The sequence below is a fragment of the Micromonospora sp. NPDC048999 genome, from assembly GCF_040649295.1.
Lineage (GTDB): Bacteria > Actinomycetota > Actinomycetes > Mycobacteriales > Micromonosporaceae > Micromonospora.
Genome location: NZ_JBEZFI010000001.1, coordinates 804,602 through 900,253, shown reverse-complemented (window position 1 = coordinate 900,253; position 95,652 = coordinate 804,602). Strand labels below are relative to the sequence as shown.

At 71.7% G+C, this 95,652-nt stretch carries 86 protein-coding genes and 3 tRNA genes (1 of these 89 running past the window's edge); 54 read left to right on the top strand and 35 right to left on the bottom strand.

The features are described 5' to 3' along the window. Positions 1-623: 623 nt before the first annotated feature. Positions 624-878 (bottom strand): hypothetical protein, encoded by a 255-nt coding sequence (locus tag AB0C02_RS04335; protein WP_357540939.1) that lies wholly within the window; start codon positions 876-878, stop codon positions 624-626. Positions 879-975: 97 nt separating this feature from the next. On the opposite strand from AB0C02_RS04335, the gene AB0C02_RS04330 reads away from it, so the two are divergent. From AB0C02_RS04330 to argS, 3 genes are all read left to right on the top strand, one after another. Further along, positions 976-1,143, top strand: coding sequence for a hypothetical protein (locus AB0C02_RS04330; protein ID WP_357540937.1), 168 nt, complete (start codon positions 976-978; stop codon positions 1,141-1,143). 93 nt (positions 1,144-1,236) lie between these two features. After that, entirely contained in the window at positions 1,237-2,295 is a 1,059-nt protein-coding gene (gene trpS, locus AB0C02_RS04325) for a tryptophan--tRNA ligase (protein WP_357540935.1), read from the top strand. 283 nt (positions 2,296-2,578) lie between these two features. Further along, complete coding sequence (gene argS / locus AB0C02_RS04320) at positions 2,579-4,297, top strand: arginine--tRNA ligase (protein ID WP_357540933.1); 1,719 nt, start codon at positions 2,579-2,581, stop codon at positions 4,295-4,297. Between the two features lie 9 nt (positions 4,298-4,306). Here argS and AB0C02_RS04315 read toward each other — a convergent pair whose 3' ends face one another. Together AB0C02_RS04315 and AB0C02_RS04310 are read right to left on the bottom strand one after the other, a co-directional pair. Then, a complete protein-coding gene (locus AB0C02_RS04315; protein ID WP_357540931.1) occupies positions 4,307-5,755 on the bottom strand; it encodes an MFS transporter in 1,449 nt (482 codons plus the stop codon). Between the two features lie 213 nt (positions 5,756-5,968). After that, a complete protein-coding gene (locus AB0C02_RS04310; RefSeq protein WP_357540929.1) occupies positions 5,969-6,874 on the bottom strand; it encodes a LysR substrate-binding domain-containing protein in 906 nt (301 codons plus the stop codon). 116 nt (positions 6,875-6,990) lie between these two features. Here AB0C02_RS04310 and AB0C02_RS04305 point away from each other — a divergent pair, with 116 nt between their 5' ends. Next, positions 6,991-10,431: a bifunctional proline dehydrogenase/L-glutamate gamma-semialdehyde dehydrogenase gene (locus AB0C02_RS04305; RefSeq protein ID WP_357540927.1), complete on the top strand. Its 3,441-nt coding sequence runs from the start codon at positions 6,991-6,993 to the stop codon at positions 10,429-10,431. A gap of 62 nt (positions 10,432-10,493) precedes the next feature. Here AB0C02_RS04305 and AB0C02_RS04300 read toward each other — a convergent pair whose 3' ends face one another. From AB0C02_RS04300 to AB0C02_RS04290, 3 genes are all read right to left on the bottom strand, one after another. Beyond that, entirely contained in the window at positions 10,494-13,019 is a 2,526-nt protein-coding gene (locus AB0C02_RS04300) for a hypothetical protein (RefSeq protein WP_357540925.1), read from the bottom strand. A gap of 88 nt (positions 13,020-13,107) precedes the next feature. Beyond that, positions 13,108-14,697, bottom strand: coding sequence for a hypothetical protein (locus AB0C02_RS04295; protein ID WP_357540923.1), 1,590 nt, complete (start codon positions 14,695-14,697; stop codon positions 13,108-13,110). A 119-nt stretch (positions 14,698-14,816) separates the two neighbouring features. Next, positions 14,817-15,758 carry an aldo/keto reductase gene (locus AB0C02_RS04290; RefSeq protein WP_357540921.1) on the bottom strand — a complete coding sequence of 314 codons (942 nt, stop codon included), beginning with the start codon at positions 15,756-15,758 and terminating at the stop codon, positions 14,817-14,819. A gap of 46 nt (positions 15,759-15,804) precedes the next feature. Here AB0C02_RS04290 and AB0C02_RS04285 point away from each other — a divergent pair, with 46 nt between their 5' ends. Continuing rightward, entirely contained in the window at positions 15,805-17,271 is a 1,467-nt protein-coding gene (locus AB0C02_RS04285) for a PLP-dependent aminotransferase family protein (protein ID WP_357540919.1), read from the top strand. Here the strand turns inward: AB0C02_RS04285 and AB0C02_RS04280 are convergent. Further along, positions 17,234-18,136 carry a permease prefix domain 1-containing protein gene (locus AB0C02_RS04280; RefSeq protein WP_357540917.1) on the bottom strand — a complete coding sequence of 301 codons (903 nt, stop codon included), beginning with the start codon at positions 18,134-18,136 and terminating at the stop codon, positions 17,234-17,236. The two genes, AB0C02_RS04285 and AB0C02_RS04280, sit on opposite strands and share 38 nt — an antisense overlap. Further along, positions 18,133-18,546 carry a PadR family transcriptional regulator gene (locus tag AB0C02_RS04275; protein ID WP_357540915.1) on the bottom strand — a complete coding sequence of 138 codons (414 nt, stop codon included), beginning with the start codon at positions 18,544-18,546 and terminating at the stop codon, positions 18,133-18,135. The genes AB0C02_RS04280 and AB0C02_RS04275 overlap by 4 nt, the downstream gene beginning before the upstream one ends. 169 nt (positions 18,547-18,715) lie before the next feature. Between AB0C02_RS04275 and AB0C02_RS04270 the strand changes: the two genes are divergently transcribed. Further along, entirely contained in the window at positions 18,716-20,098 is a 1,383-nt protein-coding gene (locus AB0C02_RS04270; RefSeq protein ID WP_357540913.1) for a cation:proton antiporter, read from the top strand. Between the two features lie 26 nt (positions 20,099-20,124). On the opposite strand, the gene AB0C02_RS04265 is transcribed toward AB0C02_RS04270, so the two are convergent. Both AB0C02_RS04265 and AB0C02_RS04260 read right to left on the bottom strand, forming a co-directional pair. After that, positions 20,125-20,197: transfer RNA gene (locus AB0C02_RS04265), tRNA-Arg, on the bottom strand. Positions 20,198-20,233: 36 nt separating this feature from the next. After that, positions 20,234-20,324: transfer RNA gene (locus AB0C02_RS04260), tRNA-Ser, on the bottom strand. Positions 20,325-20,457: 133 nt separating this feature from the next. Here AB0C02_RS04260 and AB0C02_RS04255 point away from each other — a divergent pair. Continuing rightward, a complete protein-coding gene (locus AB0C02_RS04255; protein WP_357540911.1) occupies positions 20,458-21,177 on the top strand; it encodes a hypothetical protein in 720 nt (239 codons plus the stop codon). A 50-nt stretch (positions 21,178-21,227) separates the two neighbouring features. Here the strand turns inward: AB0C02_RS04255 and AB0C02_RS04250 are convergent, their stop codons facing one another. Beyond that, positions 21,228-22,001 (bottom strand): CPBP family intramembrane glutamic endopeptidase, encoded by a 774-nt coding sequence (locus tag AB0C02_RS04250; RefSeq protein WP_357540909.1) that lies wholly within the window; start codon positions 21,999-22,001, stop codon positions 21,228-21,230. Between the two features lie 204 nt (positions 22,002-22,205). Between AB0C02_RS04250 and AB0C02_RS04245 the strand changes: the two genes are divergently transcribed. Then, a complete protein-coding gene (locus AB0C02_RS04245; RefSeq protein ID WP_357540907.1) occupies positions 22,206-23,327 on the top strand; it encodes a globin domain-containing protein in 1,122 nt (373 codons plus the stop codon). Positions 23,328-23,448: 121 nt separating this feature from the next. Here AB0C02_RS04245 and AB0C02_RS04240 read toward each other — a convergent pair whose 3' ends face one another. Beyond that, positions 23,449-24,972 (bottom strand): peptide deformylase, encoded by a 1,524-nt coding sequence (locus AB0C02_RS04240; RefSeq protein ID WP_357540905.1) that lies wholly within the window; start codon positions 24,970-24,972, stop codon positions 23,449-23,451. 332 nt (positions 24,973-25,304) lie between these two features. Here AB0C02_RS04240 and AB0C02_RS04235 point away from each other — a divergent pair, with 332 nt between their 5' ends. Next, the gene (locus AB0C02_RS04235) at positions 25,305-26,090 is read left to right on the top strand and encodes an IucA/IucC family C-terminal-domain containing protein (RefSeq protein WP_357541041.1); all 786 of its coding nucleotides are present in this window, start codon (positions 25,305-25,307) and stop codon (positions 26,088-26,090) included. A 51-nt stretch (positions 26,091-26,141) separates the two neighbouring features. On the opposite strand, the gene AB0C02_RS04230 is transcribed toward AB0C02_RS04235, so the two are convergent. Continuing rightward, a complete protein-coding gene (locus AB0C02_RS04230; protein WP_357540903.1) occupies positions 26,142-27,908 on the bottom strand; it encodes a hypothetical protein in 1,767 nt (588 codons plus the stop codon). A 141-nt stretch (positions 27,909-28,049) separates the two neighbouring features. Here AB0C02_RS04230 and AB0C02_RS04225 point away from each other — a divergent pair, with 141 nt between their 5' ends. Then, positions 28,050-28,760, top strand: a complete 711-nt coding sequence (locus AB0C02_RS04225; RefSeq protein ID WP_357540901.1) for a class I SAM-dependent methyltransferase — start codon at positions 28,050-28,052, stop codon at positions 28,758-28,760. Positions 28,761-28,885: 125 nt separating this feature from the next. Here the strand turns inward: AB0C02_RS04225 and AB0C02_RS04220 are convergent, their stop codons facing one another. The 4 genes from AB0C02_RS04220 to AB0C02_RS04205 form a co-directional block, all read right to left on the bottom strand. Beyond that, positions 28,886-29,419: a YbhB/YbcL family Raf kinase inhibitor-like protein gene (locus AB0C02_RS04220; protein WP_357540899.1), complete on the bottom strand. Its 534-nt coding sequence runs from the start codon at positions 29,417-29,419 to the stop codon at positions 28,886-28,888. A 246-nt stretch (positions 29,420-29,665) separates the two neighbouring features. Continuing rightward, positions 29,666-30,577, bottom strand: a complete 912-nt coding sequence (locus tag AB0C02_RS04215; protein WP_357540897.1) for a 2-hydroxyacid dehydrogenase — start codon at positions 30,575-30,577, stop codon at positions 29,666-29,668. A gap of 30 nt (positions 30,578-30,607) precedes the next feature. After that, positions 30,608-31,084: a hypothetical protein gene (locus AB0C02_RS04210; protein ID WP_357540895.1), complete on the bottom strand. Its 477-nt coding sequence runs from the start codon at positions 31,082-31,084 to the stop codon at positions 30,608-30,610. A 143-nt stretch (positions 31,085-31,227) separates the two neighbouring features. Next, positions 31,228-31,314, bottom strand: a tRNA-Ser gene (locus AB0C02_RS04205). Positions 31,315-31,475: 161 nt separating this feature from the next. On the opposite strand from AB0C02_RS04205, the gene AB0C02_RS04200 reads away from it, so the two are divergent. Continuing rightward, entirely contained in the window at positions 31,476-32,450 is a 975-nt protein-coding gene (locus AB0C02_RS04200) for an NAD(P)H-quinone oxidoreductase (protein WP_357540893.1), read from the top strand. 4 nt (positions 32,451-32,454) lie between these two features. On the opposite strand, the gene soxR is transcribed toward AB0C02_RS04200, so the two are convergent. Continuing rightward, positions 32,455-32,916 (bottom strand): redox-sensitive transcriptional activator SoxR, encoded by a 462-nt coding sequence (soxR, locus tag AB0C02_RS04195; RefSeq protein WP_357540891.1) that lies wholly within the window; start codon positions 32,914-32,916, stop codon positions 32,455-32,457. A gap of 63 nt (positions 32,917-32,979) precedes the next feature. Here soxR and AB0C02_RS04190 point away from each other — a divergent pair, with 63 nt between their 5' ends. Together AB0C02_RS04190 and AB0C02_RS04185 are read left to right on the top strand one after the other, a co-directional pair. Next, positions 32,980-33,672, top strand: a complete 693-nt coding sequence (locus tag AB0C02_RS04190; RefSeq protein WP_357540890.1) for a transketolase — start codon at positions 32,980-32,982, stop codon at positions 33,670-33,672. 2 nt (positions 33,673-33,674) lie between these two features. Then, a complete protein-coding gene (locus tag AB0C02_RS04185; RefSeq protein WP_357540888.1) occupies positions 33,675-34,568 on the top strand; it encodes a transketolase in 894 nt (297 codons plus the stop codon). Positions 34,569-34,645: 77 nt separating this feature from the next. Here the strand turns inward: AB0C02_RS04185 and AB0C02_RS04180 are convergent, their stop codons facing one another. Then, on the bottom strand, positions 34,646-35,344 hold the full coding sequence (locus tag AB0C02_RS04180; RefSeq protein WP_357540886.1) for a glycosyltransferase family 2 protein: 699 nt from the start codon (positions 35,342-35,344) through the stop codon (positions 34,646-34,648). A gap of 266 nt (positions 35,345-35,610) precedes the next feature. Between AB0C02_RS04180 and AB0C02_RS04175 the strand changes: the two genes are divergently transcribed. Continuing rightward, positions 35,611-37,209: a ricin-type beta-trefoil lectin domain protein gene (locus AB0C02_RS04175; RefSeq protein WP_357540884.1), complete on the top strand. Its 1,599-nt coding sequence runs from the start codon at positions 35,611-35,613 to the stop codon at positions 37,207-37,209. Here AB0C02_RS04175 and AB0C02_RS04170 read toward each other — a convergent pair. Further along, a complete protein-coding gene (locus AB0C02_RS04170; RefSeq protein ID WP_357540882.1) occupies positions 37,203-37,691 on the bottom strand; it encodes a hypothetical protein in 489 nt (162 codons plus the stop codon). The two genes, AB0C02_RS04175 and AB0C02_RS04170, sit on opposite strands and share 7 nt — an antisense overlap. A 108-nt stretch (positions 37,692-37,799) precedes the next feature. Continuing rightward, positions 37,800-38,972 carry an acetyl-CoA C-acyltransferase gene (locus AB0C02_RS04165; RefSeq protein ID WP_357540880.1) on the bottom strand — a complete coding sequence of 391 codons (1,173 nt, stop codon included), beginning with the start codon at positions 38,970-38,972 and terminating at the stop codon, positions 37,800-37,802. A 116-nt stretch (positions 38,973-39,088) separates the two neighbouring features. Here AB0C02_RS04165 and AB0C02_RS04160 point away from each other — a divergent pair, with 116 nt between their 5' ends. Continuing rightward, positions 39,089-39,523: a PH domain-containing protein gene (locus tag AB0C02_RS04160; RefSeq protein ID WP_357540878.1), complete on the top strand. Its 435-nt coding sequence runs from the start codon at positions 39,089-39,091 to the stop codon at positions 39,521-39,523. 52 nt (positions 39,524-39,575) lie between these two features. Here AB0C02_RS04160 and AB0C02_RS04155 read toward each other — a convergent pair whose 3' ends face one another. Together AB0C02_RS04155 and AB0C02_RS04150 are read right to left on the bottom strand one after the other, a co-directional pair. Beyond that, complete coding sequence (locus AB0C02_RS04155) at positions 39,576-40,496, bottom strand: rhomboid family intramembrane serine protease (protein ID WP_357540876.1); 921 nt, start codon at positions 40,494-40,496, stop codon at positions 39,576-39,578. A gap of 25 nt (positions 40,497-40,521) precedes the next feature. Further along, positions 40,522-41,052: a peptidylprolyl isomerase gene (locus AB0C02_RS04150; protein WP_357540874.1), complete on the bottom strand. Its 531-nt coding sequence runs from the start codon at positions 41,050-41,052 to the stop codon at positions 40,522-40,524. An 84-nt stretch (positions 41,053-41,136) separates the two neighbouring features. Between AB0C02_RS04150 and AB0C02_RS04145 the strand changes: the two genes are divergently transcribed. Next, positions 41,137-41,937, top strand: a complete 801-nt coding sequence (locus AB0C02_RS04145; protein ID WP_357540872.1) for a hypothetical protein — start codon at positions 41,137-41,139, stop codon at positions 41,935-41,937. Positions 41,938-42,017: 80 nt separating this feature from the next. On the opposite strand, the gene corA is transcribed toward AB0C02_RS04145, so the two are convergent. Together corA and AB0C02_RS04135 are read right to left on the bottom strand one after the other, a co-directional pair. Beyond that, positions 42,018-43,166: a magnesium/cobalt transporter CorA gene (gene corA / locus AB0C02_RS04140; protein ID WP_357540870.1), complete on the bottom strand. Its 1,149-nt coding sequence runs from the start codon at positions 43,164-43,166 to the stop codon at positions 42,018-42,020. Positions 43,167-43,510: 344 nt separating this feature from the next. Further along, positions 43,511-44,605 (bottom strand): PLP-dependent aminotransferase family protein, encoded by a 1,095-nt coding sequence (locus AB0C02_RS04135; RefSeq protein ID WP_357540868.1) that lies wholly within the window; start codon positions 44,603-44,605, stop codon positions 43,511-43,513. A 194-nt stretch (positions 44,606-44,799) separates the two neighbouring features. Between AB0C02_RS04135 and AB0C02_RS04130 the strand changes: the two genes are divergently transcribed. Together AB0C02_RS04130 and AB0C02_RS04125 are read left to right on the top strand one after the other, a co-directional pair. Further along, positions 44,800-45,678 (top strand): 3'(2'),5'-bisphosphate nucleotidase CysQ, encoded by an 879-nt coding sequence (locus AB0C02_RS04130; RefSeq protein ID WP_357540866.1) that lies wholly within the window; start codon positions 44,800-44,802, stop codon positions 45,676-45,678. Positions 45,679-45,775: 97 nt separating this feature from the next. After that, the gene (locus AB0C02_RS04125; protein WP_357540864.1) at positions 45,776-47,158 is read left to right on the top strand and encodes a hypothetical protein; all 1,383 of its coding nucleotides are present in this window, start codon (positions 45,776-45,778) and stop codon (positions 47,156-47,158) included. 57 nt (positions 47,159-47,215) lie between these two features. Here the strand turns inward: AB0C02_RS04125 and AB0C02_RS04120 are convergent, their stop codons facing one another. Genes AB0C02_RS04120 through AB0C02_RS04105 form a run of 4 tightly spaced genes read right to left on the bottom strand, consistent with a single transcriptional unit; the run spans position 47,216 to position 50,250 of the window. Further along, entirely contained in the window at positions 47,216-48,130 is a 915-nt protein-coding gene (locus AB0C02_RS04120) for a glycosyltransferase family 2 protein (RefSeq protein ID WP_357540862.1), read from the bottom strand. Positions 48,131-48,188: 58 nt separating this feature from the next. Beyond that, entirely contained in the window at positions 48,189-49,205 is a 1,017-nt protein-coding gene (locus tag AB0C02_RS04115) for a sulfotransferase (protein WP_357540860.1), read from the bottom strand. Next, positions 49,202-49,771 (bottom strand): glycosyltransferase, encoded by a 570-nt coding sequence (locus tag AB0C02_RS04110; protein WP_357540858.1) that lies wholly within the window; start codon positions 49,769-49,771, stop codon positions 49,202-49,204. The genes AB0C02_RS04115 and AB0C02_RS04110 overlap by 4 nt, the downstream gene beginning before the upstream one ends. Before the next feature lie 2 nt (positions 49,772-49,773). Further along, the gene (locus AB0C02_RS04105; RefSeq protein WP_357540856.1) at positions 49,774-50,250 is read right to left on the bottom strand and encodes a UDP-N-acetylglucosamine--LPS N-acetylglucosamine transferase; all 477 of its coding nucleotides are present in this window, start codon (positions 50,248-50,250) and stop codon (positions 49,774-49,776) included. A gap of 386 nt (positions 50,251-50,636) precedes the next feature. On the opposite strand from AB0C02_RS04105, the gene AB0C02_RS04100 reads away from it, so the two are divergent. The 14 genes from AB0C02_RS04100 (at position 50,637) to AB0C02_RS04035 (ending at position 67,854) form a co-directional block, all read left to right on the top strand. Beyond that, the gene (locus tag AB0C02_RS04100) at positions 50,637-52,457 is read left to right on the top strand and encodes a Wzz/FepE/Etk N-terminal domain-containing protein (RefSeq protein ID WP_357540854.1); all 1,821 of its coding nucleotides are present in this window, start codon (positions 50,637-50,639) and stop codon (positions 52,455-52,457) included. Continuing rightward, entirely contained in the window at positions 52,454-53,458 is a 1,005-nt protein-coding gene (locus AB0C02_RS04095; protein ID WP_357540852.1) for a DUF3048 domain-containing protein, read from the top strand. The genes AB0C02_RS04100 and AB0C02_RS04095 overlap by 4 nt, the downstream gene beginning before the upstream one ends. After that, positions 53,455-54,933, top strand: a complete 1,479-nt coding sequence (locus AB0C02_RS04090; RefSeq protein WP_357540850.1) for an O-antigen ligase family protein — start codon at positions 53,455-53,457, stop codon at positions 54,931-54,933. Before AB0C02_RS04095 ends, AB0C02_RS04090 begins: the two co-directional genes overlap by 4 nt. Further along, positions 54,933-56,138 (top strand): hypothetical protein, encoded by a 1,206-nt coding sequence (locus AB0C02_RS04085; protein ID WP_357540848.1) that lies wholly within the window; start codon positions 54,933-54,935, stop codon positions 56,136-56,138. Before AB0C02_RS04090 ends, AB0C02_RS04085 begins: the two co-directional genes overlap by 1 nt. Positions 56,139-56,155: 17 nt before the next feature. Next, complete coding sequence (locus AB0C02_RS04080) at positions 56,156-57,019, top strand: sulfotransferase domain-containing protein (protein WP_357540846.1); 864 nt, start codon at positions 56,156-56,158, stop codon at positions 57,017-57,019. Further along, positions 56,989-58,623: an oligosaccharide flippase family protein gene (locus AB0C02_RS04075; protein ID WP_357540844.1), complete on the top strand. Its 1,635-nt coding sequence runs from the start codon at positions 56,989-56,991 to the stop codon at positions 58,621-58,623. The genes AB0C02_RS04080 and AB0C02_RS04075 overlap by 31 nt, the downstream gene beginning before the upstream one ends. 28 nt (positions 58,624-58,651) lie before the next feature. Continuing rightward, complete coding sequence (locus AB0C02_RS04070; RefSeq protein ID WP_357540842.1) at positions 58,652-59,584, top strand: sulfotransferase; 933 nt, start codon at positions 58,652-58,654, stop codon at positions 59,582-59,584. A gap of 51 nt (positions 59,585-59,635) precedes the next feature. Then, on the top strand, positions 59,636-60,643 hold the full coding sequence (locus AB0C02_RS04065; protein WP_357540840.1) for a glycosyl hydrolase: 1,008 nt from the start codon (positions 59,636-59,638) through the stop codon (positions 60,641-60,643). A 202-nt stretch (positions 60,644-60,845) separates the two neighbouring features. Further along, positions 60,846-63,920 (top strand): malectin domain-containing carbohydrate-binding protein, encoded by a 3,075-nt coding sequence (locus AB0C02_RS04060; protein WP_357540838.1) that lies wholly within the window; start codon positions 60,846-60,848, stop codon positions 63,918-63,920. Between the two features lie 109 nt (positions 63,921-64,029). After that, positions 64,030-64,479 (top strand): NUDIX domain-containing protein, encoded by a 450-nt coding sequence (locus tag AB0C02_RS04055; RefSeq protein ID WP_357540836.1) that lies wholly within the window; start codon positions 64,030-64,032, stop codon positions 64,477-64,479. Continuing rightward, positions 64,476-65,288: a hypothetical protein gene (locus tag AB0C02_RS04050; RefSeq protein WP_357540834.1), complete on the top strand. Its 813-nt coding sequence runs from the start codon at positions 64,476-64,478 to the stop codon at positions 65,286-65,288. The genes AB0C02_RS04055 and AB0C02_RS04050 overlap by 4 nt, the downstream gene beginning before the upstream one ends. Positions 65,289-65,367: 79 nt before the next feature. Continuing rightward, positions 65,368-66,099 (top strand): phosphocholine cytidylyltransferase family protein, encoded by a 732-nt coding sequence (locus tag AB0C02_RS04045; RefSeq protein ID WP_357540832.1) that lies wholly within the window; start codon positions 65,368-65,370, stop codon positions 66,097-66,099. Further along, the gene (locus tag AB0C02_RS04040) at positions 66,087-67,154 is read left to right on the top strand and encodes an iron-containing alcohol dehydrogenase family protein (RefSeq protein WP_357540830.1); all 1,068 of its coding nucleotides are present in this window, start codon (positions 66,087-66,089) and stop codon (positions 67,152-67,154) included. Before AB0C02_RS04045 ends, AB0C02_RS04040 begins: the two co-directional genes overlap by 13 nt. Continuing rightward, positions 67,129-67,854 carry a CDP-alcohol phosphatidyltransferase family protein gene (locus AB0C02_RS04035; protein ID WP_357540828.1) on the top strand — a complete coding sequence of 242 codons (726 nt, stop codon included), beginning with the start codon at positions 67,129-67,131 and terminating at the stop codon, positions 67,852-67,854. Before AB0C02_RS04040 ends, AB0C02_RS04035 begins: the two co-directional genes overlap by 26 nt. Positions 67,855-68,006: 152 nt before the next feature. Here the strand turns inward: AB0C02_RS04035 and AB0C02_RS04030 are convergent, their stop codons facing one another. Further along, on the bottom strand, positions 68,007-69,347 hold the full coding sequence (locus AB0C02_RS04030; RefSeq protein ID WP_357540826.1) for a glycosyltransferase: 1,341 nt from the start codon (positions 69,345-69,347) through the stop codon (positions 68,007-68,009). A 24-nt stretch (positions 69,348-69,371) separates the two neighbouring features. On the opposite strand from AB0C02_RS04030, the gene AB0C02_RS04025 reads away from it, so the two are divergent. The 4 genes from AB0C02_RS04025 to AB0C02_RS04010 all read left to right on the top strand — a co-directional run bounded on the left by AB0C02_RS04025 (position 69,372) and on the right by AB0C02_RS04010 (position 74,063). Continuing rightward, on the top strand, positions 69,372-70,232 hold the full coding sequence (locus AB0C02_RS04025) for a DNA-formamidopyrimidine glycosylase family protein (RefSeq protein ID WP_357540824.1): 861 nt from the start codon (positions 69,372-69,374) through the stop codon (positions 70,230-70,232). A gap of 325 nt (positions 70,233-70,557) precedes the next feature. After that, positions 70,558-72,060: a sugar transferase gene (locus AB0C02_RS04020; protein WP_357540822.1), complete on the top strand. Its 1,503-nt coding sequence runs from the start codon at positions 70,558-70,560 to the stop codon at positions 72,058-72,060. 21 nt (positions 72,061-72,081) lie between these two features. Further along, positions 72,082-73,299, top strand: coding sequence for a histidine kinase (locus AB0C02_RS04015; protein ID WP_357540821.1), 1,218 nt, complete (start codon positions 72,082-72,084; stop codon positions 73,297-73,299). After that, positions 73,296-74,063 (top strand): LytTR family DNA-binding domain-containing protein, encoded by a 768-nt coding sequence (locus AB0C02_RS04010; RefSeq protein WP_357540819.1) that lies wholly within the window; start codon positions 73,296-73,298, stop codon positions 74,061-74,063. Before AB0C02_RS04015 ends, AB0C02_RS04010 begins: the two co-directional genes overlap by 4 nt. 87 nt (positions 74,064-74,150) lie before the next feature. Here the strand turns inward: AB0C02_RS04010 and AB0C02_RS04005 are convergent, their stop codons facing one another. Continuing rightward, positions 74,151-74,600: a hypothetical protein gene (locus AB0C02_RS04005; RefSeq protein ID WP_357540817.1), complete on the bottom strand. Its 450-nt coding sequence runs from the start codon at positions 74,598-74,600 to the stop codon at positions 74,151-74,153. Positions 74,601-74,845: 245 nt separating this feature from the next. Here AB0C02_RS04005 and AB0C02_RS04000 point away from each other — a divergent pair, with 245 nt between their 5' ends. The 6 genes from AB0C02_RS04000 (at position 74,846) to AB0C02_RS03975 (ending at position 80,775) form a co-directional block, all read left to right on the top strand. Further along, positions 74,846-75,313 (top strand): hypothetical protein, encoded by a 468-nt coding sequence (locus tag AB0C02_RS04000; protein ID WP_357540815.1) that lies wholly within the window; start codon positions 74,846-74,848, stop codon positions 75,311-75,313. Between the two features lies 1 nt (position 75,314). Further along, the gene (locus AB0C02_RS03995; RefSeq protein ID WP_357540813.1) at positions 75,315-76,955 is read left to right on the top strand and encodes a cation acetate symporter; all 1,641 of its coding nucleotides are present in this window, start codon (positions 75,315-75,317) and stop codon (positions 76,953-76,955) included. A 33-nt stretch (positions 76,956-76,988) separates the two neighbouring features. Beyond that, complete coding sequence (locus AB0C02_RS03990) at positions 76,989-77,753, top strand: ABC transporter ATP-binding protein (protein ID WP_357540811.1); 765 nt, start codon at positions 76,989-76,991, stop codon at positions 77,751-77,753. Continuing rightward, positions 77,738-79,435: an ABC transporter permease gene (locus AB0C02_RS03985; RefSeq protein ID WP_357540809.1), complete on the top strand. Its 1,698-nt coding sequence runs from the start codon at positions 77,738-77,740 to the stop codon at positions 79,433-79,435. The genes AB0C02_RS03990 and AB0C02_RS03985 overlap by 16 nt, the downstream gene beginning before the upstream one ends. 114 nt (positions 79,436-79,549) lie before the next feature. Then, a complete protein-coding gene (locus AB0C02_RS03980) occupies positions 79,550-80,107 on the top strand; it encodes a TetR-like C-terminal domain-containing protein (protein WP_357540807.1) in 558 nt (185 codons plus the stop codon). Positions 80,108-80,127: 20 nt separating this feature from the next. Further along, the gene (locus AB0C02_RS03975; RefSeq protein WP_357540805.1) at positions 80,128-80,775 is read left to right on the top strand and encodes a hypothetical protein; all 648 of its coding nucleotides are present in this window, start codon (positions 80,128-80,130) and stop codon (positions 80,773-80,775) included. Positions 80,776-80,873: 98 nt separating this feature from the next. On the opposite strand, the gene AB0C02_RS03970 is transcribed toward AB0C02_RS03975, so the two are convergent. The 3 genes from AB0C02_RS03970 to AB0C02_RS03960 all read right to left on the bottom strand — a co-directional run bounded on the left by AB0C02_RS03970 (position 80,874) and on the right by AB0C02_RS03960 (position 82,187). Continuing rightward, positions 80,874-81,062, bottom strand: a complete 189-nt coding sequence (locus AB0C02_RS03970; RefSeq protein ID WP_357540803.1) for a DUF397 domain-containing protein — start codon at positions 81,060-81,062, stop codon at positions 80,874-80,876. Beyond that, positions 81,059-81,844 (bottom strand): helix-turn-helix transcriptional regulator, encoded by a 786-nt coding sequence (locus tag AB0C02_RS03965; protein WP_357540801.1) that lies wholly within the window; start codon positions 81,842-81,844, stop codon positions 81,059-81,061. Before AB0C02_RS03965 ends, AB0C02_RS03970 begins: the two co-directional genes overlap by 4 nt. Positions 81,845-82,010: 166 nt before the next feature. After that, on the bottom strand, positions 82,011-82,187 hold the full coding sequence (locus AB0C02_RS03960; protein WP_357540799.1) for a hypothetical protein: 177 nt from the start codon (positions 82,185-82,187) through the stop codon (positions 82,011-82,013). 275 nt (positions 82,188-82,462) lie between these two features. Between AB0C02_RS03960 and AB0C02_RS03955 the strand changes: the two genes are divergently transcribed. The 12 genes from AB0C02_RS03955 (at position 82,463) to AB0C02_RS03900 (ending at position 94,484) form a co-directional block, all read left to right on the top strand. Then, complete coding sequence (locus AB0C02_RS03955; protein WP_357541039.1) at positions 82,463-83,200, top strand: flavin reductase family protein; 738 nt, start codon at positions 82,463-82,465, stop codon at positions 83,198-83,200. 169 nt (positions 83,201-83,369) lie between these two features. Further along, positions 83,370-83,738 carry a DUF485 domain-containing protein gene (locus AB0C02_RS03950; RefSeq protein ID WP_357540797.1) on the top strand — a complete coding sequence of 123 codons (369 nt, stop codon included), beginning with the start codon at positions 83,370-83,372 and terminating at the stop codon, positions 83,736-83,738. Continuing rightward, positions 83,716-85,389 carry a cation acetate symporter gene (locus AB0C02_RS03945; protein ID WP_357540795.1) on the top strand — a complete coding sequence of 558 codons (1,674 nt, stop codon included), beginning with the start codon at positions 83,716-83,718 and terminating at the stop codon, positions 85,387-85,389. The genes AB0C02_RS03950 and AB0C02_RS03945 overlap by 23 nt, the downstream gene beginning before the upstream one ends. Positions 85,390-85,461: 72 nt before the next feature. Next, the gene (locus tag AB0C02_RS03940) at positions 85,462-86,442 is read left to right on the top strand and encodes an NAD-dependent epimerase/dehydratase family protein (protein ID WP_357540793.1); all 981 of its coding nucleotides are present in this window, start codon (positions 85,462-85,464) and stop codon (positions 86,440-86,442) included. A gap of 74 nt (positions 86,443-86,516) precedes the next feature. Further along, positions 86,517-87,752: an LCP family protein gene (locus AB0C02_RS03935; RefSeq protein ID WP_357540791.1), complete on the top strand. Its 1,236-nt coding sequence runs from the start codon at positions 86,517-86,519 to the stop codon at positions 87,750-87,752. Between the two features lie 198 nt (positions 87,753-87,950). Next, a complete protein-coding gene (locus AB0C02_RS03930; RefSeq protein ID WP_357540789.1) occupies positions 87,951-89,195 on the top strand; it encodes an LCP family protein in 1,245 nt (414 codons plus the stop codon). Between the two features lie 185 nt (positions 89,196-89,380). Next, positions 89,381-90,319, top strand: coding sequence for an LCP family protein (locus tag AB0C02_RS03925; protein WP_357541037.1), 939 nt, complete (start codon positions 89,381-89,383; stop codon positions 90,317-90,319). Between the two features lie 28 nt (positions 90,320-90,347). Then, the gene (locus AB0C02_RS03920; protein WP_357540787.1) at positions 90,348-90,683 is read left to right on the top strand and encodes a rhodanese-like domain-containing protein; all 336 of its coding nucleotides are present in this window, start codon (positions 90,348-90,350) and stop codon (positions 90,681-90,683) included. 15 nt (positions 90,684-90,698) lie between these two features. After that, positions 90,699-91,490, top strand: coding sequence for a glycerophosphodiester phosphodiesterase family protein (locus AB0C02_RS03915; RefSeq protein WP_357540785.1), 792 nt, complete (start codon positions 90,699-90,701; stop codon positions 91,488-91,490). Between the two features lie 80 nt (positions 91,491-91,570). Then, a complete protein-coding gene (locus AB0C02_RS03910) occupies positions 91,571-93,022 on the top strand; it encodes an ATP-binding protein (RefSeq protein ID WP_357540783.1) in 1,452 nt (483 codons plus the stop codon). Between the two features lie 60 nt (positions 93,023-93,082). Then, a complete protein-coding gene (locus AB0C02_RS03905) occupies positions 93,083-93,499 on the top strand; it encodes an ATP-binding protein (RefSeq protein ID WP_357540781.1) in 417 nt (138 codons plus the stop codon). 97 nt (positions 93,500-93,596) lie between these two features. Then, positions 93,597-94,484 carry a DUF5926 family protein gene (locus tag AB0C02_RS03900; protein ID WP_357540779.1) on the top strand — a complete coding sequence of 296 codons (888 nt, stop codon included), beginning with the start codon at positions 93,597-93,599 and terminating at the stop codon, positions 94,482-94,484. A gap of 36 nt (positions 94,485-94,520) precedes the next feature. Here the strand turns inward: AB0C02_RS03900 and AB0C02_RS03895 are convergent, their stop codons facing one another. Further along, positions 94,521-95,652: the 3' portion of an arginine deiminase gene (locus AB0C02_RS03895; protein WP_357540777.1), read on the bottom strand. Its footprint extends 80 nt past the window's final position; only the last 1,132 of its 1,212 coding nucleotides appear in the window; its start codon lies beyond the right edge, outside the window; the stop codon is at positions 94,521-94,523.

The following is a 95,652-nucleotide window of genomic DNA, read 5'->3' as shown; positions in this document are numbered from 1 at the left end:
ATTTGGCACTGGCTTATCAAGCACCCTGTTGAGTTCTCAAAGAACAACCACACACCATCCGAAAGCCCCGCACCGCAGGACCCCCATCCGGGGCATCTCGTTCAACCGCCCCCGCCGCTCTCGCGCCGGGCACTTTTACTACGTTACCTCACCGTCTCCGCCGTGTCAAACCGTGTGTCCCGGTCTGTCGTGCTTCGTACGGGTTGGCGTCCGCTGAGCTCGCGCAGCAGCGAACCGCTGCGCTTGATCATCGGATTTGGCAGGCCGGCCGCTGCGGATGTCCGCAAGCTCGCCCGGTTCCCTGCCGGTCGACAACCTTACCCGGTCGGTTTCGCTCTGCCAAATCCGCCCTGCGGCGTTTCCGGCGAGCTCCGCCCGGACCGTGTCCTTCAGGAGCTCTGCCCCCTGTCAGACCCGGTGCCGGCTTGGATCTGGGCCCCCGGGCTTTCATCCCGTTTGCCCCGTTCCGCGCTGGCAGAGAGAAAGTTACGCGGTTTCGGGTTTGAACGTCAAATCGGCGGCGAGCGTCCCGCGTCACATGATCACCGCCGACCTATCCTGCCTGGTCAAGGCGGCGGGGCCAGTGCCGTCGCCGCCTCAGCGAGCGTGCGGAGGGCGGCTGGTCAGGCGTTGGGACGACGGCGAGCCGCCAGCCAGCCCCTGATCCCCAGCACGCCGACTGCGGTACCGATCGTCAGCGAAGCGGCGATCAGCAGTGCGTGCACCCAGAGAAAGCTGGTCGGGGCGCCCACCCCGATCGTGCCGCTCGACCAGGAGCGGGAGTCGTTCCAGATGGCGGCGGCGAACCTCGGCCAGATGACCCAGGTCCAGACACCGACCCCGACCAGGAAGAGCGACCAGCCACGCGACAACACCATGGCTGGCCAGTATGCCAGCGGCTGGCGGGCATCCGGGCCACCGCAACAGACTGCGATGGGAACCGCGAATGCCGGCTGACCGGCTACCCTGCGAGGCATGGTCCGGCCGAGCACCTGCGCCCCGGAGACCATCGACGGTCTCTCGGCGGCTGCCGCTCCGGTTCTCCCGGCCCGTGTCGACGACGGTCGGGAGCAGATCCTCGACGCACTCCGTGCCGTTGGGTTGCGGTTCCGCGCCGGCGGGCGATGGCGGTTCGCGCTCTGAGCAGCCGATCCCACTGACCTCGGGCACCCCCGGGTCACCTCCGCGCGCCCGCGCGTCCTGTCCATCGCTCCTCGGCACGAAAGGCGTACCACCATGACCGCAGCACGAATGCTCACCGGCGACCGCCCGACCGGGCGGCTGCACCTGGGCCACTACGTCGGCAGCATCGCCAACCGGGTGCGGCTGCACCAGCGGCACGAGAGCTTCTTCATCATCGCCGACCTGCACATGCTCACGACCAGGAACAGCCGCGCGGACATCGAGCAGATCTCTCGCAACGCCCGCGAGATGGTCACCGACATCCTCGCCGCCGGCGTCGAGCCGGACCGGGCCACCTTCTACCTGCAGTCGGCGATCCCCGAGGTCGGCGACCTGAACACCCTCTTGCAGAACCTGGTCACCGTGCCCCGGCTGGAGCGTGTCCCGTCGCTCAAGGAGATGAGCCGGGACGCCGGCAAGGACGAGATGCCGTACGGCCTGCTCGGCTACCCGGTTCTCCAGGCCGCCGACATCCTCTGCGTGAAGGGGCAGGTCGTCCCGGTGGGGAAGGACAACGCCGCGCACGTCGAGGTGACCCGGGAGATCGCGCGGCGCTTCAACCACCTCTACGGCGAGGTCTTCCCGGTGCCCGAGATGATCATGTCGGAGACGCCCACCCTGGTCGGCGCGGACGGTCAGGGGAAGATGAGCAAGAGCAAGGGCAACGCCATCGCGCTCTCCGACGATCCGGCGACCGTGCGCCGCAAGGTGATGGGGATGTACACCGACCCGAACCGGGTGCGCGCCGACGTGCCGGGGACGGTGGAGGGGAACCCGGTGTTCGCGTACCACGACGTGTTCAATCCGGACCGGGCGAAGGTCGCGGAGTTGAAGGAGCGCTACCGGGCCGGCCGGGTCGGTGACGTCGAGGTAAAGGAGGAGCTGGCGGTCGCGCTCAACCGGTTCCTTGACCCGATCCGGGAGCGGCGGGCCCGGTTCGAGGCGGCGAGCGGCCTGGTCGACGAGCTGATCTTCGAGGGCACCGAACGGACCCGGGTCGAGGTGCGCCGCACCCTGGTCGAGGTCCGCCGGGCGATGGGTCTGACCAGCGCGTACACCCAGCTGCGGCGGCGGGCCGAGCGGTACCGCAAGGCCGTTGCCACGCCGTCCTGACTCCTCGGGTACGCCGGACACCGGCCCGGGAACGGTCTTGCGCCGCCCCCGGGCCGGCCGGTTAGGCTGCTGGCATGACCAGCTCGCACGCCCGCCAGTCGACGTCCCCCGACGTCCAGGTCGGCGCGCTGCGACGCCGGCGGTCCCGCGACCGCCTGCGCTGAGCATTCTTCTCTTGCGACCGGCGGATCGAGCCGCCGGTCATCGCCGATCGTCCTCGGTCCGCCCGCATTCCGAGTCTGGAGATCCGCGCGAGGCGGATCCGAGCGAGATCGGCGTACCCATGGATCTGGAGAAACTGCTGACCGACCGGCTGGCGCCGGCGTTCGAGACGGTGGCCGGCGTACCGGTGGACCCGGTCGTGCGGCGCTCGCAGCGCGCGGACTTCCAGTCCGACGCGGCGCTGGCGCTGGCCCGGCGGCTCGGCCGACCACCGCGCGCCATCGCCACCGAGGTGCTGGAACGCGCGGAGCTCGCCGATCTGTGCGCCGCGGCGGAGGTTTCCGGGCCGGGTTTCCTCAACCTGACCCTGGCTGACGACGCGCTGGCAGGGCTGGTCTCCACGCTGGCCGCCGACCCGCGGCTCGGCGTGCCGCTGGCGGCCGAGCCGGAGGCCGTGGTGGTCGACTACTCGGGGCCGAACGTGGCGAAGGAGATGCACGTCGGGCACCTGCGGTCGACGGTGATCGGCGACGCGGCGGCCCGGCTGTTGGAGTGGCTGGGCCACCGGGTGCTCCGGGCCAACCACCTGGGCGACTGGGGAACACCGTTCGGGATGCTGATCGAACACCTGGTCGACCTGGGCGAGGCCGAGGCGGTGCGGGAGCTGTCCATGGGCGACCTGGACTCGTTCTACAAGGCGGCCCGGGCCAAGTTCGACGCCGACGGGGCGTTCCGCGAGCGGTCCCGGCTGCGGGTGGTGGCGTTGCAGGGCGGGGACGAGGCGACGCTGCGGCGGTGGCGGCTCCTGGTCGAGCAGTCCGAACGCTACTTCCTGAGCGTGTACAACCTGCTCGACGTGACCCTGACCGAGCGGGACTTCCACGGCGAGAGCAGCTACAACGACCTGCTCGGCCCGGTGGTGGACGACCTGGACCGGCTCGGGCTGCTGCGGCGCAGCGACGGGGCGGCGTGCGTGTTTCCGGCCGGATCGGTCGGCCGGGACGGCGAGCCGCTGCCGCTGATCGTGCGCAAGTCCGACGGCGGGTACGGCTATCCGGCGACCGATCTGGCGGCCATCCGGCACCGGACCGGCACGCTGGGCGCTACCCGGCTGCTGTATGTGGTGGGACTGCCGCAGCGGCGGCACTTCGAGATGGTGTACGCGACCGCGGCGCAGGCCGGTTGGCTGCCCTCGCCGGCTCGGGCGGAGCACGTCGGGTTCGGGTCGATCCTCGGGCCGGACGGGCGGATGCTGCGCAGCCGGGCCGGCGAGTCGGTCAAGCTGGTGGCCCTGCTGGAGGAGGCGGTGGCCCGGGCCACCGCGCTCGCCCGGCAGCGCAACCCGGACCTGGGCGAGGCGGAGGCGGGCGAGGTGGGCCGGGCGGTCGGCATCGGCGCAATCAAGTACGCCGACCTGTCCAGTGACCGGCACAAGGACTACGTGCTGGACTGGGAGCGGATGCTGTCCCTGGACGGCAACACGGCGCCGTACCTCCAGTACGCGTACTCCCGGATCCGGTCGATCTTCCGGCGGGCGGGGGTGGCGGCCCGGCCGGACGCGGGAGTCTCGCTGGCCGAGCCGGCCGAACGGGCGCTCGCGCTCGAACTGGTCGGCTTCGGGACGGTGGTCATGGCGGTGGAACACAGCCTGGAGTTCCACCACCTGGCCGGCTACCTCCACCGGCTCGCCGCCGCGTTCAACGCCTTCTATGAGCGCTGCCCGGTGCTGCGGGCCGACGGCCCGGTGCGGGACAGCCGGCTGGTGCTGACCGACCTGACCGCCCGGGTGCTGCGGCAGGGCCTGCACCTGCTCGGCATCCGCACGCCTGAGCGCCTGTGACGCGGGCGGTCAGCGCTGCGCCGCCGCAGCAGTGGCCACGTCGATGGGATAGTGCCGCCGAGCGGCGATGAGGATCAGCCCGTTCGCCATCAGTGGCACCAGCATGATCAGGAAGGCGTTTTGCAGACCCGTCCCGGATGTGCCTCCTCCCGATCCGGCCAGTTGATCCGCCAGCCAGCCGAAGGCCGCCGGGGCGAGCGACTCCGCCGCGAGGCGGAGGACGGTTCGCAGGCTTTCCGCCCGGCCCCAGAGCCGGCCGGGCACGATGTCGAGCCGGGCCGCGTCCAACGGCGGGTTGGCGGCGGCCAGCGCACCGGCGCCGAGCGCGATCAGGGGGATCGCCACCAGGAGGGTGCTCGACCATATCCCCGGCGCGAAGAAGATCGCGGCGACGGTGTAGCCGAACGCCGGGACGAGGATCCGGACGCCGGTGTGGCCCCGGGCGAGGAAGTGGTCGGTGAGCCGGCCGGAGAGGAGCGTGCCCGCCAGCGCCGTCACGCCGATGATCGGCACCAGGCCGCCGAGCGCTTCCTGTGAGATGTGGAAATGCCGGACCGCGAAGACGATCACGAAGGTCCGCAGCCCGGCGAAGAAGAAGTAGCCGGTCGCCGAGGCCACGATCAACAGCCGGTTCGTCGGGATGTCCAGCAGATAGATCATTGCCCGGCGCAGTGACCACCGATTCGGGTCCTCGGTGAGGGTCCTCTCCCGGGCCGGCTGTACGCCTTGGGCGGCCACCAGGGCGCTCATCCGATCGTCCTCCGGGCGTTCCGGTTCGGTCCGCGCCCCGGGCTTCCCGCCGCCGTGCTCGTCAACCAGCCATCCGGCCCCGTTTCGCGCGGGCTCGGGCAGCAGCTTCCACAGCAGCACCACCAGGCCGGCGCTCGCCAGGGCGAGCAGGAGGAACGCGTACCGCCAGGAGAGTGCCGCGGAGATCTCGCCGCCGACCACCAGGCCGATCCCGGCGCCGACGATCTCGCCGGTGAGGATCCACCCGAGCACGCTCGCCCGGTCGGACGGCGCGACGAAGTCGCCGGTCAGCGAGACCACCACCGGCCCGGAGGCCGCCACGGCGGCGCCCAGCAGCAGCCGAGACATCAGCAGCCACCAGTAGCTGGGGGCGAGCCCGCCGGCAACCATCGCGACCGCCCAGAGCGCGATGGTGAGCACCAGCAGGCGTACCCGGTTGGTCCGGTCGGCGAGCACGCCCAGCGGGACGGACGCCAGCGCGCCGACCCCCGACGACACAGCGGCCAGCAGGCCGAGCTGGGCGTGGCTGATGCCCAGGTCTCGCTCCAACTGGTTCGCGGCCGCCCCGATCGTCCCGGTGTCCGCGCTGTTGAGGGCCAACACCGAGGCGAGCAGCAGCACGACGCGGGTCCGCTGCGGCCCACCCAGCAGTCGGACGAGCCGCCGGGCGAGTTCCGTACCCGGATTGTGCCGGCGGAGGTCGCCCATCCGGTCAGCGACCGGTACGGCTATCGCGGCCCGGCGGGCCGCTGACGCTGCGGCAGCACCGTGCACCTGGGGGTCCGCCGCCGCATGCCGCCTCCCGAATGTGGTTGACCACCTGTCTATGTCTACCGACAGGACCTCGGGTTCGGCCGAGGTTCGACAAATGACACCGCAACCCGCCGGCCCGGCCGGTCCGCGCAGCCCGTCGCACGCCGCTCAGTGCAGCGCGACACGCTTCACGGCCTCGTCCAGCGCCGCCCGGCAGGCCCGCACGGCCGGCCCGCTCTCCGAGGCGCGCCGAGCCGCTGTGAAGATCGTCCGTCGCGGGCCGTCGGGCAGTGGCACCAGGCGGACGTTGGGCGGACGCCGTACCCGCATCAGGTCCGGGATCAGCGCGACGGCGTTGCCCGACTCGATCAGCGCGAGGTGGGCTTGGAGGTCGGCGGTCTCGTAGCGGACGTCGGGTTCGAATCCCGCTTGCCGGCACGCCTGCTCGGCCCAGTGTCGCGAGGCGGCGCCGCGCGGCTCCATCACCCAGGGCACGTCGCGCGCGTCCTGGATACCCAGGATCCCGTCCCACGGCGCGTCGGTGCTGGGCACGGCGAGGTTGATCGCGTCGGTGGTGAGCAGCACCCGGTCGAGCTCCGGGTGGTGCGGAGCCGCGTGCCCCGGGTACTGCTCGGCGATCACCAGGTCGAAGTCGCGCGCCCAGGTCTCACGCAGGGCGGTCTCCGGCTCGCGTTGGGTCATCGTCACCCGGAGCCGGGGGTGCGTCCGGGTGAGGGCCGCCAGCGTCTCGGGCATGAAGGCGAGGGCGGCGGACTGGAACACGGCGACGCGCAGCGTGCCGGTCGCCTCGTGCAGCGAGGACGCGAGGTCCGACTCGGCCTGGTCGAGCCGTTCCAGGATGGCCGCGGTGTGCTCGATCAGGATCTCGGCCTGCGGCGTCAGTTGCACCCGACGTCCCGCCTTGCGTAGCAGGGGGACGCCCGCCTCCTTCTCCAGCTGGGACAGCTGCTGGGAGATCGCGGACGGGCTCTGGTGCAGCGCGAGCGCCACATCGGCAAGGGTGCCCCGGATGCTCAGCTCGCGAAGCACGCGGAGGCGGCGGACATCGAGCATCGGGCCCCTACTCATAAGTAAATGTGACGGGTAACCGTTAGAAAAGAACGCTTTATCTTAAGAGACTCGGCTCCAATAATCAGCGGGCACGCCCACCCAACCGAAAGGTCCCTGCCATGACGCCTGCCGTCAGCCCCGCTTCGGACCGGTCCGAGCTCCTGGCCCTGGTGCCCGACGTCGAACGGCAGGTCGAGGATTGGCTCGCCACGGCCGCCGGGCAACCTGCCGACGCGTCCGCCGAGCGTCTTGCCGGCCTCCTGCGTGACCCCAAGGGACTTCCGTTCACCGTCGGCTTCATCGACGGCGTCATCCGCCCGGAGGACCAACGGGTGGCCGCGCAGGTGTTCGCCTCCCTCGCCCAGGACGTGCCGTCCTTCCTCCCCCGGCACCTGCGCACCGGCGTACGGGTCGGCGCCCAGGCCGGGCGGGTCCTGCCGCAACTCGTCATCCCCGTCGTACGTCGCGCCCTGCGGGCCATGGTCGGCCACCTCGTCGTCGACGCGACGGACGCCAGGCTCGGGAGCGCCATCACCCGGCTGCGGAGGGACGGCGTCCGGCTGAACATCAACCTGCTCGGGGAGGCCGTCCTCGGCGAGCGTGAGGCCAACCGCCGTCTCGAGGGCACCAAGCGCCTCCTCGCGCGGGACGACGTCGACTACGTCTCCATCAAGGTCTCCTCGGTCATCGGCCCCCACTCCGCCTGGGCCTTCGAGGAGTCGGTGGCGCACATCGTGGAGCGGCTGACCCCGCTCTACCGGCTCGCCGCGAACGCGAGAAAGCCGAAGTTCATCAACCTCGACATGGAGGAGTACCGCGACCTCGAGCTGACCAAGGCCGTCTTCACCCGGATCCTCGATCGGCCGGAGTTCCGCGGTCTCGAAGCCGGGATCGTCCTCCAGGCGTACCTTCCGGACGCGCTCGCCGCCATGATCGAACTGCAGGAGTGGGCGGCCCGGCGGCGATCCGACGGCGGAGCCGCGATCAAGGTACGCCTGGTGAAGGGCGCGAACCTGCCGATGGAGCGCGTGGAGGCGGCGCTGCACGACTGGCCGCTGGCCACCTGGGGCAGCAAGCAGGACTCCGACACCAACTACAAGCGGGTCCTCGACTACGCGCTGCACCCGGACCGGATCGAGAACGTGCGGATCGGCGTCGCGGGACACAACCTGTTCGACGTGGCGTTCGCCTGGATCCTGGCGGGACGCCGGGGCGTCCGTCGCGGGGTCGAGTTCGAGATGCTGCTCGGGATGGCGCAGGGGCAGGCCGAGGCGGTCAGGAAGACCGTGGGCGGGCTGCTGCTCTACACCCCCGTCGTCCACCCGCGTGAGTTCGACGTCGCCATCGCGTACCTGATTCGCCGGCTCGAAGAGGGTGCCAGCTCGGACAACTTCATGTCCGCCGTCTTCGAGCTGTCCAGCAACCAGACCCTCTTCGACCGCGAACGCGCCCGGTTCATCGCCTCACTCGAAGCCCTCGACGACGCGGTGCCGGCCCCCAACCGGCAGCAGGACCGTCGGGTCGCACCGGCGGACTCCCTGATGACGGAGTTCCACAACGCCCCGGACACCGACCCCGCCCTGCCCGGAAACCGGGCGTGGGGCCGCGCCATCCTCGACCGGGTGCCGACCTCCGAGGTCGGCCTCGACCTGGTCCGGGCGACCACCCTCGAATCGGCCGAGCAGCTCGATGCGGTGATCGGCTCCGCGGTGGCCGCCTCAACGAGCTGGTCCGCTCGGACCGGCCGTGAACGCGCCGATGTGCTGCGCCGGGCCGCCGTCGAACTGGAGCGGCGCCGAGCCGAGCTCATGGAGGTGATGGCCGCGGAGTGCGGCAAGACCCTCGACCAGTCCGACCCCGAGGTGTCCGAGGCCATCGACTTCGCCAACTTCTACGCCACCTGCGCCGAGGAGTTGGACGCCATCGACGGCGCCCGGTTCACCCCGGTCCGCCTCACCGTCGTGACCCCACCATGGAACTTCCCGGTCGCGATCCCGGCCGGTTCCACGATCGCCGCCCTGGCTGCCGGTTCCTCGGTCATCGTCAAGCCGGCCGGCCAGGCGCGCCGGTGCGGGGCGGCGATGGTGGAGGCGCTCTGGCAGGCCGGGGTTCCGCGGGACGTCCTGCAGCTCGTCCAGCTCGAAGAGTCCCTCCTCGGGCAGCGACTCGTCGCCGACCCCCGCGTCGACCGGCTGATCCTCACCGGCGCCTACGAGACCGCCGAGCTGTTCCGGTCCTTCCGCCCGGACCTGCCGCTCCTCGCCGAGACCAGCGGGAAGAACGCCATCATCGTGACGCCGAGTGCCGACCTGGACCTGGCGGTGAAGGATGTCGTCCAGTCGGCGTTCGGGCACGCGGGGCAGAAGTGCTCGGCGGCTTCCCTGGTCATCCTCGTCGGGTCGGTGGCCAGATCACGCCGGTTCACCGACCAGCTCGTCGACGCGGTCACCTCGCTCACGGTCGGCTACCCGGCCGACGCCACCAGCCAGCTGGGCCCCCTCATCGAGCCCGCCGGCGGCAAGCTGCACCGTGCCCTCACCGTCCTCCAGGACGGCGAGCGGTGGCTCGTCGAACCGCGACGCCTCGACGAGACGGGCAGGCTCTGGAGCCCCGGGGTGAAGACCGGCGTCAAGCCGGGCTCGGAGTTCCACCTGACCGAATACTTCGGGCCGGTGCTCGGCGTGCTGACGGCCGGCAGCCTGGAGGAGGCGATCGAGCTCCAGAACGCGGTCGACTACGGGCTCACCGCCGGGCTGCACTCCCTCGACCCGGCGGAGATCGGCGGGTGGCTCGACCGGGTCCAGGCCGGGAACCTCTACGTGAACCGCGGCATCACCGGCGCCATCGTCCGGCGCCAGCCCTTCGGAGGCTGGAAGAAGTCGGCCGTCGGCGCCGGCACCAAGGCGGGCGGCCCGAACTACCTGATCGGCCTCGCCGACTGGCAGCCGGCGACCAGCACCAGCTCCCACGCGTACGGGGAGGCGGCGCGCCGGCTGGTCGAGGCAGCTCAGGAGTTGGGCCAGGCGTCGACCGCTCTCGCCTCGCTGAAGCGCGCGCTCGGCAGTGACGCGGAGGCGTGGGCGACGGAGTTCGGCCAGGTCAAGGACGTGACCGGCCTCGAGGTGGAGCGCAACCTGTTCCGGTACCTCCCGGCGGCTGCGCAGGTCCGCCACTCGTCCGGTGAGCCGCTCAGCTCGCTCATTCGCGTCATCGCCGCCGGCGTCGTTGCCGGGGCGAAGCTCCGGGTCTCCTGCGCCGACCCGATTCCGTCGGCCCTTGAGCGGGTCTTGGCGGAGCTGGGGGTTCAGTTCGCGCACGAGAGCGACGGCGAATGGTTCCGCTCGCTCAAGCACGCCCCCGCGGAACGAATCCGGCTCATCGGCGGTGACCTGGGAGAACTGGCCAAGGCCACCGGGGGCCGCCCCGACCTCGCGGTCTATCACCAGCCCGTGACCGAGTCCGGGCGGATCGAACTCCTGCCGTTCCTGCGCGAGCAGGCCGTCAGCATCACGGCCCACCGCTTCGGCACCCCGAACAACCTCACCGAGGGGCTCATCTGACGGCCGGCGGGCTGGGTGCCCACGCACCCAGCCCGCCGACGCCGGTCAGCAAGGGCGGCGACTTACTTCTTGACCTTGACGTACGCGGAGCTGCTGGTGACCGCCGCGGTCGTCGAGGTGCCCGCGAAGACGAGGCGGAAATATCCGCTCGCGGAGCCCTTCACCTTCACCGACACCTTGCCGTACTTGTCGAGACGCACCTTTTTCAAGGTGACGTACTTCTTGCTGCCGGCCTTGCGGAACTGCAGCGTGACCAACTGGCCGCCGTAGCCGCTGTAGGCGCCGTTCTCCCAGTTCGCCTGGGTGAGCGCGCCCTTGACGGTGATGGTCTTGCCCTTGCGGACCGACTTCGGTGTGGCGCTGGTCGTCAGCTTGGCGTGGTGCCGCACCGAGATGCTGGCCACCGCGTGCCGGTCGGTGAAGCTCTTCTCGTCCTTGCCGTGTGCGCGGACGGCGACCTGCCACACCCCCGCCAGCGCGTTCTTGCCCAGGCTGAGCCTCGGATCGACGCGGAAGGTCGCCTGGCAGGTCGCGGTGGTCGCGGAGACGCGGGTGCAGACTGCGGGCGATCCGCTGACCAGCACCCGATCCGGGTTGCGGTAGGAACCGCGGTAGAGGTAGACATCGCCGTCGGCGATGCCGGAGGGGTCGGTGGCGGTGAACTTGGCGTTGAACTGGCGCGCGCCGGACGGGGTCAGGACGAGGGGGCTGCCACCGTTGACCACCACGTTGGAGACCTTGGTGCCGCCGACCGTCTCGTCAGACTGGGACGCCGGGCCGGCGAAGGCCCGGATGACCGTACGCCGGAGGCTGCCGCCGAAGTCGTCGACCGCCGTGGCGCGCAACGAGACGAAGGCGACGGTGGAGGGCAGCGTCAGCTCGACCGATGCCCGGTCCTCCGATCCGGAGACGGGCAGCGCCAGCCAGGTCGCGCCGTCGTCGGTCGAGTACTCCAACCCGGTCAGCGTCGGGATCGCGTCCCAGCGACGCGAGGTGGCCGTCGCGTCGATACGCACCGGTGCGGCTCCGGCCGTGTTCTGGGCGTCCAGCCCCGCCACGGCGAAGTCGACGTCGACCAGGGGAAGCCGGCTCTGGTAGGGGATCGCGGCGGAGAGGAAGCGCCACTCACTTCGAACCTCCGTGGAGAGCCGGGACCAGGATCCGGCACGGGTGACGGTGTGATCCAACTGGTAGACCGCCGCCGCTGTCGGCACCGTCGCTGACACCGGCTGATACGGCGACAGACCGGTGGCCGAGGCGTAGGTATCCCACCCGGATTTGAGGGTGACGGAAACCTTGGCATCGTTGTCGAGCCCCAGGTTGCCGGCGGCATCGCTCAGCGACGGGTACTCGTAGATCCACATCGTCGCGTTGTCCCGGCCGGAGGTGGCGGCATCGGACGGGCGAGGAGCGAACGGCGCGGCTCCGATCGTCTCGCCGGCGGCCGTGCCCGCTGGCAGCGCCCGATTCTTCAAGGTCAGGTCGTGTGCCAGGTATCGGTACGAGAGCAGCCGCTGGAAGGATCGGTTGGGCGTCACGTACTCGGTGATGTTGCCCGGAATCGCCACCGGAGACGGAAGGTAGACACCGGTCCAGTCGCCGGTGGCCGGCACCGTCATCAGCCAACCGTTGGTATTTCTGGCCTGCCCTCGGAACGAGGTGACCGTCCGGGCCAGCCCGGCCGTGGCCACCTGTGCAACCGGGTTGGCCGGGACGGTGTTGTCGAAGCTGTGGTAGAGGTCGTACCGATAGGGGCTCGGCACATACTCGGACGCACCCTGCTTGATCAGCAGCTCGTGGAGTCGCAGCGAGACTCCGGCGAGGGAGAAGGGCGTCACGTAGACCTTCTCGGCACCGCCGCCGGCAAAGCCGGCCAGCCCGCCGCTCGGCACGGAGATCCACACCGCTGAGTTCTGGCGCCGCGCGGTGGCCTCGTCGACCGCGATTCGCGTCTCCCTGGCCGCGCTCTCCTCGAACCGGACCGTTGTTCCGGCATTGGTGACCTGGAAGGTCCGGGTGAGCAGATAGCTGCCGGCGCCCGGCCGGCTGTAGAGCGCGACGGCGAAGAAGTCGCCCGCAGGAAGCTGCACGCTGCCGTTCGGGGTGAACTCCTCGTCCTTGACCAGGTAGGAGGCCCAGGTTTGGCGGTCCCAGAGGTAGAGCATCTTGGAGTTGACCGCGACCGCGCTGGCGATGGTGAGCTTCACCGGGTAGGTATTGGCCGTAGCCGCTGCCGCGACGCGAGCGCCGGTCGTCAGCTTCATCGCCTGGGCCGAGTGGCCCTCGGGCTGCACCCGCAGCGTCCCGCCGACCGACGCGTACGCGTAGCGCCCGGCCCGGTCGGCGTTGTCGGCCGGGAGAACGCGGAACAGGGAGCCCGAGCGGGTGTCGTCGCTCATCAGCTCCAGTCGCTCGCCGTTGGCGAGCCGGACCGCCTTCTGCGGACCGCCAGCAGTCGTGACGGTGGCGCTGTCGGCCTTGGCGGCCGCCGCAGTGTTCGGCGCGGGCGCGGCGACTACGGCAGAGCCGGACAGGGCCACGAACAGGGTGGCCAGGGATGCGGTGGTGAGAAGTCGATACGACCGCAAATGATTCTCCTGAGGGTTCGAGCCAGACGGGCGTGCCTCGGCGACCGGTCGCCCGGGTCACCGAGGCACGCTCATCCGTGCGAGTGTTTCAGGCGATCCCGTACGCCCGGATGATCGTCACGTCGGTGTAGCCGCCGGTGGTGTCGGTGACCCGCACCCGCAGTGAGACCGCACCGGACTGCGGGTTGCCGACCAGGGCGGTCCACGTACCGTTGATCTTCTTGACCTGCACCGACCGCCACGTCCGCCCGTCGTCGAACGAGGCCTTGGCGGTGACCGCCTTCACCTTCGGATTCTTGCCCAGCTTGATGCGGGGATCGGCCTTGGGCCGGCTCGGCTTCAGCGGAACGTTGGTGATGCTGCCCGGCTTCGCCTGGTTGTAAAGGTTCAAGCCGGCCGGCTGCATGGTGACGGCGTAGACGGGCGCCGCCACCGAGGTGTTCGGCTTCGCCTTGAACCGGAACGTGATGCTGGTCCTCGGCGACAGCATGCCGGCCGGGAAGGTGATCTCCGGGTAGTACCGGCGCGCCGTGTTGGTGAGGGTGTACCAGCCGGATGCCTTCACCTTGTAGTTGAGGGACTTTTCCCCGGGCTCTCGGCCCCGTTCCTTGAGCGTCTTGACCGTCTTGCCACGGAAGGTCAAGGTCCCCGTCGCCTCGTCACCGGCCTCGACGTTCCACTGCGTGAAGTTGTGATCGGCGAACATCTGGTTCAGCGGGTAGGAGAGCCGGCCATTGAGCAGCACCGGCAACTCCGCCGCCGGGCCCCACGCGCTTTGGATGAACCGCAGGTTGTACGACTTACCCGCAGCAACCTGGCGCGGCGCGGAGAGGTTGCCGATAATCCAGCTGGAACCGGACTTGGTTTCCGCCCAACTGTTGGTATAGATGTCCCACTTGCCCGGTGACAGGAATACCTTCGTTCGGTACGGCCGATCGATGTCGAGCAGACCGCCCCACATGCGGTCGCCGCAGGGACGGTCGATCGGCTGCACCCTGAGCCCGCTGCTGGTGGACGCGGACGGGCCGCTCCGGGTCTCCACGTTCACCGTGGCGAGTGAGGACTGGGCGAAGGTCCGCGACGGCGAGCTCGGGATGCCGGTGGTGGTGGAATACATGACCGCGTGGCGATCGCTGTCGGCGGTGCGGTTGGTCCAGATCCGCATCGCCGCGAAGGCCACCTTCTTCGACGAGCTCGGAATCACGTACAGCTCACCGTCGCCGAGGTCGAAGGCCTCGACCCGCTCCACCGCCCCAGTGCGGGCGGTGCAGACCTGGGCGGTGGTCTGTGTCATAAGCTCGGCGCCGGCCGGGGCCGGACTGATGCCCAGCGAGATCCGGCGGCCCTTGCGCGCGTCCAGGGTGGTCTTGGCCGCGCCGGAGACCTTGACGACGCTTGCCCCCAGCGTGGACACCAGGCCGGTGTCGATCGAGGCGAGCACCGCGTACGTGCCCTTCGGCAGCTTCTTGACCTGACCGGACTTGACCGAACGGCTCTGGTTGGTGGCGAGGTTGACCACGGTCGTCTTGACGGTGACCTTCTTGCCCGTCCGGTCCAGGGTGGTGATGGTGAGCGTGTTGCTCGCGGCGACCGCCGGGGCGCCGCCGCTGGCCAAGATGGCCGGCACGAGGGCCGCCGCGACGACCCTGGTGGCGATCCGGGTAAGAGGAGTAAGCAATTCCACGAATTCCTATCAGTGGAAGGTAGCCCGCTCAGCGGCGGAAATATCGATGGTAGGCCAGGGTCCGCCGCCTTCGCTCGCCCGTTTCCCCGCGCCGCTCGCGATGTGCCGCCGGGTCACATCGCGGAATTCAGCCGGTCGCGCTGCTCGGCGGTCAACTCCAGCGAGACCCCCGCGACCGCCTCGTCCAACTGCTCGACCGTGCTGACGCCGATGATCGGCGTGGCTGCTGGGCTGCCGCCGGTCAGCCACGCCAGCACCACCCGGTTGCGGTTGGTGCCGGTCTCGGCGGCAATCTCGTCGAGCACCGCGAGTCGGCGGACGGTGCCGGCGTGGTCGTACTCCGCGTGCAGCGGCTTGTCCGCGCGGGTGTAGCCGCCGCCCAGCAGCGGCGTGTACGCCCACAGCGCCATGTCCGGGTGGTGCTCCAGGTAGTGCAGCACCTCGTCGGTGACCGCACCGAACCGGTGCACCACCGTGGGTTGGGTCCCGGGGCGCGGTCGCAGGTACGTGTGGTGCTGCTGCACTGCGGTGAAGCCGGTGCCGCCGCCGGCCCGCGCGATCTGCCGGGCCCGCTCGACCTGCCAGACGGGGTAGTTGGAGCAGCCGAGGCAGCCCACCGTGGCCGCGGACACCAGCTCGTCGAAGGCGGCGACCGTCTCTTCCAACGGGGTGGCCGGGTCGGGCTTGTGCGCCCAGTACAGCTCGACGTGGTCGGTGCCGAGCCGGCGGAGGCTGCCCTCGATCCCACCCTTGATCACTCCGGCCGAGAGGCCCTCGGCCGTCTCCGGGAACCGCCCGGCCACGGTCGGCTCGCAGCCCACCTTGGTGCTGATCCTGATGCGGTCGCGGACACCCGGGCGGCGGGCCAGCCAGCGCCCGAGCAACTCCTCGCTCTGCCCGCCGAAGCCGCTCGGGTCGGCCCAGAACGCGTAGCAGTTGGCGGTGTCGATCCAGACGCCGCCGGCGTCCACGAAGCGATCCAGGAGCTCAAACGACCGGCGCTCGTCCGTCAGCGTGCCGAACAACATGGCGCCAAGTGCCAGGTTCTCAATCATGCCCGTCACGCTATGCGGATTTGGATCGGCGGTACGCTCCAATCGTATGTCCATTTCGCAGACCAATTTTGCCTGGGCGACGCTGCTTGAGGTCGAGCCGCCGAAGCGTGGGCGGTCCCGCCTGCACGAACGCCTGGCACGCGCGTTGCGCACCGCGATCCGGGACGGCCGGTTGTCGGAGGGGGCCGCCGTACCGCCGAGCCGAACGCTCGCCGAGGAACTCGGCTACTCCCGGTGGGTCGTGACGGAGGCGTACGCGCAGCTCATCGCGGAGGGCTACCTCTCCGCCCGGGTGGGTTCCGCCACCCGCGTCTCCTGGGTGCCGAGCAGCGCCCCGCCCCGGCCCCGCGCGCCCCACCCGCCGGCGGCGCCACCGATCCGGTACGACCTCGCGCCCGGCCTGCCCGACCTGCGGGCCTTTCCGCGTCGCCGCTGGGCGGAGGCCGTCCGGGCGGTCATCGGCTCCGCCGTCCACTACGACCTCGGCCTGCCCGACCCGACCGGGCACCCGGTGCTGCGTACCACGGTCGCGCAGTACCTGCGGCGCTCGCGTGGCGCGGACGCCCACGCCGGGTCCGTCACCGTGTGCGCCGGCATCACCGACGGTCTGGTCCGTACCTGCCGGGCGCTGCGCGCCGAGGGGATCACCGACCTCGCCGTCGAAGAGCCGGGCTGGCGACGGCTGCACGACGCCGCGACGAGCGCCGGCCTGCGCGTCCACCCGGTGTCCGTGGACGAGGAGGGTCTCCGGGTCGACGACCTGGCGGGTACGCCCGCCCGGGCCGCCGTCGTCGGCGCGGCGCACCAGTTTCCCACCGGAACGGTGCTGTCCCCGGCCCGCCGGGCCCGGCTCGTGCGCTGGGCCCGCGACGCCGACGGCTTCGTCATCGAGGACGACTACGACGCCGAGTGCCGCTACGACCACCACCCGGTCGCCGTCATGCAGGGCATGGACCCGGGCCGAGTTTTCCTCCTCGGCTCGGTCAGCAAGACGCTGTCGCCGGCCCTCGGTCTGGGCTGGCTGGTCGCACCGGCCGTGATTTCCTCGGCGCTCCGGGCGGCGAACCCCGTCACCGCCGCGCCACCGGTGCTGGACCAGCTCGCGCTCGCCACCTTCATCGACCGCGGCTGGTACGACGCCCACCTGCGGGCGGCCCGGCGACGGTTCCGCGCCCGCCGCGACCTGCTGGTCCGGACGCTGGGCGCCCGGGTGCCGCAGGGCCAGGTCGGCGGTACCGCCGCCGGGCTGCACATCTTGCTGCACCTGCCAAACACCGTCGACACCCGCGCGGCGGTCCAGGCCGCGGCCGCCGCCGGGCTGCGTCTGGCGGACCTCGACGACTACCGCACGCAGCGCTCGGCCGGGCGCGCGCTCGTCATCGGGTACGGCAACATCAGCGACCCGGAGATCCCGCCGGCCGTCGAACTCCTCCGCGAAGCGCTGCTCTCGACCGTTCCACGCCACGGCATTCGGGTCAGGGGTTCGGGGAGAACAACATCCGGGCGAGCATGAGCATCGTGGCCACGAGCCCGGCGACCACTGCGAGCCAGGACCAGGCCCAGCCGACCGTCAGCGTCAGCATCACGAACGTGGCGAGGACCAGCAGCCAGGTCGTTCCGGCGTACATGCCGAAGCGCGCCGCGGCGACCGGATCCTTGGTGAAACGGTCCCCCACATAGGCGTGGGTCGCCTGCAACCGCACCACCCACTCCTTGTGCCGGTTGGTCTGGGTGGCGCCGAGATAGGTGAACAGCGCGGCCGACGCGACGACCGTGAGCGCACCACCGACAAGCCAGGGTGCGTTGCGCTCGTGCAGGTAGAGCCAGCCGGCACCGAGGCCGGCCGAGGCCAGCACCACACCGAGGCCGTATCCGAACGCCCGGCCGGTCGGCATCGGATGGTTACTGGTCGTCTCCTGGCGTAGTGCGTCGGCGGTGACCGCGCCGGCCGCCAGCGCGACGGCGGCAACGGCGGCGACCTGGCCGCTGAGCGGGACGTCCAGCAGCGTGGCGGCCAGGACGAGGACGATCAACCCGGCCGTGGCCAGCGCCGACAGCACAACCGCGCGAACCAGGAACACCGGATTCGGTCGTACCCGGTGGGCCAGCCAGTCGGGGGCGGCGGCCTCCTCGGGCTCCGGCGTGGTGCCGTCGAGGATCCCGCGTACGTCCCCCAGGTCCTCGACCGCCTGCCGGGCGGCCGCCTGGGGGGCGACCCCGGTGGCCTCCAGTTCGGCGACGCGGGCGACCAGGTTGGCCCGAATCTCCTCCTTGAGATCCTGCCGCTCCTGGGTCATCTCGATGCCGGCGAACGCCTCGTCGAGCAGGCGGTGCACGTGGATGCCGTGGCCGCCCACGATGTCGTTGGGGATGGTCATGATGACCGCCTTCCGGATGCCGGCTCGGGGGAGCCGTTACGTTCCTCCAGGTCGAGCAGCGAGTCGATGATGTCGCGGGTGGCGACCCACGCCACGACGTTGCGGCGGTAGACGGCACGGCCGGCGTCGGTGATGCGGTAATACTTGCGCCGCCCACCCTGGCTCTCGTCACCCCAGTACGCCTCGATCAGGCCGTCCTTCATCAGCCGCCGGTACGTCGCGTAGAGGGTCGCCTCCTTGATCTCGTGCCGACCGCCGGTGGCGTCCCGGATTCGCTTGAAGATCTCGAAGCCGTAGCTGTCCTCGCCGCGCAGCACCGCGAGGACGATCGTGTCCGTGTGCCCGCGCAGCAGGTCGGCGGCGAGCACATCGGCGCTCGGCGAGGCGTCGCCTCGTCCGTTGTCAACCATGGCTAGTACTGTACTAGATACAGTAGTGGTTGTCATTGGGAAAGGTGGCAGCCGGGCCACCAACCCGCCCCCGACGGAATCAGAATCGGGGCTGGACTCCCTCGGGATGCACCGAGACAATCGGTGGCGAGTCGTCACGTCTGCAGCCCGCTGGAAGGACTGCCCCTCGATGGCAGGACGCACTCTTGCCACGCCGCCGCCGTCGCTGACCGCCAACCAGACGCTGACGTTCCTCCTCGGCCTTGCGCTTCTCCTCGGCACCGCCGTGGTCCTGGGCCGGCTCGCGGAGCGGATCGGAATGCCGGCCATCGTCGGTGAACTGCTCACCGGCGTCATCCTCGGCCCGTCGCTGCTCGGGGCACTCGCCCCCGGCCTCACCAGCCGGATCCTGCCGGCGACGGCCACGCAGATGCATCTGCTGGACGCGGTCGGTCAGGTGGGCGTACTCCTGCTCGTGGCCATCACCGGCACGCACCTGGACCTTGCGATGCTGCACCGCCGGCGGGCCGCCGCGATCACCGTCAGTCTCTCCGGGCTGCTGATCCCGTTGGCGCTCGGCGTCGCAGCGGGCACCGTCGTCCCGGCCTCGTTGATCGCCGGCACGACCGAACGCTGGGTGTTCGCCCTGTTTCTCGGTGTGGCGATGTGTGTGTCGGCGATCCCGGTGATCGCCAAGACACTGACCGACATGCGCCTGCTGCACCGCGACATCGGCCAGCTCACCCTGGCCGCCGGCACGGTGGACGACGCGGTGGGATGGCTGCTCCTGTCGATCGTGTCGGCGGCCGCGACCGTCGGTGTGGGCGCCGGCGCGATCTCCCGGTCCGCGGCGTACCTGGTTGCGTTCCTCGCGCTTGCCGCAACGGCCGGCCGGGTTCTGGTGCGCTTCGTCCTGACCCGAGCGGCCCGCTCGCCGCAGGCCGGCCCCACGCTGGCGGCCGTGGTCGTCCTCGTCCTGGTGGGCGCGGCCACCACTCAGGCGCTCGGCATGGAGGCGACGCTCGGAGCGTTCGTGGTCGGCATCCTGCTCGGCCTGCCGGGGACCATCGACCAGGCGAAACTGGCACCGATGCGCACGGTCGTCCTGTCGATCCTCGCACCGATCTTCATGGCCACCGCCGGCCTGCGCATGGACCTGACCGCGCTACGTCGGGCGGACGTCGCCGTCGCGGCGGCCGCGATCCTCATGCTCGCCGTCGCGGGCAAGTTCGCCGGGGCGTACGTGGGGGCCCGGCTCTGCCGGTTGAACCAATGGGAGGCCCTGGCGCTCGGCGCCGGTATGAACGCCCGCGGCGTGGTCGAGGTCATCATCGCGTCGGTCGGCCTACGGCTGGGCGTGCTGAGCGTCGCGACGTACACCATCGTGGTCGCCGTCGCCGTCGTCACCTCGCTAATGGCACCTCCCGTGCTGCGCTGGGCGATGCGGCGGATCGCGGAGAACGACCAGGAGCTGCTGCGAAACGCCCAGCTGGCATCGACAGGGCAGGCTGCCGGCGGACGAGAGCAAGGTTCGGACGCCCCGTGGCCAGACAGAAAGAAGCCCCCTAGCTGACCTTAGGCCTGCTAGGGGGCTGTCTGTGCGCCCGAAGGGACTCGAACCCCTAACCTTCTGATCCGTAGTCAGATGCTCTATCCGTTGAGCTACGGGCGCTTGGTGCTCGACCAGTCTACACACCTGGTTTTCGCGCGGAGACTCCGGGATTCGAACCCGGGAGGGGCTTTAAAACCCCAACCGCATTAGCAGTGCGGCGCCATAGACCAGACTAGGCGAAGTCTCCCTGGTGGCCCGGAGACCACCGCGCCCGAGGATACAGGGCCGCCCCCGCTCAGGGCAAAGCGACTTCCGGCGAGGGGCATCCCGAGCGCCTCCCCCCGTGTGCGGCGTCACACTCGGGACTAGGCTCCATCGATATGCAGGAGCAGCCGCCGAGCGAGGACGACACCGCCTCGACGAAGAAGAGGGCCGTCGCCGCCGGTCCGGAGTCGGGGCGTAATCCGGGGGCAGGATGGCGGCCGGTGGCCGCGCGGCTGCTCGACCACCCGGGTTTCGCGCCGGAGCTGCTGGCCCTCGCCGCGGTGGACACGCTCGGACCGGTAGCCGAGGGCTGGGTCGCGCGGACCCGGGGGGCCTACCCGGACGCGGACGCCGACGGGCTGGCCCGGCTGGCGACCCGACGATTCGTCCGGCGGGCCGGTACGGGTGGCGCGGTCGCGGCGGGTGCCGGCGTCCTCGCGCCGGTGGCGGAGCTGGCGGCGGTGCTGTGGACGCAGGCCAGCCTGGTGCTGCACCTGGCGGCGGTCTACGACCGGGATCCCGGGCACCCGGACCGGGTGGCCGAGCTGCTGCTGCTGACCCGGGTGCATCCGGATCTCGGCAGCTCCCGCGTGGCGGTCGAGGCGGTCCCGTCGGCGGGCGTGCCGGTGGGCGGGCCGCGGCCCCGGGCGGCCGAGGCGGCCTGGCGGTTGACGATGCCGCTGGCCGCTCAGGCCGGTGGCTGGCTGAGGCTTCGGCTAGCGTCGCGGCTGTTGCCGGGCGTGGCGGTGCTCGCCGCCGCAGCCGGCGGCTCGGCTGCGGCCGAGCGGTTGGCCGCCCGCGCCGTCGCCTTCTACCGACCGCCCCGACCGCGCTGACCGCTCCGGCCGTGCTGACCCGCGTCGCCGGCGGGCGACATGCGGGCCGGTCAGAGCCAGCCGAACCAGGACTTCGGCAGCAGTGCGTAGCCGACGAAGGCGACCACGTCGAGCAGGGTGTGGGCGACGATCAGCGGGGCCACCCGGCGGGTCCGCAGGAAGAACGGGCTGAACACGACGCCCATCACCGCGTTGCCGAGGAAGGCACCGAAGCCCTGGTAGAGGTGATAGGAGCCGCGCAGCACGGCACTGGCGGCGATCACCGCGCCGAGCCGCCAGCTGAGCTGCCGTAGCCGGGTCATCAGGTAGCCGACCACGATCACCTCCTCCAGCACGGCGTTCTGCGCGGCGGCGAGGATCAGCACCGGCACCGTCCACCACAGGTCCGGCAGGGCCGCCGGCACCAGGGTGGCGTTGAGGCCGAGGTGCGCCGCCGCCCAGACCAGCGCCAGCCCGGGCAGGCCGATCAGCGCCGCCAGGCCCGCGCCCCGGACCAGGTCCGACCCGGGCCGGGTCAGATCCACCCCGAGGGTCCGCGCCGGGTCGCCGGGGTCGCGCGCCAGCAGGTGTACGGCGAGCAGCACCGGCAGCACCGCGAAGAAGATGCCGAGGAGCTGGTAGGTCAGGTCGAGGTACGGCCGGGCCGACGCGGAGGTGTTCAACGCGGCGGTCTGCTTCGCGAGCCCACCTGTGGCAGTCAGCTTGGCGACCAGCGAGACCAGCGCGTACACCGCCGACTGCCCGAGGGAGAGACCGAGAACCAGCAGCGTCTCGGTGCCCAGGATCCGGCGGGACACCGGGCGGGCGAGCTCGTCAACCGTCACCGGACCACTGTGCCGCACCCGAGGGCCGCTCGGCACCTGTCATGACCGATCGCACCGAGCGCAGCGAGGGCCGTGAGGGCATGACGAAGATGAGCCGCCCCGGGAAGCCAAATGAGCCGATCGCACATTCTGTGCGACCGGCGAGCACGGTCCGTGGAGATTCTGTGTTGGCCCGATCCGCCGTCAGGGGAAGGAGCGTCCTCCGTGGAGAACTTCGCGCGGCTGCTGAAGGAGAGCTGGACTCTCGTCGAGGAGCAGCGGGAACGGCTGAGCGGTCACTTCTACGCCCGGCTGTTCCTCCTCGACCCGGAGCTGCGCCACCTCTTCCCGGTGCAGATGAGCGGGCAGGGCGACCGGATCCTGGAGGCGATCGTCACCGCCACTCAGACGGTGGGCGACCCGGAGAGCTTCGACGAGTACCTGCGCGCGCTGGGCCGGGACCACCGGAAGTACCACGTCGACGCCGCGCACTACCGGACGATGGGCGTCGCGCTGATGGACGCGCTGCGCAGCACCGCCGGGGACGGCTGGAACCTGGAGTACGACCAGGCGTGGCGGGAGGCGTACGCGAGCATCTGCGAGCGGATGCTCGCCGGGGCCGCGGCCGACGGCGACCCGCCGTTCTGGCACGCCGAGGTGCTCACCCACGAGCGGTACGGCTCGGACACCGCCGTGCTGACGGTACGCGCTCTCCAGCACCCGCTGCGTTGGCAGGCCGGCCAGTACGTCAGCATCGAGGCGCCCCGCTACCACCCACGGGTCTGGCGGACGTACTCGGTGGCGAACGCCCCGAACGACGAGAACGTGCTGGAGTTCCACGTGCGTACGCCGGCCGGGGCGGCGGGCTGGCTGTCCGGGGCGCTGGTCCGCCGCACGAAACCGGGGGACCTGCTGCGGGTGGCCGCGCCGATGGGGTCGATGACGTTGGACCGCTCCTCCGGCCGGGACATTCTCTGCGTGGCCGGTGGGGTCGGGCTGGCCCCGATCAAGGCGCTGGTGGAGGAGCTGACCCGGGTCAACCGGACCCGCTGGGTGCACGTCTTCTACGGCGCCCGCCACCCGGAGGAGCTGTACGGCCTGCCGGGCCTGGAGGAGCTGGTGGCCGCCTACCCGTGGCTGTCGGTGACCCCGGCGTGCAGCGAGGACCCGGATTTCGACGGCGAGCTGGGCGACATCTCCGAGGTGGTCACCCGGTACGGCCCGTGGACGACGCACGACTGCTACGTCTCCGGTTCGGCGCCGATGGTGCGGGCCACCCTGCGCGTGCTGGCCGCCGACGACGTCCCGCCGGACCACATCCGGTACGACACCTTCGGCAACCTGTAGACCTTCCTCCCCCCGAGCCGGGTCGCGTGCCTCCGCCCCCTGGGGCACGCGACCCGGCCCCCCGTACACCGGTGTGCGGGCCGGGCCGGCAACCGGCCCGCGCACCGGAATCCCGGTCGGGTCAGTAGCGCCACGGGGTGCCGGTCTCCCGGTATTCCTCGACCGGCACCAGCGGCACGCCGGGTGCCATCCGGTCCAGGTAGAGCCGCCCCGCCAGGTGGTCGATCTCGTGGGCGACCAGCCGGGCCATCGCGTATTCGAAGGATGTGATGACGCGGCTGCCGTCCCAGTGGGCATGCTCCACGTCGATGCGCAGCGAGCGGGGCACCAGCCCGCGGTGGTCGAAGAAGGAGAGGCAGCCCTCGTACTGCTCGTCCGTGTCGGACGCGCTGTCGACCACGCGGGGGTTGAGCAGGACGACCGGCTCGGCGGCCCGGTCGGCGGGGCGGACCAGGGCGACGGCCCAGCCGAGCCCGAGCTGCGGGGCGGCGATGCCGACACCCTTGCTGAACGGGTGCAGTTCGTCGAGGCGCGCCAGGATCACGGAGAGCCGGTCGACGACGTCCCGGGCGACCCCTTCCTCACGGGGCAGGTTGAACTGGCGGGCGGGCTGTCGGAGCAGGTCGTCGCCGCGCTGCACGATGCCGATGGCGCGCATCCGGTCGCTGGCGCGTACCGGGCGGTGCGAGCCGTCGGGCTCGGTGCCCGAGGGTTGGTTGCGGAACCGCCACAGCATCCGGTAGCGGGCGTTCAGCGGTGGGTCGTCGGTGGCCCAGTCGAAGAGCGTCCGGCCGCCCTCGTCGCGCCGCTGGATCGGGGTACGCAGCGGGCCCTCCTCCGCGGAGAGGGAGGTCTCCACCCCCCACACCTTCGGGTCGAGCTCCGTGGGCAGGTCGAGCCGGACGGCGAGATGCCGGGTGGGCAGGCGTACGGCGCGCTGGAACCACGGGCCCCACTTGTCCTGCCCGGCCCGGTACGCGTACTCGATGGTGACCCGGTCGCCGGGGTAGAGCGGGAAGCTCCCCTCGTCGTTCTCGAAGAGCAGCCAGATCTCCTTGAACGCGTCCCGGTCGTGCTTGGCCCGCCAGTGCATCGGCTCGCGCACGCCGCCGTCGTCCCGATACGCCGTCAACTGCAGCTCGGCGAAGGTGAGCGGGTGTTCGCGGTGGTGCCGGTTGGAGCGGCCGGGGTCGTTGGGGTAGCGGTCGACGGCGACCCGGACCAGGTAGCGGGTGATCGGCTCGGTGCCGGCGTTGTAGAGCTCGCGCCGGATCGTGCAGCGGTAGCCGTGGTCGGTGTGGGTGAGGGTGGCGCTTTCCCGCTCTACGACCAGGCCGGTGCCGGGAGGCAGCCACTGGCTGGGGACGGACGACTCCCGGTGGGTCCCGGCGGAGCGGCTGTGCCGCAGCTCGTCGTACTCCCGGAAGCGCTGCCAGATCGCGCCGCTGGCCTCCAGGACGGCCTCGGCCCGGCGGGCGAAATCCTCGGTGGGCCGGTGCCGGCGCCCCTCGACGTGGCTGACGTACGACGGGTCGAAGCCCATCAGGGTGGCCAGTTGCTTCTTGGACAGGCCTCGTCCGGTCCGGTGCCGGGCGAGTTCGGCGGCGAAGGAGTCGGCGGCACGCTCGATGGGTGAGGTCGTCATCGGCTTCCTCGTACGCGGGAAGCTCATTTTCACGTTCGGTGGCCGATCGTGTACGGAAACTGCCTCGTATTCGACATTCACCTTGACAATTCAGCGGCGCACGTCGATGCTGACGCGGCCCACCGAACGACCGGCGGCGTTTCCCGCCCCTCCCGTCGGGTAGTCCGCGACACGCGGCGACGGCCGGTGGAGTGACCGAGACCTCCCCACTGCTTTCCACACGACTCCCCTACGGGCCGGAACTGTGGTTAGGCTGGCCTTAGTTTGCAAGCCGGCGGCGGGCGTCGACCGGCGGGACGACCAGACGGGGGACGGTTCGGGTGACAGCGGTGCTGCCGAGGCGGGACACCGCCACGCCACTCGCCCCGGTGACCGCGGCCCTGCGCGCCATGTTCGGCACCGACGACCTGCCCGGGCTCGCGCCCGGCCTGCTGGTCGCCGGCGGCGACGAGGCCCGCTGGTCACCGGCGACCCGGCTGATCGACGGGACGCTGCTGCCCGCGTTCCTGCACGGCGCAGCCCGGCGCTGGGGCGGCACCCCGCACGCCTGCGCCGCGCTGGCCTGGAAGTCGTACAGCTACTGGACCGCGCTGCCGGTGGTGCTCGGCTGGGCCTCGGCCCGGCGGGTGCCGCTGCTCGACCCGGCCGACGTGCTGATCCACTTCGAGGACCACCACCAGTTGCTCACCCTGGGCCTGCGCGACTCGACCACGGTCGCGGTGCTGCCCGACGACCCGCTGGCGCTGGCCGGCGCGCCGGGCGTACGGGTGGTCGCCGGCGAGGCCGCGCTGCTCGACGAGCTACGCGCCGCACTGCTCGACGCCCATCTCGCCCCGCTGATCGCCACGATCCAGGCCGAGATCCGGATCGGCACGCGTACGCTGCTGGGCTCGGTCGCCTCCGGCATCGCGCACGGCATCCTGCGCGCCTCGGACGCGCTGCCCGGCTCCGCGACGGAGAGCATCGGCACGCTGCTCGACGCGCTCGACCTCGGCGACCTGGTGGAGCTGGTGCCCGGCCCGGCCGGCGAGCCGACCGTGCAGCGGCGTACCTGCTGCCTGGCCTTCACCCTGCCGCAGCCGAAGATCTGCCAGGGCTGCTGCGTCCGCCCCTCCTGACCTGCGGGCCGGCGCCCGGGCCCGCCGCCTCCGGGACGGCCGGCCCGGCGCTCAGCCGACCAGCGGACGGACGTCCCAGAGCCACACCCCGCCGACGGACACCGGCTCGACGCCGGTCAGCTCGGTCATCCCCTGGCGCAACGCGTCGGCCTGCCGTAGCCGGGGGTCGAGGATCACCGCCCCGGCCCGCCAGTAGCGCAGGTCGTCCACCGCGGCCCCCTGATCCTGCGGGGTAATCGGCGGCACTTCGTTCGTACGCCGGATTTTGGTGAAGAGGCTGCTGGTGGGGCGGGGCGGGGCGGTGAACAGCGCCACCCGGCCGGCGCCCGGCCGGGTGTCCGGGTAGAGGAAATAGCCCCGGGCCAGCGGCATGCCCAGCCGGGTCTCGGCGGCCCAGCGCAGCGGGTCGGCGTAGTCGGTGTCCGGCAGCGGCAGGGTGACCACGCTGTGCCCGCCGGCCACGTACGGCCGCCAGGCGCCGGAGGTGACGAACGTGGGTGTCGGGTCGAGGCGTACCGAGGGCAGCGGCGTGGGCAGCAGCGGCAGCAGCGCCATGGTCAGCACGGTGGCGGTGGCGAACCGGATCTGCCGGCGGGCTGCGGGATGGCGCCGGACCAGCCTCCGGGTGTGGTCCGCGCCGAGCGCGAGCAGGATGCCGACGATCGGGGTGAGCGCCAGCGACCAGCGGGTGGGCACCACCGAGTGCAGGAGCGGCAGTTTTTCCAGCGCGGCCCACGGGCCCGGGATGCCGGTGTCCCGCCCGTCGAACCGGATCTCCCGGCCGAGCGAGAAGAGGGCGAAGACGACACCGACCGCGGCCAGACCGAGAACGACGACGTTGCGGCGCAGCCACCAGACCAGCGCGACCACCAGCACGGCGAGCGGCCAGCCGAAGAAGGCGTTCTCCTCGGTGGGGTTCTTGACGAGGTGGGCGTTGGTGCGGGCGTCGCCGGCGATCGACTCGCGGGACCACCCGACGAACGACGCCAGGTCGGTGCGGTAGCCCCGGATCAGCCGGGACAACCCCTGGTAGGCGCCGGGCCCGGCGAGCTGGACGTGAAGCGGGTACGCCAGCAGCGCCCCGGCGACGACGACGGCCACCCCGAGCCCGGCGCCGAAGGGCCGGGCCGCCCGGCGCAGTTCCGGCCGGCCGATGGCGAGGGCGAGCACCACCACGCCGAGCCCGATCGCCGCCATCAGCAGGATCTCCAGGTTGAGGAAGGCCTGCCAGACGATCACCAGGCCGAGGAGCACACCGTTACGCAGCCAGCGTCCCGGCTCGGCCAGACGCAGCGTCCGCCAAGCGATCAGGGGCACCACGAACTGGCTGACGATGTTGGGGTGCGCGTTGGCGTGCGAAACCATCGCCGGGGCGAAGGCGCAGAAGCCGGCCCCGAGCCAGGCCGGTCCCCGACTGCGGATCACCACCCGGGAGAGCAGGAAATACCAGGCCACGCCGGTGGCAATCATTCCGGCGGTGAGAAAGACCAGAAAAGCGGTACGCGGCCCGAACAGCAGGGTGACCGGCGTCATTGGCAGGGAAATGGATAATACCGAGGTATTTGCCATCAAATTGACGCCATCCGGCACATTCATTCGGTTCGAGGCGAACGGATAGGCGAAATCGGTCACCACTCGCGCACCGTGCGCCATCATCCACTGGAACTGCGCCTGATCGGACCGGTTGTCCCGTACACCATGGTCGGGGTGCAGCCAGAACCGAGCGGTCACCCAGAGCGCGAGCAGCACGAAACTGAGCACGGCGGCGGCGTCGACCCACCTCCCGCGTCCCGGTCGTCCCGAATTAGCGGTAGTCATGACAATTCAGAGCGTAGTCAGAGAATAGGGGGACCGTGAACAATTCGGTCATCCCCGGTGCCCCGATTCCCGCACCATCCATCCGGATGGTTGACTCTGTCGGTCCAGGCGGGGGTCGGTCGTATCGTGAGGAATCGACGAATGGCAGATATCACTGGGGATCAGCGCATCCAGTCGGAGGTGCTCGAAGGCCTTGCGACCGCGGTCAACCACCGCACGTGGTTCGTCGAGCTGGCCGTGCCCTACCTCGGTGACAACCCGATCGAGATCGGCAGCGGCCTGGGGGACTACGCGCTGGCGTGGTCGGAGCATCTCCCCCGGATCACCGCCACCGAGGCGGACCCGGACCGGCTGGTCCGGCTCAAGGAGCGGCTGGCTGATCACCCCACCATCGAGGTCCGGCAGATGCTGCTGCCGCACTCCGAGCGCGGCGACTACAGCGCGGCCGTGTCGTACAACGTGCTGGAGCACATCGAGGACCACGTGGCCGCGCTGCGCAGTCTGCGCGACCTGGTCCGGCCCGGCGGGGCGGTGATCATCATCGTGCCGGCGTTCCAGTTCGCGATGAGCCCGGCGGACATCGCCACCGGCCACGTCCGGCGCTACACGAAGAAGAGCCTCGCCGCCGCGATGACCGAGGCCGGCCTCACCGTGGAAAAGATCCACTACGCCAACGCGCTCGGCCTGATCGGCTACTTCATGGCCACCAAGGTCTTCCGGCTGATGCCGAAGGAGGGCCCGATGGTCAAGATCTACGACAGCCTGGTCCTCCCCGTCACCAAGGCGGCCGAGCAGCGGCTGCGCCCCCCGTTCGGCCAGTCCGTCTTCGCCGTCGCCCGCGTCCCCGGCTGACCGGGGTCGGACCGAGGAACGTTTCGGGCAAGATCGCGCAATTTCCAGGATGTAGTGGCCTCCCCGCGACGGAGAGGCCACTACATCCACGTTCGTGCGCGATCATGGCACGGGTCGGGCTGCGGTCATTCCTTGATCTGGTAGGTGGGACGCAGAACCGCGCGGGCCAGGGTGTGAAACGCCAGGTTGAAGCCGACGTAGGCCGGGCTGGCGTCGGGGCCGACGTCGAGGCGATCCACGTCCAGCGCGTGCACCGCGAAAAGATAGCGGTGCGGGCGGTCGCCGGGCGGCGGAGCGGCCCCGCCGTAGCCGGTGTCGCCGTAGTCATTGCGAATGCTGAAGGCGCTGCCGAGGTCGCTCTCCCGCACCCCGGCGGGCAGGTCGGTCACGAGGGCGGGCACGTTCACCAGTACCCAGTGCCAGAAGCCGCTGCCGGTCGGGGCATCCGGGTCGAAGCAGGTCACCACGAAGCCCCTGGTCTCGTCCGGGAAACCGGACCAGGACAACTGCGGGGAGACGTTGCCGCCGCCGACGCTGCCGTGCGCGTACCGCGGGTCCATCGGCTCGCCGTCGAGCACGTCGTCACTGATCAGCGTGAACGACGGCACCGTCGGCAGCAGGTCGTACGGGTCCGGGGCGATCGGTCGTTCCAGGGTCATCGAGAGGGTCCTTCCGGGTACGCGAATTCCTGCGCCCCTTCATACCCCTTCGATGAGCACGATCGCACCGAAAGTGCGCCGTGTCCGGAACCGCTGGTTTAGATCGGCGACAACACTTGTAGTCATGGGTGCTGAACGAGTTGCTGAGGACGGGGACGCAGCCCATGCACCGGATGATCGTTCCGGGCGGGATCGGCCACGGCTTGGGGGTCGGGTGCGGGTGCGGTGCTCAGAGTTCGCCGCGTCTTACGGCTCGATAACGACGTTCGCGAGCGGCTCGCCCGCCGCGTACCGCCGGACCTGGTCGACCAGCAGCCGGCGGGCCCGGGGAGCCAGCGCGGCGGTCAGGCCGCCGACGTGCGGGCTGATCAGAACGTTCGGCGCGAACCACAGCGGATGGTCGGCGGGCAGCGGCTCAGGTTCGGTGACGTCCAGGGCAGCGTGCAGCCGGCCCGCGTTGAGCTCGGCGAGCAGCGCCTCGGTGTCCACCACCCGCCCCCGGGCCACGTTCACCAGCAGGGCGCCGTCGGCCATCCCGGCGAGGAAGTCCTTGTCCACCAGGCCCTCGGTCTCGGGGGTCAGCGGGGTGGAAAGGATAACAACATCCGCTTGTGGCAACATCTCCGGAATTTCGGAAACTGGCCGTACGCCGGGGCGGGCGCTCCGGGCCACCCGGCTGATTTCCACCTCGAACCCAGCGAGCCGGCGCTCGATCGCGGCGCCGATCGAGCCGTACCCGACGATCAGAACCCGGGCGTCAGCCAGCCCGGTCGACCAGCCCAGGGCCCAGCGGCCCTCGCCCCCAGCCCGGACGAAGTCCGGCAGCCGGCGCCGGGCGGCAAGGGTGAGCGCCACGGCCAGCTCGGCGGTGGCCGCGTCGTGCACGCCCCGACCGTTGGCCAGGGTCAGGCCGGGCCGCAGGTACGGCAGGACGTGGTCGTAGCCGGCGGTCACGGTCTGCACCACTCTGAGCCGGGGCATCCGGGCGATCGGCTCGCAGAAGCGCGGATCAATAACCCCGTACGGAACCGCGTAAAACTCGACTTCGTCCAGATTCTCGGGCACGGGTTGGATGCCGTCGTACAGCGCGACGTCCAGATCGCCAAGCTCGGCCACTGCGTCGGGGTGAGAGATCAAGTAGCGCACGACGACGATCATGCTAGATCGTCGCTTCATCTCACATTCTGGTCACGGGAGCGTCGGCGCCCACCGGAACGGTGGGCCGGTACTCGCGGGGGTCGGCAGCCCGGTGGCGGCCGGGCAGGCAGGCAGTGTTTCGATCCGCGCGGTGGCGCTCGGCCGACCCAGGTCCAGGAAGGTGATCTGGTCACACCGGAAAGCGGACGGGCCGTACACCAACTCGTAGACGACCACGGTAAGCGCCGGCACTCGGCGGATCTCCCGCACTTTTACGCGGAAGGTCTGCCCAAGGGCGACGAGGTGCTCGTCGCTCGGCGCGGCCTCCCCGTTGGCGATGACTGTGTCGGCATAGAGCCGGATCCGCCGATCCAACTCCGCCGCCTCCGCCGCCTCGCGGGCCTCGGTCGTCTTCCGGAACTGCCGCCACATCATCTCCCATGAGATGAGCGCCCCCGCGCCACAGACCAGCAGCAGCACCACCAGCACCGCCGGCCACACAGACACCCGCTCGGCTTGTCGTCCCACCGCCACCTCCCCGATCGTGTGGGCCACGACCGGTGAGACAGTACGACCCGAGCGGGACGACGTGAGCCCCGCTCGCCATCCATAGACACGCCCCCTGATTGGCGTTTGCGCTGGTCAGGGGGCGTTGTTGCTGTTCAGAGGGGCGGAGGGTGTGGGATTCGAACCCACGAAGACATCGCTGCCTTACCGGTTTTCAAGACCAGCGCCATCGGCCACTAGGCGAACCCTCCCGGACACGTCCCCCGAAGGGGTACGCGGCCGTGCCTAGTCTGCCACGGACCGCACGGCGCGTGAGCCTCCGTCCCATTCCTCCACTGTGGCGCGTACGCCGGAACCGGTGGCGAACGCGATCATGACCCGCGTGGGCGGGCGGATCGGGTAAGACTGGGCCATGCACGCGATCACGATTGTGAAACCCGGCGGACCCGAGGCCCTCGTCTGGTCAGAGGTGCCCGACCCGGAGCCCGGCCCCGGCGAGGTGATCGTCGAGGTGTCGGCCAGCGCGGTCAACCGGGCCGACCTGCTGCAACGGCAGGGGCACTACCCGCCGCCGGCGGGCGCTCCGGCGTACCCGGGGTTGGAGTGTTCCGGGGTGATCGCCGCGCTCGGCCCCGACGTGACCGGCTGGCAGGTCGGCGACGAGGTCTGCGCGCTGCTGGCCGGCGGCGGGTACGCCGAGCGGGTGGCCGTGCCGGCCGGGCAGTTGCTGCCGGTGCCGCGCGGCGTCGACCTGGTCGACGCGGCCGCGCTGCCCGAGGTGGCCTGCACGGTCTGGTCGAACGTGGTCAAGGTCGCCGGGCTGGCCGGGGGCGAGACGTTGCTGGTGCACGGCGGGGGCAGCGGGATCGGCACCTTCGCCATCCAGCTCGGCGTGGCGCTCGGCGCGACGGTGGTGGTGACGGCCCGGGCTGCGAAGCACGAGCGGCTGCGCGAGCTGGGTGCCGCACACACGATCGACTACCAGGAGCAGGACTTCGTCGAGGAGGTACGCCGGGTCACCGACGGCCGGGGCGCGGACGTGATCCTGGACATCATGGGTGCTGCCTACCTGCCGCGGAACGTGGCGGCGCTGGCCACCGGCGGCCGGCTGCTGGTGATCGGCATGCAGGGTGGCCGCAAGGGGGAGCTGGACCTGGGCATGCTGCTGGCGAAGCGGGGCTCGGTCCACGCGACGGCGCTGCGGTCCCGCCCGCTGGATGAGAAGGCGGAGATCGTCCGGGGCGTACGGGAGCAGGTGTGGCCGTTGGTCGAGTCCGGGGTGGTCCGGCCGGTCGTGCACGCCCGGGCGAAGCTGGCCGACGCGGCCGACGCACACCGGCTGTTGGAGACGAGCGACCACCTGGGCAAGGTGCTGCTGGTCCGGTGACCGGTCAGACCGACGCCGCCTCGGCGTCGGGGCGGGGCAGGATGAGCCGGGCGCCGGGGCCCTCGGCGGAGAGGGAGTCTCCGGGGTTGTAGAGGGTGCAGCGCTGCAACGACAGGCAGCCGCAGCCGATGCAGCCGTCCAGGTCGTCGCGGAGCTTGCCGAGCAGCCGGATCTTCTCGTCCAGCCGGTCCCGCCAGGCGCGGGAGAGCGCCGCCCAGTCGTCCGGGGTGGGGGTACGCGAGGACGGCAGGGAGTCGAGCGCCTCCCGGATCTCGTCGAGGGAGACGCCGACCTGCTGGGAGATCCGGACGAACGCCACCCGGCGCAGCTCCGTACGGGCGTACCGGCGCTGGTTGCCGCCGGTACGCTCGGCCCGGATCAGCCCGAGCCGCTCGTAGTAGCGCAGCGCGGAGGGAGCCACCCCGCTGCGCGCGGCGAGCTGTCCGATGGTCAGTGCTTCGTGCATCACAGAGCTTCCTGCATCACATGGGCTTGAGTTGAAGTGCGCTTCAACTCCGAGGCTATCCGTATGACGACGACGACCGCCACCGACCCGGCCGTGCTGGGCGCGCTGCTGGACCGGATACGCGCCGGGCGCGAGTTCGGCGCAAACGTGTACTCGACGCTGGACGTGCTCCAGGTGCTCTACGACCGGGTGCTCCGGGTCACCCCGCAGACCGTGGACGATCCGAACCGGGACCGCTTCCTGCTCTCCAAGGGGCACGCGGTCGCCGGCTACTACGCGCTGCTCGCCGCGAAGGGATTCGTACCCCTGGAGTGGCTGGACGACCAGGGCGGTCCGGCCAGCCGCCTCGGCGACCACCCGGACCGGCTGCTGGTGCCCGGGGTGGAGATCGGCTCCGGGTCGCTCGGCCACGGGCTCGGCCTGGGCGTGGGCACCGCGCTCGGGCTGCGGGCCCAGGGCCGGTTCGACCCCCGGGTGTACGTGCTGCTCGGCGACGCCGAGCTGGACGAGGGCTCCAACCACGAGGCGATCGCGTACGCCGGGGCGACCGGGCTGGCCAACCTGACCGCGATCGTGCTGGACAACAGGTCCGCGAGCCACGGATGGCCGGGCGGCGCCGCCAGCCGGTTCAGCGTCAACGGGTGGACCGCCGCGACCGTGGACGGTCGGGACCACGCCGCCCTGCACACCGCCCTCACCGGGCACGACAACCACCGGCCGCACGTCGTTGTCGCGGTCGTCACCGACAAGGAGTGACCATGCGGGACGCCTTCGTGACCACGGCCAGCGAACTGCTGGACGACCCGCGGACCACCATCGTGCTGGCCGACATCTCCGCTGCGGCGTTCGCCCCGGCCGCCGAGCGTCACCCGGACCGGGTCATCAACGTCGGCATCCGGGAGCAGCTCATGGTGGGGGTGGCGGGCGGGCTGGCGCTGACCGGGCAGCGCCCGATCGTGCACAGCTATGCGCCGTTCCTCGTCGAGCGGGCGTACGAGCAGATCAAGCTGGACCTCGACCACCAGGGGGTCGGGGCGGTGCTGGTCGGCATCGGCGCCTCGTACGACCGGGCGGCGGCGGGCCGTACCCACCTGGGTCCGGCGGACGTCGCCCTGATCGACACGCTGAACGACTGGACGGTGCACGTGCCGGGCCACCGGGACGAGGTGCCCGGGCTGCTGCGGAACGTGGTGTGCGGGCAGGATTCGGCGTACGTCAGGCTGTCGGTGCAGAGCAACGAACGGGCGTACCCCGACGCGGGTGACCTGCGGGTGCTCCGGGACGCCGGGCCGGGCGCGCCGCTGCTGGTGGCGGTCGGGCCGCTGCTGGATCACGCGCTCGCGGCGGTCGCCGACCTGCCGGTCACCGTGGCGTACACCCATCGGCCGCGACCGTTCGACACGGCCGGGCTGCGCGCCCTCGCGGGCACCGAGGTGATCCTGGTCGAGCCGTACCTGGCGGGCACCTCGGCCCGGGTGGTCGGCGCGGCGCTGGCCGACCGGCCGCACCGGCTGCTCACCCTCGGCGTGGGCCGGTCGGAGCTGCGCCGCTACGGCACGGCCGAGGACCACGACCGTTGGCACGGCCTGGACGCGGCCGGCCTGCGCCGCTCGATCGACCCGTTCCTCGCCCCGGCCCTGGCCACCGCCTGAGCCACTGCCGGGCACAGAAGTGGCGGCATCCCTGCTGGGGGATGCCGCCACAGTCGTGATCGGAGGTCGGTTCGGCGTCAGCTCACGCGCGTACGCCGCCGTACCCGCTCGCGGGCGAGGATCCAGACGGCCTCGACACCGTCCTTCCAGGTGATCTTCTTGCCCTCTTCGCGCCCCCGGGCGCGGTAGCTGATCGGCACCTCGTAGGGGCGGATGCGCTGGCGGAGCAGCTTGCCGGTGACCTCGGCCTCCATGCCGAAGCCACGGGACCGGACCTGGAGCGAGCGGTAGAGCCCCAGCGGCATGAGCTTGAAGCAGGTCTCCAGGTCGCCGATGTAGGAGTTGAACAGCACGTTGGCCGCCATCGTGACGCCCTTGTTGCCCATCACGTACCAGAAGCTGTAGGCGCTGTGGCTGCCGAAGGTGCGGTTGCCGTAGACCACCGTCGCCCGCCCGTCGAGCACCGGCTCGAGCAGCCGCGGAATGTCCTGCGGGTCGTACTCGAGGTCGGCGTCGAGGACGACCATGTACTCGCCCTCGGCGTTGTCCACGGCGGTCTGGATCGCCGCGCCCTTGCCCGCGTTGCGCTGATGGCTGATCACTCGCAGTCGCGCGTCGTCCATCCGGCCGAGGACCTCTGCGGTGCCGTCCCGGCTGCCGTCGTCCACGACGACGAACTCAACTTCGCACGGGTAGTCCACCGCCAGTGCCTGCTTGAGGGCGTCCGCGATGCGTTCTTCCTCGTTGTAGACCGGCATGAGGATCGAGAGCTTCACGGAATCTCCACGGTGGCTACGGTCAGTCAACCGTAGCGTAACGCGGCTTGTTCACCCAGGTCAGAAGGACATGCCCCAAAGGCATGACGGGATTCCTCCCCCCGTCGCCCGGCTTTTTGTCGCGCCCGGCGCGTCCGATGTGTCGGAAGAGTTCCCTTCCGCAGTCGGTCGCAAGGTTTCCGAGACACATTCACATGCACCCTCCGCGACGTTACCTTCTGGTAACTAAATCGACCTCTGACGATTTACCCGAAAGGAGTGCGTCGATGCTTGACACCCCCACCAGACGCGGACGGGCGACCCGGCGGCGGGCCCTGGCCGTCGTGTCCGCCGCCGCCCTCGTCCTACCGATGCTCGGCGGGCCGGCCGCCCCCGCGGCCGCCGCCGACCGGCCGGCCGTCCAGCCACTGCCCGCCACCCTCGAAGCCGTCCGCGCCGCCGAGGCCACCGCCCTCTACGGCTCCCCCGACATCCGGCCACTGGAACAGCGACGGACCGCCCTGGTCACGATGGGCGACAGCGAGATCTCCGGCGAGGGGGTCGGCAACTACGTGCCCGGCACCCACCAGAACGGCAACTGGTGCGACCGCTCGTACGACCAGGCGGTCTTCCGTACCGGAATCGCGGCCGACGAGAAATACAACCTGGCCTGCTCGGGCGCTACCCCGTGGAACCTGATCGCCGGTGGCCCGACCCAGGACAACGAGCTCAACCAGGGCGACTACCTGGCGATCAAGGCACGCAACACGCACGTCAAGCTGATCTGGGTGGTCGTCGGTGCCAACGGCGATGGCACCATCCAGTTCGGACCGGTTGCCACCGACTGCGCGATCCATCGGGTCTTCTTCCAGGGAGCGTGCTGGCCGACGTACACCGACCAGTGGACGATCCGCACCGACGGCAGCCGGGCCGCGGTCGAGGACGCGCTCAACTCGATCCGGCAGACCATGACCGCCGCTGGCTACCTGCGCTCCGACTATGAGCTGGTGCTGATGTCGTACCCGAGCCCGGGCAGCCCGGACGTGGAGGACAACCCGGACTTCCCCGGCTGGTACTCCGGCGGCTGCCTGCTCTACCTGGCCGACGCGGCGTTCGCCCGGAACAAGGCCGTGCCGCTCTTCGAGTCCGCGCTGCGGGCGGCGGCCACCAACACCGGCACCCGCTACCTGGACGCGAGCCGGCTCTTCCACGGCCACGAGGTGTGCACCGACAACACCTCGGTCCGCGGCCTCTACATCGAGATCGGGATCTGGGACGAGAACGCCGCCCGGCAGTCGTTCCACCCCAACTATCGCGGCCACGGCATGTTCGCCCAGTGCATCACGCAGTTCTGGAACTCGGGCCAGGCGCAGGCCACCTGCGTCGACCCGGCCAGCACCGGGCAGGGCGTGCTCGTCAACGGTCTGCTGGAGTTCAAGCAGCTGCGCAACCTCGCCACCGGCACCTGTGTGGACGGCAAGGGGTACGACTCACGCAACAACACGGTCCAGCAGTCGTACGGCTGCCACGGCGGACGGAACCAGGGCTTCTGGTACGACCCGACGCGGCAGTCGCTGCACTCCGAGCTCTCCCACGACCGCTGCCTGGACGTGACGGGCGGCTCGCTGACCGCCAACACGACGGTCAACATCTACGACTGCCACGGCGGGCCCAACCAGAGGTTCGTCTTCGCCGGCAACCAGCTCAGGCCGGCCGGGGCGACCAACCTCTGCGTCGGCTTCGACAGTCCGCTGCTGGGCACCCCGCGGCTGCGGCTGGCCACCTGCTCCACCAGCACCCGCCAGCAGTGGTCCTTCGAGTCCCGCTCGTACGCCAACCCGGTCGGCTACGGCCACGGCGACTTCATCGGCTCCCGGGTCTACTGAGCCGAGCTGCTAGCAGGGGCCCCCTGTACAACGCCAGGCGTCAACCGGGGGCCCCTGCTCTCATGCGGGGTTCGGAAGGCGTGGTTGAGGAGGGTGTCCACCTGCCACACCTGCTTCGGGTGGTGGGTACGGATGAGGAACCGCTCGCGGACCCCGTCGATCGCGGTGGCCGCCAGCTCGACGCTCTGCGACCGGGGGTCAAGGCTCCAGGTGACGTTGCACAGCTCGCGCAGTTCGGCGTTGAGGTGCAGGCGCAGCCGGTGCAGCACCCGGCTCTGTCGGGTGATCACCAGCCGGCGGTGGGTGAGGAGCAGCAGATAGTCGCCGCCGATCTGGTCCGGGCGGCTGCAGCGGGTGACCAGGATCGGTGCGTCGCCGGAGCCGACGCACCGGCGGAAGATCGGCATGTGTCGACTGACGGTCTGGGTCGCCAGGCCGGTCTCGGCGGCGGCCGGAAGGAACGTTCGTGAGAACACATCCATGCAAGATGCAACGAGCAAGTGAACGAGAGTGACGTGGCTCACTCTCGATTTTTGGAACTTCCACCCCGCAGAGTCGCACCCGCAGTCCGATCCCGGGCAACGAGGCGGTCAGAGGAGTTCGACGATGGTGGCGTTGGCCATGCCGCCGCCCTCGCACATGGTCTGCAGGCCGTATCGGATCCCGTTGTCCCGCATGTGCTGGAGCATGGTGGTCATGATCCGGGCGCCGGACCCGCCGAGCGGGTGGCCCAGGGCGATCGCCCCGCCGCGCGGGTTGAGCCGCTCCGGATCCGCCTCGGTCTCCGCGAGCCAGGCCAGCGGCACCGGGGCGAACGCCTCGTTCACCTCGTACACGCCGATCTCCTCGATGCCCAGCCCCGCGCGGCGCAGCGCCTTCGCCGTGGCCGGGATGGGTGCGGTGAGCATGGTGACCGGGTCGTCCGCGGCGACCACGGCGGTGTGCACCCGGGCCAGCGGGCGCAACCCGTGCCGGCTGGCCCACTCGCTGGTGGTGACCGCCAGCGCCGCGGCCCCGTCGGAGATCTGGGACGCGGACCCGGCGGTGACCACACCGTCGGTCTTGAACGGGGTCGCCAGCTCGCCGAGTTTGGCCAGCGTGGTGTCCCGCCGGATGCCCTCGTCGGCGGCGAACTTGCCGCCGTCGGCCAGCGGCACCGGGGCCAGCTCGGGGTCGAACGCGCCGGCGTCCTGCGCGGCGGCGGCCTTCTCGTGGCTGGCCAGCGCGTACTCGTCGAGTTGGGCCCGGGAGAAGCGCCACCGCTGAGCGATCAGCTCGGCGCCGACGCCCTGGTTGAACGGGAGCGGGCTGTCCTCGGCGACGCCCTCGACGCCCCGGTAGCGCGCCAGGATCGCCGGGCTGAACGGCATCCCGCCGGCCACGCTGGAGCCCATCGGCACCCGGGTCATCGACTCCACACCACCAGCGACCACCAGGTCGGCCTGGCCGGCGAGGACGGTGGCGGCGGCGAAGTGCAAGGCCTGCTGGCTCGACCCGCACTGCCGGTCGAGGGTGGTGCCGGGCACCGACTCGGGCCAGCCGGCGGCGAGGACAGCGTTGCGCGCGATGTTCCAGGACTGCTCGCCGACCTGGGAGACGCAGCCCCAGACCACGTCGTCGACCTGGGCGGGGTCGATCCCGGTCCGCTCGGCGAGGGCACGCAGCACGTGCGCCGAGAGATCGACCGGATGCACGCCGGCCAGGCTGCCCTTGCGCCGCCCGACCGGGGTCCGTACCGCACCGACGATGACCGCGTCACTCATGACTACTCCCCGGTAACTTGGGCCTGCTCCGATCCTACGTGCTGCCCCGGCACCCCGTCTTCCCCCGTCCCCCGGCCGTCCGGCCGCCGGCTCGACCCGGCTGGCATGCTGAGGCGGTGAATCCACAGTCGCTCCCGGCCCGGCAGTGGCGGGTGCCGGCCGTCCTCCCCGTGGCCAAGCTGGTCGGGGCAGTCGTCCTGGTCGCCCTGGGCCTGCTCTTCGCCGACGGCGATCGGGTCCAGCTCGCGCTCGCCGGGCTGGCCGCCGCCGGGCTCGCCGGCTGGGCCCTGCGCGACCTGGTCGCGCCGGTACGGCTGACGGTGGACGCCGAGGGGATCACGGTGCGCGAGGGCTTCGTCGGCAGGCGGCGGCTGCCCTGGTCGGCCGTGGAGGCGATCCAACTGGAACGGCGTACCCGGCGGGGGCTCACCGCCGAGACGCTGGAGATCGACGCGGGCGAGTCGCTGCACCTGTTCGGCCGGTACGACCTGGACGCGCCGCTGGACGAGGTCGCCGAGGCGCTGCGCGAGGCCCACCCCGTCGCCGACTGACCCGCCGCCGCGACCCGCCTGCGGCACCGACCGAACGTCGGCGCCCAGCGGCTCAGCCCGTCAGCATCGCGGTGCGGACCAGGACCAGCCCGAGCAGCGCCACCAGCAGGATCGCTCCGCCCGCCGCCTGGAACAGGTTGCGCCGCAGCCGCGGGGCGTACGCCAGGACCAGCGCGATCAGCGCGCCGGTGACCAGGCCGCCCAGGTGGCCGGCGACGGAGATGTTCGGCACGGTGAAGGTGAAGATCAGGTTGATCACCAGGATCGGCACGATGGCCGAGGTGTCCCGGCCCAGCCGGCGCATGATCACGAAGATCGCGGCGAAGAGACCGAAGATGGCGGTCGACGCGCCGGCCGAGGGCTGGTTGGGCGCGCTGAACAGATAGACGGCGACGTTGCCCCCCAGCCCGGCGATCAGATAGAGCGCCAGGAAACGCAGCGGGCCGAGCACCGCTTCGAGGGCCCGGCCGAGCACCCAGAGCCCCCACATGTTGAGCAGCAGGTGCACCACGCCGTAGTGCAGGAACATCGCGGTGACCAGGCGGTACCACTGCCCGTCGGCGACCCCACCGATGGTGCCGTCGGCGAAACGGGCCAGGCCGATCACGGACCCCCAGTCGGTCAGCGGCGTGGAGCCCTTGAACAGCACCGCGCCCGCGTTCGGGGCCGAGGCGAGGGAGAGGAGCATGACCAGCACGTTCAGCGCGATCAGGGTCTTTGTGACGTAGCCCTCGCGGCCGGCGACACCGCCGCCGAAGGCGGTGCGCGCCGGCCGCACGCTGCGGCGACCCTCGTTGACGCACTCCGGGCACTGGTGCCCGACCGAGGCCTCCCGCATGCACTGCGGACAGATCGGCCGGTCACAACGGGTGCACCGGATGTACGTCTCCCGGTCGGGGTGGCGGTAGCAGACCGGGGTGGTCGGCACCGGCCCACCGGTGGCGTCATTGGCCTGCCCGGAGCGCTCAGTCATGCGAGCAAAGGTACCCGCACGGCGCTCAGGCCGACTTGCGCTCGATCTCGACGCGCTCGATGACCACGTCCTGCATCGGCCGGTCGCTCGGGCCGGTCGGGGTGTTCGCGATCGAGTCGACCACCTTCGCGGACTGCTCGTCGGCCACCTGCCCGAAGATGGTGTGCCGGTTGTTCAGGTGCGGGGTCGGCCCGACCGTGATGAAGAACTGCGACCCGTTCGTGCCGGGCCCGGCGTTCGCCATGGCCAGCAGGTACGGCCGGTCGAAGCGCAGGTCCGGGTGGAACTCGTCGGCGAACTTGTAGCCCGGTCCGCCGCGACCGGTGCCGGTCGGGTCGCCCATCTGGATCATGAAGCCGCTGATCACACGGTGCGAGATGGTGCCGTCGTAGTACGGTCCGCTGCCCGGCTGGCCGGTACGCGGGTCGGTGTATTCCCGGGTGCCCTCCGCCAGGTCGACGAAGTTGCGGACGGTCTTGGGCGCGTGGTTCGGGAAGAGCTCCAGCCGGATCGGGCCGGCGTTGGTGTGCAAGGTGGCGTAGACAGCCTCGGCCACGGGTACTCCTCACTTGTCGGTCAGTTCCATGCGGATCCTCCCATGTGCCCGATCTGGCCATGCGAAGGCATCCGAAGGTGGAGGATGACGAAGGAACAACTCCCAGGAGGTGGGACCGTGTTTGGAATCGGGCGGCGTAGAACGCAAGGGCAGCTCGCACGGGCGGAGCTGAACCAGGGCATCGGTCACCTGCGGCAGGCCGCGACGCACGCGGCGAAGGGTGTCGGTCCGCGGGTCCAGGCAGCCCGGGGCGCCGTCGGGCCCACCGCGATCATGGTCCGGGACCGGGCGTCGAGCGGCCTCGCCTCGACGGTCGCGGCGCTCGCGCCGCTGGTCCTGGCCGTGCGCGAGGCCCAGGCCGAGGCCACGGGCAACACGGCGGCCAGCCGGAAGGCCGCCGCGAAGCGGGCTGCGGTGAGCCGCAAGGTGAAGGCCAAGAACGCCAAGGTCGCCAGGAAGAAGCAGAAGAACAGGTCGGCGGGGAGGATGTTCGGGCTGCTGGCCGCCGGCACCGTCGCCGGGCTGGCCGGCGCGATGGCCATGCGCCGCCGCCGGGAGCACCAGGAGTGGGCCGAGTACGACCCGACCGGCGGGCTGGAGCCGATGCGCGAGGACGTCGACACCATCGTCGTGGAGACGCCCGACCCGAGCGCGAAGGTGACCCAGGCTCCGGGCGCGGACAGCTCCAGGGGCGGCAGTTCAGCGACGGCCGGGAGCGGCAGCGCCGCCACCGCCACGTCCAGCAGCCAGCCGGTGATCCAGCCGACCGACCAGGTGCCCTCGGTCGCCGAGGGGGCCCGGGACGCCTCCGGCCGACCGGCCGTCGACGTCAACAAGGCGCTGAACAACGGGAAGAACACCGCCAAGGCCAGCGGTCGCCGCTGATCCACCGGGACGGAACGCGCCGGCATGCGGGTACGCCCCGCGGCCGGCGCTCCCGTCTACGGGTACGAATCCCGGTGCGGCTACATCCAACCGTTGCGGCGGAACCAGCGGTAGAGGACCAGCGAGATGGCGAGCATGACCGTCAGCACGACCGGATAGCCGTAGGTCGTGTCTATCTCGGGCATGTACTTGAAGTTCATGCCGTAGATGCCCGCGATCGCGGTCCACACCGCGCCGATCGCGGCCCACGCGGCGATCTTGCGCATGTCGTCGTTCTGGTCGACGGTGACCTGGGCCAGCCGCGCCTGCAGGATCGAGTTGAGCAGGTCGTCGTACGAGCTGACCTGCTCGACCGTCCGGCTCAGGTGGTCCTGCACGTCGCGGAAGTAGCGCCGGACCTCCTCCGGCACCTCCCGGTTGGCCTGCGAGGTGAGCGTCAGCAACGGCCGCTGCAGTGGCGTCACCGCCCGCTTGAACTCGACCAGCTCCCGCTTCATCTGATAGATCCGCTGGATCCGCCCGCTGCCCTGCCGATCGAAGACGTCGGCCTCCAGCACGTCGAGGTCGTCCTCCAGCTGGTCGGCGACCTCCAGGTAGAGGTCCACCACCCGGTCGGTGATCGCGTACGCGACCGCCCACGGGCCGTGCCCCAGCAGCTCCCGCTTCGTCTCCAGGCCCGCCCGGACCGGCGAGAGCCGGGAGGCGTCCCCGTGCCGGACGCTGATCAGGAAGTTCGGCCCGATGAAGAGCATCACCTGGCCGGTCTCCACCACCTCGGAGTACTCGGTCAGCTCGGTGTGCTCGCAGTAGCGGGCGGTACGCAGCACCAGGAACGCCACCTCGCCGAAGCGCTCCAGCTTGGGGCGCTGCTCGGCCTTGACCGCATCCTCCACGGCCAGCTCGTGCAGGCCGAAGGTCTCGGCGATCTCGGTCATCTCGTCCAGCCCCGGCTCGTGCAGACCGAGCCAGACGAAGGCGTTGCCCTGCTCGCCGGCCGACGCCAGGGCGTCGGCGTAGTGCCACTCGCCGGGCTGGCGTGCGCCGTCGACGTAGAGGCCGCAGTCGACGACCCCGCTACGGCCGGCGCCGGTCGACTCGGGCGTACGCGGGGAGCCGTCGGCGTTGAGGATGCGGGACATGGCGCGTACCGGTGCCGCCCAGGCCCGCGGCCTGAGCGCGCGGCCGCCGTTCTGCCCGGCGGTGCGATCGCGTGCCGCCCGGTCCGTCATCTCGCCCCCCCTCGACATGGTGCTGCGGCTTGCAGGTTACGCCGATCGGGGCGACGCGCAGCACGGGCAAGCGGCCGCGACGGACGTCACACGGACGGGCGGTGGGTGGGTGGCGCCGGGCGGGCCGGCCGCGTCAGGGGGGTGAGGGGCGACACGGCCCACCCGGCACCCATTGGGGGCGGGAGTTGTGCTGCGCGCGCCAGCGGCCCCGGCGGGGGCTTCCCGGACGGCGGACCCGCCTCGGTGGGAGATGAACGGCGCTCGCAGCATTGTGGGCCGCCGGCCGGCCCAGCGGGAGTGCTGAACCGGCCGGCATCGCCTTATTGTCGGAAACCCGACAGAAATCAACCGCGAACCGCGGCCATCGCCTCGGCCAGCCGCCGGACACCCTCGTCGATCCGGTCCGCGGTCACCGCCGAGAACGCCAGCCGGAGCGCGTGCCGACCGCCGTCCAGCAGGAAGTCGCTGCCCTTGACCACCGCGACGCCGCGCTCCGCGGCGGCCGGGGCGAGGCGGTCCACCTCGACGTCCTCCGGCAGCTCCACCCAGAGGAAGTAGCCGCCGTCGGGCTCGACGAACCGGGCCTCGGGAATGTGCCGGCGCAGCGACTCGGCGAGCACCCCGGCCCGCTCGCCGAGGGCGGCACGCACCGTGTTGATGGACCGCTCGATGTCACCGGAGACGCAGAACTGGTGCACGATCGCCTCGGAGACCATGCCGGGCGAGATGTACAGGTTGGTGGCCTTCTTCGCGATCGCGGCGATCAGCTCGGCGGGGCCGACCAGGTAGCCGACCCGGACGCCCGGGCAGACCGTCTTGGTGAAGCTGGAGGCGTGCACCACCACGCCCCGGGTGTCCATCGACAGCATCGACGGCAGCGGCTCGCCCCGGAACCGGATGTCCGCGTACGGGTCGTCCTCGAAGATGGTGAAGTCGTACTCGGCGGCCAGGTCGAGCAGCTCCCGGCGCTTCTCGAGGGACAGGGTCACGCCGGCCGGGTTCTGGTAGTTCGGGATGACGTGGGCCAGCCGCGGCCGGACCCCCGACTCCAGCAGCTTGCGCAGCTCGGCGGTGTCCAGACCGTCCGGCTGGACCGTCACCCCGTGGATCTCGCCCCCCATCTGCTGGAGGTTGAGCAGGGTCCGGTCGTACGTCGGGCGCTCGACCACCACCGCGTCGCCCCGGCGGACCATGTGGTCGAAGAGAAAGGCGTCGGCCTGGAGAGACCCGTTGGTGATCAGCACCTGGTCGGCCTCGACGCCGTGCTTCTCCGCGATCCACTTGCGCAGGGGCGGGTAGCCGACGGAGGTGCCGTACGCCGTGATCCCGGCGGGATCGGCGTCAAAGGCGCGGACGGCGGCGGCCTTGAGCCCCTCGACATCAACGATGTCCAGCGAGGGAGCGCCACGGGCGAAGGAGATCAGCTGCTCGGCGGTCATGCGCACGAGCCTAGGGCCTGGTACGGCCGGTCCGACCGGCATACACGCGAAGTTCAACATGCGGGCGGTCGATCCGTCCGAGGGGACAGTGAAGATCCGAAACGGGCTCGTCAGCTGTCCACCTTCCGACGGATGCTGGCACCGGAGGCACCGGCCGTCGAAGGATTGCGGGTCGCGGACCCAGGAGACAGGCGGTGAGGCACGTGACCCAGTACGGTACCGGTCAGCTCGACGACCAGGCCTTCGCGGAATGGCTGGCCGAACGCGCGGGCGCGGCGCTGACCGCGCTGCGGGAGCAGCGGGGTTTCGCCGACCCGGCCGCGCTCAAGGACGCCGGGGACCGCAGGTCGCACGAGCTGATGACGACCGCGCTGGCCCGCTGGCGGCCGGCGGACGCGGTCCTCTCCGAGGAGCAGGCCGACGCCCGGCGCGCCTGGTCGGGCGGGGAACGCGCGGCCCGGCTCGACGCGGAACGGGTCTGGATCATCGACCCGCTCGACGGCACCCGTGAGTTCTCCGAGGCCGGCCGGACCGACTGGGCGGTGCACGTGGCGCTCTGGCGGCGTTCGGCCGGGCCGGACGGTGGGCTGGTCGCGGGGGCGGTGGGCCTGCCCGCTCGTCCCACGTTGGACGGTGGTCAACTCGTCCTCGGCACCGGCTGCCCGACCCCGCCGGCGGCGAACGGGCCGATCCGGATCGCGGTGAGCCGCAGCCGCCCGCCGGCCTTCGTCGGCGAACTGGTCCAACTGCTCGACGCCCAAGCCGTTCCGATGGGTTCCGCCGGGGTCAAGGTGTGCGCGGTGGTGACCGGGGAGGCCGACGCGTACGTCCACGCGGGCGGCCAGTACGAATGGGACAGCGCGGCGCCGGTCGCGGTGGCCCAGGGCGCCGGGATGCACGCCTCTCGGATCGACGGCTCGCCGCTGCGCTACAACCGGGCCGACCCACGCCTGCCGGACCTGCTGGTCTGCCGCCCGGAACTGGCCGACCGGCTGCTCGACGCGATCGCCCGCACCGGAGTCGAGATGCCCGCTTCGGCCGTCACCGGCAGCACCGGCCAGGCGTTCGGCTGAGTGTAACGGTACGCACGGCCCGGGTGACCGGGGTTACCGTCGGGCGGAACGCGCGTCCGACCTGCGCCCTGCGACGGGCCATCAGCCAGGGAGGGTTATGCCGGCCGAACGAGACCAGCAGCACGCCTTCGGACCGCCGACCGGCCTCTGGCCGGGTCAGGACATCCCGCGCCAGCAGGGCACACCGGCGCTGCCGTGGCCGGAGACCGCGGGCCAGGTTCCGCCGCTCGAGGCCCGGTCCACGTTGCCGTGGCCCGAGACCGAAGCCGCCAACAATCCCGGGGCGGTCCCGCCCGCCCGCGATCCCCGGCCGGTCCCGCCAGCCCGCGGTCCCGGGCCGATCCCGCCCACCGGCGGCGCCGACGTGCCGCCGCCCCCGGTCGTGCCGCCCCCCGCGCCGCCCGGTGGATCCCGCCGGGGCTGGTGGTTGACCATCGCGGCGGCGGTCGTGCTGGCGGTGGCGAGCGGCGGGGTCGCCGTGGCCACGCTGCGCCCGGATGCCGACCGCACGGACGGCGAGTGGCCGCAGGCCGTCCAGCCCCCGGTGCGGAGCGGACCGACCGGCACACCCGCCCCGAGCGCCGCCAGCCGGAGCGCCGGCCCGAGCGCCGCCGAGGCGATCGGCGGTCGCCCGCCCAGATCGCCGTCGGCCTCCGCCGGGTCGGCCCAGGGCTTCGCGGGCACCCGGCTGACCCTGCCCGGCGCGTCCATCGGCGTGCAGAGCGGGGAGACCTTCGGCCAGGCGTTGGCCCGCTCCGACCGTACCTTCGGCCGGCTGCGGATGGCCCGGATCTTCTTCCCCGGACTGCCGCCGGCCTGGAAGGGCAGCCGGGCCGACGTCGTCAACCGGCCCGTGGTGGTCTCCTTCAAGGCCCCACCTCAGGAGATCAACTCTGGCAGGCACGACGCCCGGCTGACCTCGTGGTTCGCCTCGATCCCGCGCCAGCACAACGTCTACTGGTCGTACTTCCACGAGCCGGAGGACGACGTCGAGCGCGGGGACTTCACGCCGGAGGAGTACCGGACGGCCTGGCGCCGAATCGCCGGGCTGGCCGACCAGGCGGGCAACCCGAAGCTGATCAACACGCTCATCCTGATGTGCTGGACGCTCGACCCGAAGTCCGGGCGAAGCTTCGACTCCTTCTACCCCGGCGGCGACGTGATCAAGACGCTCGGCTGGGACTGCTACAACTGGGGCGTCAAGTGGAACCGGTACGCGCCCCCGCAGGAGATCTACGGCCGGATGATCAGCAAGTCCCGCGAGCTGGGCAAGCCGTGGGGCGTGGCGGAGACCGGCAGCGACCTGGTGCCCGGTGACACCGGCGCCGGACGGGCGGCGTGGATCCGCGCGATGACCAGCTACCTCAGCGGGCAGCGGCCGGAGTTCGTGGCGTACTACAACCAGACGGTCAGTGAGGGCGACTTCCGGTTGCTGGACCAGCCCAGCATCCAGGCGTGGCGGTCCTTCTGCGCGACCTGATCGGGCACGCACGGCACGGGCGGGCGACCGGCTGGTCGCCCGCCCGTCGCGTACGGCTCAGATGCCCCGGCCGCGCTTGTGCAGGGTACGCAGTACCCGGTCGGCGTGCACGGCCCGACTCGCCACCGCCAGGGCCAGGTAGGCACGCGGTTCGCGGGGGTTACGGGCCAGGGTGCGCCGGGCCCAGCGGACCGCGTCCCGCCGGTTGCCCATGGCGGCCTGTGCGAAGGCGATCTGGCCGGCGACCCGGGCCTCACCGTGCGGCACGGTGGCGAACTCGGGGTATCGCCGCAGCAGCCACTGCAACGCGGTCGAGATGGTCTCCCAGCGCTGCGCGAAGTACGACCGCTTGTGCCAACGGACCAGCACGTACGGGCTGTCCACGTTGACCAGCGGGGCGTACCGGGCGGCCCGGAGCAGAAACTCGTAGTCCTCCGCGTAGCTGCCCGGGATCTGCTCGTCGACCAGCCCGATCGCGTCGATCAGCGCGGCCCGGCGGATCAGGAACGTGGACGGGTGCAGCTCGGTCATCCGGTCGCGGAGCAGCGCCTCCAGCGACACCCGGGACCGGTCCAGCGAGCGGTCCACCGTCCGGTCGTCATAGCTGACCCGGATGCCGCAGCTGACCAGCGCGCCGTCCGGGTGGACGTCGAGCGCGCCGAGCTGCGCGGCGAGCTTGCCGGGCAGCCACTCGTCGTCGTCGTCGCAGAACGCGACCAGCTCGCCGGTGGCCGCCTCGATGCCGGTGTTGCGTGCCCCGGCCAGTCCCGGCGTACGGGTGTTGGTGATGACCCGGACCCGCCGGTCGCCCCGGTCCAGTTCGAGGGACCGGTCCGGCTCGGACTGGTCGTAGACCACGATGGCCTCGATCAGGCCCGGGTGCGCCTGGCTGAGGATCGCGTCGAGCGCCACCCGCAGCAGCTCCGGACGGTCCCGGGTCGCGACGACTACCGAAATGTTCGGACTGCTCAAAACGGTGTCTCCTCAGCTCGCGACTGCGGGGCTCGCAAAACCGGCTCACTCCTCGCGCTCACGGCTCCTCCACGGAATCGGATCCCCGCTGGCCGAGGTAGCCGTAGCGGAGTCGGAGGGGCAGCGTGGCCAGGCTGACCACGGCGCGGCTGCGACGCGGCAGGCGGGTACGCCACGCTTCGTCCCGGCGTACCGTCAGGGGGCCGCCGTTGAACCGGAGCGGGTTGCCGGCGACGCTGTGTACGCGGACAAGCGACGCCAGCGACGACGCCGGCTCGCCACCCGGGGCCGGCGGCGCCGAGCCGGTGCGGTCGGCCGGGTCGGCGAGGATGCGCAGCGCCGCCGGGTCGTCCGGCAGCCCGGCGAACTCGCGCAGCCGGCGTACGGTGCCCGCCGGGTCGGCGGTGAAGTCCTCGTAGCGCAGCCGGAGCACCTGCGCGCGGGCGGCGAGCAGGTGGAACGCCGCGTTCTGCGCGGTCCACAGCTTGCTCACCTCCAACGGGGAGAACGTGGGCATGAAGTCCTCGCCGTCGACCACCTCGGGCCGGCGCACCTGCTTGCCCCAGGAGTACGCCACCGCCCGGCTGTCCCGGACCAGGTGCAGCACCCGCAGATCGAGCGCCTCTGCCCAGCTCAGCGCGAAGGCGAGCGAGGCGTGCTTGCTGGAATCCACCACCACCCGGGCCCCGCTGACCGCGAGAGCCGCCCGGTAGATCCGGGTGTAGCGGGCGGCGTACGCGCGGACGTCGGCGAGCTGTTCCGGCGACAGGGAACTCTTCGCGAGCCGGGGAATGTGCCGGGTGCGGTCGACGCGGTCCTTGAGCGCGAGCATCTCGTCCCGATCGACTGCGGACCAGCCGCCGAAGGCGTGCTCGCCCACCCGCTGCCAGAACGGGCACCCGGTGAAGCGTTCGCCGCAGCCGCACCGCTCGTCGGCGCCGAGCGCCCGCTCCCAGAGGTGGACCACCTCACCGACCGCGCACACGTCCGCGCTCTGCGCGAGGAGCAGTTCGAGCAGCGTGGAGCCGCTGCGGCCGAGGCCGCCGACGAAGAGCACGCGCGGGTTGTCCGTCACCGCCGCCCTCCATCGCGCTGCCGTACCCGGCGGGCCACCAGGTCGTCGATCACCTGGCCCACCCGGGCCACCGCCTCGGCCCGCGGGTCGGGCCGGCCCGGGTCTGCGGTCAGGAGGAAGCGGGACGGGTCGGCCAGCCCCTCGTCGAGGGCGGCGAACAGCTCGGCCTCGGACTCGCAGAGCCGGACCAGCCCGGCCGCACCGAGCCGCCGGGAGAAGAGCTGCTGGTGGTTGTCGACGTGCTCGTCGTGGGCCGGGTCCCGGGGCACCACGATCGGCAGGTGGCCGGTGCGCCGGGCCTCGGTGATGGTGGCCGGCCCACCGTGGCTCACCACGAGCGTGGCCTCGGCCATCGCCCGCTGCAACTCCTCGTGGCCGAGGAACGGGGTTGCCCCGGGCAGGCGGGGGGCGCGGCTGTGTCCGTACTGGAGGACGACGCTGACGTCGCCGCGGCCCGCGTGCCACCGCTCCAGCCAGTCCACCAGCCGGTCGAACCGGTGCACGTCGGTGCCGACCACGGCCAGCACGTACGGCGACGGGGCGCTCCGGTGTCGGGGGATCGGCACGCTCACAGCAGGTTACCCACCACTGTCGCCTCCGGATACATGCGACGCTGCTCCTCCCACTGCACCAGCATCGCGGAGAGGAAGGGCCGGCAGAGCCGGGCGGTCAACGTCGCACTGTCGATCCGGTCGTACACCTCGATGTAGACGGTCGGAATCCGGCGCAGCCGGGCCGCCACCACGAACGGCAGGGCCACCCCCGCGCCGGTGGTGACGACGGCGTCCACCCGGCGGCGGCGGATCACCTCGAACGCGAGCAGCGCGTTACGAGTCAGGTTCTTCACGTTGCGGGTGGTGGGATGGTGCGCCCACACCACGTCCTCGCCGTCGAGCAGCGACCGGGCGTCGGGAGTGTCGAATGTGACCCAGGCCCGCCGCCGGTGCCGGTACCAGGGCTCCAGGGCCAGCAGTTGGGCGAGGTGGCCGCCGCTGGAACCGACCAGCAACACCTGTCCCGAGCTCTCGGTTGAGCCGTTCACCAAACGTCCTCTCCGTACGCCCACGCCCCGCCCGGATTTTCGCGAATGGCCCTTGGGCGCGTCTTGCCAAACTATCGGCGTGGGGATGGACATTGAAGGGGCCATTGGAGGGATCCCGGCCCACCGGTCGGGCCAGCACGGACCCTGGCTCTGCAGCCACCGTTCCAAGCAAACAGGCAGGTCAGCCGCGACCGCAACGGCGGTGCGGGCCGACTCGCCCGGGCCGCTCGGGCGTCTGTCGGAATTCCGTCACCGCATTACGTGAACGGCACACAGGAAGTGAAGCAGACTTTCCTCCGACGTTTGGATCGGGGACAATCAAGGTCACGGTCAGGTTCCGCTGCACCGTGGACTGTTCGGCCCCGGCCGAAAGGGAGCGACAAACTCTGATGCCCGCAACCCACCCGGCCGAGCGCGATGCCGACGGACTTGCCCTGATGGCCTACCTGGGCTGGCTGCGCCGTCGCTGGTGGATCCTGCTTTTCGCCGCCGTTCTCGGCACGGCCGGTGGGCTGGCGGTCAGCCAGCTTCAGCAAGCCCGCTACACGTCGAGCACCTCGCTGCTGGTACGCCCGCTCAGCGCGGGCCCGGACAGCAACCCCAACGCCAAGGTCAACCTCGACACCGAGGCGCAGGTGGTTCGTTCACTCGTCGTGGCGGAGCGGGCCAGGGGCCTGATGAAGACCGACACCGAGGCCGAGCACCTGGTTCAGTGGGTGGCCGTCAGCGTGCCGCCGAACAGCCAGGTCCTCCAGGTGGCGTACGAGGCGGACAGCCCAGCCCAGGCCCAGGCCGGGTCGCACGCCTTCGCGCAGGCGTACCTGGACCTGCGCAAGGCCACCGCGCAGAAGTCGCTGGAGAACGAGACCACCGCGCTCAAGCAGCAGATCGCGGACGTTAACAAGCAGCTCAGCGCGGTCGCCGGGCGGATCGCGGCGGCACCGAGCAACTCGGTCGAGCGGCAACGGGCGGAGGCCGACCGGAGCGTGCTGACCAACCAGCTCACGTCGCTGAACAACCGGCTCAGCCCGCTGATGTCCGCCGAAACCGACCCGGGCGAGATCATCTCCGACGCCCGGCTGCCGCAGCGTCCCAGCTCTCCGAACCGCACCCTCAACCTGGCCAGCGGCATGGGGGCTGGCCTGCTCCTGGGCATCGTGCTGGCGCTGGTGCTGGACCGGCTCGACACCCGGGTCCGGCGTGGCCGGGACATCTCCGACCGGGTCGGCCTGCCGCTGCTGCTGGAGCTGCCGGCACGGATCCCCTCGCTGACGATGCTGCCGCCCTCCCACAAGATCTCCCGCGAGCTGGGCCGGCTACGCAACGTGCTGCTCTCCGCAGTCCCCGAGCCGCGTGACCGGGGCCGGGGGCGTCAGCTCCTGCTCTGCGACGGCTCCGCCGGCACGGCCGCCGGGTTCGTCGCCGCCAACCTGGCAGCGGCGTACGCCCGGACCGGCCAGCAGGTCGCGCTGGTCACCACCAAACCGGACTCGACGGTCAACGCCATCACCGGGGTCCCCGAGGGGCGACACAGCCTGGCCTCGGTGCTCCGCCGGGACGTACCAGCGCTCAAGGCCCTGGCCCCGGTGCCCGGCCTCGGTCAGCTTCGGGTGCTGATTCCCGGCGACCTGGACGCCGACGTCGAGTTGCCGATCGGCAGCCTGCTGGAGATCCTCGACGAGCTGGCCGCGCGCTTCGACCACGTGTTGATCGAGACCGCCCAGCCGACGGTAGCCGTGGAGGCCCAGGCGCTGAGCCGGCACGTTGACGCGGTGATCGTGGTGGCCGAGACCGGGCGGACCCGCAGCGGTGAGATCAACGCCGCGCTCCGGCAGTTCGAGCAGGTCAACGCCCCGGTGCTCGGCGCGGTGCTGGCGCCACGCCTGCCCGCGCCGACCGGCGGGACGAGCCGTCCGGCCAGCCCGGCCAAGGCCAACCGGCCCAAGCCGCGGCCGACCCCCGGCCCGACCCCCGGCCCGGCCCCCGGACCCTCCGTCGAGTCCACCATGGTGCTGCCCCGGATGCAGCCGTCCAACCCGGGTTCCGCCGCTGGTCCGGCGCGACCGTTGCGGCCGGGCAAGCCGACGGTGCCGGGCGAGCCGCTGCCGGTGAACGGCAGCGGCGGCACGTACCGCTCCCGCGGCGAGGCCACGGGCGTCGACGGCCCGGGGCGCAGCTACGTGCGCGATTCCGGCGAGGATCTGGGGTGAACCGCCGGCAGATCTTCCGTGCCGCCCTCGTGCCGGCCCTCGTGGTTGGCTTCGGCACGGCGTGCAGCAAGCCGCAGCCCCCCGCCGGCAGCATCCAGGTGGTCGACCCCGGCACGCCCGGGTCGGCCACCGGAAGCCCGACCCCGGCCGTGCCGGCGGCACCGCTGACCGGGCTGCCGGTGAGCGCCCCGGCGGTGGCCGACCGGCAGGCCATCGCCGTGCCGCTGCGGGTCGGTCCGTCGACGACCCCGGCCGGCCTGGACGCCGCCGATCTGGTCTACGCCGAGTTCGCCGAGTCCGACACGCTGCACCTCACGGCGGTGTTCCAGTCCCGGGACGCCGCCAAGGTCGGCCCGGTCACCGAGGTCCGGCCGGTCGACATCCGGTCCGTCGCCGTGCTGCGCCCCTTCGTCGGCTACGCCGGCGGCCCCAGCGGTTTCCTCACCCAGTTCGAGCAGTCCGGCCTGAGCGGTATCACCCCCGCCGACCCCAGCGCCAAGGTCTTCAAAGGCGATTACACCTCCACCGCCGCGCTGTGGAAGGCCGCGCCGAAGGGCGGCCAGCCGCCCACGCCGGCGCTCGACCACGCCACCGACGACGACCCACTGGCCGCCCACGACCTCGTGCTGACCCGCGAGCTGACCGTCGCCGTCCGCGGCGGCCCGTCGATGGTCTGGCGGTACGACGAGCAGAAGTCCCACTGGGTCGGCAAGGTGGGCACCGCGACGGTGACCGCCGCGTCGGTGTTCGTGCTGACCACGGAATACCGGACCGTGCAGGTCCGGCATCCTTCGCCGCGGTCGCTCCCGGCGGCGAAGGTGTTCGGCATGGGCAGCGTCGTCGCGGTCTCTGGGCCGTTCAGCGTGAAGGGCCGGTGGCGCAAGCCCGGCCTCGACATGGCCTGCACCATCGCCGACAACGGCGGCGACATCATCCAAGCGCGCCCCGGCAACGCCTGGGTGATCTACGCGCCGACCACCGCCAAGGTCACCGTGAAATGAGCACCGTCACCCCGCACCGCCCGGCCCCGGTCGGGGGTGACGTTCCCGGGACCGACGCGGCACAGATCGCGCCGGCCGGGGTGTTGTCGAAGGGCTGGTCGCTGCGGCTGCCGGTGGCGTGGCCGCTGATCGCGCTCTTCGTGCTCTACCCGCTGTGGTGGGTGCTCGGGGTGTCCAGCTTCGTCTTCGTCATCTTCGCGGTGCCGATGCTGATGCAGCTGCGCAACCGGGGCTCGATCCGGGTGCCGCCCGGCTTCGGGATCTGGTTGGTGCTGCTGCTCTGGGTGCTGCTCTCCGCCCTGATGCTCGGTCTCACCGCACCGAACACGCTCCCGGCCGCCGGCGGTGGCGGCCGATACCTCGGCCTGGCCATCCGGCTGGCGAACTACGTCGCCATGACCGTGGTCATGCTCTACGTGCTCAACCTGAGCGAGCGGGAGCTGTCCCGGCGGCGGGTGGTCCGGCTCTTCGGGTTCATGGGAGTCGTCGTGGTGATCGGCGGCTGGCTCGGCTCGCTCTTCCCCACGTTCAGCTTCGTCGCGCCGCTGCGGTCCGTCCTGCCGCACTCGATCGCCAGCCAGTCCTACGTCGCCTCGCTGATGAACGTCAAGTTCGCCCAGGTCCAGCAGGTGATCGCCGGCGAACCCAGCTCACCGCGTCCGTCCGCGCCGTTCACCTACACGAACTCGTGGGGCGAGAACACGGCGATCCTGCTGATCTGGCTGATCGCCGGCTGGGTGGTGCTGGGCCGGCCGCTACGCCGGGTGCTCGGCGTCGCGATCGTCCTGGCCGCGATCTTCCCGATTGTCTACTCGCTCAACCGGGGGCTCTGGATCGGCATCGGCATCTCCGCGGTGTACCTGGCGATCCGGCTCGCTCTGCGCGGCCGGATGGTGGTGCTCGGCGGGCTCGCCCTGGCGGTCGGCCTGATCGGCGTGTTGATCATTGCCACGCCACTCGGGCGGACGTTCGACGAGCGGCTGGAGAACGGGCACAGCGACGACATCCGGGCCACCCTGTCCCAGGGCGCGATCACCGCCGCCAACCACTCGCCGGTGCTCGGGTACGGCGGAAACCGGGCGCTGGTCGGCAGCAACCGCTCAATCGCCATCGGCAAGACCGCCGACTGCAAGCAGTGCGGCAACCGGGAGTTGGGCAGCAACGGGCAACTCTGGGCGCTGCTGGTCGGCCAGGGCTACGTGGGTGCGCTCTGCTACAACGGCTTCTTCCTCTACTGCATCTGGCGCTACCGGCGCGACCACAGCGCGATCGGGATCGCGGGCAGCCTGGTCCTGATCCTCATGCTCTTCTTCCAGTTCACCTACGGGGCGCTGGAAGCCACCCTCGCCTACGCCCTCATCTCGGTCGCCCTGCTCGCCCGCAACGACCGGCTGCGCCAGGCCGCCGCGCGGGCGCGCACCCAGGGCACCGTGTCCGGGCTGCGGGCCCGACTCGAAGCAGCCGGTGAGCGCTGATGGTGTTTCGCGTACCTCCCGACGGCGACGGCCGCTCCGCATACCTGGGCGAGCTGGCCGGGCTGATCTGGCCCGAGCCGGCCGAGCCGGCCCTGCGCAGGGGTGGGCGGGGCTGGGTGTTGGTGCCCTCGGCGGCCCGGCCACGGCTGCTGGTGCCCACCGGCTCGGGTCGGGCCGCGGCGAGCGCCGTCCAACACGCCACCGAGGCGGTCGGCCGCAGGGCGAAGCTGGTCCGGCAGGGGCTGGCCGTCGCGTTCCGGCTCCGGCTGGGGCCACTGGTGTTCCGCGACCGGCTGGTGGTGACGGGTGCCGGGCTCGACGCCCACCTGGCCGAGGTGCTGGGCGCGCCGGCCCTGGTCAGCATGCACATCGGGCCGGCTCGGGCGAACCGCAAGCCGGTGCTGCAACTACTCGCCCCGGACGGGCGGGCGCTCGGTTACGCCAAACTCGGCGTCGACCCGCTGACCCGCGCCCTGGTCGACGCGGAGGCCGCGGCGCTGCATCGGCTGGCCGGCCTGCCGCTCGGGCCGATCGTCGTGGCCGGGGTACGTCATCACGGCGACTGGCACGGGCACGCGCTGCTGGTGCAGGAGGCGCTGCCGGTGCGGCTGCCCCGGGCCACCCCCGCCGCCGCCGAGGCGGGCGAGCGGGCGGCCATGGTGGCGGTGGCCGGCTGCCTCGGCGTACGCCGGGGTTCGTGGGCCGGTAGCGACCACGCGGCCCGGCTGGCCGACGCGGTGGACGCGCTCGGCACCCGGCCGGAGGCCGGACGGCTGCGCGCGGTGCTGAAGACCGTCGCGGACGCCGACCCGACGGTGGCCTTCGGCGCCTGGCACGGCGACTGGAACGGCGGCAACAGCGCCGTGCTCGCCGACGGCCGGGTGCTGGTCTGGGACTGGGAGCGGTTCGAGGCGGACGTGCCGGCCGGCTACGACGCGCTGCACCGGGCGGTGCAGACCGCCATCGGCCACGGCGGGTCGGCCCCGACGGAGGCCGCCCGGGCACTGATCGCCGGCGCGGACCGGACGCTTCAGCCGTTCGACCAGGGCGGCCGGGACGCCGACCTGGTCGCCGTGCTCTACCTGGTGGAGCTGGCGGCGCGCTATCTGCGGGACCGGCAGGCGGAGGCGGGTGCGCGACTGGGGCGCGTCGACACCTGGCTGCTGCCCGTCGTGGAGGAGCACCTGGCCCGCCGGGCCCGGTGAGAGTGAGGAGTGGGGACTTGTCGCAGGCCAGGGAACAGGCGATCCGCGCGGTGAAGTCGGTGAGCCGGACGGTCGGGCGGTTGACCGTCGGATCCCGGATGGTGCCCGGATTCCTGATCGTGGGAGCGCAGCGCTGCGGCACCACCTCGCTGTTCAAGACGCTCTCCCAGCACCCGGGCGTGCTGCCGCCGGCCTACCACAAGGGCGTGCACTACTTCGACACGGACTATCACCGGGGCATGAACTGGTACCTCGGGCACTTCCCCGGCACCGGGAAGGCGGAGGCGGTCCGGCAGCGGCTCGGCGTACGCGGGATCACCGGCGAGTCGAGCCCCTACTACATGTTCCACCCCCTCGCCGGGCAGCGGATCGCCAAGGATCTGCCCTCGGTCAGGCTGCTGGTGCTGCTGCGCGACCCGGTGGAGCGGGCCTACTCGGCGCACTCGCACGAGCTGGCCCGGGGCTACGAGACCGAGTCGTCGTTTGAGCGGGCGCTGGAGCTGGAGGAGGAGCGGATCGCCGGCGAGGCGGAGCGGATGGTCGCCGACCCGACGTACGCCAGCCACCACCTGCAGCACCACGCGTACCTGGCCCGGGGGCAGTACATCGAGCAGTTGGAACGGCTGGCGGCGCTGGTCGGCCGGGACCGGCTGCACGTCGTCGACAGCGATGACTTCTTCGCCGACCCGCGCCCGGCCTTCGACGCGGTCTGCGACTTCCTCGGCCTGCCCCGCTGGGCGGACATCTCCTTCGGCAAGCACAACGCGCGCTCCCGGTCGCCGATGTCAGGCGAGCTGCGGGGCCTGTTGGAGGGCCACTTCGCCCCGTACGACGAGCGGTTGGCCGACTGGTGGGGACGCGTGCCGTCGTGGCGGCGGTGACCCGGGGGGACGGCGGCGCCACCGCGACGCCGACCACGCCGGCCACGCCAGCCACGACGGCCGGCGACGCCGGCGCGGACAGCGGCCTGGGCGGCGCGGCCCGGCAGGGGTTCGCGAACCTGGTCGGCGTCGGCCTCGCCGCGGTCGCCGGCTTCGGGCTGAACATCGTCATCACCCGGGGCTGGTCGGTCCACGACGCCGGCATGTTCTTCGCGGCCACCAGCGCGTTCATGATCGCCGCGTCGGCGGCGCGGCTCGGCACCGACGTCGGCACCGTCTACTTCGTCAGTCGGCAGCGCGCCCTCGACCAGCGGGAGCGGATCCGCGGCACCATCCTGGCCGGGTTGGTGCCGGTGCTGGCCGTCGGCGCGTTGCTCGGCCTGGCCGGCTGGCTGGCCGCCCCCGCGCTCGCCGAGGCGACCATGCCCGAGGCCGGTCCGGGTGGGGTGACCGCGCTACGCGTCCTGCTGGCCTTCGTGCCGCTGGCCGCGCTCAACGACTACGCCCTGGCCGCCTGCCGTGGCTTCGGTCAGATGCGGCCGCTGCTCACCGTGGAACGGCTCGGCCGCACGCTGGTGCAGTTCGTGGCGGTGGCGGTGGCCGCCTGGTTGGGTCTCTCCGCCAGCACCGCGCTGCCGCTGGCCTGGGTGGTGCCGTACCTGCTCGCCGCCGTGGTGGCGGCACTCTGGCTGGGCCGGCTGGTTCGCCGCGCCGGGCGGCATGTCACCCGGCCGGTGCCGGCCGGCGAGCTGGCCGGGCCGTTCTGGCGGTTCACCGCGCCGCGCGCGCTGAGCAGCCTGGCCGCGATCGTCGTGCAGCGGCTGGACATCGTGCTGCTCAGCGCCCTGCGCGGGCCGGCCGACGCGGCAGTCTTCACGGCGTCGACCCGCTTTCTCGCGCTCGGCCAGCTTTCCAGCGTCGCCCTGTCCAGCTCGGTCCAGCACCGGCTGGCCGCCGCCTTCGCCCGACACGACCGGGTCGAGGCGCGGCAGCTCTACCAGGCGGCCACCGGCTGGCTGGTGCTGCTCTCCTGGCCGGCCTACCTGATCTTCGCGGCGTTCGCCGGGCCGATGCTGGCGCTGTTCGGCAGCGGCTACGGCGCGGGCCATCGGGTGGTGCTGCTGCTCGCGCTGACCATGCTGCTGGCGACCGGCTGCGGCATGGTGGACATGGTGCTGAACATGGCCGGGCGCACCGCCTGGACCTTCTACAACGCGATGACCGGCACCGTCCTCAACGTGGTCGCCAACGTCCTGCTCATCCCCAGGTACGGCATCGTCGGTGCCGCCTGGGCCTGGACCGTGTCCATCCTGGTCACCAACCTGGTGCCGCTGACCCAGCTCTGGTGGTCGATGCGGCTGCACCCGTTCGGGCGCGGCACCCGGGCCGCGATGGCCCTGGCCGTGGCCTGCTTCGGCCTGCCGCTCGGGGCGGCCAGCCTGCTCGACGCCCCAGTGCCGGTGCTCACCCTGCTGGCGGTGGCCGGCACGGTGGCGTACCTGGCCGGTGCCTGGCGCTGGCGGGCCACCCTGCACCTCGACGCGCTCCGCGCGCTGCGCCGGGGTCGGGGCCGCAGCGGCGCGACCCCGGCCGCCCAGTCCTGACCCGCCCCTGCATACCGATGGGACATCGATGACCAGCAGCCCGCCCCTCGCCCCGCACACCGGCCTGTCCGCCGTGAAGGCCGCGAAGCTCGCCGCAGTCGGTCTCCTCGCGGACCGGAAGGAACGCCGGGAGCTGGAACGGCCGGTGGCGACCGCCAACCGCAGGCTCAGCCTCCGGGTGCAGCGGCCGATCTTCATTCTGGGCGCCCCGCGCTCCGGCACCACGTTTCTGGGCAGCTGCGTGGGGGCGTTGCCGGAGGTCTCCTACCATTTCGAGCCCCGGCTGACCAAGGCGGTGGCCCGCTGCGTGTACGAGGGCAGCTGGACCCCACAGCGGGCGGCCCGCTACTTCCGCGGCTACTACGGCGCGCTGCTCGCCGCGTCCGGTCACGGCGGGCTGCGGTTCGCCGAGAAGGACCCGGAAAACTGCTTCATCGTGCCGTTCCTCACCGAGGTCTTCCCGGACGCGGTCTTCCTGCACGTCTATCGGGACGGCCGGGACGTCGCGGTGTCGCACGCCGAGCAGCCGTGGCTGAACGCGGCCTCGACGGGCAGCGGACAGAGCGGTCGGGGCGGTACGCCGTGGGGCGCCACGCCGCGATTCTGGGTGGAGCCGGAGCGGCGCGAGGAGTTCACCCAGGTCTCCGACCTGGGCCGCTCGGCCTGGATGTGGCGCCGCTTCACCGGCAGCGCCCTGACCCAGCTCGCCGAGCTGCCCACCGAGCAGGTCCGCCACCTGCGCTACGAGGACATCGTCAGCCGGCCGGCGGAGACGGCCGAGCTGGTCGCCGACTTCCTCGAGGTCGGCGACCCGGCCGGCCGGCAGGCACTGCACGCCCGGTTCGCCAAGGCCCGCCCGGACTCCGTCGGCAGGTGGCGGAAGCGGCTGGCCGAACAGGACCTCGCCGACGTGCTGGCCCAGGCTGAGCCGCTGCTCAGCAACCTCGGCTACACGCCGTGATTGCCGCCGCACGATAGAGTGCCAGGGATGCTACGACGGTTACGACGGACGATGGCGACCGTGTCCGCTCTGGCCTGCCTGGTTCCGGTGGTGGCGGCCTGCGACTCCGGCAAGGCCGACCCGCCGGCCCGGCAGACGACGGCGGCACCGCCCCCGCCCCTCGTGGAGCCCCGGACCGCACCGGTGAGCACCACCGGCCGCGGGCCGACGCCGCCGGAGCAGGGCGCCTGGCTGGGCGCCTGGGTCAAGCCGGAGTTCCACAACGCCGTCGGGCGGGCGACCGCGCTCGACGAGTTCGACCGGGCGGCCGGCGGCAAGCTGGCTATCGCCCACATGTTCCACCAGTGGAACGATTCCTTCCCCGGCGCCACCGAGAAGGCGTTCCAGACCCAGGGCCGACTCCAAATGATCTCCTGGCAGGGCACGGACACCCGGTCCACGGTCAGCGGCAGCTACGACTCCCTGATCCGACAGCGGGCCGAGGACGTCAAGGCGTTCGGGGTGCCGGTGCTGCTGCGCTACCGGTGGGAGATGGACCGGCCGAACCTGGCCGCCAGCATGCACTCCCCGGCTGACTACGTCGCCGCGTGGAAGCACGTACGGGCCATTTTCACCGAGGTCGGCGCCACCAACGCGGCGTGGGTGTGGTGCCCGCACGCGGACGGCTTCGCCGACCCGACCCGGCGGGCCGCCGACTACTACCCGGGTGACGACCAGGTCGACTGGCTCTGCGCCGATGTCTACCCCAGCCCCGAGTGGAACAGCTTCCCCGACCGGATGGACCACTTCATGGCCTTCGCGCAGCAGCATCCCCGGCCGGTGGTGGTCGGCGAGTTCGGGCTCACCCAGGAGGGTAAGCCGGGCCAGCGGGCCGACTGGCTGCGCGAGGTCGGTCCCTATCTCAAGAAGCACCCGCAGATCAAGGCGGCGGTCTACTTCGCGGCCAGGCAGACCACGAAGCCGCTGTACGACAGCACGTTCGGCGACGATCCGGAGAGCGCGGCGGTGTTCCGCGACATGGCCACCGACCCGTACTTCAGCCCGCCGCGCCCGGCCTGAACGTCGGGGCCGCCGCGCAAATCCATTGATCGTCTTCGTGGGGGGATAACTCGGTCGGATTGACGATCCTTACTGGACGGGGCGGGCCCGGGTGCGCGAAGGTGTTGGGTGCACGTCTGCGGTCGACCGGCATACGCCCCGCTCCGCGTTCGCATCCCGGCCTGGACCGCAGCGTCTCCGACCTTTTTCTCCGGAGTTGCCTGTGGCTCTCTCGTTCCTGAGACACCGTTCGGTGTCCGCGCTCGGCGCCGCCGCTGTCGGCATCGCCCTCCTTTCCACTTCCGCCCCTGGGCTCGCTGCTGCCGCGCCGGGCCACACCACGATGGTCGGCGAGGTGCCGTCCGACAAGACGCCGAACATCAACGACGGCAACGTGGCGGCCATCTACGACACGGGCACCAAGGTCATCGTTGGTGGTTCATTCACCCGGGCGCAGGACCGTGGCACGAAGTCCACGGAAGTCACCCGGAAATACCTGCTGGCCTTCGACAAGGCCACCGGAAAGATCGACAGCTCGTTCGTTCCGGCGCTGGACGGGGAGGTGACGGCCGTCATCGCTGGGCCGGCTCCGGGCACGGTCTATGCCGCCGGCCAGTTCAACACCGTCAACGGCCAGAGCGGCTTCCGAAAGCTGGTCCTGCTCAACATCGCCGACGGCACCCCGGTCGCCGGGTTCAAGGCGCCCGCGTTCAACGGCACGATCAAGGACATCGCCCTGGTCGGCGGCCGGCTCCTGGTCGGCGGCATCTTCACCACCGCCGGCACCGCCACCCGCAACGGGCTGGCCACGTTGAACGCCACCACCGGCGCCCTGGACAACTACCTGACCGTCTCGCTCACCGAGCACCACAACTGGACCCCCACCAACGGTGGCGCCTCGGCCGGGGTCGGCGCCGCCAAGCTGGCCGTCTCACCGGACGGCAAGCGCCTGGTCGTCATCGGCAACTTCAAGAAGGCCGACAAGGTCGGGCACGACCAGATCGTCCGGATCGACCTGGGCAGCACCTCGGCCACGATCGCCGACTGGAACACCGACCGCTTCTCGGCGGCCTGCAAGTACACCGCGTTCGACTCGTACGTGCGGGACGTGGCGTTCGCCCCGAACGGCACGTACTTCGTGGTGGTGAGCACCGGCGCGCCGTACGCGGGAACGCTCTGCGACGCGGCGGCCCGCTGGGACACCTCGGCCACCGGCGCCGGCCGGCAGCCCACCTGGGTCGCCTACAGCGGCGGCGACACGTTCCTGTCGGTCGGCATCAGCGAGCAGGCCATCTACGTCGGCGGTCACTTCCGCTGGCTCGACAACCCGATGGGCCGCGACCGGGCGGCGGCGGGTGCGGTCCCCCGGGCAAGCATCGCGGCCCTCGACCCGGCGAGCGGCCTGCCGCTGTCCTGGAACCCGGGCCGGCACCCGCGCGGCTACGGCGTCACCAAGATGCTGGCGACCCCACAGGGGCTCTGGCTGGGCAGCGACCAGGAGTGGATCGGCAACCGCGAATACAAGCGGGCCCGGCTCGCGTTCTTCCCGCTCGACGGCGGCAACGCCCCGCACTCGACCGCCACCAAGGGCCTGCCGGGCAACGTCTACCAGGCCGGCCGCGCGGCGCAGACCGAGATCCTCTACCGGGTGAACGCGGGCGGTCCGCAGCTCACCGCGACCGACGGCGGCCCGGACTGGGCCGCCGACACCGCCACCGCGCCGAGCCCGTGGCACAACAGCGGCAGCAGCGCCTCGACGTACACCACGAACGCCACCTTCGACTCGACCGTGCCGGCGACGACCCCGGTGACGTTGTTCAGCAGCGAGCGCTGGGACAGTTCGCCGCCCCCGGACATGCAGTGGGCCTTCCCCGTCGCGGCCGGGGCCCGGATCGACGTACGGCTGTACTTCGCCAACCGTTACTCGAAGACCGGGACGGTCGGGAAACGGAAGTTCAACGTCAGCGTCGACGGCGTACTGAAGCTGAAGAACTTCGACCCGGTCGCCGCCGCCGGCGGCACCAACCGCGGCACCATGCGGTCCTTCTCCCTGGTCAGCGACGGCGTGGTCGACATCGACTTCGGCCGGGTGCTGGAAAACCCGCTGATCGAGGGCGTCGAGATCGTCAAGACGGCGCCGGCACCCACCTCGGCCGACGTGCTCTACCGGGTCAACGCCGGCGGCAACGAACTGCCGGCGGCCAGCGGGCCGAACTGGGCCGCCGACAGCGCCGCGTCGCCGAGCGGCTACCACAACGCCGGCAGCAGTGCCACCACGTACGCCACGAACGCGACCCTCGACCGGACCGTGCCGACCGGCACGCCGGTGGCGCTGTTCAACAGCGAGCGCTGGGATCCGGCCCCTACCCCGGAGATGCGGTGGTCCTTCCCTGTCCCGGCCGGCACCCAGGTCCAGGTCCGGCTCTACCTGGCCAACCGGTACGCCGGCACCGCCACCGCCGGGAAGCGACAGTTCAACGTCAGCGTCGACGGCGTACTGAAGCTGAGCAAATTCGACCCGGTGGCCGCCATCGGCGCCACCAACCGGGGCACGATGCGGGCCTTCGCCGTCACCAGCAACGGCACCGTCATCATCGATTTCGGCCACGTGCGGGAGAACCCGGTGGTCCAGGGCGTCGAGATCGTCAAGCTGCCGGCGCTGCCGTCGGCGAGCACGGTGAACAACGTGACCAGGCGGTCGTACGACGGGGCGAGCGCGGTGGGCGCGGCGACCAGCGTCGCGAACAGCGACAACACCCCGTGGTCGACGGCCAGGGGCGCGTTCTGGGTCGGCGGTGACCTGTTCTACGGCGTGAACGGCGGCTTCTACCGCCGCTCGTTCAACGGCAGCACCTTCGGCACGCCGGTCAAGGTGGACCCGTACCACGACCCGAAGTGGGACAAGGTCGTGACGGGTTCCGGCCCAGCGGGCTCGACGTACACCGGTATGACGTCGAACTTCTACGCGGAGCTGCCGAACGTGGCCGCCATGTTCTACAGCGGCGGCCGCCTCTACTACGCGCTCTCGGGCCAGCGCAGCCTGTTCTGGCGCTGGTTCACCCCGGACACCGGCACGGTCGGGGCGGAGCGGATGACCGTCAAGGACACCACGGCGTTCGCCGACGCGGCTGGCCTGTTCCTGAACGGCGACAAGCTCTACGTGGTGTCCCGGAGCACCGGCACCCTCTCCGCGCTGGCATGGTCGAACGGGGCGCCGACCGGTGCCGCCACCGTGCGCAGCGGCCCGGGCATCGACGACGTGGACTGGCGGGCCACCACCGTCTTCGTCGGCCCGTGACCTGAAGCAGGTACGACGGTGGCCCGGCCGGTGACGGCCGGGCCACCGCCCTTCCGGGCGTAGCACCGGGGCGTCGCCACGGGCGGCTCCGGCTCGCTACTGTCGTGGCGTGCCCACCGAGCCCCTCCGCTGCGCCGGCGCGCTGATCGTCGGCGACGACGGCCGCCTCTTCTTCCAGCGCCGGTCCCCCGAGCGGCGCCTCTTCCCGAACTGCTGGGACATCGTCGGCGGCCACCTCGAACCGGGCGAGGGGGTGGCGGACGCGCTGCGTCGTGAGGTCACCGAGGAGACCGGCTGGACCGTCTCGGAGGTGCTCGGGCAGGTCGGCGAATACCGCTACACCGGCGACGACGGGCTGGCCCGGGTGGAGACCGACTTCCTGGTCCGGGTGGACGGCGACCTCGCCCGACCTCGGCTCGAGGTGGGCAAGCACACTGAGTTCCGCTGGCTCGGCGAGGAGGACGTGGTGGTGCTGGACGAGCACCGCCACGTCAACGACGGGCTGATCCGGCGAATCGCCGAGGACGCCTTCGCCGCCCTGCGTTCGATCGGTCGGTGAGCGACTCGACCGTGCCGGGTCGCGGCGCGGCGGCCGACGCACCGAGCCGGAATGCCGACGGCGTCGAGCTGCCGCCGTACCGGCTCGCCGGGCTGGTCGCCCCCGCGGTCGACCGAGCCTTCGCCGCCGGCATGCTGGCCGGCCGCGACGGCTGCGCCGAGCTGAGTTCGCGGTACGGCGGTCCCGCCGCCACCGGCTTCCTGGTGGACCTCCGGACCCGGCTCGCCACGCCGGGCGGGACGGTGAGCGGTCCGGCCTTCGCCGCGGTGACCCGCTACCGCGACCCGGTCGCCTGCCAGCGCGCCCTGGACAAGCAGGTCGCGTACGGGATGCTCCAGCGCCTGCCCGACGGCGGCTGCTGCGCCACCGATCGCGGGCTCGCCTTCCTGGCCGAGCTCTGGCAGTTGCACGCCACGGTGACGGCGGAACTCTGGGCCGGGCACGACGACCGGGTGGGTCGGCTGGTGACGACGCTCGGCCGGGTGCTGGCGTACGCCCTGCTGCTGGCCGAGTCGGACGAGCCCGGCGCGTTCGCCGCGATGGCCCCGCCGCATGAGCCGGAGGGCAGCCCGGCCGGGGTGGTGCTGCTGAACCGGCTGGGCACGCTGCGCTACCACCGGACGGACGCGCATGCGGCGGCGTGGACGGCCGCGGGACACACCGCGACCAGCGTCACTCGGCTGCCGCCCGGGCCGGAGCGGCTGGCGATCGAGCAGGAGACCGATCGCCGGGCCGCCGACCCGTACGCGGTGCTGACCGCCGAGGAGCGGCTGGCGATGTTGGCGGACCTCGCCGCCCTGCCCGGCTGACCGAAGGTGGGCGGCGGCCGGCTGGCCGCTCGGCGCTATCCTCCACCGGATGGAGCCGAGTCGAACAAAGGATGCCCGCATGATCGGTATGGTGCTCGCCGCCGGTGCCGGACGGCGGCTGCGTCCGTACACCGACACCCTGCCCAAGGCGCTGGTGCCCGTGGACGGGGAGACCACCATCCTCGACATCGCGCTGCGTAACCTCGCCGAGGTCGGGCTGACCGAGATCGTCATCGTGGTCGGCTACGCCGCCGACGCGGTCCGGGAACGCCAGACGGCGCTGGAGCAGAAGTACGGCGTCAAGATCACCCTGGTGCACAACGACCGGGCCGAGGAGTGGAACAACGCGTACTCGCTCTGGCTGGCCCGGGAGTACTTCTCCCGGGGGGTGCTGCTGGTCAACGGCGACACCGTGCACCCGGTGAGCGTGGAGAAGACCCTGCTGGCCGAGCGCGGCCCGGGCATCCTGCTTGCCATCGACAACATCAAGCCGCTGGCCGAGGAGGAGATGAAGACCATCTTCGACGCCGCCGGCCAGCTCACCCGGATCACCAAGCTGATGGACCCGGGCGAGGCGTACGGGGAGTACATCGGCGCGACGCTGATCGAGCCGCAGGTGGCCGACGCGCTCGCCGACGCCCTGGAGACGACCTGGCGGCGCGACCCGAACCTCTACTACGAGGACGGCTACCAGGAGTTCGCCGACCGTGGCGGCGAGGTGCGGGCGGCGCCGATCGGCGACGTCTCCTGGGTCGAGGTCGACAACCAAGCCGACCTGGCCCGGGCCCGGGAGATCGCGTGCCGCTACTAGCCCGGACGATCCTCACCCCGCTGTACATCGACGTACGGCGGGGTGCGGTGGCCGACCTCGCCACGATCCTGGTTGACGGGCGGATCTCCGCCGGCGGTGACGTGGCCGTGGTGGTCGGTCCGGGGCAGGGTGGGCAGATCGCCGAGCTGATCCGCCCGTCGCTGCGCTCGGCGGACGTGTTCACCGTCGCCGGGGGCTCCCTGGACGCCGCCGACGACCTCGGCGCGAAGCTGCGCAACCGGTCGTACGACGCGGTGGTCGGCATCGGCGGCGGCAAGACCATCGACGTGGCGAAGTACGCGGCCACCCGGCGCGGCCTGCCCCTGGTCACCGTGGCCACCGCCCTGGCCAACGACGGCATCGCGTCCCCGGTGGCCAGCCTGGTCAACGATGGGATCAAGGGCTCGTACGGGGTGCACATCCCGATCGCGGTGATCGTCGACCTGGACTTCGTGGAGGCCGGGCCGGAACGGCACAACCGGGCCGGCATCGGCGACGTGCTGAGCAACATCAGCGCGCTGGCCGACTGGGAGCTGGCCCGGCAGGTACGCGGCGAGCCGGTCGACGGGCTGGCCGCCTCGCTGGCCCGGATGGGCGCCGAGGCGGTGCTCGCCCACCGGGGCGACATGGGCGACGACGCGTTCGTCACCGTGCTGGCCGAGGCGCTGATCTCCACCGGCCTGGCGATGGCGGCGTGCGGCACCAGCCGCCCGGCCAGCGGCGGCTGCCACGAGATCATGCACGCGATCGACGCGCTCTACCCGGACACCGCCTCGCACGGCGAGCTGGCCGGGCTGGGCGCGCTCTTCTGCACCTTCCTGCGCGGCGACGAGCGGCGGTTCGCCGAGCTGTCGGCCTGCCTGGCGCGGCACGGGCTGCCCCGCCTCCCGGCCGACGTGGGGCTCACCGACGAGCAGTTCGTCGAGGCGGTGCAGTTCGCGCCGGCCACCCGGCCGGACCGCTACACCATCCTCGAACACCTCGCGATGTCGCCTACCGAGACGCGGGAGCGGCTGGCAGACTACGCCGATGCATTCCGCGACGACCTTGGCTGAGCCGTCCCGCCCCACCGTCGCCGACTTCCACCGGGTCAACCGGGGCGGCGGCCTGTTCAGCGAGGCGATCAGTCAGTGGATCGGGGCGGTCTTCGCACTGGTCGCCCAGCGCCTCGGGCTGCGCCCCACCGCGCTGACCCTCACCAATCTGGTGCTCGGGTTGGCCGCCTCGGTCACCGTGGTCGCGCTCGCCGGCCCGGTGGCCGCCGGCACCGTCCCGGCCTGGGTCGTCGGGCTGGTCGCGCTGGTCGGCTGGCAGCTCGCGTACGCCTTGGACTGCGCGGACGGGCAGCTCGCCCGGGTCACCGGTCAGGGCAGTGCAGCGGGTGCCCGGATCGACATCCTCTGCGACGTGGCCGCCCAGATCGCCCTGGTCACCGCCCTCGGGGCAACGGCCGTGGCGCAGCGCCCGTCGACGCCGACCTGGCTGGTGGCGATCTTCGCCGGCACCTGGATGGTCAACCTGGTCACCTCGGTGATGCAGTCCGGCCCGAACGCGGCCAGCATGGTCACCTCGTCCTCGCTCCCCGTACGCCTGGTGAAGCTGGTCCGGGACTACGGCGCAGTGATCTTCCTGGCCGGCCTGGTGCTGACGGTCGCCCCGGCGCTGACGATCTGGGTGATCGTCGCGTTCAGCATCGTCAACGGCGGCTTCCTGCTCGCCAGCATCGCCTTCTCCGCCCGCGCCTCCCTCCGCTGACCCACCCCGCGCCCCCGCGCCCCGGCGAGGCGGCATGTTCGGGGAAGTTGCTGCCTGCGGCCGTCTGGAGGCAGCAACTTCCCCGAAGTTGCCGCGCACGGCTGGCGGGCCGGCCCGGCGCGCCGCGCCGGGCCGCGGAGGCGGAGGTGAGGTCAGCGGGCGGCGGCGGTCCGGGAGACGTCGGCGTAGATATCGATGAGGCGCTTGGTGACCACGTCCGGGTGGAAGGTGCGCTCGTAGCGGGTCCGGGCTGCCGCGGTGAGCTGCGCCGCGCCGGCCCGGGCCACGGGCAGGGCGGCTGCCAGCGCGGCCGGTTCCGGGGCGACCACCCAGCCCGCCTCGCCCGACTCAATGCCGGCCGGTATCGCCGGCCTCCCGGCATCGGCGGATGCCGACGCCACGCGAGCCGGCCCGGAACCGGGGTGCTCCGCCACCGTCCCGGCCGGCCCCGGCGCGGCGAATGCCGAGGCCACCTCGGCCGGGCCGGTGCCTGCGGGCTCCCGCGGGGTGTCCGCGCCGACCAGGTACGGGATGCCGCCGAGCGCGGTGCCGAGCACCGGCCGACCGCTGGCCAGCGCCTCGATGATCACGGTCGGCAGTACGTCGTGCCAGGTGGAGGTCGCCAGCACCACGGCGCTGTCGGCCAGCGCGGCGCGTACCCCGGCCCGGTCGAGCGGGCCTAGGAAGGTGAGGTCGGCACGCTCGGCGGCGGCCGCCTCGACCAGCGGACGCAGTTCACCGTCGCCGGCGATCCGCAGCGGGCCGAGCGCGCCGTCCGGGTGCCGCCGCCACGCCTCCAGCAGCAGGTCCAGCCCCTTCTCGGGGCTGAGCCGGCCGAGGAAGAGAAAACCCTCGCCCAGCGGCGCGGGCGTACCCGGGTCGGGAATCGCATTGGGCTTGACCACGATCCGCTCGGCGGGGATGCCGTAGTCCCGGAGGTGGTCGGCGACCGCGGTGGTGAGCGCGATGAACCGGTCCACCGACCGCCAGGTCGGCCGGTGCACGGCGAGTGTGGTCGCCATCAGCGCGCTCTGCACCCGGGAGCCCCGGTAGCAGCTGTGCACGATCGCCGGCACGCCCAGCGCCCGGCCCCGGCAGTCCTGGCAGATCACGCCGTCGCGGAAGTAGAGACCGGAGGAGCAGACCTGCCGGTAGTTGTGCACCGTCTGCACCACCGGCACGCCGCGCTTGTGCGCGGTCCGCACCACCCAGGGCGACAGCAGGGGGTACGGGTTGTGCAGGTGCAGCACGTCGGGGCGGTGCTCGACGAGCAGGCGGTCCAGGTCGTGCTGGGCCTTCGGCGCCCAGATCGGCGAGATCGGCAGCAGCGCCTTGGCCGGCTTGGACATTGACGGGATCTCGTCGGAGCTGCGGATGAACGGCAGCACCTCCACCCCGGCCGCGGTGAGCTGGGCGATCTCCGCGTCGACGATCGTGTTTTCGCCGGAGGGCTGGGCTTCCCGGTACCGGTTGTGCGCCACCACGATTCTCACGGCAAAGAAGGCTACCTTTATTGGATGCCCGAATTACCGGAGGTCGAAGCGCTCGCCGGCTACCTGCGCGAGCGGGCGGTGGGCCGCTGCGTCGAGCGCGTCGAGGTCGCCGCGATCAGCGCCCTGAAGACGTACGACCCGCCGCCGAGCGCGGTGTCGGGGCGGGCGGTGGTCGGCGCGGGCCGGCACGGAAAGTTCCTGGACGTCCGCTTCGAGGGCGGGCTGCACCTGGTGGTCCACCTGGCCCGGGCGGGCTGGCTGCACTACCGGGAGGCGTTCTCGTCGGCCGTCCCGCTGCGCCCCGGCAAGGGCCTGGTCGCGCTTCGGGTACGCCTCGACGACGGCTCCGGCTTCGACCTGACCGAGGCGGGCACGCAGAAGAAGCTGGCCGCCTACCTGGTGACCGATCCGGCGCAGGTGCCCGGGGTGGCGAAGCTGGGCCCGGACGCGCTCGACGCCGACCTGCCCACCTTCGCCGAGCGGGTGCGCAGCCGGCGGGGGCAGGTCAAGGGGGTGCTGACCGACCAGGCGGTGCTGGCCGGGGTCGGCAACGCGTACTCGGACGAGATCCTGCACGCGGCGCGGCTGTCCCCGTTCGCGATCACCGACCGGCTCACCGACGACCAGCTCGCCGAGCTGCACGGCGCGACCCGGGCGGTGCTCGGCGACGCGGTACGCCGCTCGCTGGGGCAACGGGCCGCGGAGCTGAAGGGCGAGAAGCGCTCCGGCCTCAAGGTGCACGCCCGGACCGGGCTGCCGTGTCCGGTCTGCGGGGACACGGTGCGGGAGGTGTCGTTCGCCGACTCCAGCCTCCAGTACTGCCCCACCTGTCAGACCGGCGGCAAGCCGCTGGCTGACCGACGGTTGTCCCGCCTCGTACGGTGAGTAATCGCACTCGGTCGACTACTGAGCGGAATCGCCCGGGGATCGCCAAACGTCCCGCTCGCACCTCTACCCGGGCCGCGATCCATCGGTATAGTGGCCCGGTCCCCGGCTTCACAACCGATACGGAGCCGGCCAGATCCCCGCGTGACCAACTGGACGGCTTCCTTTCCGGCGGCCCGTTCCGGCCGGGTCCGCGTGGGAGACTGGGACGGTGGGCGACCCGGGTCCTCACGGCGAGTGAGGGCACGTGTCATGCGGGAGGACATGGGTTGAGGTGACGACAAGCCTCCAGCGCCCGGTAACCAACACAGGCCGGAGCGAAAGCGTGCGGCACGTCGACAGCTTCGAGATCCAGCCGCCGACTCAGCCGTCGCACAACGGCGTACCGCGGTCGGCGTGGGCCCGTGCCCGCCGCCGGGTGTCCCGCTGGCACCGCCCCTACATCGCGATCCTGCTGCTGCTCGACTTCGCCGCCGTGGTGCTGGCCGACTGGATCGCCCAGGACGCCTTCGGTCAGGCCCGAGCCGGCTTCGGCAACGCCACCTGGTTCTACACGGTGGCCTTCCTGTTGCTGCCGCTCGGCTGGCTGATCATTCTCTGGGGCAACCGCGCCTACGACCGGCGCTACCTCGGGCTCGGCCCGGATGAGTTCAAGCGGGTCATCCGCGGGGGGATCGCCGTCGCCGCGACGGTCTCGTTCATCGCCTTCGCCACCAAGACCGGTGGCCTCTCACGTTGGTCGGTGGGTTTCGCCCTGCTTGGGGCGCTGGTCCTGATCCTGCTCGGCCGGCTGCTCGCCCGCTTCACGCTGCACCTGGTCCGGCGTCGGGCCGGTCAGGCCGGGCACCGGATGGTGCTCATCGGCACCCTGCCGGAGTGCCTGGAGGTCTACACCGCGGTCACCCGTAACCCCGGCGCCGGCCTGGTGCCGGTCGCCATCCACCTCACCGACGGGTACGCCGCCGCGCGCGGCATGGAGACCCCGGTGCCGGTCTACGCCGGCCGGGACGTGCTCGCCCTGGTGCGGGAGGTCGGCGGGGACACCATCGCCGTCTGCGGCTCGGCCAGCGCCGAGCCGGGCGAACTGCGCCGGCTGGCCTGGCAGTTGGAGGGCTCCGGCGTCGACCTGGTGGTCGCACCTCAGCTCACCGACATCGCCGGTCCCCGGGTGCACATCCGCCCGATCGAGGGTCTGCCGCTGCTGCACGTCGAGGAGCCGACCCTGTCGGGCCCGGCGCTGCTGATCAAGAACCTGATGGACCGGGTGGCCGCCGGGCTGGGCCTGGTGCTGCTGATCCCGCTCTTCGTCGCGGTCGCGATCGCCATCCGGATCTCCGACCCCGGGCCGGTGTTCTTCCGGCAGCCCCGGGTCGGGCACGAGGGGCGGACCTTCCGGGTCTGGAAGTTCCGCACCATGTACGTGGACGCCGAAGAGCGGCTGGCCGGCCTGGTCGACCAGAACGAGACCGACGGCATGCTGTTCAAGATCAAGGAAGACCCGCGGGTGTTCCCGGTCGGTCGCTTCCTGCGCGCCTCCTCGCTCGACGAGCTGCCCCAGCTGATCAACGTGCTCTGGGGCGAGATGTCGCTGGTCGGGCCGCGTCCGCTCCCCGCCGACGACGGTGACTTCCTCGGCGACGTCCGCCGCCGGCTGCTGGTCCGGCCGGGCATCACCGGGCTCTGGCAGGTCTCCGGCCGCTCCGACCTTTCCTGGGACGAGGCGGTCCGACTCGACCTCTACTACGTCGACAACTGGTCCCTGGCGTACGACCTGAGCATCCTGTGGCGGACCGTCGGGGTGGTGCTCGTCCGCAAGGGCGCGTACTAGCGCTCCGGTCAGGATCGCTGCGTGGGTGGCAACCTCTCCGCCGTTTTCGGCGTCGTGTCGCTGGCCACCGCGCTCGCCGCGGCGCTCTGGGCGGTGCTGCGGCTGCGGGCACGGCGGGGCATCGCCACGGCCACCCAGCGGGCCACGTACGAGGTGCTGCACACCGCCGGGTTGGCGGCCGAGCCGCTGCGGGCCGGGCTGAATCGGGCGGGCGCGGCAAAGGCCGTACGCCATCTGCGGGCCCTGGTCGGCGCGGCCGGCCTGGCCCTGACCGACCGGGAGGCCCTGCTCGCCCTCGACGGTCGCGGCGCGCACCACGGTGACCAGTTGCTCGCGGCGGCCCGGCGGGTGGTCGGCACCGGCCGGTCGACGGTGCTGCGCGACTCGGAGCTGCGCTGCGATCTGGTGGACTGCCCGGTGCGGGGTGCCGTGCTGGCGCCGCTGAGCGCGGACGGCCGGGTGGTCGGGGCGCTGGTGGCGGTCGCCGACGAGCAGCCGGCCCCCGGGCTGGTGCAGGCGACCCTGGAGACCGCGCACTGGGCCGGCGACCAGCTCGCCCTGGCCGAGCTGGACTCGTCCCGGGAGCGCCTGGCCCGGGCGGAGGTACGCGCCCTGCGCGCCCAGATCAGCCCGCACTTCATCTACAACGCGCTGACCGCGATCGGTTCATTCGTACGGACCGACCCGGAGCGGGCCCGGGAGCTGATCCTGGAGTTCGCCGAGTTCACCCGCTACTCGTTCCGGGCGCACGGCGAGTTCACCACCCTCGCCGAGGAGCTGCGCTCGATCGACCGGTACCTGACCATCGAACGGGCCCGGTTCGGCGAGCGGCTCCAGGTGCGGCTGCAGATCGCCCCCGAGGTGCTGCCGGTGACCCTGCCGTTCCTCTGCCTCCAGCCGCTGGTGGAGAACGCGGTCCGGCACGGGTTGTCCCGCAAGCCGGGCACCGGCATGGTGAGCATCGAGGCCCGGGACGCGGGCGCGGAGTGCCACATCACGGTGGAGGACGACGGAGTGGGCATGGATCCGACGACGCTGGCCGCCGGCATCGCCGAGCTGGCCGGCAGCGACCCGACCGCCGACCCGGGCCAGCACGTCGGCCTCTCGAACGTCGACGAGCGGCTCCGGTCGGCCTTCGGGGACCGGTTCGGTCTGGTCGTCGAGACCGGCCTGGGCTCCGGTACGAAGGTGAGCATGCGGGTGCCGAAGTTCCACCCGGGCGTACGGGCGGGGTCGTGACCGTGCACGGCACCGGCTTCCTCCGGGTGCTGGCTGTGGACGACGAGCCGCCGGCGCTGGACGAGCTGGCGTACCACCTGCGGGCCGACCCCCGGGTGGCCCGGCTGCACACGGCGGGCGACGCGACCGAGGCGCTGCGGGTGCTCCGCGACGGCGACGTGGACGTGGTCTTCCTCGACATCCGGATGCCCGGGCTGGACGGCATGGAGCTGGCCCGGGTGCTGCGGCGGTTCGCCCGGCCGCCCGCGATCGTCTTCGTCACCGCCTACGACGACGGCGCGGCGGACGCCTTCGACCTGGGTGCGACCGACTACGTGCGCAAGCCGGTACGCGCCGAGCGGCTGGCCGAGTCGCTGCGTCGGGTGATCGGTGCCCGGGTGGTGCCCTCGCACCCGGCGGCCCTGGCCCGCGCCGAGGAGGATCCGACGATCCCGATCGAGCTGGCCGGCACGACCCGGCTGCTGCCCCGCTCGGCGGTGCGCTGGGTGGAGGCGCAGGGCGACTACGCCCGGCTGCACACCGCAGACGCGTCGCACCTGGTCCGGGTCCCGCTGGCCACCCTCGCGGAGCGGTGGGCGGACGCGGGTTTCGTGCGGATCCACCGGTCGTACCTGGTGCAGCTGCGGCTGATCGGCGAGCTGCGACTGGTCAACTCCGGCTATGTGGTGGTGGTCGACGGGACGGAGCTGCCGGTGAGCCGCCGGCACACCCGGGAGCTGAAGGACAAGCTGGTCCGGGCGGCGAAGCAGGACTGGAACCGCTGAGCCCGCCCCCGCCCGGCCGGGCCGGCACGCTGTGTGACAACGCGGGAGGCGCCACCGCCGGCGCCGCCGGCCCGCCGAGCCGCCTGGTCAGGCCCGGGTGAATTCCATGACCCAGTTGGACTCCCAGGTCTGTCCGCCGTCGGGGGAGAACTCCTGCTCCCATCGCGCCGAGGTGGGTGTGATGTCTGACCAGATGAAGTGTGCCTTGATCGGCTTGCCGTCGTGCGTGTCGTCGCCGTAGAAGTCGCCGCGGCCGTCGGTGAAGGTGCCGAGGACCGGCGGGAAGAGCAGGCCGGTGCGGCTGTTCGCCCAGTAGATTGACCATTCCTTTCGCTCGGTGTCGAACAGGCGCAGGGTGAAGCCGCGGCTGCCGAGCGTCGGGAAGGTGATCTCCTCGGTGTTGCCGGCGCCGTTGAAGATCGGCTGGCAGGTTGTGGTGCCGGGGAAGGACTCCCAGTCGTCGCTGTCGGCGAACAGCGTCTTGAGCCGGCGGTTGACCACGTTCCACGAGCCGATGAAGAAGTCGAAGTCGTTCATGCCAACGATCGTGGCGGACCACCCCTGACATCTTCTGTCAGTGGTCTGCCGCACAACTGGCCGCGGAACTCGGTGTCACCGCCCTCTGCTCGGAGTTCCGGTTATCCACAGGAGTGAGGCGTTCTCCACAGGTTGTTCACAACGCATGCCACCGTTCTCCACGACCGGTCCCTACCGCCGGACGGCATGGAGGAAGGCCGCCGCGTGCCCTTGACATTCACGGTTATCAGGCAAGACTGCCGGGGATGACCGAAGCGGACGAGCGGGACGTTCCGGGGCGGACCGCCGAGTCCGCTCCGGTGCCGGCCCCGCGCGCGGCCGACCCGGCCCCGCGCGCCGCGCAGCCCCGCCGGCGGGCCCGGATCGTGCTGGCCGAGGTGTCCCGTTCGGGCAGCCGGGCCGATCGCACCCGGTCGGAGCTGGCCCAGCAGACCCGGGTCGGCGAGGCACTGGTCCGTGGGCTGGTCCGCGCCCAGCTCGCGCTGGCGCTGCGGCTGAGCCTGCTGGTGCTGGTCGGGCTGGGCGGCCTGCCCTGGCTCTTTGCCATCGCCCCCGCGCTCGGACGCACCACGGTGCTCGGCGTCAACCTGCCCTGGCTGCTCCTCGGGGTGGCCGCCTTCCCGTTCCTGATCGCGGTCGGCTGGGCGTACGTGCGGCTGGCGGAACGGAACGAGCAGGACTTCACCGACCTGGTTCAGCGGCCGGAGCGCTGAGATGGGCAACGGGTACGTCGTCCCGGCGATCGTGGCGGTCACCCTGGTCACTGTCGGGATCGGCTTCTACGGGCTGCGCCTGGCCCGGACCACCTCCGATTTCCTGGTCGCCTCCCGGGCGGTCAGCCCGACCTGGAACGCCGCGGCGATCGGCGGGGAGTACCTGTCGGCGGCGAGCTTCCTGGGCGTGGCCGGGCTGATCCTCAAGTACGGCGTGGACGTGCTCTGGTACCCGGTCGGTTTCGCCGCCGGATATCTGGCCCTGCTGCTCTTCGTGGCCGCCCCGCTGCGCCGCTCCGGGGCGTTCACCCTGCCGGACTTCTGCGAGGTGCGGCTCGGCTCACGGCGGCTACGAAAGCTGGCCACCGTCTTCGTGATCTTCATCGGCTGGCTCTATCTGGTGCCGCAGTTGCAGGGGGCGGGGCTGACCCTGTCGACGGTGGCCGGCTCGGCGTACCCGGTGGGTGCGCTGTTGGTCGCCGCGGTGGTGACCGTGAACGTGGCGCTGGGCGGGATGCGGGCCATCACCTTCGTCCAGGCGTTCCAGTACTGGCTGAAGTTGACCGCACTGGCCGTACCCGCGATCTTTCTGGCGTTGCAGTGGCAGGCCGACGCCCGCCCGGCGGTGACCCCGCCCGACGGGCCGGCGTTCCGGGCCGCGACCACCGTCGTGGTCGAACACCGCGCGACCCTCACCTTCCCCGACGGCGACGTCCGGCAGGTACGCCCCGGCGACCGTCTCGACTTCGCCGCCGGCGACCCGGTGCCGGAGGTCTCCGGCACGGCCATCGACGCGACGGACTGGCTGCTGCCGGCCGCCGCCGGGGAGGACGACCGGGGGCTGTTCCGCACGTATTCCCTGATCCTGGCCACCTTCCTCGGCACCATGGGCCTGCCGCACGTGCTGGTGCGCTTCTACACCAACCCCGACGGCGCCGCCGCCCGCCGCACCACGCTTGTGGTGCTCGCTCTGGTCGGCCTCTTCTATCTGCTGCCGACCATCTACGGCGTGTTGGGCCGGATCTACACCCCGCAACTGTTGGTCACCGGCCACACCGACGCCGTGGTGGTGCTGCTGCCCGAGGCGGCGCTCGGCGGCGGTACGGCCGCGCGGCTGCTCGCCGCGCTGGTCGCCGCCGGGGCGTTCGCCGCGTTCCTCTCCACCTCCTCCGGGCTGCTCACCAGCGTGGCCGGGGTGATCTCCACGGACGTGCTGGGCCGTGGCTCGGTACGCGGCTTCCAACTGGCCACGGTGATCGCCGGCGGGGTGCCGGCGGTGCTCGCGCTGAACGTGTCCGGGCTGGACGTCTCCGAGGTGGTCGGGCTCGCCTTCGCGGTGGCCGCGTCGAGTTTCTGCCCGCTGCTGGTGCTGGGCATCTGGTGGCGTGGGCTTACCGACCTGGGCGCCGCCGCCGGGGTGCTGGTCGGCGGCGGTGCCGCGATCGGTGCGGTGCTGGTCACGGTGCTGGGCCCGCCGCTCACCGGCTGGCCGGCCACGCTGACCGCCCAGCCGGCCGCGTGGACGGTGCCGCTGGCGTTCAGCGTGATGGTGACGGTCTCGATGGCCACCCGGCGTCGGCTACCCCGCGGCGTCGGCACCACGATGCTCCGCCTCCACGCCCCCGAAACGCTCCGCTTGTAAGGAGAGGTCGCCCCGGCGAGATACGGTCGGCTCATGACCCATGAGCATCCCGCGCTGTCTCTCCATGGCCTGGCCAAGCGGTTCGACACCAAGATCGCTGTCGCCGGGGTCGACCTGGACGTGCCGACCGGGTCGTTCTACGGGCTGCTCGGCCCGAACGGGGCCGGCAAGACCACCACCCTCTCCATGGCCGTCGGCCTGCTGCGGCCCGACGCCGGCCAGGCCCGGGTGCTCGGGTACGACGTCTGGGGCGACCCGGTCCACGCCAAGAGCCTGCTCGGCGTGATGCCGGACGGCGTACGGCTCTTCGACCGGCTCAGCGGGGCGGAGTTGCTGGCGTACCACGGTCTGCTGCGCGGCATGGACCCGGCGGTGGTCGACCAGCGCGCGGCGGAGTTGCTGGACGTGCTGGCGCTGACCGACGCCGGCCGTACCCTCGTCGTCGACTACTCGGCGGGCATGAAGAAGAAGATCGGCCTGGCCTGTGCGCTGCTGCACGGCCCCCGGCTGCTGGTGCTCGACGAGCCGTTCGAGGCGGTCGACCCGGTCTCGGCGGCGCTGATCCGCGACATCCTGCACCGCTACGTCGTCGGCGGCGGCACGGTCGTCTTCTCCAGCCACGTCATGGAGGTGGTCGAGCGGCTCTGCTCGCACGTGGCGATCCTCGCCGAGGGGCGGATCAAGCGGGTCGGCACGCTCGACGAGGTGCGCGGCGCCCGGTCCCTGGAGGAGGTCTTCGTCGAGGTGGTCGGCGGGCGGACCGCGACCGGTCAGGAGCTGTCGTGGCTGTCCCGGTGACCGCGCCCGAGCGGCCGGCCCGACGGGTCAGCGCCCGGCACTTCGTCCGGCTCAAGCTGCGGGTGCTCGGCAACAACTTCCGCGGCCAGGGGTGGCGGATCGCGCTCTTCATAGTCGGCGTCGTGATCGGGCTCTGGGCCGCCACCGGCGGCTTCTTCGCCCTGGCCGCCCCCGGCCTGGCCGACGAGCCCCGGTACGCGCTCATGGTCGCGGCCTTCGGCGGGGGCCTGCTGGTGCTGGGCTGGCTGCTGCTGCCGCTGGTCTTCTTCGGCGTGGACGAGACCCTCGACCCGGCCCGGTTCGCGCTGCTCCCGCTCTCCCGCCGCACCCTGGTCACCGGCCTGTACGCCGCCGCTCTGGTCAGCGTCCCGGTGCTGGCGACGCTGATCGCGGTCGCCGGGCTGGTGGTGACCGCCGGCGCGCTGGGTGGCTGGGCGGCCGCGCTGGTCGCCGCCGTCGGGGCGGTCGCCGGGCTGCTGCTCTGCGTCGCCTCCGCCCGCGCGGTGACCAGCGCCTTCGCCACCATGCTCCGCTCCCGCCGGGTACGCGACCTGGCCGCCGTCCTGCTCGCGTCGCTCGCCGCGCTGCTCGGGCCGTTGCAGATCGTGGTGGTCGCCGCCGTCAGCCGGGCCGACTGGGACCGGCTGACCGGGGTGGCTCGCGTGGTCGGCTGGACCCCGTTCGGGGCACCGTGGACCGCAGGGATCGACGTGGCCGAGGGGCGTGCCTGGGCCGCCGTGCTCAAACTGCTGATCACCGTGCTGGCCATCGGGGCGCTGCTGTACTGGTGGTCGCGCTCGCTGGAGTCGGCGATGGTGGGTGCGGCCAACGCCGGCCCGGCGCGGAACCAACGCGGCACGGTCGGCACGGCGGTGGCCCAACTGTTCCCACGGGCCGTCGGCTGGGCGCGGCGGGACCGGTTCGGCGCGCTGGTGGCCCGGGAGTGCCGCTACTGGTGGCGGGACGCCCGCCGGCGGGCCAACCTGATCACCATCGCGGTGGTCGGCATCTTCGTACCGGTGATGGTCAACCTCGGTGGTGCCCGGTTCGCCGCCGGTGCCGGCGCCGAGGCGGGCTTCTCCGTCACGGGTGAGTCGTCGCCGGTGCTGGTCAGCCTGTCGATGATCTTCGTCGGGGTGCTCGCCACGGTCACCCTCGCCAACCAGTTCGGCTTCGACGGCAACGCGTACGCGGCGAACGTGGTGGCGGGCGTGCCGGGGCGGCTGGAGCTGCGCGCCCGGATGACCGCATTCTCGATCTACGTGGTGCCGCTGCTCGGCGTGGTCGCGATCGTCGTGGCCACCGTGCTGGGGCACCCCGGGTGGCTGGGGGCGATGGCCGGCGCGCTGCTCGCCGCGTACGGCACCGGGCTGGCGATCAACGGATTCGTCTCGGTGCTCGGCGGGTACGCGCTGCCCGAAACGAGCAACCCGTTCGCCATGAACACCGGTGCCGGAGTGGCGAAGAGCCTGTTCACCCTGGTTTCCATGATCGCCTCGGCGGTCGCCGCGGTGCCCATCCTGGTCGCTGCGGCGCTGCTGGGGGAGGTCTGGCTCTGGTTGGCCCTGCCGGTCGGCCTGGCGTACGGGCTGGGGGCCGCGCTGCTCGGCGCGTACCTGGCCGGCGACGCGCTGGACCGCCGCCAGCCGGAACTGCTGGCCGTCGTCACCCCGCGCCGCTGAACGAGTACCGGTCCTCGGCGGTCGCGTTCGGGCCGCCGGGGGCCGGTTGACGCACTGCGGCTAATGGCATTAGCCTGTTGGCTATGCTGATGTTCTTGCTACTGAGCGGCTGCCATGCCTAGGGCCCGCCTGTCCACCGCCGGCGTCGTGGAGGTGGCCCTTGCGGTGATCGACGAGCAGGGGCTCGAACAACTGACGCTGGCTGCGGTCGCGGCTCACGCCGGGGTCGCCACGCCGTCGCTGTACAAGCACGTCGCCAGCCTCGCGCAGTTGCGGAACCTGGTCGGCGTACGGGTCATGGAGGACATGGCCGAACAGCTCACCCTCGCCGTCGTCGGCCGCAGTGGCGACGACGCCGTGGCGAGCCTGATGCGGGCCAGCCGTGCCTACGTGGTGCGACACCCCACCCGCTACGCGGCGATGCCGGCCGACCCGCTGCACGACCCGGCGACACAGGCGGCGGGGTACAAACTGCTTCAGGTCTTCCTCGGCGCGCTACGCGCCTACCGCCTGGACGACGCCGCCACGATCCACGCCACTCGGTGCCTGCGCGCCATCACCCACGGGTTCACCTCCATCGAGGCCGCAGGCGGCTTCGGTCTACCCGAAGGCCTGGACGACACCTACGAGCAGCTGATCCAGATGTTCATCGCCAGCCTCCCCCGCCCCTGAAACCGGCAAAGGAACCCCTCATGTCCATGACCCGTACCCGGGCCGGCGCTGTCGCCCTCGCCGCCGCCGGCCTGCTGTTCATCCTCTACCCGGCCACCCGCCCATGGGAGGACGAGACCACCATGGCCGGCGCGACGGCGGCGATGGGTTCGACCGCATGGGTCGCCTCCCACCTGTTCGCGATGATCGGCTTCATCCTCCTGCCCCTGGGCCTGCTCACCCTCCCCGAAGCGCTGCGGCCGGGTCGGGGCGCCCCGCTCGCCCTCGTCGCCGCCGTGACCACCTGGGTCGGCGCGGGCCTCACCCTGCCCTACTACGGCGCCGAGGACTTCGGGCTGCACGCCATCGCCACCCACGTCGCCGACGGTCAGCCCATCGACCTGCTCGCCCTGGCCGAAACCGTCCGCTTCCAGCCGGTCGCGGTCACCACGTTCGCGCTCGGCCTGCTCGCGCTGGCCGTCGGAGCCGTGCTCGCCGCCATCGCGATCTGGCGCTCGGGCGTCCTGCCGCGCTACAGCGGCATCCCGCTGGCGGTCGGCTTCGCCCTCTTCCTCCCGCAGTTCTTCACCCCGCCGGCGGTCCGGATCACCCACGGCGTGCTCGTAGGTGTCGGCTGCGCCTGGGTGGCGATCACCCTCTGGCGGACCGCACCCCGATCGCCCCGCTGACCCCGGGCTCACGCTCGAACCGGGATGTAGGGGCATCCCGCGCCGCCCAAGGCCACGCTTTCCTGGATCGAGCGTGACCTTGGGCTTCGTCAGTCGGGTTAGCCGACCCGGAGGGCGGTGATCAGAGAGCGCCAGGCGTCGGGGGTGAAGGAGAGTGTCGGGCCGGAGCGGTCCTTGCTGTCCCGGACCAGCACCACCCCGGGCAGATTGCCCGCCACCTCCACACAGTTGCCGCCGGAGTCGGTCGAACGAGACGACGTACGCCAGCGGGGCTCGACGATGGTCATGGCGTCACCCTCAACTTCCGGATCAGATCCAGCGAGGCTCCCGTGGACAGCGCTTCGCCAAGGAGGCTATCCCACTTCCGCTCGATCAAGCCGACTGTCTCCGGGTCGTCAACGACATGTCCTCGGGCAGCATTCTCCAGGTAGAGCACCCGCTCACCGTCCGGCAACTCGGCCAATACGAAGCCGCCGCCGAGCCCAGCGTGTTCTCCGACGGCCAGGGGAATTACGTGGAGGCGCACGGCAGGAAGCTCGGCCACCTCCAGCAGCCGCCCGAGTTGACCGTCCAGCACCGCCGGTCCGCCCACCGGCCGCCGCACGGCGGTTTCGTCCAGCAGCAAAACGCAATGCGGTGGCTGGTCACGGTGTAGCAACTGTTGACGTTCCAACCGGACAGCCACCAGCTCGTCCACCACGGTCGGTGGATGGAGACCGCCGGTGGAGATGACCGCCCTGGCGTAATCCTCGGTCTGGAGAAGACCGGGCACCAGGCACGCCTCGAAGGCCCTCAGCCGCGTCGCCTGCTGCTCGTAACCTCGCCAGGGTACGAACCACGACGGCCCACGCTCCCGGTCGGCCGCCTCCAACAGACCGGCGAGGAGGCCGCCGGTGCCGAGGGCCTGGTCGGCGGCGACGGCGAACTCCACGGTGGGCCGGCGGCGGCCGGTCTCGATCGCGGCGACCGTTGACGGACTCCACTTGATCAGGGCGGCCAGCCCCTCCTGGGATACGTCCGCGCCGGCCCGGGCCGCCTTGAGCGCCCGGATCCACATCTCGATGTCCATCCTTACGTCTCCCGTAAGTACGTGACTGCGCTGCGTAGTAAGCCCTGGCATCCTCCCCTGTCCGCCCCGCCGCGTCCAGGGTGGAGGTACGCGGCCCGGCTGGTGGAGGCGACGCCCGGCGGTCGGGTCCTGCGTCGGGTAGCCCCGGCCATTCCCCCGGCCGGGGCTACCCCCGAGCCCCCGGGAGGTAGGCGATGTTCGGGTTCATCCGCCGCAGGAACGCCGCGCTGTGGTCGTACCGGAGGAGGAAGCCGGCGGTGACGACCACCGCGACCGATCCGGCGCCGCCGGCCGCGACCGGGCGGCCGGCGGGGCGGCCGAACGCGGCACCGGCATGGGCCACGGGGCCGACGATCGCCTTTCCGCGACCGGGTCGAGCCGGATGGTTGACGCCGGCCCAGGCCTGGCGGGCAAACGGCGGCCGCTGGTGATCGTTTCCCGGGCGTGTCGCGGCCGAGAGGCGATGACTGCTGCGAGCGATATGCCGATCAGTCATGAATATGCCTCTGTGTCATCACGCTCATTCGAGCAGTCGCCTCTAGCGGCCGACACGCTGGGCCGAGCGAACGACACGCCGGGGCGGAAAGGTGGGCGGGGGTGAGGCGGGCGCACCTGCCGATGCGGCCGGCGTGGCGGTGCCGGGGGTGTGGGGCGCAGTGGCCGTGCCAGCCGGCGCGGCTCGCGCTGCTGGTCGAGTATCGGCACGACCGGACGGCGCTACTGGTGTACCTGGGCGGGCTGATGGCCGAGGCCGGCGAGCAACTCGCGCCCGCGACCGGTCTGCACGAGCGCTTCCTCGGTTGGGCGCGGGCCCGGGGCGGCACAATGTTTCACGTGAATCATGAGCCGGGCGCGGAGATCCACCACACCGACCCGTTCGCCATGCCGGCCGGGCAGCGGTCGCCGGTACGGCGGCTGCGCGGGCGGTTGGCCGCCCCGGTGACCCTGTGGACGGCACCCGGGCCGGCCGGGCTGACCGTGTCGTCCACCCTGGTCGCCGAGGGCGAGCCGGACCGGCTGCTCGGGCTGATCGATCCGGAGTCGGACCTGTGGACGGCCGTCGAGGAGGCGGGACGGTTCGCGGTCGCGCCGCTGGGCCCGCCGCACCGGCAGCTCGCCGACCGCTTCGCCGGTCTCTTCCCGTCGCCCGGTGGGCTCTTCGCCGTCGGCTCATGGACCGACACGCCGTACGGGCCGGTGCCGTCGGACGCGGGCGGATGGGCCGGCTGCCGGCTCGACAATGCCCGAGAGTACGGCTGGGGCCTGCTGGTCGAGGCCACGATCGAGGCCGTCGACCTGGCCGAGGAGACCGCCCCGCTGCTGCACTACCGGGGCCGCTACCGCGAGCTGGGCTGACCGCGCCGAGCGGCGACCGGTGAGCGGAGTGACTCGGGTCACTCGGCGCAGGAGGGTGACCGTTCGGCGCAGGAGGTGACCGGGGTCGATCTGCACCTTCCCGGGTGGGAGGCGCGCTCTCTACCGTGCGCGAAACTCCCCCACGCCTTGCGAAGGTGGTGATCCACAGATGTCCACGGACACACCCGCGTCCGCGCCGGCCGAATCCGCGGCGGAACGGTACCTCGCCGTACAACGGTCGGACGAGTTCGCCGGGTTGCGGCGCGCGCTGCGCGGTTTCGTCTTCCCGATGACCGTCGCGTTCTTCCTGTGGTACGCGCTCTACGTCATCCTCTCCGCGTACGCGCGGGGCTTCATGGGCGCGAAGCTCTTCGGGAACATCAACGTCGCCCTGGTCTTCGGCCTGCTCCAGTTCGTCTCGACGTTCGTCATCGCCTGGCTCTACTCGCGGTTCGCCGACCGGCGGATCGATCCGGTCGCCGACCGGATCCGCACCGAGATCGAGGAGGTGACCGATGAGCACGATCCTCGCGGCTGAGGCGGGCAGCCACACCGCCCGCAACCTCACCATCACGCTCTTCCTGATCTTCGTGGCGATCACGCTGGCCATCACCGTCTGGGCCAGCCGGCAGACCAAGACCGCCACCGACTTCTACGCCGGCGGCCGGTCCTTCTCCGGCTTCCAGAACGGCATGGCGATCGGCGGCGACTACATGTCGGCCGCGTCCTTCCTCGGCATCGCCGGCATCATCGCCCTGTACGGCTACGACGGCTTCCTCTACTCGATCGGGTTCCTGGTCGCGTGGCTGGTGGCGCTGCTGCTCGTCGCCGAACTGCTCCGCAACTCCGGCCGGTACACGATGGCCGACGTGCTGGCGTTCCGGATGCGCCAGCGCCCGGTCCGGACGGCGGCCGCGGTCTCCACGATCACCGTGTCGATCTTCTACCTGCTGGCCCAGATGGTCGGCGCGGGCGCGCTGGTCGCGCTGCTGCTCGGCATCAAGCCGGGCACCACGTTCCTCGGCATGGACGCGGACACCGCAAAGGTGGCCACCATCCTCCTGGTCGGCGCCCTGATGATCATCTACGTCACCGTGGGCGGCATGAAGGGCACCACGTACGTCCAGATCGTCAAGGCGTTCCTGCTGATGAGCGGCGCGATCCTGATGACCCTGCTGGTGCTCGCCAAGTACAAGTTCAACCTGTCGTCCCTGCTCGGCGACGCGGCGCACGCCTCCGGCAAGGGAGCGGCCTTCCTCGAACCCGGTCTCAAGTACGGGGTGGAGACATCCGGCGACGCCCTGAAGACCTTCTACAGCAAGATGGATCTGCTGTCGCTCGGCATCGCCCTGGTGCTCGGCACGGCCGGCCTGCCGCACATCCTGATCCGCTTCTACACCGTGCCGACCGCGAAGGCGGCCCGCAAGAGCGTGCTCTGGGCGATCGGCATCATCGGCCTCTTCTACCTGCTCACCCTCGCCCTGGGCTTCGGCGCGGCGGCGCTGGTCGGCGGAGAGGCGATCACCGCGCAGGACAAGGCCGGCAACACCGCCGCGCCGCAACTCGCCGAGGCGTTGGGCAAGGACTTCTTCGGTGGCAGCCTGGGCGGCGCGACGCTGCTGGCGATCATCGCGGCGGTCGCCTTCGCCACCATCCTGGCGGTGGTCGCCGGGCTGACCCTGGCCTCGTCGTCCAGCCTGGCGCACGACTTCTACGCCAACGTGGTCAAGGGCGGGCAGGCCTCGGAGCGGCAGGAGGTGAACGTCGCCCGGATCTCCGCCCTGGTGATCGGCGCGGTCGCCATCGTACTGTCGATCTTCGCGCAGAGCCTGAACGTGGCGTTCCTGGTGGCGCTGGCCTTCGCGGTGGCCGCCTCGGGCAACCTGCCGGCGATCCTGTTCAGCCTGTTCTGGAAGCGGTTCAACACCTCCGGCGCGGTCTGGGCGATCTATGGCGGCCTGGTCGCCGCCGTGCTGCTGGTCTTCTTCTCCCCGGTGGTGTCCGGGGCGCCGACGGCCATGTTCCCCGAGCACGACTGGCACTGGTTCCCGCTGTCGAACCCGGGCATCATCTCGATCCCGATCGGCTTCCTCTGCGGCTGGATCGGCACCCTGCTGTCCAAGGAGCACGACGAGGAGAAGTACGCCGAGCTGGAAGTACGTGCGCTCACCGGCGCGGGCGCGCACTGAGTTGAGAGGGGCCCCCTGCTCTACGCGAGGCGTTGACAGGGGGCCCCTCCATGCCTGAGTAGGCTGGCCCGCATGAAGGTTGCTTCCCGATTCGGATCCGGCCACCGCGTCCTCGTCACCGGCGGCGCCGGCTTCGTGCCGTCACACCTGGTCGACCGGCTCGTCGAGCGTGGCTGCACGGTCGTGGTGCTGGACAACTTCGTTACCGGCTCCAAGGACAACGTCGCTCACCTGCTGGCGAAGCCGACCTTCACGCTGATCGAGGCGGACATCGCCGAGGGGCTGCCGGCCGACCACCCGGCCATGGCCGAGCGGTTCGACGCGATCCTGCACATGGCCTCCCCGGCCAGCCCCACCGACTTCGAGAAGCTGCCGGTGGAGATCCTGCGGGTCGGCTCGGTCGCCACCCTGCACCTGCTTGAGCGGGCCACCGCCGACGGCGCCCGGTTCCTGATGGCCTCCACCTCCGAGGCGTACGGCGACCCGAAGGAGCACCCGCAGCGCGAGACGTACTGGGGCAACGTCAACCCGATCGGCATCCGGAGCGTCTACGACGAGGCGAAGCGCTTCTCGGAGGCGGCCACCATGGCCTACCACCGCAGCCGGGGCACCGACACCGCGATCGTCCGGATCTTCAACACGTACGGCCCGCGGATGCGGCCGGACGACGGCCGGGCCATCCCGACCTTCATCTCCCAGGCGCTGCGCGGCGAGCCGATCACGGTGCACGGCACCGGCAACCAGACCCGGTCGATCTGCTACGTCGACGACCTGGTGCGGGGCATCCTGCTGCTGCTCGACTCGACCGAGACCGGCCCGATCAACTGCGGCACCGAGCACGAGATGTCGATGCGGCAACTGGCCGAGACGATCGTTTCCCTGACCGGCAGCGCGTCCGAGGTGAGCTACATCACCCGGGCTGCGGACGACCCGGAGATGCGTCGCCCCGACCTCACGCTCGCCCGCGAACTGTTGGGATACGAACCCACCGTGACGCCCGAAGACGGCCTGCGACGCACGATTGACTACTTCCGCGGGCGGCTGGGGTACTGACTTTCGCCCGGGAGGACGCTGACACCCGGCCCGCCTGAGGACGGGACTGGTTCAACCGACCTACCCTCGGTTACATGTCAGCGACCACCTCTGCCGGCCTTCCGCTCGCGTACCTGAGTCGGAGCGCGGGCCGCGCCCAGGTCCCCGGCCCCGATCGGGGCGCCGCCGGGCGCGCCCGCGTCACCGACGCCCGGCGGTCCCCCTCGTACGACGAGGGACCGCGCCCGGGCGGACCGGCCGGCCCCGGCGGGCCCGGTGGGCCCGGTGGGCCGAGCAGGCCCGGCGGCGACCCTGGACGCCGTGGTCCGCGTCCGCGCTGGGGGCGGATCGCCCTGGTGGCCGGCGCGGCGGTGCTGGTGCTCGCGTTGCTCGGCGGTGCGGGCGCCTGGTTCTACGCCCGCAACCTCAACGAGGATCTGGCCCGGACCGACCCCTTCTCGCAGATCACCGGCGGACGGCCGGTCAAGAAGGTCAACGGCGCGCTCAACATCCTGCTGGTCGGCAGCGACTCCCGGGACCCGGACGCCCAGATGGACCGGGCCGGCGAGTGGCGGGCGGACACGCTGATGCTCATGCACATCCAGGCCGACCACAAGAAGGCCTACCTGGTCTCCATCCCGCGTGACCTGTACGTGCCGATTCCGGCGAACGCCGGCGCCTCCTGCGACTCCGGCTCGCGCAACAAGATCAACGCGTCTTTCGCGTGGGGTGGCCTGCCGCTCGCGGTCAGGACCGTGGAGTGCTTCACCGACGTCCGGATCGACCACGTCGTGGCAATCGACTTCGGCGGCTTCAAGGAGGTCACCGACGCGCTCGGCGGCGTCGACCTGAAGGTGGACCGGACGATCACCTCGATCCACAAGCCGTACCGGAAGTTCACCAAGGGTGTGCAGCACATGAACGGCACCGAGGCCCTGGACTGGGTGCGGCAGCGCAAGCAGTTCCCCACGGGCGACTTCGCCCGCATGCGCCACCAGCAGGAATTCCTCAAGGCGCTGATGGACAAGGCGGCCAGCGGCGGCACATTGACCAACCCCAAGAAGCTGAACGATTTCCTCAAGGCGGTCACCAAGGCGGTCAAGGTCGACCAGGAATTCTCCCTGACGGACCTGGCACTGCAGTTCCGAAACCTGCGCGGCGACAATCTGACCTTCATGACCAGCCCCAACCTCGGCGGGCAGGACATCGACGGGCAGTCGGTGGTGCTCTCCGACCGGGAGAAGGCGCTGGCGATGTACCAGGCCATCATCGCGGACAAGATGGCCGAGTGGGTGGCGGCGAACCAGCAGGGCGACAACAACGGCAACTGACGCCTGACGGCACTCGGCCGGTCGGCGGTCAAGGTTCGCCTCGCGAGCCAACCGCCGACCGGCCCCTTACATTTAGCCGTTCGGCCACAATATCGGCACGAGTACGGAGATCTGCGGGAATATTCGACAGACGAGGTCGCCAGACCGGAGCGGGATCCGTAAAGTGGTCCCGCCCCCGATCATCGAGCTGGAGCACGCATGCCGGTTCAAACCAGCCGTCGCCCTTCGTCAATGGAGCCCGGAGCGCCCGGGCGGGTGCCTCCGACCATTCCGCCTCGGCCCGACCCCGGCGGGCGCGGCCCCGGCGGGCGCGGCCCCGGCGGGCGCGGCCCCGGCGGAGGAAAGAAGCGAACCAAGCGCAAGGACCCACTGTGGGCCCGACTCACGCTGATCTTCGGCGCGGTGCTGATGTTGACCAGCGGCACCGCGATCGTCGGCGCCAAGGCGCTGATCGGAGAGGCCACCAGCACCATCGACCGGGGCAATCTGCTCGGCGTGGCGGGCAAGACCGAGGCCGAGGGCGGCAAGAACCTCGAAGGCCCGATCGACATGCTGCTGCTCGGCGTGGATGCCCGGGAACGCTGGGCCGTCGACGACGCCCGCTCGGACACGATCATCATCCTGCACATCCCGGCCAGCCACGACCAGGCGTACCTGATCTCGATTCCCCGGGACACCGAGGCGCACATCCCGGCTTTTGAGAAGAGCGGTTATCGGGGCGGTGTCGACAAGATCAATGCGGCCTTCTTCTTCGGAGCGCAGAACGGTGGCGGCTGGGAGGGCGGCGCCCAGCTGATGGCCAATACCATCAAGCAGATGACCGGGATCAGCTTCGACGGCGCCGCAATCATCAACTTCGGTGGTTTCAAGCATGTCGTCAACGCGCTCGGCACCGTCCGCATCTGCGTGAGCCACGAGGTCACCTCGTACCACATGAAGCTGGTTGACGGTAAGCCGATGTGGAACGCGGACGCCAAGAAGACCGGCAAGGCGATGAAGCCGGTGGTGTACAAGAAGGGCTGCCAGGAGATGGCGGGCTGGCAGGCGCTCGACTTCGCCCGCCAGCGCTACGGCCTGCCGAACAGCGACTACGACCGCCAGCAGAACCAGCAGCAACTGATCAAGGCGATGGCGAAGAAGGCCACCGAGGGCGGCACGCTGACCAACCCGATCAAGCTGAACGAGCTGATCAAGGCGGCCGGCAAGGCCTTCATCCTGGACACCGGCGGCGTGCCGATCGAGGACTTCCTCTTCACGCTCAAGGGCGTCACCGGCAACGAACTGGTCACCCTGCGGACCAACGGCGGCACCTACAGCCCCAACTCCGACGGCTCACGAGAGGCGCTCAACGAGCTGAGCATGCAGATGTTCAAGGCGGTCAAGAACGACGCCCTCGCCGACTTCGTGGTCGCGAACCCGGAGGTCCTCTCCACCAGAAAGTGAACGTGACCCGGCGGTGGTCGCGACGAAACAACCACCGCCGGGGTGACCGGACCGTAGCCTGACGTGAGGAGGCCTCACGTCAGGCTACGGGGAGGAACGCCACGTTCAGGCGAGCACGGAACAGAAGCGGGCGGGGCCGACCCGCCCGCTGGACCCGGTTCCTGCTCGGCGGCGGGCTCGCCCTGATCCTGCTCGCCACGCTCGGGCTGGCGGGGCTGCACTGGTTCAGCCACCGGTACGACCGTACGGTGGCGAAGCAGAACCTGCTCGACCCGGCTGCCCGGAAGCCGAAGACCGACCTGTCCCGCGCGCTCAACTACCTGCTGATCGGCTCGGACCACCGGGCCGGCGCAAACCCCGACGACCAGCGCTCCGACAGCATCCTGATCGTGCACGTGCCGGCCGGGATGCGACAGGCGTACCTGATCTCAATTCCGCGCGACCTGCTGGTCACCATCCCGCCGGCGCCCGGCTACGACGGCGGCCAAGACAAGATCAACGCGGCGCTTGATCACGGCGGCGGGGGTGAGGCCGGGGCCCGGCTGCTCTCGGCCACCCTGAGCCGGCTCACCGGGATCCGCTTCGACGGCGCCGCCCTGCTCGACTTCTCCGGCTTCAAGGACGTCATCGACCTGCTCGGCGGCATCCAGATGTGCGTCGACACCGAGGTCCGGTCGGTCCACACCAAGACCCTGTTCAACACCGGCTGCCAACAGATGGACGGCGCCCGGGCCCTGGACTACGTCCGCCAGCGCTACGGCCTGCCCGACGGCGACTACGACCGGCAGCGCCACCAGCAGCAGATGCTCCGCGCGGTGCTCGACAAGGCCGGCCAGACGCACCTACGCGACGACCCGGTCAAGCTCGACCGGGTGCTCCGGGCGGTCGGCAGCGCGCTGACCGTGGACACCAACGGCAAGTCGCTGGACGACCTGCTCTTCGCGTTCCGCGGGCTGCCGCCGGACGCGCTGCGCGGCGTGCAGGTCCCCTCGTATCCGCAGATCATCGACGAGATCTCGTACGTGGTGCTGGACAACGGCGGCGGGGGGCTCTTCGACGCCCTGCGAGCCACTCGGGTGCCCGAGTGGGTCGAGGCCAATCCTCGCTGGGTCAACCGGCTGTGACCGGCCGGCCGGTCTAGGCTTGGTAGCCGTGTTCGGACCCCATGTACCCAGCGTTCCCGCGTCGGCAGTGCCCGACGACATCTACCTGCTCGACGTCCGGGAGGACGACGAGTGGGCCGCCGGCCACGCGCCGGCCGCCCACCACCTGCCGATGACCGAGCTGCCCGGCCGCCTGTCCGAGGTGCCCGACGACCGCGAGGTGGCCGTGATCTGTCGCTCCGGCGGCCGGTCCGCACAGGTCGTCGCGTACCTGCTGCGCAACGGCTGGGACCAGGTGCGCAACGTCGAGGGCGGAATGGGCGACTGGGCCACCGCCGGCCACCCGGTGGTCACCGACGACGGGCAGCCGGGCCGGGTCGTCTGAGGCGCGACGAGCGACATGACCCCGCCCCTGGTCTTCGCGCACCGCGGCTCGTCGTACGACCTGCCCGAGCACACCCTGGCCGCATACCTGCGGGCGCTCGACGAGGGCGCCGACGGGCTGGAGTGCGACGTCCGGCTGACCCGGGACGGGCACCTGGTGTGCGTACACGATCGCCGGCTGGACCGGACCAGCAACGGTCACGGGCTGGTCAGCGCGCGTACCCTCGCCGAGTTGGAGACGCTGGACTTCGGCTCGTGGCACCCCGGTGGGGTGACGGCCGAGGGCGACCTACCGCTCGACGAGTCGCACACCCGGCTGCTCACCCTGGAACGGCTGCTCGACGCCGTGCTGGCCGCCCGCCGGCCGGTCCGGCTGCTGATCGAGACCAAGCACCCCACCCGGTACGGCGGGGACGTGGAACGCCGCCTGGTCACCATGCTGCGCCGGCACGGCCTCGCCGAACCCCGCCCGGACGATCCGGTCCAGGTCACCGTGATGTCCTTCTCCCCGCTCGCCGTACGCCGGGTCCGCGACCTGGCACCCGGCCTGCCCACGGTGCTGCTGTTGGAGGTGCTGCCGCGCTGGCTGCGGCTGGGCCGGCTGCCGTTCGGCACCCGGATCGCCGGGCCGGGGGTCGCCCTGCTCCGGGCCCGGCCGCAGCTCGTGCCCACGCTGCGGGCCGCCGGTAACCAGGTCTACGTCTGGACGGTGAACGAGCCGGAGGATCTGGAGCTGGTGCTGGCCGCCGAGGTGGACGGCGTGATCACCGACCGGCCCGCGCGGGCGTTGGCCCGGCTGGGCCGTTGAGCCGCCTCGATCCGTCCGGCGGTCGGCCCCGCCCCGAGCGGGGGGTATCCCTCGACCGGTCGGCGGGGCAGACTCGGGGCATGCCGGAGCGAACCGACTATCGGGCCCTCGTCGCCGGCCACACCGGCGTGTTCGCGATGATCAACTCCGGGGACTCCGGGCTGCCCGTACTCACCCGCCTGCTCCGGGTGGTTGAGCCCGCCGTGGGCGCGGCCGGCCTGGTGTTCGTCGAGTTCGCCGCCGCCGGGGGCCGGGTGATCGTGGCGACCGGCAGCGCCGAGTTCATCGTCGGCCGTCCGCTGCCGCCAGCCGACCCGGCCACCGTCTGCCTTCTCTCCGGTCCGGTCGTCCGCGAGATCCGCGTGGACGCCGTCCCGGGCGCGCTCGCCGACGAGCTGGCCGGCCGGGGGCTGCGCCGGATGATCGTGGCACGGGCCGAGATCGGCGGCGTCACCGTGGGCAGCCTGCACGCGCTCTACCCCGACGACGACCCGCTCGACGACTCCCAGCGAGCCGTCATCGCGTACGTCGCGGCCTGCATCGCCCACCTGTACGGCGACCAGACCGGCCTGCCGGTGCACGGCGACGGCCCGGTGGTGGCGGCGCTCACCGACGGCCTCGCGGTGGTGGACCGCAGGCACCACGTACGACTGTGGAACCCGGCCGCCGCGCAGGTGACCGGCCGCCCGCCCGCCGAGGCGCTGAACCGCCCGTTCCCGTTTCCGCTTCCGCCGTCCGGGGAGGTGCTCGACCACCGGTTGCCGGACGGCCGCTGGCTGCGGATCACCTCCGCGGAGCTGCCCGGCCCGAACGCGCTACAGGTGGTCACCTTCCGGGACATCACGGACCAGCAGCGCCGCGACCACGACCGGGACCTCTTCGTCGCGGTGACCAGCCACGAGCTGCGTACCCCGGTCACCGTGATCAAGGGGTACGCGGACACCCTCACCGACCACTGGGAGTCGCTCGACGACGACGACCGGCGGCACGCCGCCCGGATCATCGGGCAGCGGGCCAATGAGCTGGCCCGGCTGGTCGATCGGCTGCTCACCGCCGCCACGGAAACCCCGCGCGGGGAACCGGCCGCCCCCTTCGACCTCGCCGACGCGCTGCGGGCGGCGGTCCTCGACCTGCCGGCCGACGTCCGGCACCGGATCGTCCTCGACCTGCCGGCCAACCTGCCCAAGGCACTCGGCGACCGCCACGGCCTGGCCACCGTGCTCACCGAGCTGAGCACCAACGCCGGAAAGTACTCGCTGCCCGGCACCTCCATCGAGGTCACCGCCGAGGCGAACGAGCGGACGGTGTCCTTCCGGGTCGCCGACCGGGGCATCGGCATCCGACCGGAGCACGTGGAACGGGCGTTCGACCGGTTCTGGCAGGGCGAATCCGGCGACCGCCGACGCTATCCGGGGGCCGGACTGGGTCTCTATCTCGTCCGCCAGATCGTTGAACAGCAGAACGGATGGGTATCCCTTCGACCGAGGGTCGGTGGGGGTACGGTCGCAGAGGTGCGGCTGCCACGGGGTTGACCAGGGCACCGGGTGGAAGGGAACGACGTGTCGACGGGTTCGGTCGAGCGATCATGGTGTGTGGTGGTACCGCATCACGCGACCGGCGCGCGCCAGGCCCGGCACCGGCTCGCCGACGAACTGGTCGACATCGTGCCTCCGGCCCTGCTGGCCGACCTGGTCGCGGTCCTCGCCGAGCTGGTGGGCAACGCCGTACGCCACGCCGACCCGCTGCCCGGCGGAGTGGTCCGGGTCGCCTGGCGGCTACGCCCGACGGCCGGCGGGCAGAGCATTCAACTCCGGGTCACCGACGGCGGTTCCGCCGCGGGCCCGCTGCTCCGTCGACCGGCCCCGGGATCGGTCGACGGACGCGGCCTGCACATCGTCGCCGGCCTGTCCAGCCGCTGGGGTGTCGAGCGCGACGGCCTCGGTCAGCGCGTCTGGGCCGAGTTCGACCCGGTCGGCTCGCCGCGGCCGGACGTGCTGGTGGCCGGCTGAGCGGAGCCGAGAGACGGGTCCTGCCCACGGGGACCCCGGCCCGGCATCTAGGCTGTGTCGCCGTGAGCAAGGGCAGCGAGCGAAGCGAGGCGGCTGCATGAGTAAGCGTCGAAAGAATCAGCGGGCAGCCGTGGAAGCTGCCCCGAAGCGGGAGAAGGTGCGCGACGTCTTCGTGCCCCGACCGTTCGAGGGGCTGGTCGACGAGCCGGAGTGGATCGCGCTGCGCGAGCTGGTTCCGGCCGCCACCGCGCCACTGCAGCTGACCCCCGAACTGGTCGAGGAGTACGGCGACCGGCCGGTCACCCTGGCCACCGTGCTGCCGATGGCCGCCCCGGCGATGACCAAGCCGGACGGGCGGGTCTTCATCGGCCTGCAGCGGCACCAGCAGTCCGGCGACGTCTCCCGGGACCTGGCCGACGCGCTGCTCTGCGCGCTGCGTACCGAGCCGGGCGGCCAGGTGTCGGTGCCGCCGCTGCCCGGCCCGGGCCCCCGCCTCCAGGACATCCTGGTTGACGGCCCGCTGGAGATCAGCATGCACGACGGGTTCGAGTTCTGGCTCGACCCGGGCGCGACCGACGACCCGTCTGTGCAGGCGTCGCTGGAGCGGGCCAATGCGGCGGTCTACCCGACCGCGAAGCTGGCGGCGGCGCGGGCCGCGTACTGGTGCCAGGTGCCGGAGAAGGCGCACGTGCGCTGGGCGCTGCCGGACGACGAGGACGCGGCGCTCGACGCGCTGTCACGGCTGAGCGCAGCCGGCACGCTGTCCCTCGGCGACAACACCCGCTTCGCCGGCATGTTCCGGGCGCACGGTCGGCTGGTGCCGGTCTGGGACCTGCCTGAGGACGTTCCGGCCGCCGACTGGGAGGAGCCGGTCGCCGAGTTCGCCAAGCGGTACGCGGAGGCGCTGGAGGAGCAGGAGCCGCTCGACGCGGCCGGGCGCCGGGCCCGACAGGGTCTCCTCGGCCGCCAACTCACCCTGCGCTGAGGGGTAAGGAGGGGCCCCTTCTTTACGGGCCCCTCCTTACCCGCGTAGCGGTTCGCGGACCAGTGGGCAGGACATGCAGCGCGGCCCGCCCCGACCGGAGCCCAGCTCCGAGCCGGCGATGGCGATCACCTCGATACCGGCCCGTTCCAGCTGCGCGTTGGTCTCCACGTTCCGTTCGTAGCCCACGCACAGCCGGGGCGCGAGGGCGAGGGTGTTGTTGCCGTCGTCCCACTGCTCCCGTTCGGCGGTGACCGGGTCGAGGCCGGTGTCGATCACCCGAAGCTGGTCCAGGTCCATCGCGTCGGCGGCGGCGCGCAGGAACGGCGCCGGGCCGTCGACGCGCGGCTCGTCGCCGTCCACCCCGGCGATGACCGTGTACGCCGACAGTTCGCTGGCGATGTTGGGATACATCAGTACGGCGTCCACGTCGACCATGGTGCAGACGGTGTCCAGGTGCATGGTGGCCCGCTCCTGGGCGATCGGCACCACCAGGATGGTGTGCGACAGGCCGGCGGCGAAGACCTGCCGGGCGAGCCGTTCCGCCCCGGCCGGTGTGGTTCGCTCGCCCACCCCGACGGCGAGCACCCCGGGCGCGAGCAGCAGCACGTCACCGCCCTCCAGGTGCTCCAGTTCCGGCTGGTAGACGAACTCCGTGCCGGCGAAGCGCGGGTGGTGGCGGTAGATGGCGTCGGTCAGCGTGCTCTCGCGCCGCCGGGCCGGCATGGCCAGGCTGGTCACCGCGACCCGGTCGGAGATCCAGACCGAGGAGTCCCGGGTGAACAGCAGGTTGGGCAACGGGTCGACGACGAAGTCGTGGCGATCCATCAGGGCCCAGACCAGGCCGCCCGGCCGGTCCCGGCCGACCCGTAGCTCCTCGTGCGCGAGGCCGGCGATGAACACGTCGGCCAGGGCGGCCGGGTCGAGGTACGTGAGGTGGTCGGCGACCCGCCGGCGCAGCGTGTCGCCCAGCCGGGGCGAGCGCAGCACGAGCTCGGTCAGCTCGGCCCGGGCGTCCGGCACGGCGAGCGTCTCGGCCAGCAGGGTGGCCAGATAGAGCACCTCCACCCCCCGGCTGCGCAGGGCGTCGGCGAACGCGTCATGCTCCTCCTGCGCCCGTCCCACCCATGGGATAGCGTCAAAGAGCAAGGCGTCGTTGTTGCGTGGGGTG

What these genes read in the sequence shown, in the direction of transcription:
- AB0C02_RS04280 (WP_357540917.1), bottom strand. Translation starts at nt 18,136, where the DNA reads ATGACCATCCCCAACGACATCGTGGGCGGCCACGGCATCCACGTGCAC.
- argS (WP_357540933.1), top strand. Translation starts at nt 2,579, where the DNA reads ATGGATCTGGAGAAACTGCTGACCGACCGGCTGGCGCCGGCGTTCGAG.
- AB0C02_RS04310 (WP_357540929.1), bottom strand. Translation starts at nt 6,874, where the DNA reads ATGCTCGATGTCCGCCGCCTCCGCGTGCTTCGCGAGCTGAGCATCCGG.
- AB0C02_RS04285 (WP_357540919.1), top strand. Translation starts at nt 15,805, where the DNA reads ATGTCCATTTCGCAGACCAATTTTGCCTGGGCGACGCTGCTTGAGGTC.
- AB0C02_RS04190 (WP_357540890.1), top strand. Translation starts at nt 32,980, where the DNA reads ATGACGACGACGACCGCCACCGACCCGGCCGTGCTGGGCGCGCTGCTG.
- AB0C02_RS04000 (WP_357540815.1), top strand. Translation starts at nt 74,846, where the DNA reads ATGACCGAAGCGGACGAGCGGGACGTTCCGGGGCGGACCGCCGAGTCC.
- AB0C02_RS04255 (WP_357540911.1), top strand. Translation starts at nt 20,458, where the DNA reads ATGCAGGAGCAGCCGCCGAGCGAGGACGACACCGCCTCGACGAAGAAG.
- AB0C02_RS04230 (WP_357540903.1), bottom strand. Translation starts at nt 27,908, where the DNA reads ATGACTACCGCTAATTCGGGACGACCGGGACGCGGGAGGTGGGTCGAC.
- AB0C02_RS04155 (WP_357540876.1), bottom strand. Translation starts at nt 40,496, where the DNA reads ATGACTGAGCGCTCCGGGCAGGCCAATGACGCCACCGGTGGGCCGGTG.
- AB0C02_RS04175 (WP_357540884.1), top strand. Translation starts at nt 35,611, where the DNA reads ATGCTTGACACCCCCACCAGACGCGGACGGGCGACCCGGCGGCGGGCC.
- trpS (WP_357540935.1), top strand. Translation starts at nt 1,237, where the DNA reads ATGACCGCAGCACGAATGCTCACCGGCGACCGCCCGACCGGGCGGCTG.
- AB0C02_RS04270 (WP_357540913.1), top strand. Translation starts at nt 18,716, where the DNA reads ATGGCAGGACGCACTCTTGCCACGCCGCCGCCGTCGCTGACCGCCAAC.
- AB0C02_RS04305 (WP_357540927.1), top strand. Translation starts at nt 6,991, where the DNA reads ATGACGCCTGCCGTCAGCCCCGCTTCGGACCGGTCCGAGCTCCTGGCC.
- corA (WP_357540870.1), bottom strand. Translation starts at nt 43,166, where the DNA reads ATGACGGACCGGGCGGCACGCGATCGCACCGCCGGGCAGAACGGCGGC.
- AB0C02_RS04125 (WP_357540864.1), top strand. Translation starts at nt 45,776, where the DNA reads ATGCCGGCCGAACGAGACCAGCAGCACGCCTTCGGACCGCCGACCGGC.
- AB0C02_RS03965 (WP_357540801.1), bottom strand. Translation starts at nt 81,844, where the DNA reads ATGGACATCGAGATGTGGATCCGGGCGCTCAAGGCGGCCCGGGCCGGC.
- AB0C02_RS03900 (WP_357540779.1), top strand. Translation starts at nt 93,597, where the DNA reads ATGAGTAAGCGTCGAAAGAATCAGCGGGCAGCCGTGGAAGCTGCCCCG.
- AB0C02_RS03980 (WP_357540807.1), top strand. Translation starts at nt 79,550, where the DNA reads ATGCCTAGGGCCCGCCTGTCCACCGCCGGCGTCGTGGAGGTGGCCCTT.
- AB0C02_RS04240 (WP_357540905.1), bottom strand. Translation starts at nt 24,972, where the DNA reads ATGACGACCTCACCCATCGAGCGTGCCGCCGACTCCTTCGCCGCCGAA.
- AB0C02_RS04290 (WP_357540921.1), bottom strand. Translation starts at nt 15,758, where the DNA reads ATGATTGAGAACCTGGCACTTGGCGCCATGTTGTTCGGCACGCTGACG.
- AB0C02_RS04330 (WP_357540937.1), top strand. Translation starts at nt 976, where the DNA reads ATGGTCCGGCCGAGCACCTGCGCCCCGGAGACCATCGACGGTCTCTCG.
- AB0C02_RS04200 (WP_357540893.1), top strand. Translation starts at nt 31,476, where the DNA reads ATGCACGCGATCACGATTGTGAAACCCGGCGGACCCGAGGCCCTCGTC.
- AB0C02_RS03990 (WP_357540811.1), top strand. Translation starts at nt 76,989, where the DNA reads ATGACCCATGAGCATCCCGCGCTGTCTCTCCATGGCCTGGCCAAGCGG.
- AB0C02_RS04070 (WP_357540842.1), top strand. Translation starts at nt 58,652, where the DNA reads ATGACCAGCAGCCCGCCCCTCGCCCCGCACACCGGCCTGTCCGCCGTG.
- AB0C02_RS04220 (WP_357540899.1), bottom strand. Translation starts at nt 29,419, where the DNA reads ATGACCCTGGAACGACCGATCGCCCCGGACCCGTACGACCTGCTGCCG.
- AB0C02_RS04005 (WP_357540817.1), bottom strand. Translation starts at nt 74,600, where the DNA reads ATGAACGACTTCGACTTCTTCATCGGCTCGTGGAACGTGGTCAACCGC.
- AB0C02_RS04035 (WP_357540828.1), top strand. Translation starts at nt 67,129, where the DNA reads ATGCATTCCGCGACGACCTTGGCTGAGCCGTCCCGCCCCACCGTCGCC.
- AB0C02_RS03995 (WP_357540813.1), top strand. Translation starts at nt 75,315, where the DNA reads ATGGGCAACGGGTACGTCGTCCCGGCGATCGTGGCGGTCACCCTGGTC.
- AB0C02_RS04135 (WP_357540868.1), bottom strand. Translation starts at nt 44,605, where the DNA reads ATGACCGCCGAGCAGCTGATCTCCTTCGCCCGTGGCGCTCCCTCGCTG.
- AB0C02_RS03950 (WP_357540797.1), top strand. Translation starts at nt 83,370, where the DNA reads ATGTCCACGGACACACCCGCGTCCGCGCCGGCCGAATCCGCGGCGGAA.
- AB0C02_RS04145 (WP_357540872.1), top strand. Translation starts at nt 41,137, where the DNA reads ATGACGAAGGAACAACTCCCAGGAGGTGGGACCGTGTTTGGAATCGGG.
- AB0C02_RS03940 (WP_357540793.1), top strand. Translation starts at nt 85,462, where the DNA reads ATGAAGGTTGCTTCCCGATTCGGATCCGGCCACCGCGTCCTCGTCACC.
- AB0C02_RS03955 (WP_357541039.1), top strand. Translation starts at nt 82,463, where the DNA reads ATGCGGCCGGCGTGGCGGTGCCGGGGGTGTGGGGCGCAGTGGCCGTGC.
- AB0C02_RS04065 (WP_357540840.1), top strand. Translation starts at nt 59,636, where the DNA reads ATGGCGACCGTGTCCGCTCTGGCCTGCCTGGTTCCGGTGGTGGCGGCC.
- AB0C02_RS03945 (WP_357540795.1), top strand. Translation starts at nt 83,716, where the DNA reads ATGAGCACGATCCTCGCGGCTGAGGCGGGCAGCCACACCGCCCGCAAC.
- AB0C02_RS04215 (WP_357540897.1), bottom strand. Translation starts at nt 30,577, where the DNA reads ATGATCGTCGTCGTGCGCTACTTGATCTCTCACCCCGACGCAGTGGCC.
- AB0C02_RS04085 (WP_357540848.1), top strand. Translation starts at nt 54,933, where the DNA reads ATGGTGTTTCGCGTACCTCCCGACGGCGACGGCCGCTCCGCATACCTG.
- AB0C02_RS03975 (WP_357540805.1), top strand. Translation starts at nt 80,128, where the DNA reads ATGTCCATGACCCGTACCCGGGCCGGCGCTGTCGCCCTCGCCGCCGCC.
- AB0C02_RS03930 (WP_357540789.1), top strand. Translation starts at nt 87,951, where the DNA reads ATGCCGGTTCAAACCAGCCGTCGCCCTTCGTCAATGGAGCCCGGAGCG.
- AB0C02_RS03915 (WP_357540785.1), top strand. Translation starts at nt 90,699, where the DNA reads ATGACCCCGCCCCTGGTCTTCGCGCACCGCGGCTCGTCGTACGACCTG.
- AB0C02_RS03910 (WP_357540783.1), top strand. Translation starts at nt 91,571, where the DNA reads ATGCCGGAGCGAACCGACTATCGGGCCCTCGTCGCCGGCCACACCGGC.
- AB0C02_RS04170 (WP_357540882.1), bottom strand. Translation starts at nt 37,691, where the DNA reads ATGGATGTGTTCTCACGAACGTTCCTTCCGGCCGCCGCCGAGACCGGC.
- AB0C02_RS04335 (WP_357540939.1), bottom strand. Translation starts at nt 878, where the DNA reads ATGGTGTTGTCGCGTGGCTGGTCGCTCTTCCTGGTCGGGGTCGGTGTC.
- AB0C02_RS04185 (WP_357540888.1), top strand. Translation starts at nt 33,675, where the DNA reads ATGCGGGACGCCTTCGTGACCACGGCCAGCGAACTGCTGGACGACCCG.
- AB0C02_RS04225 (WP_357540901.1), top strand. Translation starts at nt 28,050, where the DNA reads ATGGCAGATATCACTGGGGATCAGCGCATCCAGTCGGAGGTGCTCGAA.
- soxR (WP_357540891.1), bottom strand. Translation starts at nt 32,916, where the DNA reads ATGCACGAAGCACTGACCATCGGACAGCTCGCCGCGCGCAGCGGGGTG.
- AB0C02_RS04025 (WP_357540824.1), top strand. Translation starts at nt 69,372, where the DNA reads ATGCCCGAATTACCGGAGGTCGAAGCGCTCGCCGGCTACCTGCGCGAG.
- AB0C02_RS04275 (WP_357540915.1), bottom strand. Translation starts at nt 18,546, where the DNA reads ATGGTTGACAACGGACGAGGCGACGCCTCGCCGAGCGCCGATGTGCTC.
- AB0C02_RS04045 (WP_357540832.1), top strand. Translation starts at nt 65,368, where the DNA reads ATGATCGGTATGGTGCTCGCCGCCGGTGCCGGACGGCGGCTGCGTCCG.
- AB0C02_RS03935 (WP_357540791.1), top strand. Translation starts at nt 86,517, where the DNA reads ATGTCAGCGACCACCTCTGCCGGCCTTCCGCTCGCGTACCTGAGTCGG.
- AB0C02_RS04315 (WP_357540931.1), bottom strand. Translation starts at nt 5,755, where the DNA reads ATGGGCGACCTCCGCCGGCACAATCCGGGTACGGAACTCGCCCGGCGG.
- AB0C02_RS04165 (WP_357540880.1), bottom strand. Translation starts at nt 38,972, where the DNA reads ATGAGTGACGCGGTCATCGTCGGTGCGGTACGGACCCCGGTCGGGCGG.
- AB0C02_RS04100 (WP_357540854.1), top strand. Translation starts at nt 50,637, where the DNA reads ATGCCCGCAACCCACCCGGCCGAGCGCGATGCCGACGGACTTGCCCTG.
- AB0C02_RS04090 (WP_357540850.1), top strand. Translation starts at nt 53,455, where the DNA reads ATGAGCACCGTCACCCCGCACCGCCCGGCCCCGGTCGGGGGTGACGTT.
- AB0C02_RS03970 (WP_357540803.1), bottom strand. Translation starts at nt 81,062, where the DNA reads ATGACCATCGTCGAGCCCCGCTGGCGTACGTCGTCTCGTTCGACCGAC.